Source organism: Pseudomonas marvdashtae (assembly GCF_014268655.2).
GTDB classification, from domain to species: Bacteria; Pseudomonadota; Gammaproteobacteria; order Pseudomonadales; family Pseudomonadaceae; genus Aquipseudomonas; species Aquipseudomonas marvdashtae.
On record NZ_JABWQX020000001.1, the window covers coordinates 1,622,457 to 1,737,799 of the forward strand.

Consider the following 115,343-nt stretch of genomic DNA (forward strand, 5'->3'; position numbering starts at 1 on the left):
AATGTTTACCGGCAAGCCCCAGAAGTTTCCGACGACTATGGTCCGACGGCACGGCGAAGACCGGGCGAAGTCGCAGAAATTGAGAATCAGCGTGCCATAGATGGCCAGCCACAACGCGCCACCGGCGAATATGTTGCGCCACATCTCGCCGCCGGTCAGCGGTTCACGGATTGACCACGCGATGGTGGCATCGGCCTGGATGTACATCCAACCGGCCAGCGCCGCGACTGTCACCAGGATGACTGGCCCGGCAAAGCCTTCGTAACGGCGCACCGTTTCCATGCCGTAGGCCAGGATCATCAGTTGCACGAACCAAATCGCCACGAAGCACACCCAGCCCAGGCTCGATAGCCCAAGGATCGAGTTGTGATCGTACTCGGCGAAGCCAGGATGGATCGCGGTCAACAGCACTCGGAACACCACCGAAGCGAGGTATGTCTGAATGCCGAACCAGGCGATGGCAATGACTGCCCTGATCAGCGCAGGAATCTGCGCGCCGTGGATGCCGAAACTGATTCGGCTGATGACGGGAAACGGCACCCCGGTCTTTTGTCCCATGTACCCGGACAGGTTCATGAAGCCATACACCAACGCCGCGCCGATTCCCAGGGACAGGAGGATCTGCCAGCCGCCCAGGCCCAGTGCGTACAGGCCGATGGCAAATGAGTAATTGGCGATGTTGTGCACATCGTTGGTCCACAAGGCGAAGATGCTGTAGCGGCCCCAGCGGCGGCCTTCGGCCTTGGTCGGTGCGAGATCCTTATTGTGTAGCCTGGGGCTCAACGTGGGAAGGACTGCGGTTGGGTCATCAAAGGCAGTAGTCGGGGAGGGCAGATCCAGCGCGATATTATTGGAGAGACTTGTACGCATTCCGGCAGGCTCCTGATTCTCAGGGCCGCGATGACTGTGCATGAGCGCGGGGCTCGGCAGATCTTCGTCGCGGCGGGGCGAGCAATCATTGATTACGGGGCATCTGCAGCCTGTACGGGATAGGGCGCTTCAGGCTGTCGGATCTAAAGTGTGTGTACGTTTCCGTATAGTTGTATACAAAACGCATGTCGACTAAAGCCAGTTTTATGCCAAACCGGAATCTATAAAACGCCTGCTTAATTTCGTTTCGTTATCTGTTACGACTAACTAACTGAAATACAACTTTTAAAAATTGACCATTTGAACAGGTATTTCTAAAAGCGAGGCGAGTGCGAGGACGGTCAGGCAGGCTGACCATGGGACGGGGTGTAACTTTTTCGCGCAGGGTGAGCGATGAGTGCACACAAAAATGGCACCTGAGGTGACATTTTTGTGTACAGGGATAGCGTCTCGTCAGAGCGTCTTGGATTTGGCGATGATGTTGCCGGCGTGCAGCCCGCATTCCTTCTGCGTAGCTTCTTCCCACCACCAACGACCTTCCCGCTCGTGCTGGTTCGGCAGGACCGGACGAGTGCAAGGCTCGCAGCCGATGCTGATGAAGCCGCGTTCATGCAGGCTGTTGTAAGGCAGCTCCAGCATGCGGATGTAGCCCCAGACTTCTTCGCTGGTCATCTGCGACAGCGGGTTGAACTTGTACAGGGTGCGCTCGGGGGTGGAAAACGCTGTGTCGATTTCCAGCACTGCCACCTGGCTGCGGGTGCCGGGGCTCTGGTCGCGGCGCTGGCCGGTGGCCCAGGCGCGGACATCGGTCAGCTTGCGTCGCAGCGGCTCGATCTTGCGGATGCCGCAGCACTCGCCGTGGCCGTCTTTGTAGAAGCTGAACAAGCCTTTTTCCTTCACGAAGGGTTCAAGTTTCGTGTAGTCCGGCGAAACCAGCTCGATATCGATCTTGTAATGCTCGCGCACCTGGTCGATGAACCGATAGGTTTCCGGATGCAGGCGACCGGTGTCGAGGCTGAACACTTTGACGTTCTTGTTCAGTTTCCAGGCCATATCCACCAGCACCACGTCTTCGGCGCCGCTGAAAGATATCCACAGATCGTCGCCGAACTCGGCGAAGGCCAGCTTGAGGATGTCCTGCGGGGACTTGTTGGCATAGGTCGTGGCGAGTTCCACGATGTCAAACGTTGGGCTCATCAGGGCGGTTTCCTACAGGTCGGTGGCGCTGGGCGCTCTATATGGGGCTGATGGTAACAAAAAGCTGCCGGGGCTGGCGCGCTCCTGTGCGTTGCGCAGGCTTCGTTGAATGGCTAGAGTCGGCAGTCCTTTGGTTCGCTCAACCGATAAACATCAAAAAATGGGAGTGTCTTGTGGAAATTGCCTGTCTCGACCTGGAAGGTGTGCTGGTCCCGGAGATCTGGATCGCCTTCGCTGAAAAAACCGGGATTCAATCCCTCAGGGCAACCACTCGGGACATCCCCGACTACGACGTGTTGATGAAACAGCGGTTGCGCATCCTCGATGAGCATGGCCTCAAGCTCTCCGACATTCAGGAGGTGATCGCCACCCTCAAGCCACTGGACGGTGCCATCGAATTCGTCGATTGGCTGCGCGAGCGCTTCCAGGTGGTGATTCTTTCCGACACGTTCTATGAATTTTCCCAGCCGCTGATGCGCCAGCTGGGCTTTCCGACGTTGCTTTGCCACCGGCTGATTACCGACGATGGCGGGCGGGTGACGGGCTATCAGTTGCGTCAGAAGGATCCGAAACGGCAGTCGGTCCTGGCCTTCAAGAGCCTGTACTACCGTGTGATTGCAGCGGGGGATTCCTACAACGACACGACGATGCTCGGTGAAGCCGACGCCGGGATTCTGTTCCATGCGCCTGACAATGTGATCCGCGAATTCCCGCAGTTCCCGGCGGTGCATACCTTTGCCGAGTTGAAGCAGGAGTTCATCAAGGCTTCGAACCGCCCGCTGAGTCTGTAGACCCGAGCGGGTGATCGTTCCTACGTGAGCGTGGGAGCGATCACTGAAGTCCTAAAGTTCCTGCAGGGTTTCGAGCAAGACCCGGACCTTGGTCATCGATTCCTGATACTCGGCTTCCCAATCCGAGTCCGCGACAATCCCGCCGCCACCCCAGCAGCACACCTGCCCATCCTTGACCAGCAAACTGCGAATGGCGATGGAGCTGTCCATTTCCCCGCGCACGTCCAGGTACAGCAATGAGCCGCAATAGAGTCCGCGCCGGGTTGGTTCGAGTTCGTCGATGATCTGCATGGCGCGGATCTTCGGCGCGCCGGTGATCGAACCGCCGGGAAAGCTGCCGGCGATCAGGTCAAGGGCGTCCTTGTCTTCGGCCAGCTCGCCAGTCACGCTGCTGACCAGGTGATGCACGTTCGGGTAGCTTTCCAGGCTGAACAACTCCGGCACCCGTACCGAGCCAACGCGGCAGGTGCGGCCCAGGTCGTTGCGCAGCAAGTCGACGATCATCAGGTTTTCGGCGCGGTCCTTCGGGCTGGCCAAAAGATCAGCGGCGTGGGCGACGTCTTCCTCGGGCGTTGTGCCCCGGGGCCGGGTGCCCTTGATCGGTCGGGTTTCCACTTGGCCTTCGCTGACCTTGACGAAGCGCTCCGGGGACAGGCTCAGCACGGCGCCGCCATCGTGCAGGCTCTGGAAACCGGAAAACGGCGTCGGGCACGCGGCTCGCAGCGCCTGGTAAGCGGCCCAGGCATCACCCTGGCAGGGGGCGCGAAAGCGTTGGGCAAAGTTGACCTGGTAGCAGTCTCCGGCCTGGATATACGCCTGGATACGCTCGAATGCTTGCCGATAGTCCTCGGCGCTGAGGTCGGGCGTCATCGGGCCTTGGAGGTTGAACGCAGTGACGGGCGCCGGGTTTGGACGGGCGAACAGCTCGATCAGTCGCTGGCGTTCGCTTTCGCCGCAGTGGGGATGGAAGACCAGTTGGCTTGTGCGGGCCTGATGGTCGGTGATCAGCGCCCAGTCATACAGGCCGAAGCGCGCGTCTGGCAGTTGCAGGTCGTCCTTGGCATGGGAAGGCAGGGCCTCCAGATGCCGGCCAAAGTCATAACTTAGATAGCCGATCAGGCCACCGGCGAACGGCAGCTGCACCGTGGGCGGCAGCTCTGCGTGGCCCAGTTGCGTCAGATGCGTGCGAAGGCGTCGCAGGAAGTCGCTGCCACTTTCGTCCGGTAACACCGCCAGTTGCACCAGCGACCAAGCGCTGAGCAGGTCGTACCGCCCGCGCTCGGCACCCGGCCGGCCGCTGTCGAGCAGCACGCTGCCGGGAGCATGGCGGATCGCCGCGAAGTAGTCGGCGGGGTTGGCACGGTAGGGCAGCGGGTGTACGGAGCAGGTTGGCATGGGCGGGGCGGGTCAGCCGTTCAGGCGGGGGGGCGATTGTAATCCCCTGTAGGATTTGCTCCTAGAGGGATGTCGGTATTGAACAGGTCTGAAGCTTCAATGAGACCCGTGGCGAGGGAGCTTGCTCCCGCTGGGCAGTTGAGCGCGATCATTCTGATACACCGAGGTGCTGGGCTTTGGGGTTGCTGCGCAACCCAGCGGGAGCAAGCTCCCTCGCCACAGGGCTCAACCTTCAGCTTCGGTTTTCATCCTCAGCTTCAACCCTCAACCGGCGGAATATGCCCAAACAATTCCTGGGCAAACGCCACGCGTTCTTCCACGGTTTCGATAACGCCGCGGGCCTTGAGCTCTTCCAGGCGGGCTTCCACGGCATGGGTGCGCAAGGTCAGGCCGCAGTCGTTGGCAATCTGGATGTTCAGGCCCGGTCGGGCGTTCAGTTCCAGGATCAACGGGCCTTTTTCCTGGTCCAGCACCATGTCGACACCGATGTAGCCCAGCCCGCAGAGTTCATAGCAACCGGCGGCCAGTTTCATGAAACCGTCCCAGTAGGGCAGTTGCACGCCGTCCACTGCGTTGGTGGTGTCGGGGTGTTTGGTGATGATGTTGTTCAACCAGGTGCCGCGCAGCGTCAGGCCCGTGGCGAGGTCAACGCCGACGCCGATGGCGCCCTGGTGCAGGTTGGCCTTGCCGCCGGACTGGCGGGTCGGCAGTCGCAGCATGGCCATCACCGGATAGCCCATCAGCACGATGATACGGATGTCCGGCACGCCTTCGTAGCTGATGCTCTTGAAGATCTGGTCTGGGGTCACGCGGTATTCGATCAGCGCGCGGTCACGGTGTCCGCCAAGGGAGTACAGGCCCGTAAGGATGCTGGAGATGTGGTGCTCGATTTCCTCGTGGCTGATGATTTTGCCAGACACGGTTCGATAGCGGCCCTCGAAGCGGTCGGCGATCACGATGATGCCGTCGCCCCCGGCGCCCTGGGCCGGCTTGATCACGAAATCGGTACGCCCGCCGATGATTTCGTCGAGCTTGTCGATTTCCTTCTCGGTGGAAATCACTCCATACAGCTCCGGTACGTGAATACCGGCAACGATCGCCCGCTCCTTGGTGATGATCTTGTCATCGACGATGGGATACAGGCTGCGCTTGTTGTACTTGAGCACGTAGTCGGCGTTACGCCGATTGATGCCCATGATGCCCCGGGCTTCCAGGGCCTTCCAGGTTTTCCAGAGGCCGAACATCAGGAGTCAGCCTTGACGAAAGCCTTGAACCGCACCAGCTCGGTCAGGCGGTAGCCGCGATAACGACCCATGGCCAGCATGAAGCCCACCAGGATCAGCAGGACCGCCGGGAAGGTGAACACGAAATACACCAGCTCCGGCACGCTCATGATCAGGTGCGCCAGCGACGCGGCGAACAGCGTGCCGATGGCGACTTTCATCGCGTGGCCGGCGCCGCGTTCTTCCCAGGTAATGGACAGGCGTTCGATGGTCATGGTCAGGATCACCATCGGGAACAGCGCCACCGACAAGCCGCGCTCCAGGCCCAGCTTGTGGCTGAACAGGCTGATGGCGGCGATCAGCACCACCACGAACGTCAGCACCACCGAGAGCCTCGGCAGCATTTGCAGCTTGAGGTGCTCCAGGTACGAACGCAGCGACAGGCCCAGCGTGGTGATCACCGTGAACAGGATGATCCCGAAGCCCAGCTGGGTTTCACGGAAGGCCAGGGCGATCAGCACTGGGGTGAAGGTCCCGAGGGTTTGCAGGCCGATCAGGTTGCGCAACACCAGGATCACCAGCACGCCGATCGGGATCATCACCATGATCATGAACGTCTGCTGGGTTTGCAGCGGCAGGCCGTAGAGGGAATATTCGAGGAAGTTGGCGTCGGTGTTCTCGTCCGTCAGCTTGGCCAGGCGAATGGCGTTCATTTCGCTGTTGTTCATGCTGAAGGTGACGGTGGCTTTCTTGCCACCATCGACGGTGATCAGGTTCTCATCGCCAGTCCACCACAACAGACGGTCGGTCGGCAGGCCTTGCTCGCCGGAGTCCGGATTGAAATACAGCCAGTCGGTGCCGTTGAAACTGCGCAGCCACAGCTCGGGCGTCTGCGGCTGGTCGGCCACCAGGCGGATGGTATGGACCTTTTCCACCGGCACATGGGCGATGGACAGCACCAATTCGACGATACGCGCCTTGTTGGCCGAGGAAGGGTCACCGGCCAGCAACAGCTTGACGTTGTCGTCGTTGAGGTTGTTGACCCGCTTGATCGCTTCGCTGATGAAGGTCTCGACGTCGGCCGAGTGCTGGCGGATCGGTGCAAGCAGGGCTTCGGCGGCAAGTTTTTCCGGGCCTTCGACGGCGATGCTGTCGCGGAAGGTCGGGCCCTTGATTTTGGTTTTCTCGGCGCTGTAGCGCTTGGTCAGCACCAGGCGGTAATACAGGGTCTGGTTGCCTTTGGCACGACGGGCCGACCACGTCACCTTGCGATTGCCGTCGACCCGGTTCACCGCCACGCCGTAATTGTTGGAAATGAAACTCTCATTGAGGCTCACATAATCGCGGCTCAAGGGCGGCACGAACATCTGGATCTTCACCGGATCCTTGGCGTTGGGCACGAATTCGACCTTCGCATCGATGTTCCACAAGTCGTCTGTGGCGTCTTCGGTGACCGGGATGCCGAGCACGAAAATCTGATAGGCCGTCACCGACAGGCCCAGCACCACCAGGATGGCGATCAGCATTTTCAAATGGAGGGTAAGGGAGCGCATTGGAATTACTCTGCGGTATGAGCGGCATTGGCGCAGGCGGGTTTGCCGGCAGCGTATTTAAGACTGGGGTCGACCAGCGCATCGAAACGCTTGAGCGCTTCGGAGCCGATCAGCAACGGGTATTGGAAGGCGCTGCGGTCGGTCAGGTTCACTTCGATGCTGCGCAGGGCAGAACCCATGCAGATGTCGAGTTCGATGACCGGCCGGGCCGTGTATTTCTTGCCTTCTTCCGGGTCGTAGTCACCGGCGCGGCGTTTGATCTTGCTGACTCGGGCCAGCGGGCGCTCGATGGGGTGCGAATGGGCTGCGTCGATGGCCAGGTAGAAACGCACCCAGGATTCGCCATTGCGCTTGAAACGCTTGATGTCCCTGGCGCTGAGGGATGCGGTCTTGGCGCCGGTGTCGAGCTTGGCGGCGACCTCCAGGTCTATGCCTTGCAGCGCAGCATATTCGTTGAGGCCGTACACGGTTTTCTCACCCGCCGCGGCAAGCCCCGGCAGGCACATGAAATAAAAAGCAGCAGATAAGGGCTTGAGTGTCATAGATCCTGGTGCGCAGCGTTCCGTTTTCGGTTCAGGCCCTGGCATTACTGCACAAGCTCCCTAGGTTGCCTCCTCTATATAGGAAGAGCGGCAATTGCGGCGGCATTCTAGCACGGTGGTTTTCTGACGCCACCGCTGGCCGGGGGCTACGAGTCGTCGGTACGGTCGGTTATGGCAGGGGCGTTTATTAGACGATTGTCAACAATACCTATTTTTGTTTTGACGTTAAGGCGGTCAAAGGGTAATTTTCGCCATATTGATCTCCAAGGTGTCGACAATATGCTCGATCAGCTCGAAACTCTGATCCCGGTCCAAGACGATGTCGAGACCCTCTCGGAGAACGTCTTCCGACGCATCCAGGCGGCCATCGTCAAAGGCGAAATCGCCCCGGGCAGCAAGATCTCCGAGCCCGAGCTAGCCCGGACCTACGGCATCAGCCGTGGGCCGCTGCGCGAGGCGATCCACCGCCTGGAAGGCCAGCGCCTGCTGGTGCGCATCCCGCATGTTGGGGCGCGAGTGGTGTCGCTGAGCCATGCCGAACTGCTCGAACTCTACGAAATCCGTGAATCCCTGGAAGGCATGGCCTGCCGTCTGGCGGCCGAACGCATGACTCTCGAAGAAATCGACGAACTGCGCCGCGTGCTGGAAACCCACGAGCGCGATGCGGCGTTCCAGGCCGGTGTCGGTTACTACCAGCAGGAAGGTGATTTCGACTTTCATTACCGGATCATCCAGGGCAGCGGCAACCGCACCCTGACGCAAATGCTCTGCGGCGAGTTGTACCAACTGGTGCGCATGTATCGCATCCAGTTTTCCACCACGCCAAACCGTCCGCGCCAGGCCTTTGCCGAGCATCACCGGATTCTCGACGCCATCGCCGACCGTGATGGCGAACTGGCTGAATTATTGATGCGCCGGCACATCGGCGCTTCCAAACGCAATATCGCGCGCCATTTCCAGGACAGCGCCGCCACTGAACGAGGTGAGTCATGAGCAACAGCACTCCAGGCCAGCGTTTCCGCGATGCGGTCGCCAGCGAACATCCCCTGCAAGTGGTCGGCGCCATCAACGCCAACCACGCGCTGCTGGCCAAGCGCGCCGGTTTCAAGGCGATCTACTTGTCGGGCGGCGGCGTGGCGGCCGGTTCCCTCGGCGTGCCGGACCTGGGCATTACCGGCCTGGATGACGTGCTGACCGATGTGCGCCGCATCACCGACGTGTGTGATCTGCCGCTGCTGGTGGACGTGGATACCGGGTTTGGTTCATCGGCGTTCAACGTCGCCCGCACGGTCAAGTCGATGATCAAGTTCGGCGCGGCGGCGATTCATATCGAGGATCAGGTCGGCGCCAAGCGTTGCGGCCATCGTCCGAACAAGGAAATCGTCTCGCAGCAGGAGATGGTCGACCGCATCAAGGCCGCCGTCGATGCCCGCACCGACGACAGTTTCGTGATCATGGCGCGTACCGATGCCCTCGCGGTGGAAGGCTTGGAATCGGCCCTGGACCGTGCGGCCGCCTGCATCGAGGCCGGTGCCGACATGATTTTCCCGGAAGCCATCACCGAGCTTGAGATGTACAAGCTGTTCGCCAACCGCGTGAAAGCGCCGATCCTGGCCAACATCACCGAATTCGGCGCGACCCCGCTGTACACCACCGAACAGCTTGCGGGTGCCGACGTGTCCCTGGTGCTGTATCCGTTGTCAGCGTTCCGCGCCATGAACAAGGCCGCCGAGAACGTCTACACCGCGATTCGCCGCGACGGCACACAACAGAATGTCATCGACACCATGCAGACCCGCATGGAGCTTTACGATCGCATCGACTATCACACGTTCGAGCAGAAGCTCGATGCGTTGTTTGCGGCGAAGAAGTAAGGCGCGACTCCCCCACAAATTCAAGAAAATGGAGACAGCAAATGGCCGAAGCAAAAGTACTCAGTGGCGCCGGGCTCCGTGGCCAGGTGGCCGGGCAAACCGCACTGTCCACCGTGGGCCAGACGGGCGCTGGCCTGACCTATCGCGGCTATGACGTTCGCGACCTGGCGGCTGACGCTCAATTTGAAGAAGTGGCTTACCTGCTGCTGTACGGCGAGCTGCCAACCCAGGCACAACTGGATGCCTACATGAGCAAGCTGCGCCAGTTGCGCGACTTGCCGCAAGCCCTGAAGGAAGTGCTGGAACGCATACCCGCCGACGCCCACCCGATGGACGTGATGCGCACCGGTTGCTCGTTCCTCGGCAATCTGGAGCCCGAGCAGGATTTTTCCGAGCAGCACGACAAGACCGATCGCCTGTTGGCCGCGTTCCCGGCGATCATGTGCTACTGGTATCGCTTCAGCCACCAAGGCCAGCGCATCGAATGCGTGACCGACGAAGTGTCCATCGGCGGCCACTTCCTGCACCTGCTGCACGGCAAGCAGCCGAGCGAGCTGCACGTCAAGGTGATGAACGTGTCGCTGATCCTTTACGCCGAACATGAATTCAACGCCTCGACCTTCACCGCCCGGGTCTGCGCTTCCACGCTGTCGGACCTGTTCTCCTGCATCACCGCTGCCATCGGCTCGCTGCGCGGCCCGTTGCATGGCGGTGCGAACGAGGCGGCGATGGAAATGATCGAACGCTTCAGCTCGCCTCAGGAAGCCATCGAAGGCACCCTCGGCATGCTGGCGCGCAAGGACAAGATCATGGGCTTCGGCCACGCGATCTATAAGGACAACGACCCGCGCAACGAGGTGATCAAGGGCTGGTCGAAAAAACTCGCCGATGAAGTCGGCGACACGGTGTTGTTCCCGGTCTCCGAAGCCATCGACAAGACCATGTGGGAACAGAAGAAGCTGTTTCCCAACGCCGATTTCTACCATGCCTCGGCGTACCACTTCATGGGCATCCCGACCAAGCTGTTTACGCCGATCTTCGTTTGCTCGCGCCTGACCGGCTGGGCCGCCCACGTGTTCGAACAACGTGCCAACAACCGCATCATCCGACCGAGCGCCGAATACACCGGCGTCGAACAGCGCAAGTTCGTGCCAATCGAACAACGCTGAGCGGGAGGGCTCGCGCGATTACTCTGATCGTTCCCACGCGCTGCGTGGGAGTGCCGCCCGGGACGCTCCGCGTCCCTGTAACGCGGGAACGATCATGGTCGTGGCAAGTGCCCTTCTGAAACCACCGTGACCCGAGTCCTGACGATGAACACAGAATTTCGCAAATCGCTGCCCGGCACTTCGCTGGATTATTTCGACGTTCGCGCTGCCGTGGAGGCCATCCGCCCCGGCGCCTACGACGGCCTGCCGTACACTTCCCGCGTGCTGGCGGAAAACCTCGTGCGCCGCTGCGATCCGGCCACGCTGCGCGAGTCGCTGCTGCAACTGATCGAGCGCAAGCGCGACCTGGACTTCCCGTGGTTCCCGGCGCGCGTGGTGTGTCACGACATCCTCGGCCAGACCGCCTTGGTGGACCTGGCCGGCTTGCGCGACGCCATCGCCTTGCAGGGTGGCGATCCGGCGCAGGTCAACCCGGTGGTGCCGACTCAACTGATCGTCGACCATTCCCTGGCGGTGGAAAGCGGAGGTTCCGACCCGCAAGCCTTCGCCAAGAACCGCGCGATTGAAGACCGGCGCAACGAAGACCGCTTTCACTTCATCAACTGGACCAAGAAAGCCTTCAAGAACGTCGATGTGATCCCGCCGGGCAACGGGATCATGCACCAGATCAACCTGGAAAAAATGTCGCCGGTGATCCAGCAGCGTGACGGCGTTGCGTTCCCCGATACGTGTGTCGGCACCGACAGCCATACGCCCCACGTCGATGCCCTGGGCGTGATCGCCATCGGCGTCGGCGGGCTGGAAGCCGAAAGCGTCATGCTCGGTCGCGCTTCATGGATGCGCCTGCCGGAAATCATCGGTGTCGAGCTGACCGGCAAACTGCAACCGGGCATCACCGCCACGGACATGGTGCTGGCGCTGACCGAGTTCCTGCGCAAGCAGAAAGTCGTCGGGGCGTGGCTGGAGTTTTTCGGCGAAGGCGCCAGTGCCTTGACCTTGGGCGATCGTGCGACGATCTCCAACATGGCTCCGGAATACGGCGCCACCGCGGCGATGTTCCATATTGACCAACAGACGATCGATTACCTCAAGCTCACCGGCCGCGAAGACACCCAGGTGCAGTTGGTGGAAACCTATGCCAAGCACGTGGGCCTGTGGGCCGACAGCCTCAAGGGCGCGCAATACGAGCGCGGCCTGACCTTCGACCTGTCGTCGGTGGTGCGTAACATGGCAGGTCCGAGCAATCCCCACGCCCGTGTCGCGGTGTCGGATCTGGCTGCCAAAGGCATTTCCGGCCAGTGGGACGATGTGCCCGGACAAATGCCCGACGGCGCGGTGATCATCGCCGCGATCACCAGTTGCACCAACACCAGTAACCCGCGCAACGTGATCGCCGCCGGCCTGCTGGCGCGCAACGCCAATCGCTTGGGTTTGGCCCGCAAACCGTGGGTCAAGTCGTCCCTGGCGCCGGGTTCGAAAACCGTGGCGCTGTACCTGGACGAAGCCGGCCTGACGACCGAACTCGAGAAGCTGGGCTTCGGCGTCGTGGCGTTTGCCTGCACCACCTGCAACGGCATGTCCGGCGCGTTGGACCCGGTGATCCAGCAGGAAATCATCGACCGCGACCTGTACGCCACCGCCGTGCTGTCGGGCAACCGCAACTTCGACGGGCGTATCCACCCATACGCCAAGCAAGCCTTCCTGGCTTCGCCGCCGCTGGTGGTGGCTTATGCCATCGCCGGGACCATTCGCTTCGATATCGAGAAGGATGTGCTGGGCGTGGTGGACGGTCAGGAAGTCCGTCTCAAGGACATCTGGCCGAGCGACGAAGAAATCGACGCGGTGGTCAAGGCGTCGGTGAAACCGGAGCAGTTCCGCCAGGTGTACATCCCGATGTTCGCCATCCAGGAAGACACCGGGCCGAAAGTGACGCCGCTGTACGACTGGCGCCCACAAAGCACCTACATCCGTCGTCCGCCGTATTGGGAAGGGGCGCTGGCCGGTGCGCGGCCGCTCAAGGGCATGCGCCCGCTGGCGGTGCTGCCGGACAACATCACCACCGACCACCTGTCGCCGTCCAACGCCATCATGCTGGACAGCGCCGCCGGCGAATACCTGGCGAAAATGGGCTTGCCGGAGGAAGACTTCAACTCCTACGCGACCCACCGTGGCGACCACCTGACCGCGCAGCGCGCCACCTTTGCCAACCCGAAACTGTTCAACGAAATGGTTCAGGAAAACGGCAAGGTCAAGCAGGGCTCGCTGACCCGGGTCGAGCCGGAAGGCAAGGTCATGCGCATGTGGGAAGCGATTGAGACCTACATGGAACGCAAGCAGCCGTTGATCATTGTGGCTGGCGCCGACTACGGCCAGGGTTCGTCGCGGGATTGGGCGGCCAAGGGCGTGCGCCTGGCCGGTGTCGAGGCGATCGTTGCCGAAGGTTTCGAACGCATCCACCGTACCAATCTGGTGGGCATGGGCGTGTTGCCGCTGGAGTTCAAGCCCGGTACCGATCGCAAGACCCTGGGCATCGACGGCAGCGAAATCTATGACGTGATCGGCGAGCGCACCCCGCGAGCGACGCTGACCCTGGTTATCACTCGCAAGAACGGTGAGCGCGTCGAAGTGCCAGTGACCTGCCGCCTCGATACCGCCGAAGAAGTGTCGATCTACGAAGCCGGGGGCGTGCTGCAACGCTTTGCCCAGGACTTCCTTGAATCGGCGGTTGCCGTTTAAATCTCTGCGTGCGGCCAAAGGATCATGAGTCTTTTGGTCGCCTGCTTTTATGGAGCAAGAGCACCATGGCTCACTCGCCTCAAATCAAGATCCCCGCGACCTACATGCGTGGCGGCACCAGCAAAGGCGTGTTCTTCAGCCTGTTAGACCTGCCTGAAGCGGCCCGCGTCCCCGGTCCGATCCGTGACGCGCTGTTGCTACGGGTCATAGGCAGCCCCGATCCGTACGAGAAACAGATCGATGGCATGGGCGGCGCGACGTCCAGCACCAGCAAGACCGTGATCCTGTCCAAGAGCACACGCGCCGACCACGACGTCGATTATCTGTTCGGCCAGGTGTCCATCGACAAACCGTTCGTGGACTGGAGCGGCAATTGCGGCAACCTGTCGGCGGCGGTGGGCTCGTTTGCCATTGGCAGCGGTCTTGTGGATGCCAGCCGCATTCCGCGAAACGGTGTGGCCGTGGTGCGGATCTGGCAGGCCAACATCGGCAAGACCATCATCGCCCATGTGCCAATCACCGAGGGCGAGGTGCAGGAAACCGGCGATTTTGAACTCGACGGCGTGACCTTTCCGGCCGCCGAAGTGCAGCTGGAGTTCATGGATCCGGCGGCCGAGGAGGAAGGCGGCGGTGGTTCGATGTTTCCCACCGGGAATCTGGTGGATGACCTGGAGGTGCCCGGCGTCGGTACGCTCAAGGCCACGTTGATCAACGCGGGTATCCCGACGATTTTCATCAATGCCCGAGACGTTGGTTACACCGGCACCGAGTTGCAGGGTGCCATTAACGGCGATCCCAAGGCCTTGGCGATGTTCGAAGCCATCCGCGCCCACGGTGCGTTGCGCATGGGCTTGATCAAGCATCTGGACGAAGCTGCCCAGCGCCAGCACACCCCGAAAGTCGCGTTTGTCGCGCCGCCGACGGATTACATTTCATCGAGCGGAAAAGCCGTGGCTGCGCAGGATATCGACCTGCTGGTGCGGGCGTTGTCCATGGGCAAGCTGCACCACGCGATGATGGGCACCGCTGCTGTCGCCATTGGTACCGCCGCAGCGATTCGCGGGACACTGGTGAACCTGGCGGCGGGTGGCACCGAGCGCAACGCCGTGCGCTTCGGTCATCCGTCCGGAACTTTGCGCGTGGGCGCCGAGGCGAGCGAAGTCAACGGCGAATGGACCGTGAAAAAAGCCATCATGAGCCGCAGCGCGCGGGTATTGATGGAAGGTATCGTGCGAGTGCCAGGGAATGTCCTGAACTGACTGGGTCACGGTGGGAGCGAGTCCATTCGCGCCTACCGTCGGCTACGCGCCTGTCCTCATCCCTTGGTCAGCGCCGCGACGACCAGCTCCACATTGCTTTCCAGTTCCGCCACCGGATCGGCGCTGTCGGTACTCAATACCCGCAACTGACTCCCAGCTTCGGCAATGGCCGCTTTCAACGCATCCGACGGCTGGCGGTGATGGAGCACCAGTGCCACGTCGTTGTCATTCAGCGTCGCGGTCAACTGCTTGAGGGCTTCGGCGGTCCATTCGGCGTCGGGCCGGGCATCGGTGCCGATTGCGTCGAGATTCAGTCCGCTGATCAGATAACCAAAATGTTCGCTCAGGCTGAGCACGCTCAAGTTGTCGGCACTGGCCAGGCGTTTTTCGCTGTCGGCGCTGAGCTTGAGCAGGCGTTGCTTGAGCGTCGCCAGGTTGGCATCGATTTTTGTTTTGTCCGCCGGGGCCAGGCGCACCAGGTCGGCGGCAATCACGTCGGCCATGCGGCCCAGGTTATGGCTGGCCATCCACGGTTGGCTCGCCAGGCCATCGGCCATGCCCGGTTGCACGGCGATACCGGGCAGGGCGCCGTCCACCGGGCGCGCCGCGTCGACCTCGACGATGCGGATATTGCTGCGCCGGGCCATCGGATACAGCGGATCGTCCGGCCACAGCGAGCGCAGGCCTATCACCGCGTCGGCGTCGCTGGCCAGTTTGCTCAAGGCCGGCGCGCCACGGCCGCTGAAGTAGGCACTCTGGCGGGTTCCGGGCAGATTGGCGGGCGCGGCCCGCTCCAGGCTGACCTCGGTGCCTTTGAGCAAGGTCTCGCTCAACCCATAGGTGACCGGCAACGAGGCCAGCAGACGGAGCTTTTGGTCGGCGAAAGACGAATTGACAGCCACGCCGCATAACGCGACGGCCAGGGTCAGTTGTCGCAATGAAAAAACCATTTATCCAAGATTCCCTTTGAGACTGGGGACGACACCACGGGCGATGGCGCTCAGGGCGAAAGCGATGCCGGCCACCAAAATGATCGCGGCACCGGACGGGATCGGCAGGTCGAACACAATCGGCGCGAGAATCCCGCACAAGGTGCTGACGGTGGCGATCAGCACGGAGCACCAGAAAAAGCCTTTCAACGATTGGCTGAGCAAACGCGCCGCCGCCGCCGGGATCACCAGCAACGCGCCCACCAGAATGGCGCCGATGACTTTCACCGCCGCCACGGTGATCAGCGTCACCAGCACCACGAACAGGTAGTCCAGGGTCTTGACCGCCACCCCGCGAACCGCCGCCAGTTGCGGGTTAAAGCTGGCGAGCATGATCCGGTTGTACAGCGGCAGCGCCAGGGCCATCACCAGCGAGCCGACCACCGCCAGCACCACGAGGTCGTTGCCATTGACCGTCAGCACCGAGCCGAACAACACGTTTTCCAGGATGTGCACGTTGATCTTGCCCGCCAGGATCAACAGCAGGCTGGCGCCCAGGGCCAGGGACACCGAAAGGAATACGCCGATCAAGGTGTCCGGCGCCAGGCCGGTGCGGTTGCGCAAGTAATTGAGCAAGATGCCAAACAACAGGCAGTAGCCGAACAGGCTGCCGTAGGGCCCGGTGTAGGGTTCGCCGAGCAGGATACCGATGGCCACGCCAGTCAGCGCCGCATGGCCCACCGCCTCGGAGAAAAACGCGAAGCGCTTGACCACTACCAGCGTGCCAAGGCCGCCCAGCACCGGCCCGATCAATAGCCCGGCCAGCAAGGCATTGACCACGAATCCATAGGCCAGCGCCTCGGGCAGATAACCGGACGAGGCCCAGCCCTGGATCATCAAGCGAAAGGTTTCGTAGCTCATCCTGCGGCGCTCCCGTTCGTGCGTGGATGGATGGAGAACAGCGTCAGCAGGCGTTCCGGTGTCAGGGTCTGGCGCGGCGGGCCATCGAACAGTACGCGGCGATTCAGGCCGGTGACGCGGTCGGCCAGGCGCCCGACGGCTTCCAGGTCGTGTTCGATCCACAGCACCGTGATCCCGGCAAGGCGCCAGTCCTGTAGCAATTTTTCAAACACCTGGACGCCTGCCTCGTCCAGCGCCGACATCGGTTCATCCAGCACCAGCAATTGCGGTGAAGGAATCAACCCCTGGGCCAACAACACCCGCTGGCGCTCGCCGCCGGACAGCGCGCCCATGCGCCGCTTGCGCTTGTCCTGCATTCCGACCCGCTCCAGGGCCTCGCCGATGGCGCCAGCGTAGTGTTTGCTCAGGCCGAGAAAGGCTGGCCGCCGCTGACACATCGCCGCCATGAAATCATCCACTGTCATGGGCAAGCCCCGGTCGAATTCCAATGCCTGGGGCACGTAGCCGATCACCCCAGGCTCGCCCGGCCATTGCAGGCTCAAGCGGCCTTGATGCGGCATCTGCCCGAGCAAGGTCTTGATCAGCGAACTCTTGCCGCCACCGTTGGGCCCGACCAGCGCATGGATGCTGCCCGGTTGTACCTGGAATGCCACGCTGTCGAGAATCGCGGTGCGCCCCAGGTTGAGACCAACGTCGGCGAACTCGATCAGAGGGCCGGCGTGTGGCTGGATAACGGTTTCCTGGACGGTCATGCGCCGGACTCCTGGATCGCTCGGACTACCGTGTCGAGGTTGCCGGTCATTTCCTTTTCGTACTTCTCGGCGCTGTAGTCGCCGTACGAGATGTGCGAGAGCGGGTACAGCTTCACACCCGATTCACGCTGGATGGTGTCGACGTAGGTGGACGGGAAGTCCATCTCCGAGAAGATCACTTTCACGTCCAACTCGCGCAGTTGGTCGATGGTCTTTTTCAATTGGCTGGGGCTGGGCTCGATGCCGTGGGCGGGCTCGACCACTGCGGTGACTTCCAGGCCGAATTCGCGCAACAGGTAGTCGTAGGCGGCGTGCACTGTGGCGACGCGCAGTTCGGCGTTCGGCGCCTGGGTCAGCTTTGCCAGGGCGGCGGCACGCATCTGCCGCAGGCGCTTGCCATAGGCGCGGGCGTTCTGCGTATAGGCCTTGGCATTGTCCGGATCGAGCTTGCCCAATTCCCGGGCGATATTGTTGACCTGGGCGATGGACGCGCTGATGGACAGGAAAGTGTGTGGGTTTACGACCTTGCCCGCGCCTCGTGCGGCGGTGCCGGTGGCGGCCAGCAAGGGTACGTTTTCGTTGGCCTCTATGACCTTGACGCCCGGGGTTTCGCTGGCGGCGATCATGCGGTCGGCGAAATCGTCGTGGCCAACGCCGTTGAGCACGATCACGTCCAGGCCGCCGATGCGCTTGATGTCTTGCGCGCGGGGTTCATAGGCGTGAGGGTTGAAACCCGCCGGGATCAACGGCACCACTTCGGCCTTGTCGCCGACGATGTTGGCTACGTAGCTGTAATAAGGGTGCAGGGTGATGCCGATGCGCAGGCGCTTGGGTGTTTCGGCGCTCGCCAATGGGGCGACCAGGCAAGCGAGCAGGCCGATCAATAGCAGGCGCAGCAAGGGGCGGCGTTGAAATGCAATAGGCATGGGAAAACGGTCTTCTCTCGAAAAAAGCGTGGGGTCAGTGCCGGTGCTGGCGGGTTACGCCGGCATCGAATTGCGCGACGATCTGTTGCCAGCCGGCGGCGGACAAGGCGGCGTCGTCCAGTGCCGTGGGAGCCGTCGGAGAGTTGTTGCGGTTAAGCCAGATGTCCGGGACGGCGTCGGACGCTTCGCTGATGCGCATCAGAAAGGAGCCCGAGACCGACGGATTAGTGCTCGCGCCGAAGTAGGCCTGTTCGTCCAACAGTTGCCAGGCGTGGTCGCCTCGACTGACGGAACTGGCGTCGTGGGCGAACGGCGCAAAGCCTTCGTCGGCCAAGGCTTGCGGGCCGGGGAGGGCTTGCTCGCTTTCGCGCAGAAGGCGGATCTCATCCAGCGTCACCCGCAGGTCGGCATAGATGCCTTGCTCGGCGGCGCTGAGGTCGCGACGAGCATCCAGTTGATAGGTCTCCAGATGCGCGACGTCCTGGGTTTCCCCGTGCCAAGCCACGACCGAGCCGGCGCCCAATACGATAACCAGGCACAGCAGCAGCACGTAGAGGGTTTCATGGCCGGCCCCGGCGGGGCGGATGACTTGGGTTATAGGTGCGCTCATGGGGCCTCGATGTCGGCTTGGTCGATTTCCACTACGTGGCCGGGACCTGCGTCGAAGAGCACGTAGAATTCGGCGTTCGGCTTTTTGAAGGTCAGGGTCGAGTCGGCGCCGAGCTTGCCGGGGACCAGGATGGTTTCGTCGTAGCCGATGACGTCCAGCGTCACCCCCGGGGCGCCGCTGCCGTCGGAAAAACCGCCCGTGCATTGGATCTGTTCGGCGTCGATGGCCTTGCATTCGCACATCGGGTTGTGGGCCAGTGCGCTGGTGCTCAAGCCTGCACAGAGCAGCAGCGCCAGGCTGTTGAAAGAGGCGCGGAGGGTCATGGTCGGGCTCCTTGGGATTTCAACCAGGCGACGGTGGCCGGGGAGGCCTGGCTCAGGGGAATGGAAGCTTGATGCATCGAACCGTCCCAGCCTTCAAGGGTGATCCACAGTTCGGCGTCTGGCTGGGTCTTTTTCGGCACTGGCAGCAGGGCGCCCATGCGATACGGCGAGCCGAAGAAAATCACCCCGGCGGCCCGCAGGCTGCGCGGTTTGCCGATGCGCAAGTAGGTGGCCTTGACCTGGCTGATGCAGCGCTGGCAGAGGGCGGCGTTGAAGTGTTTCATCGGGCCGGCGGGCCCCTGGGTGCGAGGCGCTTCATTGCGAAACTCCGCCAGGCGCAAGCTCCACGGCCCGACCTGGACCTCGCCGACTTCACGCTCGCCAAGCCCCCCGTCTCCTCGGAACAGAGCCGCTTCTGAAAAATACTTAGGCATGAAACCCAGGGGAATCAACAGCAACAACACGTTGAGGTGGAAACGCCATTTGTGCCAGAACTGGCCCAGGCGTGAAGGTGATGTTGTTGTGGTGGACGGGTTCACAGGTTGCCCTCCGGCGAGTCACGGTGCAGGGACGGCTGCAATAAAGGCGCGGCCAAGGCCTGTGGTGCGGGTTTCTGGCTGCGCTTGAAGGCGTTGGCGGTCGCCAGGGCCGTGCGTTTGGTCCAGATCAACAGGCCGCTGAGGACCATCAGGCTCAGGACCAGGCCAAAGAAGAACCAGATGAGCTTGATCCACAGTCCGCCGAAATCCCCGGTGTGCAACGGGCGCATCGATTCGGTGACGAACTCCAGTGCCGTACGGTCCGACAACAAGCGCGAGGCGTCCACGTCACCGTTGTAGGGATTGATAGTCGCGGTCTGGAACATCAGGGGATACCAGCCGCGACCGCCGATTTCCAAATGGCTGTAGGCATTGAAGGGCAGGCTGACGAAGCTCGCCTCCAGCCCTGGGATTCGCTGCTGGGCGATTTCGATGGCGCGATCCAGGCTCAGCTGTGGCGGCGGCACGCCATCGGCCGAGAGCGGAACGCTTTCGCGGGCCACTACCGGGACGACCGGTGCGCTGGAGATGGAAATCCCGTTGTCGGCGAGCGCGGCCTCGATCAGAAACCAGACGCCAGTGATGGAAATGACCGCAATGAACCAGATCGACCAGATGCCGCTGAGCCGATGGAAGTCGCCCCAGAAAATACGGGCGCCGTGGCGGATGCGCAGGGTCGGACGGAAGAAACCCTTCCAGAAACGCTTGTAGACCACCAGCCCGGTCACCAGGGACGCGAGCAGCGGCAGGCCGAGGAAAGACACCAGGTACCAGCCCCAGCTGTAACCGTTGGTGAATGGCACCAGCCACCATCCATGCAGTGCACGTGTAAAGGCCCTGAAGTTGAACGCCGGGGCCGATCCCTGGATGACGCCGCTGTAGGGGTTTACGTAGACGGTGTCAGGGCGGCCGTCGGGGTAGGTGACCTTGGCCTCCAGGGCGAAATGCGATTCGTCCGGACGCACGATGCTTTGCACTTGGGTCAGCGGTTGGGCCTGCTTGATGGCGGCAATCACCTGGTCATAGCTGAGCAGCGGGGCATCGTCCGAGGGTTCGCTGGCGCGCATTTCAGGGTTCACCAGCCAGACAATCTCCTGGCTGACCACCGCCAGGGTGCCCGTGACGCAAACTATCAGGACGAAGAACCAGATGGGCAGCGCCAGCCAGCTATGAACCAGGAACCAGAGTTTTGAACGGGATTTCTTGGACATGATTGCGCGTCTTGATTCGATGAAAGGTTATGTGTCACGGGCTTCGTAACGCCATGAACCCTGGGAAAACAGACCGTGGCTTTTGCCGACGCGGCCTGCTGCATCTAATTAAGACGAATGAGCGACCGAAATCCCGAAAGAGAAGATGAAAGAAAATGTTTCGCGTTTACTGTTCATGTCGTTTTGGCGAGGAAGTTCCCTCGCCAAAAAGGCTTTGGGCAAGTCAGCCCTGCTGTTGGAATATCTCCCTGGCTCGTTGCTCGATCTGTTCCTGGCTCAGATCCTCCTTGTGCGTCGCCAGGAACCACAGATGCCCATAGGGATCTTTCAAGGTCCCGGTGCGATCACCATAAAATTGATCCTTGACCTCGGAAATCACTGTGCCTCCGGCTTCAATCGCTTGGGTGAAGGCACTGTCCACGTCTTCGACATATAAATGCAGTCCCACCGAGGGCGATCGGTCCGGGTTGCTCAGCGGGCCCTGATCGCAAGGCGTGCCTAGCATGATCGGATAACCGTTGATGCGCAGTTCGGCATGTCCGATACCCCCATCAGGCATGGCCAGGCGCATCACCTCCGTGGCATTGAAGGCTTTTTTATAGAAGTCGATGGCTTCGGCGGCTTTTTGAATGCCCAGGTAGGGCGTGATGCTATGGAAACCTTCGGGAATCGCTTTGACGCCCATGACGTTTCTCCTTGGTTGTTATGGGAGGCGAAGAAAGTCTTCGTCGATTTGCGCCCATCCACTATAGGCCGGCCATTGCGGCTGGGCTCATGTCCCGACGAACGCCTCAAGGTTCGTCCAGCAAATGCGCCCCAGGTCCAAGCTTGCCTAGTACATCGCCATGATTGCGCAGCGGGCAACTCTCCATGGATAGGCAACCGCAGCCGATACAACCGTTGAGCCGGTCGCGCAACGCGACCAGTTGATTGATGCGCTCATCCAGGTTCCGACCCCACTGCGCCGACAAAACCTTCCAGTCGGTCGCCGTTGGCGCGCGGTTGTCCGGGAGGTTCTTCAATGCCTCGCCAATTTCCGCCAGAGGAATACCCAGGCGCTGGGCGACCTTGATCAGCGCCACGCGCCGCAGGACTTCGCGAGGGTAGCGCCGTTGATTGCCCGGGTTGCGGGTGCTTTTGATCAAGCCTTTGGATTCGTAAAAATGGAGCGCCGTGACTGCCACACCGCTGCGGGCGGCGACTTGGCCGACAGTAAGTTGCTTGTGAATATTGAGAGGCGTTGACAACTGAATCACCGCTTGACCTTGACTTAACTAGAGGTTTTACCCTGCAGGCCTTCGGATCGCAAGATTCGCCTTACGTGGACGGGGGACCTTTCATGCAATCTCCAAGTAATAACCGCAGCTTCACGCAACTGATCGAATTCGATATCGAGCCGCAGTCGCTGCAGCCGTTGGTAATCGCCCTGACGAAGCAGACCGAGCGTCTGGCCCGTGACCACCTGGGCTTCCTCAGTGCCAGTATCCAGGCCAGCGAGGACGGCCGGCGGGTACTCAATTATTTGCAATGGCAAACCCGCGAAGCGGGTGAAGCGGCGTTTCGAAGTTTCGAAAACGGCGAGGAAAATTTCTGGCAGTTGATTCAGGCGCACCGGGCCAAAGCGGTGACGTTCGGCTCGTTCCAGGTGCTGCACGACATCGAGCGCAGCCTGGACAACGCGCTGCAGTGCCGCTGGCTCAGCCAAGCGCAACGAGAAATCCCAGAGGGCGATACCCACTATCAAAACCGTTGATTTCTGCCGTGCCGGGTCGGCGGGTAGCCTTTGTTCATCGCCCAACTTCAGAACATTGGACTCCCGCCATGAATCGTATCCTTGCTGTCTTGCTGTTGTTGACTGTCACCGTATTGAGCGGTTGCGCTTCGTCGTCCCCGGAGCTGCGTCCCTACACCGCTGAGGAATCTCGCGAGCTGGCCCTTGAAGCCTTGAATCGCCGCGGCCTTTCGTTTGACGAATACCATGCGAAAAAAGCCGAACTGCTTGGTCCTTTGCAGAAGAATGTCGGCTTTGATGAGCGTGGCGAAATGAATGCCGAACGGGCCGTCCAATTGCCTGGGCGGCCAAGCTGAGGGACTGTACCGCTCGAAGTTTTGCCTAACTGTCCATGGGTTTGCGCCGGGACGTGGGGTAGGGTCAATACCTGACTGCCCCGACGGATTGACCCGCTATGACCTTATCGCTTGATCTGCTGCTGGGCTTCGCCCTGTTTGCCCTCGTGACCTCGATCACGCCAGGCCCCAACAACACCATGTTGCTGGCCTCGGGTGTCAATTTCGGTTTCAACCGTACCATTCCTCACATGCTGGGCATCACCTGCGGGTTCTTTTCCCTGGTGTTGGCGGTGGGCCTTGGCCTGGGCGCGGTGTTCCAGGCCTACCCGCTGCTCTACACCGTGCTGCGCTACGTCGGCGCGGCGTACCTGATGTACCTGGCGTGGAAGATCGCTCATTCCGGTCCCGTTTCTGACAGTGGAACCGGGGACCATAAGCCGATCAGCTATTGGGGCGCGGCGGCGTTCCAATGGGTCAACCCCAAGGCCTGGATCATGGCCATCGGTGCCATCAGTACCTACACGCCTCTGCAAGGCTACTTTTTCAACGTGGTGGTGATCGCGACGGTGTTTGCCCTCATCAATCTGCCAAGTGTCAGCTTGTGGGTGGTTTGCGGCAGCCTGTTGCGCAACTTGTTGCGTGATCGTCGATGGCTGCGCCTGTTCAACTGGGGCATGGCGCTGCTGCTGGTCGCATCGCTGTATCCGTTGTTGCTCGAAAGCGTGAGCTGAGGGCTGAGCTTCGAGGCGATGCCTGCTAAGCTCGCTTTTCCAGGAGCGTTCCTACGCACTTTTAAACGAAGTCCGACTTCTTTAAGGTCTTGATCAGGTATAGCTTGTCTCGAACCCAACGAGGGCATCCTGATCCCGGAGCAGGCTCTGCGAGTTTCTTATGAATAAGCGTCCTTTGTATTTCGATTATGCCGCCACCACACCGGTGGATGAGCGAGTCATCCAAGTCATGGTCCAGTGCCTGGGGTTTGACGGTAATTTTGGCAACCCGGCCTCCAGCTCCCATGCCTTCGGACAGGAAGCCCGGCGTTCCGTGGAGCAGGCGCGAGCGCAGGTGGCCCACTTGGTTGGGGCTCAACCCGGGCAAATCGTCTGGACGTCCGGCGCCACCGAATCCAACAACCTGGCCATCAAGGGCGTGGCCCAGATGCGCGGTGCGCGCGCTGGCCATGTCATCACCAGCCTGATCGAACACAAGGCGGTCCTCGACACCGTCAGGCAGCTCGAGGAAAGTGGCGTCGCGGTGACCTGGCTGGCGCCGGACGCCGATGGGCTGATCAGTCCGCAAGCGGTTCGCGAGGCGTTGCGTGACGACACATTCCTGGTGTCGCTGATGCTGGTGAACAATGAGTTGGGCACCCTCAATGATGCCGTCGCCATCGGCGAAATCGTTCGCGAGCATGGTGCGCTGTTCCACATGGACGCGGCCCAGGGCGCCGGCAAGGTGAGCATCGACCTGGCCCGGTGGCCGGTGGACCTGATGTCTTTTTCGGCGCACAAGATCTACGGCCCCAAGGGCATCGGCGCGCTTTATGTCGGTGATCGCGCGCGGGCGCACCTGTCGGCCCAGATCCATGGCGGAGGTCATGAAGGTGGCTTGCGCTCCGGTACCCTGGCCACCCACCAGATTGCAGCGATGGGCGCGGCATTCGAGCTGGCGGCGCAGTTCTTTGATGAAGAGCTCGCCAAAATCGCCCGGTTGCGCAATCGTTTGCTTGAGCCGCTGCTGGCGTTGCCCGGTGTATGTATAAATGGCAGTGCGAACTGCCGGATCCCCCACACACTGAGCGTTACTTTCAACGCCGGCGAATTCAACCCGGCGACGCTGGGCGCATCGATTGCATTTTCCGCGACCTCGGCCTGCAACTCGGCGCAGAACACCCCGTCCCACGTGCTGCTTGCCCTGGGGCACGATGCGCGTGCGGCCGGGCGGACCATCCGCTTGAGCCTTGGTCGCTTTACCAGCGAGCAGGATGTCGATGAGGCCGTGCGGTTGATCAAGCTAGCCTGCACGGCTGCGCCGGCTTTCTGGGCGGCAGCGCCCTGAGCCGAACGTGTTTGGCATCGAACAATAAAATTGATTAGCAGGAGTAATGATGAGCACCCAGCCTTTGACCGCGGGACAGATTCCCCAGCGCCTGGCCCGAATCCGCCAATTGATGAGCGAGGAGGGCGTTCACGCGCTGCTGGTTCCATCAGCCGACCCGCATCTATCCGAGTATCTGCCGGGCTACTGGCAAGGGCGCCAATGGTTGTCGGGCTTCCATGGCTCGGTCGGTACCTTGATCGTCACTGCGGATTTCGCCGGGGTCTGGGCGGACAGTCGTTATTGGGAGCAGGCCACACAAGAACTGGAGGGCAGCGGCATCGAGCTGGTCAAACTCATTCCCGGCCAGCCTGGCCCGTTGGATTGGTTGGGCGAGCAGACGCCTGAAGGCGGCGTGGTTGCAGTTGACGGTGCGGTCATGGCCGTGGCGTCGGCCCGAACGTTGAGCAGCAAGCTTGAGTCGCGTGGCGCGCGATTGCGTACTGATATCGACCTGCTTCAGCAGGTTTGGACCGATCGTCCGGAGCTGCCTGGTCAGCCGGTGTACGCCCACCTCCCACCACAAGCGACGGTCAACCGTGTCGAGAAGCTTGCCAAGCTGCGTGAATCTCTCAAGGAGCGCGGCGCCGATTGGCATTTCATCGCCACGCTAGACGACATCGCCTGGCTGTTCAACCTGCGCGGCGCGGATGTGTCGTTCAATCCTGTATTCGTTTCCTTTGCCTTGATCAGCCAGCAGCGGGCAACGTTGTTTGTCGCCCTGGGCAAAATCGATGCATCGCTGCGTGCCCTCCTCGAACAGGATGGCGTGACGTTGCGCGACTACAGCGAGGCCGCGGCCGCTTTGCGTGAAGTTCCGAGCGACGCGAGCTTGCAGGTTGATCCGGCGCGGGTCACGGTCGGATTGCTGGACAACCTCAACAGTGGCGTGAAACTGGTCGAAGGGCTAAATCCCACGACACTGGCCAAATCCCGCAAAAGCCTGGCCGATGCCGAGCACATTCGTCTAGCCATGGAGCAGGACGGAGCGGCACTCTGCGAATTCTTCGCCTGGCTGGAGAATGCCTGGGGCCGCGAACGCATCACCGAGCTGACCATCGATGAGCACCTGACCGCAGCGCGCAAGCGTCGGCCGGATTTTATTTCCCTGAGCTTCAATACCATTGCAGCGTTCAATGCCAATGGCGCGATGCCGCATTATCACGCGACGGAAGAAGCGCACGCGGTTATTGAAGGCGATGGTTTGCTGCTGATCGATTCGGGTGGCCAATACCTGGGCGGTACCACGGACATCACGCGCATGGTGCCAGTCGGAACGCCGACACCAGAGCAGAAGCGTGATTGCACTCGTGTGCTCAAAGGCGTGATTGCCTTGTCCAGGGCCAAATTTCCAAAGGGCATCCTGTCGCCCTTGCTGGATGCCATCGCCCGCGCGCCCATCTGGGCTGAACAGGTGGATTACGGCCATGGCACTGGCCACGGCGTCGGTTATTTCCTGAATGTTCACGAGGGACCGCAGGTCATTGCCTACCAGGCCGCAGCCACGCCACAAACGGCAATGCAGCCGGGCATGATCACATCCATCGAGCCAGGCACGTATCGTCCCGGTCGCTGGGGTGTGCGCATCGAGAACCTGGTGTTGAATCGCGAGGCGGGCAGCAGCGAGTTCGGTGATTTCCTTGAGTTTGAAACCCTGACTCTATGCCCGATCGACACCCGTTGCCTCGAGCCGTCCCTGCTGACCCAGGATGAAAAAGACTGGTTCAACGGCTACCACGCCGAGGTTCAGCGTCGATTGAGCCCGTTGCTGGACGGCGACGCGCTGCAATGGCTGAATACCCGGACTGCGGCAATCTGAGGCAAGGGATCAGCCAAGGGCTTCACGGACGAAGTCCAGCCGATCCTGGCCAAAAAACAGTTCTGCGCCCACGAACATGCTCGGGGCGCCGAACACCCCACGCCTGATAGCTTCTTCTGTGGTTGTCTTGAGCGCTTCCTTGATCTGTTCATCTGCGGTCAAGGCCAGCACATCATCAGGATCGAAACCGCCCTCGCTCAGGACCGCCGCCACGGTTGCCGGATCGTTCAGGTTGCGGGCATCGACCCACAATGCTCGGAACAGACACTCAACAAAAGCCTCGAAACGCTCGGGCTGGCGCAACTGCATGCCGGTCACGGCACGCATCAGCAGCAACGTGTTGATCGGGAAATAAGGATTGAGCTTGAAATCCACGCCGTAACGTTTGGCAAAGCGATTCAGATCCTTGAACAGGTAAGGTCCTTTGGCTGGCACGGTCACCGGTGATGCGTTGCCCGTTGCCTTGAATACGCCACCGAGGAGCATCGGGCGGTAAATAAGTTTGCTGGCCGTTTGCGCGCAAAGCGCGGGCAACTGGGTATAGGCCAAATAGGTGGTCGGGCTGCCGAGATCGAAGAAAAATTCCACAGATTTATTCATGAGCGTTGCTCTCTTATTGGTATAGGAAGGAGGGGGCTACCAGCGTTCGCTCCAGGGGCGCAGGTCCAGCTCGAAGGTCCAGGCGTCGCGAGGCTGGGTGTGCAGATACCAATAATTTTCAGCAATGTGCCCAGGGTCGAGGATGCCGTCCTCATCCTTGGTTGCGTATTTTTCAGGGAAATTATTGCGGATGAAATCAGTGTCGATGGCGCCGTCGACCACCACATGAGCCACGTGGATATTCATCGGCCCCAGTTCACGCGCCATACTCTGGGCCAGCGCGCGTATGCCGTGCTTCGCCCCGGCAAACGCGGCGAACCCAGATGCGCCGCGTAATCCCGCCGTGGCCCCGGTGAACAGAATTGTACCGCGCTGGCGCTTGACCATGCGCTTGGCCACTTCCCGCGCGTTGAGAAAACCTGAGAAACATGCCATCTCCCAGATCTTGAAATACTTGCGTGCTGTCTCTTCCAGGATGCTGCACGGCACGTTGGCGCCGATATTAAATACAAAGGCTTCGATCGGGCCGAGTTGAGTCTCGATTTGCTCGATCAATGCAATGACGTCGTCTTCCTTGCGCGCATCGCAAGCGAATCCGTGGGCTTCGCCGCCTTGGGCTCGAATGTCGTTGACCAACGGTTCGAGCTTGTCGGCGCTGCGACGCGTCACACATGCGACGAAACCCTCCTGGGCGAAACGCCTGGCGATGGCGCCCCCTGTGGCATCGCCCGCACCAACAACCAGTACGATCTTCTTATTATTCATGATCAGTCCTATAGGTAAACGATCGTTAGCTAAACGAACGTTATGCTAAGGTTCGGTGGACGTCAAGGTGAGTACCAAGAGGCAGGACGATGCGTTATTCAGCCAATCACAAGATGGAAACCCGCGAAAAGCTCCTCGTTAGCAGCGCCATGTCAGCCAAGAAGTCGGGTTTTTCGACGGTAGGGGTTGATGGTCTTATGAAGGCGATCGGATTAAGCGGCGGTGCGTTCTACAGTCACTTCTCATCCAAGGACGAGCTTTTCAAGGTAATTATCGAGCGAGAGCTCGCCCACAGCCTGGACCGTTTGAGCGGCGACGGGGTGATGGACTCAACGAAACTGCAGCGTTGTCTCAAGCAATACCTGAGCATGAGCCATGTCGAGCAACCCGAAGCAGGGTGCGCCTTGCCGGTACTGGGAGCCGAGATTGCGCGTTCGGATCTGGAGGTTCGTGAAGCGGCACAAGCGTGGATCTGCCGTCTGCACGAAAGTTGGGCGCAAATACTGGGAAGCGGCAGTCTTGCGTGGGCGATCCTGTCGCAATGCGTGGGAGCGTTGGTCGTCGCGCGAATGTTGGCGACACCCGAGGTCCAGCGTGAGGTCCTCAAGTCCAGTCATGATGAAATCAGCCGCCGAATAGCCGAGCGGCCATTCGATTGACCTGCGCTTATTTGCAGATGACGATCATGCTGCGGCTGGTGTAACCGGCGGGGTTGAGTCCGAAGGGATAATCCCCCGGTTCCTCGACGGCGTCGCCCGACTTGGCGATGACCTTGTAGTTTTTTGGGGCGCATGAATTGGCGGCGGTAGCAGCACACTGGTCCCAAGATGACGTCAGGCCAGAGCAATTGATGTGCAGGCCTTTTTTACCGCGTTTGATTTCGGTTTTCGATGTCGCCGCGCAGCCCGCAACCGCAAGTACGGCGATCAATATCAAAATTCGTTTCATTCCCGTCCTTATGCCGTCGTGGATCTTCTGTCTACGTACGGCTGCGTTCGCTTTCGCTTGAAGCGTTCATGACGTCCTGTATGAAAAAATCCATGTCTGACATTAGGTTACGGGGCTAAACATGGCCTAAATGGCCGGTAAATACCAGAGCTATGTAAAAAACTGCTCAATCCGCCGCAACGGCGGGCTTTGCGGTATCGCCCATGGTCAGCGTCGCGCCGATCGAAGCGAGGATAATGCAGGTGATGGCGCTCCACTGGGCCAGGGACAGATACTCTTGGAGGAATAACAGGCCCGACAACGCGCCTATCGCGGGCTCGACGCTCATAAGGGTTCCAAACGTACGCGCGGGGATCCGGGTCAGGGAGATCATTTCCAAGGTATAAGGCAGGGCAGTGGAGAGTATGGCAACTGCAATGGCGACCGGGATAAGACTTGGCGTAAGTAGCGCGGCCCCGGCATGGACGATGCCGATAGGGGCTACAAACAAGGCGGCGATCATGACGCCCAATGCCGCGGTCTGCACGCCGTTATCCGCTCCTGCCTTTTGGCCAAACAGAATGTACAGCGCCCAACACACGCCTGCTCCCAGGGCATAGCTGGCTCCGGTCAGATCGATGCTGGCGCTGGCTGCTCCGGTTGGTATGAGTAACAGCAGTCCAATCACTGCCAGGGCAATCCAGAGGAAATCAATTGCTCGGCGAGAGGCGTAGATGGCAACGGCCAAGGGGCCGGTAAACTCCAGTGCCACGGCAATGCCCAGTGGAACCGTGCGAAGCGACATATAGAAGAGGAAATTCATACCGCCCAGGGCCAATCCGTAGATGACCACGGTGCGCAGGGACTGGGCGGTGAGTTTGGCTCGCCAGGGTCGTAGCAACAGCAACATGATGAGGCTGGCAAAAATGAGCCGCAGTGTAGTGGTGCCTTGGGCGCCTACAACCGGGAACATGCTTTTGGCGAGGGATGCTCCGGACTGGATGGATGCCATGGCTATGAGGAGCAGGGCAACCGGATATAGGGTAGCTACCAGGTTGCGATTGGGAGAAGTCATTTACAGGGTGTCATCCAAGAAAAGGCGAGAAAGACTGGTTTGCGCAATATAGTGCGCATTTCAAGCGATACCGTCTATATATAAGACTGATTGGGGCCATTTCGGTCTGGAAGGCTGGAAAAGCGAAATAAAGGGTTGACGGCAAATTCTGGGTGTCTATAATTCGCCCCACTTCCGGCGCAGTCGAAATGGAAAACTCCTTGAGTTTCAAAGAGTTAAGTAGGTTTCGATGTAGGCGGGCTTCAGTTCATCGAAGCACGGAAGGAGTGGATAGGGCGGTGTTGTCTGGCCCTGTCGACGGTTCGATCTTCTCGGTCGAAAGCGGTGTAAAAGAGGTGTTGACAGCAGCGACTAACGCTGTAGAATTCGCCTCCCGCTAACGAGAGATCGAAAGCGCAAGTGGTTGAAGTTGATAAGGAAACTTTGAAAACTTCTAAAAATAACCGCTTGACAGATACACGGGGCGCTGTAGAATGCGCGCCTCGGTTGAGACGAAAGACTCAGCCAACCGCTCTTTAACAACTGAATCAAGCAATTCGTGTGGGTGCTTGTGGGGTCAGACTGCTAGTCAACAGATTATCAGCATCACAAGTTACTCCGCGAGAAATCAAAGATGTAACCAACGATTGCTGAGCCAAGTTTAGGGTTTTCTCAAAACCCAAAGATGTTTGAACTGAAGAGTTTGATCATGGCTCAGATTGAACGCTGGCGGCAGGCCTAACACATGCAAGTCGAGCGGTAGAGAGGTGCTTGCACCTCTTGAGAGCGGCGGACGGGTGAGTAATGCCTAGGAATCTGCCTGGTAGTGGGGGATAACGCTCGGAAACGGACGCTAATACCGCATACGTCCTACGGGAGAAAGCAGGGGACCTTCGGGCCTTGCGCTATCAGATGAGCCTAGGTCGGATTAGCTAGTTGGTGGGGTAATGGCTCACCAAGGCGACGATCCGTAACTGGTCTGAGAGGATGATCAGTCACACTGGAACTGAGACACGGTCCAGACTCCTACGGGAGGCAGCAGTGGGGAATATTGGACAATGGGCGAAAGCCTGATCCAGCCATGCCGCGTGTGTGAAGAAGGTCTTCGGATTGTAAAGCACTTTAAGTTGGGAGGAAGGGCATTAACCTAATACGTTGGTGTCTTGACGTTACCGACAGAATAAGCACCGGCTAACTCTGTGCCAGCAGCCGCGGTAATACAGAGGGTGCAAGCGTTAATCGGAATTACTGGGCGTAAAGCGCGCGTAGGTGGTTCGTTAAGTTGGATGTGAAATCCCCGGGCTCAACCTGGGAACTGCATTCAAAACTGTCGAGCTAGAGTATGGTAGAGGGTGGTGGAATTTCCTGTGTAGCGGTGAAATGCGTAGATATAGGAAGGAACACCAGTGGCGAAGGCGACCACCTGGACTGATACTGACACTGAGGTGCGAAAGCGTGGGGAGCAAACAGGATTAGATACCCTGGTAGTCCACGCCGTAAACGATGTCAACTAGCCGTTGGGAGCCTTGAGCTCTTAGTGGCGCAGCTAACGCATTAAGTTGACCGCCTGGGGAGTACGGCCGCAAGGTTAAAACTCAAATGAATTGACGGGGGCCCGCACAAGCGGTGGAGCATGTGGTTTAATTCGAAGCAACGCGAAGAACCTTACCAGGCCTTGACATCCAATGAACTTTCCAGAGATGGATTGGTGCCTTCGGGAACATTGAGACAGGTGCTGCATGGCTGTCGTCAGCTCGTGTCGTGAGATGTTGGGTTAAGTCCCGTAACGAGCGCAACCCTTGTCCTTAGTTACCAGCACGTTATGGTGGGCACTCTAAGGAGACTGCCGGTGACAAACCGGAGGAAGGTGGGGATGACGTCAAGTCATCATGGCCCTTACGGCCTGGGCTACACACGTGCTACAATGGTCGGTACAGAGGGTTGCCAAGCCGCGAGGTGGAGCTAATCCCACAAAACCGATCGTAGTCCGGATCGCAGTCTGCAACTCGACTGCGTGAAGTCGGAATCGCTAGTAATCGCGAATCAGAATGTCGCGGTGAATACGTTCCCGGGCCTTGTACACACCGCCCGTCACACCATGGGAGTGGGTTGCACCAGAAGTAGCTAGTCTAACCTTCGGGAGGACGGTTACCACGGTGTGATTCATGACTGGGGTGAAGTCGTAACAAGGTAGCCGTAGGGGAACCTGCGGCTGGATCACCTCCTTAATCGACGACCGCAGCTGCTTCATGAGCTCCCACACGAATTGCTTGATTCATTGAAGAAGACGATAGAAGCAGCTTTAAGCTCCAAGCTGATAGCTCACAGCTAACAGTTACAAGCTCGAAATTGGGTCTGTAGCTCAGTTGGTTAGAGCGCACCCCTGATAAGGGTGAGGTCGGCAGTTCGAATCTGCCCAGACCCACCAATTTTGTAATGGGGCCATAGCTCAGCTGGGAGAGCGCCTGCCTTGCACGCAGGAGGTCAGCGGTTCGATCCCGCTTGGCTCCACCACTACTGCTTCGATTGTATAAAGCTTAGAAATGAGCATTCCATCGGTTCGATGGTGAATGTTGATTTCTAGTCTTTGACTAGTTCGTTCTTTAAAAATTTGGGTATGTGATAGAAAGATAGACTGGACGTTACTTTCACTGGTAACGGATCAGGCTAAGGTAAAATTTGTGAGTTCTCTTAGTTGAGAAATTCGAATTTTCGGCGAATGTCGTCTTCACAGTATAACCAGATTGCTTGGGGTTATATGGTCAAGTGAAGAAGCGCATACGGTGGATGCCTTGGCAGTCAGAGGCGATGAAAGACGTGGTAGCCTGCGAAAAGCTTCGGGGAGTCGGCAAACAGACTTTGATCCGGAGATGTCTGAATGGGGGAACCCAGCCATCATAAGATGGTTATCTTGTACTGAATACATAGGTGCAAGAGGCGAACCAGGGGAACTGAAACATCTAAGTACCCTGAGGAAAAGAAATCAACCGAGATTCCCTTAGTAGTGGCGAGCGAACGGGGACTAGCCCTTAAGCTTCTTTGATTTTAGCGGAACGCTCTGGAAAGTGCGGCCATAGTGGGTGATAGCCCTGTACGCGAAAGGATCTTAGAAGTGAAATCGAGTAGGACGGAGCACGAGAAACTTTGTCTGAATATGGGGGGACCATCCTCCAAGGCTAAATACTACTGACTGACCGATAGTGAACTAGTACCGTGAGGGAAAGGCGAAAAGAACCCCGGAGAGGGGAGTGAAATAGATCCTGAAACCGTATGCGTACAAGCAGTGGGAGCCCACTTTGTTGGGTGACTGCGTACCTTTTGTATAATGGGTCAGCGACTTATTTTCAGTGGCGAGCTTAACCGAATAGGGGAGGCGTAGCGAAAGCGAGTCTTAATAGGGCGTCTAGTCGCTGGGAATAGACCCGAAACCGGGCGATCTATCCATGGGCAGGTTGAAGGTTGGGTAACACTAACTGGAGGACCGAACCGACTACCGTTGAAAAGTTAGCGGATGACCTGTGGATCGGAGTGAAAGGCTAATCAAGCTCGGAGATAGCTGGTTCTCCTCGAAAGCTATTTAGGTAGCGCCTCATGTATCACTGTAGGGGGTAGAGCACTGTTTCGGCTAGGGGGTCATCCCGACTTACCAAACCGATGCAAACTCCGAATACCTACAAGTGCCGAGCATGGGAGACACACGGCGGGTGCTAACGTCCGTCGTGAAAAGGGAAACAACCCAGACCGTCAGCTAAGGTCCCAAAGTTATGGTTAAGTGGGAAACGATGTGGGAAGGCTTAGACAGCTAGGAGGTTGGCTTAGAAGCAGCCACCCTTTAAAGAAAGCGTAATAGCTCACTAGTCGAGTCGGCCTGCGCGGAAGATGTAACGGGGCTCAAACCATACACCGAAGCTACGGGTATCACGCAAGTGATGCGGTAGAGGAGCGTTCTGTAAGCCTGTGAAGGTGAGTTGAGAAGCTTGCTGGAGGTATCAGAAGTGCGAATGCTGACATGAGTAACGACAATGGGTGTGAAAAACACCCACGCCGAAAGACCAAGGTTTCCTGCGCAACGTTAATCGACGCAGGGTTAGTCGGTCCCTAAGGCGAGGCTGAAAAGCGTAGTCGATGGAAAACAGGTTAATATTCCTGTACTTCTGGTTATTGCGATGGAGGGACGGAGAAGGCTAGGCCAGCTTGGCGTTGGTTGTCCAAGTTTAAGGTGGTAGGCTGAGATCTTAGGTAAATCCGGGATCTCAAGGCCGAGAGCTGATGACGAGTTACCCTTTGGGTGACGAAGTGGTTGATGCCATGCTTCCAAGAAAAGCTTCTAAGCTTCAGGTAACCAGGAACCGTACCCCAAACCGACACAGGTGGTTGGGTAGAGAATACCAAGGCGCTTGAGAGAACTCGGGTGAAGGAACTAGGCAAAATGGCACCGTAACTTCGGGAGAAGGTGCGCCGGTGAGGGTGAAGCACTTGCTGCGTAAGCCCACGCCGGTCGAAGATACCAGGCCGCTGCGACTGTTTATTAAAAACACAGCACTCTGCAAACACGAAAGTGGACGTATAGGGTGTGACGCCTGCCCGGTGCCGGAAGGTTAATTGATGGGGTTAGCTAACGCGAAGCTCTTGATCGAAGCCCCGGTAAACGGCGGCCGTAACTATAACGGTCCTAAGGTAGCGAAATTCCTTGTCGGGTAAGTTCCGACCTGCACGAATGGCGTAACGATGGCGGCGCTGTCTCCACCCGAGACTCAGTGAAATTGAAATCGCTGTGAAGATGCAGTGTATCCGCGGCTAGACGGAAAGACCCCGTGAACCTTTACTATAGCTTTGCACTGGACTTTGAATTTGCTTGTGTAGGATAGGTGGGAGGCTTTGAAGCGTGGACGCCAGTTCGCGTGGAGCCAACCTTGAAATACCACCCTGGCAACTTTGAGGTTCTAACTCAGGTCCGTTATCCGGATCGAGGACAGTGTATGGTGGGTAGTTTGACTGGGGCGGTCTCCTCCTAAAGAGTAACGGAGGAGTACGAAGGTGCGCTCAGACCGGTCGGAAATCGGTCGTAGAGTATAAAGGCAAAAGCGCGCTTGACTGCGAGACAGACACGTCGAGCAGGTACGAAAGTAGGTCTTAGTGATCCGGTGGTTCTGTATGGAAGGGCCATCGCTCAACGGATAAAAGGTACTCCGGGGATAACAGGCTGATACCGCCCAAGAGTTCATATCGACGGCGGTGTTTGGCACCTCGATGTCGGCTCATCACATCCTGGGGCTGAAGCCGGTCCCAAGGGTATGGCTGTTCGCCATTTAAAGTGGTACGCGAGCTGGGTTTAGAACGTCGTGAGACAGTTCGGTCCCTATCTGCCGTGGACGTTTGAGATTTGAGAGGGGCTGCTCCTAGTACGAGAGGACCGGAGTGGACGAACCTCTGGTGTTCCGGTTGTCACGCCAGTGGCATTGCCGGGTAGCTATGTTCGGGAAAGATAACCGCTGAAAGCATCTAAGCGGGAAACTTGCCTCAAGATGAGATCTCACTGGGACCTTGAGTCCCCTGAAGGGCCGTCGAAGACTACGACGTTGATAGGCAGGGTGTGTAAGCGCTGTGAGGCGTTGAGCTAACCTGTACTAATTGCCCGTGAGGCTTGACCATATAACACCCAAGCAATTTGCTGATCCTGCCTGCAGGGCGCCAGATTGCGGTGTGTGAAGACGAAACGAACCGAAAGTTCGAATCTCACAAAAACACCGAAGCTATCACATACCCAATTTGCTGAAGCGAGGCCAACTGGCCACGATTCGGTACCCGAATTTCTTGACGACCATAGAGCATTGGAACCACCTGATCCCATCCCGAACTCAGCAGTGAAACGATGCATCGCCGATGGTAGTGTGGGGTTTCCCCATGTGAGAGTAGGTCATCGTCAAGATTAAATTCCGAAACCCCTATCTGCTGACGCAGGTAGGGGTTTTGTTTTTGCGTCAAAAAATAGGATGACCTAATGATCATCCTCTTCAGCATCCCTCAATCAAGCCTCAGGCACCGGGCAGCTCAAATCGCCCTCCTTGCATTTCAGATAAGTCTTGAGCGTCTCGATACGCGCCTTCGTAACGGCTGTAATACACTCATTGTGGATCATTGGATAGACGCTACCGCCTTCAACGCCGGACGCAGAAAAGCTGCATTCAGCGTCACGAAAGCCGATCCAGGCACGTTGCGCCTTGACCAGCAGTTGCTTGGCTTCGGCATTGTCCTTCAGGCGCGCTGTGATTTGCTTGTACAAGCTGTTCAGCTCCTTGTCGGCGGCCTTGTTCTCTTGGGCCGAGCACTGGTTCAGGTCACCTTGGCTCGTGGCGTCGGTGCAATCTTCAGCGTGGACAGCGGCGATGAATAACAGGGGGATCAGGGGCAGAAGCAAGCGGCTGGACATTATCTATCTCTCCTTGAGGTAAAACTGCCGGAGGAGTGTACCCAAACAACGCATCGATACAACTTTCCGGTTGGCCTAGCGGTCTTACAGGCCTACTGTTAAACACAGGAGGTGACCCCATGCATTTATCCGATCGTATCGAAAGAAAGATCCTACTGAAGGCGCCGCGTTCACAAGTCTGGCGCGCTCTGGCCAATGCTGAGACCTTCGGCCAATGGTTTGGTGTAAACCTCGCGGGCAAACGGTTCGTTGCGGGTGAGCGCACCCAAGGGCAGATCACCTATCCGGGGTATGAGCATCTTGTCTGGGATGTGGCGGTGGAACGCGTCGAGCCCGAGCGGGTGTTCTCATTTCGCTGGCATCCTTACGCCGTCGATCCGCAAACCGATTACTCCCAGGAATCTGAAACCCAAGTGCAGTTCGAACTCGAAGACATGAATGGAGGGACCTTGCTAAAGGTGGTGGAGTCGGGTTTCAAAAAGATTCCCGAGGCGCGCCGACTCAAGGCCTTCCGCATGGACAGTCGCGGCTGGGATGAGCAGATGGCGAACATTGAAGAGTTTCTGAGCAAATCGTGATGGCTACCCAGGGTAGCGATACCTGACGGGACTAGGGGTTTGCGGAAGGGAGCGTATGGCGAATGGCTTACACTCGGTGGTAGCTATTTCCTCTATTTCACTTTGGATCCGAGGCGTAATCTGCACTTATCCACTGAGCACAGGGAGTGCTCAGGATCAGGGAAGATCGGCCTTGCAAGGATTGCTATCGACAGGGAGTCGTAATGGTCTTGGAAAAACCCGCTTAGGCGGGTTTTTTTTCGTCCTTTAAAAGATCAGAAGGCGTTGTGTAGCCAAACGCTTACACCGCGATGCTGCTTTGTCGTCTTTGCTCATCAAGGTGACGGGGCTAATCTGTGTCTACCCACTGAGCACAGGGAGTGTTCGGGGTCACGGATGACGGGGCCAGGCACGGAATGCCAGACAGGAGTCAAACTGGTCCTCAAAAAACCCGCCTAGGCGGGTTTTTTTTCGTCTTGAAGAAAGTAGGTCCCTCATGCTTGTCTTGCTGCATGGGTTCAGAGTAGGGGGGAGTCGGGTGCGGTCGTTAGTCGGAAACTGCCCTGCGTTTGCCTGATCCTGTTTGCGTGCAGACTCAGGCGCTGCTGGCTTGCAACGCCATGGCACGCAGGCGGGCGATGTCCTTGCTCGGCGAGGCGCCGAATAGACGGCTGTATTCACGGCTGAACTGCGAAGGGCTTTCATAGCCCATCTTGTAGCCGATTGACGAAACGTCGCTGTTCTCCGCCAGTAAAAGTCGCCGGGCTTCTTGCAGGCGCAACTGTTTTTGATATTGCAGCGGGCTCATGGCGGTCACGGCTTTGAAACGATGATGCAGTGCCGAGGCGCTGAGATTGATCATCTGCGCCAGGCTTTCGATGCTCAGCGGTTCGGCGTAATGCGTGTTGAGCCACTCGATGGCGCGGCTGATGCGGTGTGTCTGGGTGTCAGGAATGGCAATCTCATGCAGGCGTCGGCCTTGGGCACCCCGCAACAGTCGATAAAAAATCTCCTGCTGGGCCAAGGGGGCGAGGGTCGCAATGTCGTCCGGACTGTCCAGCAGTCGCAGCAAGCGCAGCATTGCGTCGAGCAGGGGCTCATCGATTCGGTCGAGAAACAACCCGCGATCGGCTCTTTCGGTTGGCACGCCGATTGGGCTGGCGTCGGCGATCAGTCGGCAGATTTGCGCCGGGTCGATGTCCAGGCGGATGCACAGGTACGGTTGATCGGGGCTAGCCTCGATCACCTGGCCGGCCAACGGTAGCGTCACCGAGACCACCAGGTAGTTAAGCGGATCATAAACGTAGCGTTCGTCCGCGAGCGTGACCTCTTTGCGCCCTTGAACAATCACGCACAGCCCAGGCTTATGCACGACGTGCAAGGCTTCGGTGGGATGGTCGCTACGGATCAGGTGCAACGCCTCTATAGCCGTGGAATGAACGCCATATTCCGGCGCGAAGCGCTTCATCAAGTTCGCCAGTTCGGCGCGACGCAGGTCTACGCCATTATCAGGCGCGATGGTGATGGAGGTGGATACCGACATGCCGATCAATCTCCCTGCCCAATTCAATGGATCGCGCTAGTAAAGCCGATTGCAGTCGCGACGACCAGAGGCGTTATCGTTACAGGATCGTGCAAGTGCGCAGGAGAATCCGGCTAACCCAAGCCTCGGAAGGCTTCTTAATCTGGACCTGTCAAAACGCTCCCTCCGGGGCCAACGTATCCAGACGAGGAAATCATCATGTCCGATATTCAAAACAAAGTAGTGGTCATCACTGGCGCAAGCAGCGGGATTGGCGAGGCGGCGGCGCGGTTGCTGGCCGCCCGGGGTGCTTCTGTTGTGCTTGGCGCCCGGCGCGTGGACCGCTTGCAAGCGCTGGTGGAGGAACTTCAAGCCGCGGGCCAGCAGGCCGCCTGCCGAGCCGTGGACGTGACCCGTCGTGACGACGTCCAGAGCCTGATCGATTTCGCTGTCGAAAGATTCGGACGGGTTGATGTCATCGTCAACAACGCCGGGGTCATGCCGCTCTCCAAGCTCGAGGCGCTGAAAGTCGAGGAATGGGATCGCATGATCGACGTCAACATTCGTGGCGTGCTTCATGGCATCGCCGCCGGTTTGCCGCTGATGCAGCGCCAACGCAGCGGCCAGTTCATCAACATTGCTTCCATCGGTGCCTACACCGTCAGCCCCACGGCCGCTGTGTACTGCGCGACGAAATTTGCTGTACGGGCGATTTCCGAGGGCCTGCGCCAGGAGGTCGGTGGCGATGTTCGCGTGACGGTGATTTCACCTGGCGTGACCGAGTCGGAACTGGCCGAAAGCATTTCCGACGAAGGCGGGCGCGCCGAGATGCGCGAGTTCCGCAAGATTGCCATTCCCGCCGAGGCCATTGCCCGGGCCATTGCCTATGCGGTCGAGCAACCGGCGGACGTGGACGTCAGCGAACTGGTGGTGCGGCCGACGGCCAGCCCGTTCTAAACCAGGCACTTTATTGGAGTGCCTGGCTTGATCGCTTTACGCCGATTCCAACCGCGCCGCAGCCCGCTGGGTGATCTGCGAGCGCACCCGGAACGACTCCGCCGAGCGCCGGTTGGCCTCTTCGAGCACCTGCGTCGGTGCGCTGTCCGGAGAACCTGCGGCGAACGGTGGAGCCGGCGCGTATTCAAGCTGCAGTTGGACCAGCTCGGCGGTGTCCTGGTCGAACAGCTCTGCTGCCAGGGTCAAGGCAAAATCGATTCCTGCGGTGATACCGCCGCCGGTGAACAGGTTGCCGTCGCGGACCACGCGATCGTTGACCGGCGTCGCTCCCAAGGGCTGCAACAAACTGTGGAAGGCCCAGTGGGTGGTGGCACGTTTGCCACGCAACAGTCCCGCCGCGCCGAGTACCAGCGAACCGGTGCACACCGAAGTGATGTACTTGGCGTGGGCCGCCTGGCGCTTGATGAACGTCAGGGTCTGCTCATCTTCCATCAACGGGCCGACGCCGCTGCCGCCGGGGACGCAGATGACGTCGAGTTTCGGGCACTCCTCGTACGTGGTGGTTGGCAGCAGGACGAGTCCGGTGCTGGAGGTGACGGGCGCCAGGTCTTTCCAGATCAGGTGGATTTTCACATCCGGCAACGAGGCCAGCACGTCGTACGGGCCGGTGAGATCCAGCTGCTGGACCTGAGGGAATAACAGAAAACCGATCTGCAAGGTCATGTCGCTTTCTCCTTTGATTAGTGCCCGAGGGGTGGACGGTTTTAGTTTAGGTCCGTAGTCTTTGGCTTATTCGCCAATAAGCCCTCGAATCACGCCAATATGCCCAATCAGCCGAAAACCGTTCATGTGCTGGCCTTCGCCAACGTGCAAGTGCTTGATGTCACCGGGCCTTTGCAGGTATTCGCGTCGGCCAACGATCTGCTCCGTGGGCAAGGCCTGCCGGTGCCGTACGCGCCGACGGTCATTGCCGCCGATGGTGGGGCGGTGATGTCGTCGGCGGGATTGGCGCTGATGGCCGAGCCGCTGCCCAGCGAAGCCAGCGACACGCTGCTGATCGCCGGCGGTTGGGGCGTTTACGAAGCCGCCGAGGATCCAGCCTTGGTGGCTTGGGTCAAGGCACAAGGGCTGCGTTCGCGCAGGGTGGCGTCGGTGTGCACTGGGGCGTTTCTGCTGGCGGCCAGTGGATGGCTGGACGGACGCCGGGTGGCGACTCACTGGACCCGCTGTGAACAACTGGCCCGGCAACATCCAAAACTACAGGTCGAACCCAATCCCATTTTTATCAACGACGGTCCGGTGTGGACCTCCGCCGGGGTCACCGCCGGGATCGACCTGGCGTTGGCGCTGGTCGAAGAAGACTTGGGCCGAGCGGTGGCCCTGGAGGTTGCGCGGCACTTGGTGGTGTTTCTCAAGCGCCCCGGTGGGCAATCGCAATTCAGCGCTACGTTGGCGCTACAGAAGCAGGGCGGTCGCTTCGATGAGTTGCATGCATGGATTGCCGAAAATCTCATCCAAGACCTGGGCTTATCGAGCCTGGCCGCCAAGGTCGGCATGAGTGAGCGCAGCTTTGTGCGCCACTACCGCACCGAGACCGGCCAGACCCCGGCCCGTGCCGTAGAGCTGATTCGCGTGGAAACCGCTCGGCGCCTGCTAACCGACAGCACCGTGCCGATCAAACGCGTAGCGGTGCAGTGTGGGTTCGGCAGCGAGGAGACCCTGCGTCGAAGCTTCATGCGCGCGATGGACGTAACCCCTCAGGCCTATCGCGAGCGTTTCGCGATCAGCCCTCAAGCAGGTCCAGCAGCGCCTTGAGCGTCGCTTCGGGCGCCTCCTGGGGAATATTGTGGCCGACGCCGGCCAACACGCGACGTTCATAGCGCCCGGTGAAATGCCCGGCATCGTCATCGTGTTCGGACGGCGGGCCCACGCCGTCATTGGCCCCGCACAGGGAAATGCTCGGCACACCGATGGCCGGTTGCGCCGCCAGCTTTTCTTCCATCCACTCAAGGGCCGGGTCCCCCGGCGCGTACCCGAAACGATGGCGGTAGGAGTGAATCACCACCTCGACAAAATCCGGGTTATCGAATGAAGGGGCGGTGAGCGGATACAGCTCGGCGCCGCGTTGCCAGGTCGGCGACCACAGGCGCCAAAGCAATTGGCACAATTCACGCCGGTTTTGTCTCAGGCCTTCGACGCCCCGGGCGGTGTGAAAGTAATATTGGTACCACAGGCGATGTTCATCTTCGGGCCCCAGCGGTTGGGTCGAATGAGGAATGTCCTGCAAGTTATAGCCGTCGCCCGTGACCAGGCAGCGCACGCGTTCGGGCCACAGGGCGGCGACGATGCAGGCGGCGCGGCCCCCCCAGTCATAGCCGCACAGCGCCGCTTGCGGGATATCGAGCGCCTGCATCAGGTCCAGCAGGTCCTGGGCCAGTGCCGCTTGCTGGCCGGAGCGGGCGATAGCGGGGTTGTTGAACCGGGTCGGGCCATAGCCGCGCAGGTACGGCACGACGACTCGATAACCGCGTTGGGCCAGGGCCGGCGCAACCTCGTCAAAGGCTCGTGGGTCGTAGGGAAATCCATGCAGCAGAATCACTGGCTCACCGCTGGCGGGGCCGTGTTCCTCATAGGCGATGCGCAGCAGTGGCGTCACCGCGAAATTCACCTTGGGTGCAGCTGTCATGTTGGCCTCCGGCATCGCTCGGTTGTGGTCAGGCGGGTTCCTGGTTCACGTATTTGGCGCGGTCCGGGGTGAAGGTCACGACCATGTTCGTGCTGGAACAGGTCAAGGTCCGTTCCTGGGTCAGATCGATGTCCAAGTCCTCGCCGCGCAGGCCCTGCCATTGGGCCAGGTACTTGAGACAACCGAATTTTGCGTTCTTCTTCAGGCTGCGGCTGACGCCGCCTTTCCAACCCAGCACCGGCAATTCACCGGCCAGGCAACGGTGTGCCAGTTCAGGAAATCTCGCCGCTCGATCGCGGCCGATTTCCCAGCATTTGATCAAGCCTTTGTCCTGGTCGCTCCACAGTTCTTCTCGGTTCAAGCCTGTTCGAGGCGCGGTGGTGATGGGGCGTCTGATGTGCGTCATGTCGGATCCTTGAATCGGGTTTATCGGGCAGCTCCGCTGCACCCGTGAGTGCATCGATCTTAGGAGAGGGGGGCGGGGCTGGCAACCTGAAGTGGGGCGTGGCCATCAAATTTGTACAGCTTTTGTGGCGAGGGGATTTATCCCCGCTGGGCTGCACAGCAGCCCCTCTATTGGTCCTACAAAAATTGTGGCAAGTCAGAATTTTCCGACGAGTCGTGGCGGTTGGTGGTTCGGAAGCGCCGGGGATAGGCTTTGTCCGTCGCTGCAAAATCAGCGACCGGGCTTGGTCGTCCGGGTTTAGAATGGCGCACGGTGCCGCGCGAGCGGCTGGCTGCTTTATGGCTGACTGTGCGTGGGAGGGCTCCGGGCCCTGCCGGGTTTCCATTCCCTGGTCGACCAACCTGCGTACAGTTCGCCACCCCTCCGCTTGGTCGCGGAAATGGCGGACTCCACTTTTGAATGGAGCTGCACGTCATGGTCAAGATCACCCCCAATCCCCCCAAAAAAGCCGAGAACCTCTCCGCCTACACCCGGCTCGACTCGCAAGAGCGCCGCGAAGCGGCTGATCGCGCGTTACGCATTCACTTATCGCCCGACACCCCAGCCAAGCCCGACACCCAGCAAGGCCAGGTCTTTTGCGTGGTGCCAGGTCTCAACACCGAATCCCTGCTGACCACCCTCAGCGAAACCCTGGCCTCGGCCAATGCGATGGCCAGTGACCTGGCATTCGACCTGGAAGGCTCACGGCGGCATGTGGCGTTGGGGCTTCAGCAGTTGATCGAGCTGGGCACCTTGCTGGTCAACCGTGCCCTGAATGACATCGAACTGGCGGAGCCAACTCGGTAGTCGAAACACCGCCACAAAATCCGAAGCGTTGAGCACCGCTCACGGCTGCCAGTGATTTTTCTCCCCGCTCAACTTGCGGTCCAGAAAGCTCGCCGCGCTGATCAGCGCCAAATGGCTCAACGCCTGGGGCAGGTTGCCGAGATGGTAGCCATGGCTGTCGAATTCCTCGGCATACAGCCCCAGCGGATTGGCATAGCGCAGCAGTTGCTCGAACTCCAGCTGGGCTTTCTCCACGCGGCCGGCGCGGGCCAAGCATTCGACGTACCAGAATGAGCAAGCCACGAACGAACCCTCGGTACCGCTGAGGCCATCAATGGGGCTGTCGTCGTTGCGATAGCGGTACACCATGCCGTCGCGCACCAGGTCCTTTTCGATGGCGTCCAGCGTCGACAGCCAGCGCGGGTCGCGGGCGCTGACGAAGCGCACCAGCGGCATCAGCAACATCGAACCGTCGAGCGCGGTGCTGCCCAGGCGCTGGACGAAATGCTGGTGTTCGTCGTTCCAGAAATTCGTCCAGATGTCTTCATAGATAGCCTGGCGAGTCTCGTCCCACCGGGTGAACGGGGCGGGCAGGGAACGTTTGCTCGCCAGGCGAATGGCGCGGTCCACCGCGACCCAACACATCAGTCGCGAATGCAGAAAATGTTGCTTTTCGCCGCGCATCTCCCAGATGCCCACGTCCTTGTTCCGCCAGATTTCGCAGACCTGATCGACCACATCGACGGTGTGTTTCCAGCCTTGGTGGGAGATGGCTTCGCCGTATTTGTTGACCAGATACACTGCGTCCATCAGCTCACCGAAAATATCCAGCTGCACCTGCTGGTAGGCCAGGTTGCCGATGCGCACTGGCCGAGCGTTGCCGTAGCCGCTCAGATGGGTCAATTCGGTTTCCGGCAGTTCGAGCCGGCCATCCAGGCCGTAAAGGATATTGAGCTTGGTCGGTTGGTCGCGGCAGTCGCTGACGCGGCCGCGCAGCCAGCGCATGTAGGCGTTGGCCTCGTCGATAAAGCCCAGGCGCATGAATGCATAGACGGTGAACGAGGCGTCGCGGATCCAGGTGTAGCGGTAGTCCCAGTTGCGCTCACCGCCGCGGCTCTCCGGCAGACCGAAGGTGGCGGCTGCGATGATGGCGCCCTGCTTGCGCGAGGTCAGTAGTTTCAGCGCCAGCGCGGAGCGATTGACCATCTCTCGCCAGCGTCCGCGGTAGTTCGATTGGCTGATCCAACCGCGCCAGAACGCCAGGGTTCGCTCCAGGCACAGGGCGCTGGTGTCATCGACCAGACGCGCATCGTCGATGCCGCCCAGCAGGAACTCGGCGGTCTGGCCTTGCTCCAGGGTGAACTCGGCCGTCGCGGCCTGGCCGTCCAATGTCATGGCCTGATCGGCGCACAAACGCAGGCTCGGCTGTTGAGGGGCCTTGAAGATAACGTGGTCACCGTCCCTGCGCGCGGTGGTCGCCGCGCGGGAATAATCATGGCGCACCGCGCAACGCATGCGGAAGGTCGCGCTGCCGACAGTCATGCGCACCCTGCGCATCAACACGGGCAAATCGTCCTCGCTGTCGCCGATGGGCAGCAGGTCGGTAATCTCCACCACCACGCCGTCGCTCAGCCAACGGGTTTGCAACACATTGGTGTCGGGCAGGTAGATTTGCTGGCGGCGGGCATCCGGCAGGTCCGGAGCGAGTTGGAAGATGCCCGCTTCGGGGGTGTCCAACAGCGAACAGAAGATCGACGGGCTGTCGAACTCCGGCCAGCAGAAAAAATCCACGCTGCCTCGATCATTGACCAGCGCGGCCGTGCGCATGTCGCCAATGATGCCGTGGTTTTCGATGGGGCTTTGCGGTTCGTCATGATCAGCCATTGCCACGGAACCCCGGATAAAGGCTCATTCCGCCGTCGATGAACAGCGTGGTGCCCACCACATAATCGGAGAGGTCCGACGCCAGCCAGACCACCGCGTTGGCGACATCGTCGACATCGCCGACCCGGCCATAGGGAATCAGCTGCAACAGTTGCTGTTCTTTTTCACCTTCCATGGCCTCACGGTTGATAGCCGTGCGAATCGCGCCAGGGGCGATGCTGTTGATGCGGATTCGCTGGTGGCTGGTCTCCTGGGCCAAGGTCTGCATGAGCTGGTCGATACCGCCCTTGGAAGCCGCGTAATTGACGTGGCCGGCCCAAGGGATGCGCTGATGCACCGAACTCATGTGGATGATCTTGCCGGCAGCCCGGGACACGCCTTGGCGAATGCCCTGGCGGTTGAAGATCCGCAGGGCGGCGCGGGCGCAAAGGAACTGGCCGGTGAGGTTGACGCCGATAACGGTGTTCCAGTCATCCAGGCTCATGTCGACGGCGGCGGCGTCTTTTTGCAGGCCGGAGTTGGCCACCAGAATGTCCAGCGTGCCGAAGGCGTCCAGGGTCTCGGCGAACAGTCGCTCGACGTCCTGTTCCTTCGACACATCGGCACCGATGGCGATGGCGCGGCCACCGCTGTCGTTGATTTCACGGGCCAGTTCTTCGGCCGGGCCGGCGCTGGAATTGAAGTTGAGCACCACGGCGGCACCGGCCGCCGCCAACGCCTTGGCCGAGCCTGCGCCAATGCCGGAGCTGGCGCCGGTGACCAGGGCAACTTGTCGGGCGAGGGAAATCTGCATGGGATAGCACCTTGAATCGAGGGCCTTACTTGCTGACTGGCGACAGGCCCGGAGAGTTCATTTGCAGGCAACGGTCTTCACATTTCCCCCACAGTTTCGCGCTTCCCCGGCACGGGCCTTTATGGCAACTTGCAGGCCCTTGTTGAGGTGTCATTCCATGGCAAACCCCTATCGCGAACTGTTCACCGCCCCTGGCAGCCGCGGCTTCGTGCTGGCGGGGATGATCGCGCGCATGCCGATCTCGATGACGGGCATCGGCGTGATCACCATGCTTGCGCAGCTCAAGGGCGGCTATGGATTGGCCGGCGCGGTGGCGGCGACGTTCGCCTTGGCGACGGCGTTCTGCGCGCCACAGGTGTCGCGGCTGGTGGACCGTTTTGGTCAGGGTCGGGTCTTGCCATTGGCGGCGCTGGTCGGTGGCGGGGCGTTGTTGCTGTTGCTGCTGTGCACGCGATTGCAGGCACCCCACTGGACGCTGTTCCTGTTCGCCGCCCTCGCTGGCTGCATGCCGAGCATGTCGGCGATGGTGCGGGCGCGCTGGACCGAGGTCTATCGCGGCCAGCCGCAACTGCGCACTGCCTATGCGCTGGAGTCGGTGCTGGACGAGGTCTGTTTCATTGTCGGGCCGCCGCTGTCGGTGGGGCTGTGCGTGGTGGCGTTCCCGGAGGCGGGGCCCCTGGCCTCGGTGCTGCTGCTGGCGATCGGCGTGACAGCGTTTGTCCTGCAACGCCACACCGAGCCGCCGGTGCATCCGCACCAGGCGCATCACCAGGGTTCGATCATCAGTTCCAGCGACGTGCTTTTGCTGCTGTTGTTGATGGTCGCCATGGGCGTCATCGTCGGGGTGGTGGACGTGGTCAGCGTGGCCTTCGCCCAGCATCAGGGGCAACCGGCGGCGGCGAGCATCGTGTTGTCGGTCTACGCCATCGGCTCCTGCCTGGCCGGCCTCGCGTTCGGGGCGCTGCGCTCGAAAGTGCCGTTGCCGCGGTTGTTCCTGTACGGCGGGGTGGCGACTGCGCTGACCACGCTGCCACTGCTGCTGGCGAGCAATATCCTCGGGTTGTCGCTGGCGGTGTTTGTCGCCGGGTTGTTCTTCGCGCCGACGCTAATCGTCGCCATGGCCTTGGTCGAGCGCATCGTGCCACCGGCCCGGCTCACCGAGGGCCTGACCTGGCTGGTGACGGGCCTGAGCATCGGAGTGGCCATCGGCGCGGCGGGTTCGGGTTGGCTGGTGGATACGTTTGGCGCGCGCAGTGGTTTCTGGTTGGCAATCGCTGCCGGGGCGGTGGTGATGGGGGCTGCGGTGCAGAGTTATCGGCAGCAAAAATAACGCCCATGTCACAGGGAGTTGTTTCGACCGTCACCAACCCCGCCCCGAATTCACCCAGAAGTTCACCGACAGCGACGTGGACACCGACTCCACTTGGTGGAACCAGCCCTCGGGCAAAAACAACAGGTCCCCAGCCTCCAGCGTCACCCGCAGGAACGTCACGTCCCGGGCGCGAGGGAAGCGATCATAGTCCGGCGCGTCCGGGTTGAAATCACAGCCGTCCAGCCCCCCCTGGGGCGCGGTCGACCAGGTGCCCAGGGCTTCGCGGTGATGGGGCGCGGCGAGGGTGAAGGTTTTCCGGCCCCAGACCTGGGCGAACAAGTTATCGGTGTCGTCGCGATGCAGCGGCGTGAGGGTGCCCTTGGGACCGATCCAGATGCGCGGCGGGATGAACAGCGAAGGGTCGAAGTAGGGCGGGTATTTGATCTGCTCCAGCAGTTGCGCCGGCAGGATGTTATTGCCCATGTAGGCCGGTGGCTCACCGTCGGCGCCTTTGATCGCCGGGCTGTCGAGGGAAGCAATGAAATCGGCCATGGACGTTGAGCGGAAATCCCGTTCCGTGGAGAAGGTTTTCTTCACGTAATCGCCGTGACGGGTGATGCCTTGCAACTCGGCAAAGTGCACCAGCGACTCTTCCCTGCTGAGCTTGAACAACGGCCAGTCCTGCAACGCGTCGCTGATGACCAGCGGGATGCCGTGGGGCAGGTAACGCGCCTGGAATTCCTGCAACGACAGTTCGCTGCGCGGTCGGCGCTCCACGCTGTATTGGATTGGCAGGCTGGCGGTGAGCGTCTCGCTGAAACGCGACGGCGTGGGGTAGCGCTTGTTCATGTCGACCTTTTCCACGGGGCGGGCGCCGTGACGGGCATGATCGATGATCTGCGGCAGCAACGTCGCCAGGCCCATGTTGCCGCCGATCTTCAAGCGACCGCTGGCAAACAGTTCCTCGACGTTAGCCATGCCGGCCATGATCCCGAGAAAGTCTTTTTCCGCCACTTCGATGGTGACGTCCGGGCTGGCGTGTCGGCCGGCCTGGGTGCGGCTGCTGGCCTTGACCTCGGACCAGTACGCCTGGTGCGGGCCGAACACGAATTGGAAAACGCCTTCGATACCAACGGCGCCGGCGTTGGCGAACAGTTTGCCCAGGATGGTTTGCAGGTCCACGGCGGTCACTCTTGTGGGTTTCGGTCCTAGCAGGTAACGAGGGCCCGCAAGCTAAATTTAGCCCTCGCTGCTGACCGGCCCCTAGCGCGTCGCGACGATGAACAACCTTGGAAACGGCAACAGGACCGAGCCATCGACCAAGGCGGGATAAGCCTGCTCGATGGCCGCGAGATATTGGCGAAGGTATTCCTCGCGCTGCGCCTCATCCAACGGCTCGAGGAACGGCCGCAAGCCGCTGCCCTTGAACCATTCAACGACGCCCGAGGCACCATCGGCCAGCGGATGATGGTAGGTGGTGCGCCACACATCGACGCGCGTGCAGTGGGGCTTGAGGATCGAATAATAGGTGCTGGCGTCGGCCACTTCCGTGCGCGTGTCCGCCGCGCCGGCCAGTTGACTGGCCCAGGGACCGTTGGCGGCGATGTCGCCCATCAAGCGATGGGAAGGCTGGTGCAAGTTGTCGGGCATCTGGATCGCCAGGCTGCCACCCGGCGCGAGTTTTTCCACCAGCGACGGCAACAGCGTGGCGTGGTCGGGTAGCCATTGCAGCACGGCGTTGGCGAAGATCAGGTCAAAGGGACCGCCTTCATTCCATCGTCCGATATCGGCAGTGGCGAATGTCACGCCGGGCAGGCGCTTGCGGGCGGCTTCGATCATGTCGCCGGAGCTGTCCAGGCCACGCACCGTTGCGCCGGGGAACCGGTCCACCAGCAGTTCGGTGGAATTGCCGGGGCCGCAGCCCAGGTCGATCACGTCGCGCGCCTGCACAGGCGGGATGGCCGCCAGCAGATCGCGGGCTGGGCGGGTGCGTTCCTGTTCAAAAGCGACATATTGTTGGGCGGACCAGCTCATTGTGTTCTCCTTGAGGGCAGACCAAAGCCATTGGGCGTGCAGTATAAGGCGCATCCGGGCGAGGAGGCCGCTGACTAATTCTTCACGACCCGGCCTCGTTATTCTTTTTATATAAACGATCGGAGAAAACCGCAGTGACCCAATTGACGCTCCTGTGCCTGCCGTATTCCGGCGCCAGCGCGATGCTTTACAGCCGTTGGCGGCGCAAGGTGCCGCAATGGCTGCAGGTGCAGCCGGTGGAGCTGCCGGGGCGCGGTGCGCGTTTCGGCGAGCCGCTGCACACTGAGATGGGCCCGTTGGCGATGCAGTTGGCGCGGGAGGTGCTGCCCACATTGCAAGCGCCTTATGCCTTGTTCGGTCACAGCCTGGGTGCGTTGCTGGCCTGCGAAATCGCCCATGCCTTGCGGGAACTGGGCTGTCCCGAGCCGGTCGCGCTGTTCGCCTCGGGCACAGCGGCGCCAACGATGCGCGCCGACTATGATCGCGGCTTCGCCGAAGCGAAAACCGACGCTGAATTGATCGACCAACTGCGCACCCTCAACGGCACCAGCGAAGAGGTGCTGGCCAACGAAGAACTGATGTCCCTGACGCTGCCCGTACTGCGTGCCGATTTCCTGCTGTGCGGGCGTTACCAGCCACGGCTTCGACCGCCGCTCGGTTGTCCAGTGCACGTGCTCGGTGGAACCGCCGACAAAGCCACCACCGAACAACTGATCGGCTGGAGCCGGGAAACCCGCGGCAGCTTCTCGGTGGACATGCTCGCGGGCGGGCACTTCTTCATTCACGAGCACGAGGCCAAGGTGCTGCGGCTGATCAAGGATCAGCTGAGCGTGCATCATCGCCGACATGGGTTGGCGACTGTGGCGAGGGGATTTATCCCCGCATGATCGTTCCCACGCTCCTGCGTGGGAACGCCGCCCTGGACGCTCAGCGTCCCCTGCGTGACGCAGAGCGTCACCGGATGCGTTTCCACGCAGAGCGTGGGAACGATCTGAATCCCGCTTCCTGACACAAATTCCCAATCGCTAATTTTTCCGGTTTGCATTCGTTTCATAGGGACGACATGCCTTTGTGCCTTGTGCCCACTGATTCCGGATACCCAGAAATGAATGCTGAAGACGCCTTGAAACTTGCTCGCCGGTTTATCGGGTTGCCCTTGGACAAGCGCCAGATGTTCCTGGCAGCGCTGGACAAGGAGGGCGTGGAGTTCAGCCGTTTCCCTATTCCCCAAGGCGTCGAGGCTGACGACCGCCAGGCCCTGTCTTACGCCCAGCAGCGCATGTGGTTTCTCTGGCAACTGGACCCGCAAAGCGGCGCCTACAACTTGCCCGGTGCGGTCCGGCTCAAGGGCATGCTGAGCCTGCCAGCGCTGGAGCGAGCCTTCGCCAGCCTGGTGGCCCGCCATGAAACCCTGCGCACGGTGTTCCAGCGCCAGGCCGACGACAGCCTCCTGCAAGTACCGGCCAATGCGCCGCTGGTGATCGAGCAACAAGACTTCGGCAACTTGCCCGCAGGCGAGCGCGAGCAGGCGGTGCGCCAGGCGGCGGAAGCGCAATCGATGCGGCCCTTCGATTTGTCGAACGGCCCCTTGCTGCGAGTCGAGTTGCTCAAGCTCGATGAGCAGGAACACGTGTTGCTGCTGACCTTGCATCACATCGTCTCCGATGGCTGGTCGATGAACGTGCTGATCGATGAATTCATCCGCTGCTACGACGCCCATGAAGCGGGCCTGGAGCCGCAATTGGCTGACTTGCCGATCCAGTACAGCGATTACGCGCTGTGGCAGCGCCGCTGGCTGGAGGCCGGTGAGCAGGCGCGGCAGCTGGCGTACTGGCAGGCGCAATTGGGTGATGAACATCCGGTGCTGGAGCTGCCGACCGACCATTCGCGCCCGGCCATGCCGAGCTACCGTGGCAGCCGTCATGAGTTTGCCATCGATGCCGCATTGGCGGAGCAACTGCGCAGCACCGCCCAGCAGCATGGCGTCACGCTGTTCATGTTGTTGCTCAGTGCGTTCAATGTGCTGCTGCATCGCTACAGTGGCCAGTCGGATATCCGCGTCGGTGTGCCGATCGCCAACCGTAACCGTGACGAAATCGAAGGCTTGATCGGCTTCTTCGTCAACACCCAAGTGCTGCGCACTGAGCTGGATGGCCAGACCCGTATCGACGAGTTGTTGCGCCGGGTCAAGGAGACCGCGCTGGGTGCGCAGGCTCATCAGGACCTGCCATTCGAACGCCTGGTCGAAGCCCTGAAGCTGGAGCGCAGCCTCAGCCATACGCCACTGTTCCAAGTCATGTACAACCATCAGCCGCAGGTGGCGGATGTCACCACGATCCGCACGGCGTCCGGGCTGGAATTGGGCATGATCGAGTGGCAGGCCCGCACCACGCAATTCGACCTGACCCTGGACACCTTTGAGAGGGCCGGCACGCTGCACGCTGCGCTGACCTTTGCCAATGACCTGTTTGAGGCGCCGACCATCGAGCGCATGGCACGGCATTGGCTGCGCGTACTGACGGCGATGATCGCCGACCCGTCGCAGCGCATCGGCGAGTTGCCGTTGCTCGATAGTGACGAGTACAGCAGCCTGGTCCACGGTTGGAATGCCACCGCCCAACGCTACCCGACCGACCTGTGCATGCATCAACTGATTGAAGCCCAGGTGGCGCGCACCCCGGATGCAACGGCGCTGGTTTTTGACGAACAAAGCCTGACCTACGCCGAGCTCGATGCACGCGCCAACCGACTGGCTCATCTGCTGCGTGAGCGCGGTGTGCGGCCGGACAGCCTGGTGGGCATCTGCGTCGAGCGCTCGGTGGAAATGGTCGTTGGCCTGCTGGCGATCCACAAGGCCGGCGGCGCCTACGTGCCGCTGGACCCTGAGTATCCGCAGGATCGCCTGGCCTACATGATCGAGGACAGCGGCGTCGCCTTGTTGTTGACCCAGCGCTCGTTGATGGCGGGGCTGCCGACCGATGGCGTCGAGGTGATCACGCTCGATCAACCGGCCGCTTGGCTCGACGGCTACAGCGCGCGTCGCCCCGACATCAGCGTCGATCCGCTGAACCTGGCGTATGTGATCTACACCTCCGGCTCCACCGGCAAGCCCAAGGGCGCGGGCAACAGTCACGCCGCTCTGGTCAATCGCTTGTGCTGGATGCAACACGCCTACGGCCTGGATGGCGGTGATGCGGTGTTGCAGAAAACCCCGTTCAGCTTCGACGTGTCGGTGTGGGAGTTTTTCTGGCCACTGATGACCGGTGCGCGCCTGGTAGTGGCCGCGCCGGGTGCGCACCGCGACCCGCAAGAACTGATCGAGACCATCAACCGTCACGGCATCAGCACGCTGCATTTCGTGCCGTCGATGCTGCAGGCGTTCATCCACGAGCCAGGCGTGGAAAGCTGCGAAGGCTTGAAGCGCATCGTCTGCAGCGGTGAGGCGCTGGCGCTGGACGCCCAGCATCAAGTCTTTGCGAAACTGCCGAACGCCTCCCTCTACAACCTGTACGGCCCGACCGAAGCGGCCATCGATGTTACCCATTGGACCTGCGTCGACGAAGGTGCCGATTGCGTGCCGATCGGCCAGCCCATCGCCAACCTGCGCACCCATGTGCTCGACGCCCAGTTGTCGCCGGTGCCGTGGGGTGTGTCGGGCGAGTTGTACCTGGGCGGGGCAGGGCTGGCGCGCAATTATCACCAACGCCCGGGGCTGACGGCGGAGCGTTTTGTGCCGTGCCCGTTCCATGACGGTGCGCGCCTGTACCGCACCGGTGACCAAGTGCGCCAGCGCGCCGACGGGGTAATCGAATACCTCGGTCGCCTCGACCATCAGGTCAAGCTGCGCGGCCTGCGCATCGAGCTGGGCGAAATCGAAACCCGCCTCATGCAGCACCCGCTCGTGCGCGAGGCCGTGGTGCTGGTGCAGGACGGCAAGCATCTGGTGGGTTACCTGGTGCTGCAAGACGGCGACCCCCACGAGACGTGGCAGCAGGATCTCAAGGCCTGGCTGCTGGGCAGCTTGCCGGAATACATGGTGCCGACGTACCTGATGCCGTTGCATAAGTTGCCAGTCACCGCCAACGGCAAACTGGATCGCAAGGCCCTGCCACAGCCAGACGCCGCGCCTCAGCAGGCGTTTGTGGCACCACAGGATGCGCTGCAAACCGCCCTGGCCGAGATATGGCAGGACGTGCTCGGAGTGGCGCGCGTGGGGCTCGAAGACAACTTCTTCGAGCTGGGCGGCGACTCGATCATCTCCATTCAAGTGGTCAGCCGTGCGCGACAGGCCGGTATCCGCATTCATCCCCGTGATCTGTTCCAGTACCAGACGGTGCGCAGCCTGGCGTTGGTTGCCAGCTACGACAATCACAGTACCGTGGATCAAGGGGCGGTCACTGGCGACGCCGTGCTCGGGCCGATCCAGCAACAGTTTTTCACCCAGGCGATGCCGGCTCGCGAACACTGGAACCAGTCGCTGTTGCTGACTGCCCGCGAGCGGCTGAATGCACACTGGCTCGACGCGGCGCTGACCTGCCTCATCAATCATCACGACGCCTTGCGACTGCGCTTTGTCGAAGGCGCCGACGGTTGGCAGCAGCATCATGGGCCGCTGGTGCAAAGCGCCGACGTGTGGCAACGCGATGCCCGGTCCGTCGACGAGCTGAATGCATTGTGCGACGAGGCACAGCGCAGCCTGGACCTGCAAGACGGGCCGCTGTTGCGCGCCATGCTGGTGAATCTGGCCGACGGTAGCCAGCGGTTGGCGCTGATCATCCATCACCTGGTGGTGGACGGCGTGTCGTGGCGCGTGCTGCTGGAAGATCTGCAGCAAACCTACGAGCAGCTGGCGGCGGGCGGCGCGGTTACCCTGCCGGCCAAGACCAGCGCATTCCAGCGCTGGACAGCGCGGCTGAGCGCCGAAACGTCGCGCTTCGACGGTCAGTTGGCTTACTGGAAAGCCCAGCATCACGGGGCGCGGGATCTGCCTTGCGAGCGCCCGCAGGGCAGCCTGCAGAATGTTCACGGCGCCAAGATCGAATGGCGCCTGGACGCCGAGCTGACCCGGCAATTGCTGCAACAGACGCCCGCGGCCTATCGCACGCAGGTCAACGACCTGCTGCTGACTGCGCTGGCCCGCACCATCAGCCACTGGAGCGGGCAGCCCGGCACGCTGATCGAACTGGAAGGCCATGGCCGTGAAGAGCTGTTCGATGACATCGACCTGACCCGCACGGTCGGTTGGTTGACGAGCTTGTTCCCGGTGAAGCTGACCGCCACCGACGACCTCGACGGCTCGATCAAGGCGATCAAGGAACAACTGCGCGGCGTCCCGGACAAAGGCCTGGGCTACGGCGTGCTGCGTTATCTGACGGCGCCTTCGGTGCGAGCCGAATGGGCGGGCCTGGCGCCCGCGCGCATCACGTTCAACTATCTGGGCCAGTTCGACCGTCAGTTCGATGAATCGGCGCTGTTGGTACCGTCCAGCGAAGGCAGTGGCGTCGCCCAGGATCCAACGGCTCCGCTGGCCAACTGGCTGACCGTGGAAGGCCAAGTGTACGGCGGGGAACTGGCGATGAGCTGGGGTTTCAGCCGTGAGATGTTCGACAGCGCGACGGTGCAACGGCTGGTCGACCAATACGCCATCGAGCTCAAGGCGCTGATCGAGCATTGCGCCAACCTTGCGATGCCGCAAGCCACGCCGTCGGATTTCCCCCTGGCGCAGATCAGCCAGGCGCAGCTCGACCAGCTGCCGATGCCGGCCGGCCAGCTCGATGACATTTATCCGCTGTCGCCGATGCAGCAGGGCTTGTTATTCCACACGCTCTACGAACAGGCCGCGGGCGAATACGTCAACCAACTGCGGGTGGACGTGCAAGGCCTCGATGCCGAGCGCTTCCGCGCGGCGTGGCAAGCCACCGTCGCGACGCAGGATATCCTGCGCAGTGGTTTCGTCTGGCAGGGCGAATGGGAGCAACCGCTGCAGGTCGTCCACAAGCAGGTGCAGTTGCCCTTCACCGCGCTGGACTGGCGCGAGCGAGACGAGCAGACCCAGGCCCTGACGGCGCTGGCCAATGCCGAACGCGCGCAAGGTTTCGATCTTGGCCAGGCGCCGCTGTTGCGCCTGGTGCTGGTGCGCACCGGCGCCGAGCACTGGCATCTGATCTACACCCATCATCACATCCTGATGGACGGCTGGAGCAATTCGCAGCTGCTCGGCGAGGTCATGCAGCGCTACAACGGACGCCCGCCCGCCAGCACCGTCGGCCGTTATCGCGATTACATCGGCTGGCTGCAACGCCAGGACGGGAAGCTCAGCGAGGGCTTCTGGCGCGAGCAACTGGCCGCGCTGCAAGAGCCGACCCGACTCGCCCGCGCAGCGTTGGACAGCGATAGCCAGGGCGGCCACGGCGATTGTTTCCAGACGCTCGACGCGCCACGCACGCAGGCGCTGGAAGCGTTTGCCCGCGGGCAAAAAGTTACCGTCAATACGCTGGTGCAAGCGGCCTGGCTGCTGTTGCTGCAACGCTATACCGGGCACCCGACCGTGGCGTTTGGCGCGACCGTGGCTGGGCGGCCGGCGGATCTGCCTGGCATCGAGCAGCAGGTCGGGTTGTTCATCAACACCTTGCCGGTGATTGGCACGCCACGTCCCGACCAGACGGTCAGCCAATGGCTGCAAGCGGTGCAGGCGCAGAACCTGAGCCTGCGCGATTTCGAGCACACGCCGTTGGCGGACATCCAGCGTTGGGCCGGGCAGGGCGGTGAAGCGCTGTTCGACAACATCCTGGTGTTCGAGAACTACCCGATCGCCCAGGCCTTGCAGCAACGCGTCGGCAGCGACGTCACCTTCGGCGAGGTCTGCAATCTTGAGCAGACGCACTATGCGCTGAGCGTGGCGGTCACCCTCGGTGAACAACTGGCGCTGCATTACAGCTACGAGCGCCGGCAGTTCGCCGATCAGGCCGTCGAGGACATCAGCGCTCATCTGCTGCATCTACTTGAACAATTCAGCCAGGGCGCCGAACGCAGCCTGGGGGAAATCGCCCTGGCGAGCGCTGCGCAACAGGCGCAACAACAGGCCGATAACCGCCCGCAGCCGTATCCGGTGGACATCGCTGTGCATCAACGGATCGCCGCGTTGGCGGCCGAGCGTCCGCAGCGCACGGCGGTGATTTTCAGCGGCCGGCACTTCAGCTACGGCGAGATAGACCAGCGCGCGAATCAATTGGCCCACGCCTTGATCGCCCGTGGCGTTGGTCCTGAAACCCGCGTTGGGGTGGCCCTGCCGCGCAGCGAAGGGGTGATCGTCGCGCTGTTGGCGGTGCTCAAGGCCGGTGGCGCCTACGTGCCGTTGGATATCAGCTATCCGCGAGAGCGCCTGGCATACCTGATGGAGGACGCCGGGCTGGCGTTGCTGATCAGTGACACGTCGGTGTCGGCGCAGTTGCCCGTGGACGAATCGTTGCCGCTGTTGGAGCTCGACCGTGTCGATCTGCGCGATCTGCCGGCCAGCGCGCCGCAGGTCTCACTCGATCGGCAAAACCTCGCCTACGTCATCTACACCTCCGGTTCCACCGGCAATCCCAAAGGCGTGAGCGTGGCCCACGGTCCGCTGGCGATGCACTGCCAGGCCATCGGCGAGCGCTATGAAATGCGCGACAGCGATTGCGAGTTCCATTTCATGTCGTTCGCTTTCGACGGTGCCCATGAACGTTGGCTCACCAGCCTGACTCACGGCGCGTCGCTGCTGATTCGCGACGACAGCCTGTGGACCCCGGAGCAAACCTACAACGCCATGCGCGAGCACGGCGTGACGGTGGTGGCGTTCCCGCCGGTGTACCTGCAACAACTGGCCGAACACGCCGAGCGCGAGGGCAACCCACCGAAGGTGCGCATCTACTGCTTCGGCGGCGATGCCGTGCCCAGCGCCAGTTTTGAACGAGTCAAGCGCGCGCTCGACCCGGATTTCATCATCAACGGCTACGGCCCGACCGAAACCGTGGTCACGCCGCTGATCTGGAAAGCCGGTCGCGAGGTGGCGTGTGGCGCCGCGTACGCGCCGATTGGTAGCCGCATCGGCGACCGCAGTGCCTACGTGCTCGACGCCGATCTGAACCTGCTGCCCCAAGGCATGGCCGGTGAGCTGTACCTGGGCGGCACTGGGCTGGCCCGCGGTTACCTGAACCGTCCGGGCCTGACCGCCGAGCGCTTCGTTGCTGACCCGTTCAGCGCCGGCGGTCTGCTGTACCGCACCGGCGACCTGGTGCGCCAGCGCGTCGACGGCACTTTCGATTACCTGGACCGCATTGACAACCAAGTGAAGATCCGCGGTTTCCGCATCGAGCTGGGGGAAATCGAAGCCAGCCTGCAAGCCCTCGATGGTGTGCGCGAAGCCGTCGTCGTGGCCCAGGAAGGCACCGCCGGCAGCGGCAAGCGCCTGGTGGCCTATGTGGTGGCCGAGGAATCCGTGCAAAAGGATTTCGCCGAGCACCTGCGCGAACAGCTCAAGGCGACATTGCCGGCGCACATGGTCCCGGCTTATCTGCTGCTGCTCGAATGCCTGCCGCTGACCCCCAACGGCAAACTCGACCGCAAGAACCTGCCCAAGCCTGACGCCAGCCAATTGCAGCAAAGCTACCTGGCGCCGCGCAGCGCGTTGGAGCAGCAATTGGCGTCGATCTGGCAGGACGTGCTCAAGCTTGAACGCGTCGGCCTGCGGGACAATTTTTTCGAGCTGGGCGGCGATTCCATCGTCTCGATCCAGGTGGTCAGTCGCGCCCGCCAGGCCGGGATTCATTTCACGCCCAAGGATCTGTTCCAGCATCAAACCCTGGAAATGCTGGCGACCGTGGCCCGCCTGGGCGAAGCCGCCCAAGTCATCGGTCAGGGCCCGGTTACCGGTGAGCTGGCACTGTTGCCGGTGCAACGCTTGTTCTTCGAACAAACGATCGCGCAGCGTCATCACTGGAACCAGGCGGTGATGCTCAAGCCGACCGAGCGCCTGGATGCGCGAGTGCTTGACCAGGCATTAAACGCGCTGGTGCTGCATCACGATGGCCTGCGTTTGAGCTTCACCGAGCGGGGCGAGGGTTGGACGGCGCGCTACCGTGCGCCGGCCAGCCATCGCGATGAGTTGCTCTGGGCCGTGGACGCGCCTGATGCACAGGCCTTGCAAAGCATTGCCAACGAGGCCCAGCGCAGCCTGCATCTGCAAGACGGGCCGCTGCTGCGAGCGGTCTTGGCGACGCTGGCGGATGGCAGCCAACGGCTGTTGCTGGCGGTTCATCACCTGGTGATCGATGGCGTGTCGTGGCGGATCCTGTTTGAGGATCTGCAAAGCGCTTACCGGCAGTTATCCAGTGGCGCAGCCTTGCAGCTGCCGCTCAAGACCCATTCGGCGCAGGCCTGGGCCGAGCGGCTGCAAGGCTATGCGCGCAGCAACTCGCTGCAGCAGGAATTGGCCTTCTGGCAAGCCCGGCTCGAGGGCGTCGATGCAAGGTTGCCAATGGATAACCCACACGGCGGGCAGCAGAACCGCTTGGCGATGACTGTGCGTACGCGACTCGACGCCACGTTGACCCGACAACTGCTGCAAGACGCGCCCAAGGCCTATCGCACCCAGGTCAATGATTTGCTGCTGACTGCCTTGGCGCGGGTCATGGTGCGTTGGACCGATGCCGACAGTGTGCTCATCCAGCTCGAAGGCCATGGTCGCGAAGCCCTGTTCGACGATGTCGACCTGACCCGCACCGTTGGCTGGTTCACCAGCGTTTACCCGGCCAGGCTCACGCCACGGGCGGACCTTGGCGAATGCCTGAAACAGATCAAGGAACAACTGCGGGCGATTCCCGACAAGGGCCTGGGCTTTGGCGCCCTGGCCCATCTGGCCGATGACGCCACGCGTGCGCTCCTGGCGCGACTGCCGACGCCAAGCCTGACCTTCAACTACCTGGGGCAGTTCGACGCCAGCTTTGACGAAGCCGACGGCGCCTTGTTCGTGCCGGCCGACGAAGCTGCTGGCGATGAGCTGGACGCCGAAGCGCCACTGTCCAACGTGTTGGCCTTGAACGGCCAGGTGTTCAATGGCGAGCTGAACCTGGGCTGGACCTTCAGCCGCGAGCAGTTCAACGAGGCCACCATCCAGGCCTTGGCCGACGAATATGCGGACCAATTGCAGCGGCTGATCGAGCATTGCTGCCAGGGCGGACACCACGGTGTGACGCCGTCGGACTTCCCGCTGGCGAGCCTGAATCAGCAGCAGTTGGATGGGCTGCCAATGCCGACAGCGCAGATTCTCGACCTCTATCCGCTGTCGCCGATGCAGCAGGGCATGTTGTTCCATGGCGTGTACGGCGACGCCAGCGGCGACTACAGCAACCAGTTGCGCCTGGACGTCGAAGGGCTGGATCCGCAGCGTTTCCGCCAGGCCTGGCAGGCTGCAGTGGACGCCCATGACATATTGCGCACGCGTTTCGTCTGGCAGGGCGACCTGTCGGCGCCGGTGCAAGTCGTCAGCAGGTATCTGGAGCTGCCTTACAGCGTGCATGACTTGCGCGGCGACCCGCAGCCCGACCAGACCTTGCAGACCCTCGCCGATGCCGAGCGCCAACAACTGGACCTGAGCGCGTCGGCCCTGATACGCCTGATGATCGTGCGCCTCGACGAGCAGCGTTATCACCTGATCTACAGCCACCACCATATCCTCATGGATGGCTGGAGCAATTCGCAGTTGCTCGGCGAAGTATTACAGCGCTACAGCGGCCAGTCAGTTGCCGTGTCTGGCAGCCGCTACCGCGATTACATCGCCTGGCTGCAACGCCAGGACGCAGCGGCCAGCGAAGCGTTTTGGAAGCCTGCGCTGCAACGCCTGGAAGCACCGACGCGGCTGGCCGATGCCGTTGCTAAACCGACCGAAACGAGCGCTGGCTACGGCGATCACGTGCAGGTGCTGGACGAAGCGTCGACCCGCCGCCTCGAAGCTTTCGCTCGAGCCTCGAAAGTCACCGTCAACACGCTGGTGCAAGCGGCATGGCTGCTGCTGTTGCAGCGCTACACCGGCAAAGACACCGTGGCGTTTGGCGCGACGGTGGCCGGGCGTCCGGCGGACTTGCCGGGCATCGAGCAGCAGATCGGGCTGTTCATCAACACCTTGCCGGTGATCGCCAGCCCGCGGGCCGAGCAGTCGCTGGACAGCTGGCTGCAAGCGGTGCAGGAACAAAACCTGGCGCTGCGCGAGTTCGAACACACCGCGTTGCTGGACATCCAGCGCTGGGCCGGGCAGGGCGGCGACGCGCTGTTCGACAGCTTGCTGGTGTTCGAGAACTACCCGATTGCCCAGGCCCTGGAGCAGGGCGCGCCGGACGGTTTGCGCTTCGGCTCGCCCATCACCCAGGAACAGACCAACTACCCGTTGACGCTGTTGGTGGGGTTGGAGCGGCAGTTGTCGGTGCACATGAGTTATCAGCGGGAGAGTTTCTCGGCGGTTGTCGTGGAACGTCTGGCGGCGCACCTGGCGCAGTTGCTGGGACAAATGACCGACGGCGGCGAGCGCTGCCTGGGTGAACTGTCGATGCTGGAATTCGATGAGCATCAGCGCCTGACCCACGAGTGGAATCCAGTCGATGCGCCGTTCGAACAGGACGTTTGTGTTCACCAACTGATCGCCCGCCAGGCGCAATCCACTCCTGACGCATTGGCGGTCACTTTCGCCAAGACGCGCCTGAGCTACAGCGAACTCGACGGCCGCGCCAATCGCCTGGCCCACAAGCTCATCGAGCTGGGCGTCGGCCCGGAAGTGCGAGTGGGCGTGGCGATGCCGCGTTCCGAGCAGTTGCTGATCGCCTTGCTCGCGGTGCTCAAGGCCGGTGGTGCGTACGTGCCGCTCGACCCCGATTATCCGGCCGAACGCGTGGCCTACATGCTCGATGACAGCCGTGCGCGGGTGCTGTTGACCGAGCAGGCAGTGGCGGCGACGTTGACGGTTCCGGCGGGGACCGAAGTGTTGCTGCTGGACCGGATTGAGTTGACCTCCTATCCGTTGAAACCACCGGTTATAGCTGTCACGCCAGACAACCTCGCCTACGTCATCTACACCTCCGGCTCCACCGGCAAACCCAAAGGCGTGGCCATCGCCCATCGCAACGTGTTGGCGCTGATCGACTGGTCGAAATCGGTCTACCGCCGCGACGACATCCAAGGCGTACTCGCTTCCACCTCGGTGTGCTTCGACCTGTCGGTGTGGGAGCTGTTCGTCACGCTCGCCAACGGCGGCTCGTTGATCATCGCCCGCAACGCCCTGGAACTGCCGCAGCTGCCGGCCCGCGATCAAGTCCGGCTGATCAACAGCGTGCCCTCGGCCATCGCTGCGTTGCAGCGCAACGGCGAGATTCCGCCGAGCGTGCGCATCATCAACCTGGCCGGCGAGCCGCTGAAGCAAAGCCTGGTGGAGACGCTGTACCAACAGCCAACCATCGAGCACGTCCACGACCTTTACGGCCCTTCGGAAGACACCACCTATTCGACCTGGACCCGCCGCACCGCCGGCGGCACGGCGAACATCGGTCGCCCGCTCAAGCACACCGCCAGCTACCTGCTGGATGCGAACCTGCAACCGGTGCCCCAAGGCGTCTCGGCGGAGCTGTACCTGAGCGGCGCGGGCATCACCCGGGGTTACCTCGGGCGCGCGGCGATGACCGCCGAAAAGTATGTGCCGAACCCGTTCTCGACAACCGGCGAACGCCTGTACCGCACCGGTGACCTGTGCCGCTATCGCGCCGATGGCGTGCTCGAATATCAGGGCCGGATCGACCATCAAGTGAAGATCCGTGGTTTCCGCATCGAGCTGGGGGAAATCGAGGCGCGGCTGCTGCAACAACCGGCGGTGCGCGAAGTGGCGGTGCTCGCCCAGGAGGGCGCGGGCGGTCAACAGCTGGTGGCCTACGTGGTCGCTTCGGCTCTGGACGCGGACGCCAATACCTTGCGAGATCAGCTCAAGGCCAATCTCAAGACAAGCGTGCCCGACTACATGATCCCGGCGCACTGGCTGTTCCTCGACCAACTGCCGCTGACGCCCAACGGCAAGCTCGACCGCAAGGCGTTGCCGGGCATCGAGAGCGGGTTGTCGCAAAGCAGCTACGAAGCGCCTGTCAGCGAACTCGAACAGCAGGTCGCGGCGATCTGGGCCCAAGTGCTCACCGTCGAGCGCGTGGGCTTGCGCGATCACTTCTTCGAGCTGGGCGGCCACTCGTTGCTGGCGGTCACCGCCGTCTCGCGCATGGCCCTTGAACTGGGGTTGAGCCTCACCCCGCAACTGCTATTCCAGCACCCGGCCCTGAAGGATTTCGTCGCGCAACTCGACAGCGGCGACCGGTCAATCAACGAACAGAAACTGAACAAGCTGGACGCCCTGCTTGATGAAATGGAGGAAGTCTGATGGACAAGAGTGTTGCTTTGAGGGTCGCCAAGCGCTTTATCACTCTGCCGCTGGACAAACGCAGGCTGTATCTGGAAAAGATGCTCGAAGAGGGCGTCTCGCCGGCCAATCTGCCGATCCCCGAGGTGCGTTCCGGGTTCGAACACATCCCGCTGTCCTATGCCCAGGAGCGCCAGTGGTTCCTGTGGCAGATGGATCCCTACAGCTCGGCTTATCACATCCCCACGACCCTTCGCCTGAAAGGCCGGTTGGACGTGCCGGCCCTGGAGCGCAGTTTCAATGCCCTGGTCGAGCGCCACGAGAGCTTGCGCACCACCTTCACCGAGCAAGGCGAGCAGGCTGTGCAGGTCATCCATCCGCACATGCCGCTGCGCATCGCGGTCCAGCAATTATCCGCCGGTTCGCTGGCCAGCCAGGACCCCGTCATCAAGGCCTTCGTCGAAGGTGAAACAGCGCGTCCATTCGATCTGCGCCAGGGACCGCTGCTGCGGATTTCGCTGTTGAAAATCGCCGAAGACGACCACGTGTTGGCGCTGATCCAGCACCACATCATCGCCGATGGCTGGTCGATGCAAGTGCTGGTGGATGAACTGGTGCGGCACTACGCCGCCGACACCGCCAACCAACCGCTGGCCTTGCCGGAGCTGCCGGTGCAGTACGCCGACTACGCCATCTGGCAGCGCCATTGGCTCGAGGCCGGCGAGCGCGAGCGTCAGTTGGCCTATTGGCTCCAGACCCTGGGTGATGAGCAGCCGGTGCTTGAGCTGCCGCTCGATCATCCGCGCCCACCCGTGCAAAGCTTTCGTGGCGCGCGCTTGGACTTGAAGCTGACAGCCGAACTGGCGACAGCGCTCAAGCAACTGGCCCAGCGCGAAGGCGCGAGCCTGTTCATGGTCTTGCTGGCATCGTTCCAGGCGTTGCTGCACCGCTACAGCGGCCAGCCGCAGATTCGCGTGGGCGTGCCGACCGCCAACCGCAACCGGGTCGAGACCGAAGGGCTGATCGGCTTTTTCGTCAACACCCAAGTGCTTAACGCCCATGTCGACGGGCAGCTGCCATTCGATCGCTTGCTTGCCCAGGTCAAGCAAGCGGCCATGGCCGCCCAGGCCCATCAAGACTTGCCATTCGAGCAACTGATCGAGGCGCTGCAACCGGAGCGCAGCCTCAGCCACAGCCCGATCTTCCAAGTCATGTTCAACCACCAGAACGCCGGCGCCAATCGAAGCCGGCAGATGCACCTGCCGCAACTGCGCGTCGAAGATTTGCTGTGGGAAGGGCGCACCGCCCAGTTCGACTTGACCCTCGGCACCTATGAAACCGAGCAGGGCATTGCGGCGGAGCTGACTTACGCCACCGACCTCTTCGACCCCCTGACGATCGAACGCCTGGCCGAGCACTGGCAAAACCTGTTGCAAGGCATCGTCGACGCGCCACACCAGCGCATCGGCGAACTGCCGCTGCTCGGCCCGGCGCAACAGCGCCTCACGCAACAACAATGGCTGCGCGTGGCCGATCATGGTGCCGAGGCCGTGTGCGTACACCAGCGCATCGCTGAACAGGCCCGTCTGAATCCCGAGGCACTGGCGCTGACTGTCGACGGACACGCCCTGAGCTACGGGCAACTGGACGCACGTGCCAACCAACTGGCTCACCGCTTGATCGAGCTGGGCGTGACGCGAGGCCAATTGGTGGGCATCGCGGTGGAGCGCAGCGCCGAAATGATCGTCGGCCTGTTGGCGATCCTCAAGGCCGGCGGCGCCTACGTGCCGCTGGACCCGGCGTACCCGGAGGATCGCCTGGCCTACATGATCGAGGACAGCGGCATCGGTTTGTTGTTGACCCAGGCCCGCTTGGTCAATCGATTGCCGATCCCGGCGACGCTCCAAACCCTGCTGCTGGATCAGCCGGACGCCGCGCTGCAAGACGCCGCCCAAACCTGCCCGGCCGTAGCGCTGACCGGCGAGCACCTGGCTTACGTCATCTACACCTCCGGCTCCACCGGCAAGCCCAAGGGCGTCATGGTGCGCCACGGCGCGCTGAGCAATTTCATCAGCAGCATGATCGCCCAGCCAGGCCTCGCGGCCGGCGACCGCATGCTGTCGCTGACGACGTTCTCCTTCGATATTTTCGGCCTGGAAATCTACGGGCCATTGTCGGTCGGGGCCAGCGTGGTGCTGACCGGCCAGAACGTCCATCAGGATCCACAAGCGGTGCTGGCGCTGATCGAACAGCACGACGTCAGCGTGCTGCAAGCCACGCCGTCGAGCTGGCGCATGCTGCTCGATCATGAGCAGGCTTGGGTGCTTGCCGGTCGTACTTTCCTGTGCGGCGGCGAAGCATTGCCGCTGGAGTTGGCCCAGCGTCTGCTAGCGCTTTCGCCGAAGGTCTGGAACCTCTACGGTCCGACCGAAACCACGATCTGGTCGGCCGTGCATCCGCTGAGCCTTGAGTGCGACCGTCCGTTCCTCGGCAAACCGCTGGACAACACGGCGCTGTACATCGTCGGCAGCGACCTGAGCCTCAATCCCCCTGGCGCGCCGGGTGAGCTGTTGATCGGTGGCGTCGGCCTCGCCCGTGGCTATTTCCAGCGCCCGGCATTGACCGCCGAACGCTTCGTGCCGGACCCGTTTTCCACCACGGGCGAGCGGCTGTACCGCACCGGCGACCTGAGCCGTTATCGCGCCGAAGGCGTGGTCGAATACCTCGGCCGCCTCGACCATCAGGTGAAGATCCGCGGCCTGCGTATCGAGCTCGGCGAGATCGAAGCTGCGCTGCTGGCCCAGGACAGTGTGCGCGAAACCGTGGTGGTCGCCCACGAAGGCCCGACCGGCGCGCAGCTCGTGGCGTATGTCGTCCCTGCGACCGGCGAAGTGCCGGAGGCGAACGCGCCATTGCGCGCCGCGCTCAAGACCGCGCTCAAGGCGCAGCTGCCGGAATACATGGTCCCGGCACACCTGCTGTTTCTTGCGCAGCTGCCGCTGACACCCAATGGCAAGATCGACCGCAAGGCCTTGCCGGCGCCCGAGGCCAGCGATTTGCAGCAGACCTACATGGCGCCGCGCAGTGAGGTCGAGCAGCAAGTGGCGGCGATCTGGCAGGACGTGCTCAAGCTTGAGCGCGTGGGGCTGGAAGACAACTTCTTCGAGCTGGGCGGGCACTCGCTGCTGGTCACCCAAGTGGTCTCGCGAGTCCGTCGGGCGCTGGGCATCGAGGTGCCGCTGCGCAGCCTGTTCGAGCACAGCACGTTGCAAGCGTTCGTCGCGGCCTTCGATACAACGCCCGGCGAACAAACGCCGGTCATGGTGCCGGTGTCGCGTGACGCGCCGCTGCCGTTGTCGTTTGCCCAGGAGCGCCAATGGTTCCTGTGGAAAATGGCGCCGGACAGCGCCGCCTACAACATCCCGACTGCGCTGCGGATGCGCGGCACGCTGGATAAAGTCGCGCTGCGCAAGAGTTTTGCGGCATTGGTGGAACGTCATGAAAGCTTGCGCACCGTGTTCGTCGAAGAGGATGGACACACCTGCCAAGTCATTCGTGGGCAGGGCCGGGTTGATTTCATTGAGCAGTGCCTGGAGGGGAACGATGAGGCCGCTATCGAGGTTTTCCTCGAGCAGCAGACGCAACGTCCGTTCGATCTGCTGAGCGATGCGCTGCTGCGCGTGGCGTTGCTGGAGGTGACCGAACAGGATCACGTCCTGGTACTGACGCTGCATCACATCGTCTCGGACGGTTGGTCCCTGCAGGTGATGGTCGACGACCTGATGGGCCTGTACTCGGCGTTCGCTCAGGGCCACCGCGCGCAACTGCCGCCGCTGGCGGTGCAATACCCCGACTACGCGGTCTGGCAGCGGCAATGGATGGCGGCCGGTGAACAGGATCGCCAACTGGCCTACTGGACCGCGCAACTGGGCGGCGAACAGCCGTTGCTGGAATTGCCCACCGACCACCCGCGCCCAGCGCAGCAAAGCCAGCGGGGCGCACGTCTGCCGATTGTGCTGGACCGCGCGTTGAGCGATGACCTCAAGGCCCTGGCCCGGCGAGAAAACGTCACGCTGTTCGTGCTGTTGCTCGGCGCTTTCCAAACGTTGCTGCATCGCTACAGTGGTCAAGCCGACATCCGTGTCGGGGTGCCGATCGCCAACCGCCAGCGGCTGGAAACCGAGCGACTGATCGGATTTTTCGTCAACACCCAGGTCCTGCGCAGCGAGTTTCACAGTGACCTGAGCGGTGCCGCATTGTTGCAACAGCTCAAGCAGACGGCCTTGGCCGCGCAGATGCACCAGGACCTGCCTTTCGAGCAACTGGTCGATGCCTTGCAGCCGCAACGCAACCTGAGTCACAGCCCGCTGTTCCAGGCGATGTTCAACCACCGCAACGAAGCCGACTCGGCCTTCGTCGACGCCTTGCCGGGTCTTCGCGTCGAACCCGTCGGCTGGGCGCAGCGCACCGCGCAATTCGACCTGAGCCTGGACACCACCGACAGCTCGCAGGGCTTGCACGCAGCCTTGACCTACGCCACGGACCTGTTCGAGCCGGCGACCATCGAACGCATGGCCCGGCATTGGCTCAACGTGTTGCAGAGCATGGTGCAAGACCTGCATCGCCCCGTGGCGCAATGGTCGCTGTTGGACGATGAAGAGCGCCGGCACATGCTCGTCGACTGGAACGCGACAGCGCAATATTACCCTCTCGACCACAGCGTCCAGGCGCTGATCGAGGAACAGGTGCGCCGGACTCCGGACGCGCCGGCACTGGTGTTTGGCGAACAACGCCTGAGCTACAGCGAACTCAACGCTCGTGCCAACCGGTTGGCTCACCGCTTGATCGACCAGGGTGTCGGTCCCGATGTGCTGGTGGGCATCGCCGTGGAGCGTTCGGTGGAAATGGTGCTGGGGCTGTTGGCGATTCTCAAGGCTGGCGGCGCCTACGTGCCGTTGGACCCTGAGTACCCACGGGACCGCCTGGCCTACATGTTCGAAGACAGCGGCATCGGTTTGCTGCTGACCCAGCAGCCTCTGCTGGAATCGTTGCCGATTCCGGACGGGCTGCGCTGCCTGGTGCTGGACCTGCCTGACGATGGGCTATACGCGGCCCGCGAGCACAATCCGAATGTGCAAGTCCATGCCGAAAACCTGGCGTATGTCATCTATACCTCCGGCTCCACCGGCAAGCCCAAGGGCGCCGGCAATCGCCATGGCGCGCTGGTCAATCGGCTGTGCTGGATGCAGCAGGCATACGGCCTCGATGCCTCGGACAGCGTCCTGCAAAAAACGCCGTTCAGCTTCGACGTCTCGGTGTGGGAATTCTTCTGGCCGCTGCTGACCGGCTCTACGCTGGTGGTGGCTGCGCCGGGTGCCCATCGTGACCCGACGCAACTGATCGAGCTGATTACCGCGCAGCGCATCACCACGCTGCACTTCGTGCCGTCGATGCTCCAGGCATTCGTGCAAGATCCGCGCGTGGCGCAATGCACCAGCCTCAAGCGGATCGTGTGCAGTGGTGAAGCGCTGCCGGTGGATGCCCAGCAACAGGTCTTCGCCAAGCTGCCGAACGCCGGCCTGTACAACCTCTACGGTCCGACCGAGGCGGCCATCGACGTTACCCATTGGACCTGTGTCGAAGAGGGCCGCGACAGCGTGCCGATCGGCCAGCCGATCGCCAACCTCGGCACCTACATCCTCGACGACGAATTGTCGCCGGTGCCGGTGGGCGTGATCGGCGAGCTGTACCTGGCGGGCGAGGGGCTGGCGCGGGGTTACCATCGGCGCGCGGCGTTGACCGCCGAGCGCTTCGTCACCGGGCCGTTCGGCCATGGCCAGCGCTTGTATCGCACCGGCGACCTGGCGCGCTATCGCGCCGATGGCGTGATCGAATATGCCGGGCGAATGGACCATCAGGTGAAGATCCGCGGACTGCGCATCGAACTGGGCGAAATCGACGCGCGCCTGGCCGAGCACGATGCGGTGCGCGAAACCGTGGTCCTGGCCCAGGACGGCACGCTACTGGTGGCTTACGTGGTCCCGACGCGCGCCGAGCTGCTGGCCGCCGACGCCGCCGTTCGCCAAGCGTTGCAAGCTCGCTTGAGGGAACATCTGAGCCAATCCTTGCCCGACTACATGGTGCCGCAACACTGGGTGTGGCTGGAAAAAATGCCGGTCAGCCCAAACGGCAAGCTTGAGCGCAAGGCGCTGCCCAAGGCCGATCCAAGCGCGAGCCCCAAGGGCTACGTTGCAGCGGTTACCGCCGTGGAACAAACGTTGGCCGTGATCTGGCAAAACGTGCTCGGGCGCGAGCGCGTAGGGGTGACCGACAACTTCTTCGAGCTGGGCGGCGATTCGATCATTTCAATTCAGGTGGTGAGCCGCGCCCGTCAGGCCGGGATCCATATCAGTCCCAAGGACTTGTTCCTGCACCAGACCATCCAGGGCCTGGCCAGCGTCGCGACGACGGGACACGGCGGGCCTGTCGTTGACCAAGGCCCGGTCACCGGGCAGACGCTGCTGTTGCCGTTCCAGCAGTGGTTTTTCGAACTGGCCATGGCCGAGCCTCATCACTGGAACCAGTCGGTCTTGCTCAAGGGCTTGCGACCCGTACACGCCGGGCATCTGGAGCAAGCGTTGCAAACCTTGGTTGCGCATCACGACGCGTTGCGCCTGGGCTTTGCCTGCCAGGACGGCGTCTGGAGCGCTCGCCATGGCACCCTGGCTGAGCAGCAGGCGCTTTGGCAGCGTTCGCCGCTATTGTGGACCGCCGAGGTGGCCGATGCGTCGGCCCTCGAAGCGTTGGCCGAACACGCCCAGCGCAGCCTCGAACTGCAAAATGGCGCGCTGCTGCGCGGCGTGCTGGCGAGCCTGGCCGACGGCAGCCAACGGTTGTTATTGGTGATTCACCACCTGGTGGTGGACGGCGTGTCCTGGCGCATTCTGCTGGAAGACCTGCAACAGGCCTATGACCAGTTGCAGGCCGGCCAGGCGCCGACGCTGCCAGCCAAGACCACGGCCACGCAGACCTGGGCGCAACGGTTGCAGGTGTATGCCGGCAGCGCGGCGTTGCACGCCCAGATGGCGTATTGGCAGGGACAACTGGAAGGTGCTTGCCACGACTTGCCTTGCGACCGTCCGCAGGGCGATTTGCAAAGATGCCGTGGGGTGCAGGTCCAGACGCGGCTGGATAAAGACCAGACCCGGCGCTTGCTGCAACAGGCGCCAGCGGCTTATCGCACCCAGGTCAACGACCTGCTGCTGACCGCACTGGCCCGGGTGATCGGCCGCTGGACCTCCCAGGAATCGACCTTGATTCAATTGGAGGGCCATGGCCGCGAGGCGCTGTTCGATGAGTTGGACCTGAGCCGCAGCGTTGGCTGGTTCACCAGCCTGTTCCCGGTGCGCCTCACCCCGACGGCAACTGCCGAAGGCTCGATCAAGGCGATCAAGGAGCAACTGCGGGCGATTCCCGACAAAGGGCTCGGCTTCGGCGTGTTGCGTTACCTGGGCGATGAACCGACGCGTCGCACCCTCGCAGCGCTGCCGGTACCGCGCATCACGTTCAATTATCTGGGCCAGTTCGACAGCGATTTTGCCGATGACGGCGATGGGCTGTTTGTTCCCGCCAGCGAATCGGCGGGCGCGGCGCAGAGTCCGTTAGCGCCGCTGGACAACTGGTTGACACTCAATGGCAGTGTCTATGCGGGCGAGTTGAGCATCGACTGGACGTTCAGCTCGCAGATGTTCGACGAGGCGACGGTCCAGGCGTTGGCCGTGGACTATGGTCGAGAGTTGCAAGCGTTGATCGACCACTGCTGCGAACCGCAGCACCGCGGCTTCACACCGTCGGACTTCCCCCTGGCCGGATTGCACCAGTCGCAGCTAGACGCCTTGCCGCTGGTGGCGCGAGAGGTGGAGGACATCTATCCGCTGTCGCCGATGCAGCAGGGCATGTTGTTCCATACGTTGCTAGAGCAACAGGCCGGCCACTACATCAATCAGATGCGCGTCGATGTCGAAGGGCTCGACGTCGAGCGCTTCCGCCAGGCCTGGCAAGCGGCAACGGATGCCCATGATGTGCTGCGCAGCGGTTTTGTCTGGGAGGGTGATTTCAAGCGGGCGTTGCAAGTGGTGCACAAGCGCGTGGACCTCGTTTTGCAGCTGCATGACGGACGCTCACAGGCTGATTTGCCTGAGTATCTGGACGCTCTCGCAGCCGCCCAGCGGCAACAAGGTTTCGTCCTGGAGGCAGCGCCGTTGCTGCGATTGGTGGCGGCGCGCGTGGCCCAGGACCGTTACCACTTGATCTACACCAGCCACCATATCCTCATGGATGGCTGGAGCAATTCGCAGTTGCTCGGCGAAGTGTTGCAGCGCTACAGCGGCCAGTCGGTTGCCGTGTCTGGCAGCCGTTACCGGGATTACATCGCCTGGCTGCAACGCCAGGACGCGGCGGCCAGCGAAGCGTTCTGGAAGCCCGCGCTGCAACGCCTGGAAGCCCCGACGCGGCTGGCCGATGCCGTTGCTAAACCGACCGAAACGAGCGCTGGCTACGGCGATCACGTGCAGGTGCTGGACGAAGCGTCGACCCGACGCCTGGAGTCTTTTGCCCGAGCCTCGAAAGTCACCGTCAACACGCTGGTGCAAGCGGCGTGGCTGCTGCTGTTGCAGCGCTACACCGGCAAAGACACCGTGGCGTTTGGCGCGACGGTGGCCGGGCGTCCGGCGGACTTGCCGGGCATCGAGCAGCAGATCGGGCTGTTCATCAACACCTTGCCGGTGATCGCCAGCCCGCGGGCCGAGCAGTCGCTGGACAGCTGGCTGCAAGCGGTGCAGGAACAAAACCTGGCGCTGCGCGAGTTCGAACACACCGCGTTGCTGGACATCCAGCGCTGGGCCGGGCAGGGCGGCGACGCGCTGTTCGACAGCTTGCTGGTGTTCGAGAACTACCCGATTGCCCAGGCCCTGGAGCAGGGCGCTCCGGACGGTTTGCGCTTCGGCTCGCCCATTACCCAGGAGCAGACCAACTACCCGTTGACGCTGTTGGTGGGGTTGGAGCGGCAGTTGTCGGTGCACATGAGTTATCAGCGGGCGAGCTTTGCTCCGGATACGGTTGAGCGGTTGGCGGCGCATCTGGCGCAGTTGCTTGGGCAGATGACCACGCAAGGCGAGCGTTGCCTGGGTGAACTGTCGATGCTGGAATTCGATGAGCATCAGCGCCTGACCCACGAGTGGAATCCAGTCGATGCGCCGTTCGAACAGGACGTGTGCATCCACGATTTGATTGCTCGCCAAGCCGACGCTACTCCAGACGCGCTAGCGGTGACCTTCAATGATATTCGCCTGAGCTACAGCGAACTCGACGGCCGCGCCAATCGCCTGGCCCATAAACTCATCGAACTGGGCGTCGGCCCGGAAGTGCGAGTGGGCGTGGCGATGCCGCGTTCCGAGCAGTTGCTGATCGCCTTGCTCGCGGTGCTCAAGGCCGGTGGCGCCTACGTGCCGCTCGACCCGGATTATCCGGCCGAACGCGTGGCCTACATGCTCGATGACAGCCGTGCGCGGGTGCTGTTGACCGAGCAGGCAGTGGCGCAAACGCTGACGGTTCCGGCGGGGACCGAGGTACTGATGCTCGATCAGCTCGACCTTTCACGCTATCCATTGGACGCACCACAGAGCAGCGTTAAACCCGACAATCTTGCTTATGTGATCTACACCTCCGGCTCCACCGGCAAACCCAAAGGCGTGGCCATCGCCCATCGCAACGTGTTGGCGCTGATCGACTGGTCGAAATCGGTCTACAGCCGCGACGACATCCAAGGCGTACTCGCTTCCACCTCGGTGTGCTTCGACCTGTCGGTGTGGGAGCTGTTTGTCACGCTCGCCAATGGCGGCTCGTTGATCATCGCCCGCAACGCCCTGGAACTGCCGCAGCTGCCGGCCCGCGATCAAGTCCGGCTGATCAACAGCGTGCCCTCGGCCATCGCTGCGTTGCAGCGCAACGGCGAGATTCCGCCGAGCATGCGCATCATCAACCTGGCCGGCGAGCCGCTGAAGCAAAGCCTGGTGGAGACGCTGTACCAACAGCCAACCATCGAGCACGTCTATGACCTTTATGGTCCTTCCGAGGACACCACCTATTCGACCTGGACCCGCCGCACCGCCGGCGGCACGGCGAACATCGGTCGCCCGCTCAAGCACACCGCCAGCTACCTGCTGGACGCAAACCTGCAACCGGTGCCTCAAGGCGTCTCGGCGGAGCTGTACCTGAGCGGCGCGGGCATCACCCGGGGTTACCTCGGGCGCGCGGCGATGACCGCCGAGAAGTACGTGCCAAACCCGTTCTCGACAACCGGCGAACGCCTGTACCGCACCGGTGACCTGTGCCGCTATCGCGCCGATGGCGTGCTCGAATATCAGGGGCGGATCGACCATCAAGTGAAGATCCGTGGTTTCCGCATCGAGCTGGGGGAAATCGAGGCGCGGCTGCTGCAACAACCGGCGGTGCGCGAAGTGGCGGTGCTCGCCCAGGAGGGCGCGGGCGGCCAACAGCTGGTGGCCTACGTGGTGGCCCCAGCGCTGCAACGGGGCGCTGACACGCTGCGCGAAATCCTCAAGCAACACCTGCCCGACTACATGATCCCGGCGCACTGGCTGTTCCTCGATCAACTGCCGCTGACCCCCAACGGCAAGCTCGACCGCAAGGCGCTGCCGGGCATCGAGAGCGGGTTGCAGCAAAGCGATTACGCGGCACCGGCCAGCGAACTCGAGCAACGTATCGCCGATATCTGGCAAGCGGTGCTGGAAGTGGAGCGAGTCGGTCGCAACGACCATTTCTTCGAGCGCGGCGGTCATTCGTTGCTGGCGACCCAGGCCATCTCCCGGTTACGCAAGCTGACGACTTATCCATTGAGCCTGCGCGACCTGTTCGATCACCCGCAACTCAAGGCGTTGGCGGCAGTGATGAGCGCTGGCGACGAGGGTTCGGTGCGGGCGGGCGACTCCAGCCAGGTCCGGCTCAAGGCCCATGGCCCACGGCAATCGGCGCCGCTGTCGCTGGTGCAACGGCGGTTGTGGATCGCCGAGCAGCTGGCCGGCGGCACATCGGCGTATGGCATGCCCATGGCGTTGCGGCTGTGTGGCGAGTTGTCGGTCGAGCGGCTGATGAGCAGTTTCGCCGAAGTGACACGCCGTCACGCCGTGCTGCGCACCGCCTACGTCCAGGACGACGAAGGCGACCCGGTGGCACTGATTGTCGATGAGGTCCAACTGGATTTCCCGCTGATCGAACTGTCCGACCTCTCGCCCGGTGCCCAGCAGGAACACGTCGCCCAGGCGACGCTGGACAATGCGCGTACACCGATTGATCTGGAACAGGCGCCGCTGCTGCGCGGACGGATCCTGCGCCTGGGCCCGACCGAGCATGTGTTGTTGTACGCCATGCACCACATCATCTCCGACGGCTGGTCGATGGGGCTGTTGATCAATGAGCTGGTGCAGGTCTACGAGGCGTCCTCGCGCAACGAACCGATGCCGCTGGCGCCGTTGGAGGTCCAATACCACGACTTCGCCTTGTGGCAGCAAGCGCTGGAGGAACAAGGCGTGCTGGCGCGCCAGGCCGATTATTGGAAAGACCGGCTCGACGGTTACAACGGCCGTCTCGACCTGCCACTGGACAATCCTCGCGGCCCGACGGCGTCCTATGAAGGCGATGCGTTGCAGTTCGAGCTTTCTGCCGGGCTCAGCGCCGCGTTGCGGCGAGTATCCAGCGCGGCCGGTGTCACGCTGTACAGCACGTTGCTGGCGTCGTTCCAGGTGTTGTTGCATCGACTCTGCGCTACGCAGGATCTGGTGGTCGGTGCCGACGTGGCCGGGCGCGAACAGCCCGAGCTGGAACGCCTGATCGGTTTCTTCGTCAACGTCCTGCCGCTGCGTTCGCGCTTCGTCGCCGACGCCACTTTCGGCCGATTCCTCGCGCAGACCCAGGACGACCTGCTCGGCGCGCTGGAGCATCAGGACCTGCCGTTCGACCAGATCGTCGAGGCCTCGGGCGTCCCGCGGCATAAGGGCATGAGCCCGCTGCTGCAGGTGTTGTTCGTGATGAACAACGTGCCGGTGCGCAGCCGCGCCATGGCGGGCTTGAGCGTCGAGTTCCTGCCGGCGTTGCAGACCCATTCTAAATTCGACATGGCGTTGTTCGTTGACGAAGGAGAAGGGCAATTGCGCGGTAATTGGCAATTCGCCACAGGCTTGTTCGGACATGAGCGCATCCAGTACCTGATCCAGGCCTGGACGGCCCTGTTGGAGCAGATCGTCGCTGATCAGGACATTCAATTGGGAGCTATCAGCATGCCAGTCGACAACGTGGCGACAGCCGCCACGCCTGCCAACGTCCCGGGGCCCAAGGCCGACAAACTGGGCAAGTTTCTCAAGCGCGCGGCGACTCCGGCTGCCCGGCCTCGACCGGCGTTGGTGCGCGAATCGCTGGTGGCCGCGCCACAGCGCTTCCCGCTGATGATGGAGCCCGGCGAGCCACACTTGGACGTCATCGAGTGGATCCAGCAGAACCGGCCATTGATCGAGCAGAAGCTGGCCGAACACGCCGGCATCCTGTTCCGCGGTTTCGCGCTGGACGGCATCCAGGGCTTTGAAGCCTTCGCCGAAGCGATACAACCGGGACTGTACGGCCAGTATGGCGATCTTCCCAAGAAGGAGGGAGGCAAGAACACCTACCGTTCCACGCCGTACCCGGAACGCAAGATGATCCTGTTCCACAACGAGAGCTCCCACCAGGACCGCTGGCCGCGCAAGCAGATGTTCTATTGCGAGCAAGCCGCGCCCGTAGGCGGTGCGACGCCAGTGGTGGACTGCCGCTTGATGTACGAAAAGCTTCCAGCAGACCTTCGCGAAAAATTTGAGGACAAGGGGCTGCTGTACGTGCGTACCTTCACCGACAAGCTCGACGTGTCGTGGCAGCACTTCTTCAAGACCGAGGATCGTTCTGAAGTGGAGGCGCGCTGCCGGGCCGGTGGCATTCAATGGCGCTGGCTCGATAACGATGAGCTGCAAACCCGCACGCCGGGGCCGGCAATCATCACGCACCCGATCACCGGGGAGAAATCGTTCTTCAACCAGGTGCAGCTGCACCACATCTATTGGCTGGAGCCGGACGTGCGCCAGGACCTGTTGTCGATGTACGGCCTGGAGCGCATGCCTCGTCACGTGTATTACGGCGACGGCACACCGATTGAAGACGAGGTGATGGCGCGTATCGGCGAGTTGTACGAAGCCTGCGCGGTGCGTTTCGACTGGCAGAAGGGCGATGTGATCCTGCTGGACAACATGCTCGTGGCCCACGCCCGCGACCCGTTCGAGGGGCCGCGCAAGATCGTCGTCGCCATGGGCGACATGTATGACCATGCCAGCCTGCAACGACCTGCCTTTGGGCAAACCCCCCGGGGCGCATTCAATACCGAGGAAACCGGAGCATGAACGAGGTGATGATGGACGCGCAGGATCCGGGTTTCGCCCTGACGCCCGAGCAACAACGGGAAGTTGAATGGCTGACGGGCACGGTGACCTGCGGCGAGGCCTTGCGCTGGTTCAATGTGGTCATTGACGGTGATCTCGATTCGCAGCGATTGCAGGTCGCTTTCGATACGGTGGTGGCGCAGCAACCCATGGTGCTGGCGCGCCTGGCCAAGGTCGGCGGTTTCCACGGACTGCGTCAAGCCGCCGCCGATGCCGGGCGCTTTCCGCTGACGGTACAGGCCAGCGAGCAGCGGGCCGATGAAGTCCGGGCGCAGATTGACGAAACCCTCGGTCGCGCTTTTGTGCTGGGCGAATCGGCAAGTGTCCAGGCCGTACTGTATCGCCTGGCGCCACGGCAATGGCAATTGCTGCTGGGCATCGCTCGTTACAGTGCCGATGCCCGATCGATGAGCCTGTTGCTGGAACAGGTACGGCAAGCGTATGCGGGCCAGGCGTCAGAAGACGAAGCACCGGGCGAGTTCGCCCAGTATCTGGAATGGCGCAGCGAAGTGGTGCTCGATGAAGACGCCGCCACTGCGCGGACTTATTGGCAGCAACACCTGCAAGGCTTGCAGGCGGATATCGCCACACCGTGGCTGGCCGCACGCAGCACCGTCAGCGGGACAGCTAATGCGCAGGTATCGCTGAGCTTGGAACCGGCCCGGCGCGACGCCTTGCAACGCTTGGCCGACCAACTCGGCCAACCGCTGGCGACGTTGCTGCAAGGCGCCTGGTGGGTATTGCTGGGGCGCCTGAGCGGCCTCGAACAGGCGCTGGTCGGCGTGCGCCACGACAGCCGAGGCGACTACGAGTACTTCGCCAATGCCATTGGCGTGTTCGAAAAAAACCTGCCGCTTTGCGTTCCGCTGCCGGCCACCGCGCCGTTCAGCGAGTGGCTGGTGGAGCTGGCGGCACGCCTCGAAGCACATCGCACCTGGCAGGAATACTGGGCGCCGGAGCTGGCGCCAGACGCGGCGTATCCGGCCTATGGCTTTACGGTAGGCCGGGCGCCGATTACCAACAGCAGCGCCGGTTTGGCCTGGGCGGCTGAGTCTTTATCCGCGCGGGCCGACGGATTCGAGGTGCTGCTGCACGTTCAATTGGACGACGCCCAGCGGCTTGATTCGGTGAACCTGCATTACGCCGCCTCGCGTTATTCGTCGGCGGCGGCCACCACCGTGCTGGAACAATTCGACGTGCTGTTGGCTTCGATCCTCGCGGCTGCGCAAACACCGCTGGCGCAGCTCAACTTGCTCGGGCCTGAAGAGGAACAGCGCTTACGGGCAATCAACCCGACGATGCAGGCGCTGGTCGATCAGCGCTACCTGCCGCAGCGTATCGCGGATCTGGCGCTTGAGACGCCGGAAGCGATTGCCCTGACCGACGCCCATCAATCCCTCAGCTACGGGCAGTTGAATAGCCAAGTCGAGCGCATCGCCCAAGGCCTGGTGAACCAAGGCTTGGGCGAGGGTTCGATTGTCGCGCTGGCCTTGCCGCGCTCGGTGGACCTGGTGATTGCGATGCTGGCGAGCTGGCGCATCGGGGCGGCGTATCTGCCACTGGATATTCAGTGGCCCCAGGCCCGTCAGGCGTTGATGCTGGAGCAGGCCGGCGCCGCTGTGGTGCTGACTGATGCGCTGCATGTGTCTGGCTGGCAGGAGCAGCCATACACCGCGCTGACGGTGGCCGGGCTCGACTTGTCGAGCGCGCCGTTGTCGGCGCTCATGACCAAGGGCAATGACATCGCCTACGTGCTGTTTACCTCCGGCTCCACCGGCGTGCCCAAAGGCGTAGTGATCGAACATCGGCAACTGCTCAACTACACCGCCCAGGCCAGCCAGGCGTTGGGGCTTGGGCAGTGCAGCAACGTCGCGTTCAGTTCCACCGTGGCGGCGGATCTGGGCAACACGGCGCTGTTCGGTGCGTTGTTCAACGGCGCGACCCTGCATGTCGCCACTGATGAGCAGATGCAGGACGGCGAGTTGTTTGGCAGATTCATGCAACAGCAACAGATCGACTGCCTGAAAATCGTCCCGTCGCACCTCGCGGCGCTGCTCGACAGTGAGCACGCCACACTGCCACGCACGCTGGTGCTCGGCGGCGAGCCGATTGCGCCGACGTTGGTCGAGCGGATCAAACGCTTGCGCAGCGATTGCCGGGTGTTCAACCACTATGGTCCGACCGAAGCCACGGTCGGGGTGATGATTCATCCGTTGTCACTGGACGGCGCTGCCGATGATTGTTCGGCGCTGACCCACGTGCTGGGCAACAATCAGGTTTACATCCTCGACGCTGATCGGCGCCTGGCGCCGGTGGGCATGTTGGGCGAGTTGTACCTGGGCGGCGCGCAATTGTGCCGGGGCTACCTGAATGCCGAGGCGCACGGGCAAGCGTTTATCCAGAGCCCGTTCGACCCGGCGCAACGCCTTTACCGAACGGGCGATCTGGCGCGTTATCGCGCCGACGGCGCTGTCCAGTTGCACGGTCGCCGTGATCAGCAGGTGAAGGTGCGCGGGTTCCGTATCGAACTGGCGGAGATCGAGGCCGAACTGTTGCGAGTGCCACAAGTGGCCGAAGCGCTGGTGCTGCCGGCCGCGTCGGCCGAGCAGGGATTGTTGGCGTTCGTCGTGGCCCGGCAAGGGCTGTCTTCGGGCGTGCTGGACGCCGCGCGTGCCGAACTGATCGCCCGGCTGCCCGGCGTGATGGTGCCGCAGCATCTGCAATTGATCGAACGTTTCCCACGCCTGGCCAACGGCAAGATCGACCGCAAGGCGTTGCAGCAACTGATGATCGCGCCGAGCAACGACGAAGACCTCGCGCCACGTGATGCGCTGGAGCAATTGCTCTCCGCGCGCATGGCGCAGCTGCTGGGGCTTGAACGGCTGGGCATCGACCGCGACTTCTTCGCCGCCGGCGGGCATTCGTTGCTGGTGATCAAGTTGGTGGCCGGCATTCGCAAGTTGTTGCAGTGCGACATTCATCCGGGACTGGTCTTCGATCATCCGACCGTGGCGTCGCTCGCCATGGCGTTGCGGGCGGAGGAGAGCGCTCCGGGGCAGCTGGAAAAAATCGCCCAGGTGCGCCTGCGCATAGACGCGATGAGCCCCGAGGAAAAGGCCCGCCTGACCGAACAGGCTCGGCAACTGCAAGCCGCCAAGGTTGCGCAGGGTAGCTGACATCCCAGCCAACATCTCACTCAACAACAGGCCGACGCCCGTGAGCGTCGGCTTTTTTTTAAGTTTATGCGCGAATGATAAATAAACTCATTCCGGTTTTTCCCAAGTGCTGCGTCTTACTAAGGTATGCGGGCAAATCGGCTCGGGCAGGGCAGCCCAGGCGCCGGTTGTGTCCAGGAAAAAATTTAGCCGTCGTCCAGCCGGACGACCGTGCCCGGGGAGGGGCCGGTCGGCCACGCACCGATGCATTGCCCCAGGCAATCGACGGTGCGGGTTCACCCGTGCTGGCGAGCGGCAGGCCCTTTGGCCCCATGGACTTTTCACCTTTACCAATAATAGAGAGCGCGATGTCGGCAATTCATGAGTTGAAACCGTTGTTCAAGGCACTTGTCATGTCCCGCGGCCTGCGTTCGCGCCGGATGTTGACGGGGCTGGGTCTGGTCTGCGTTCTGCCATTTAGCGCCCAGGTGATGGCTGAAGACGTCAGCCTCGACATCCCGGCACAACCGCTGCCGCAGGCGCTGCAAGCGTTCGGCAAGCAGACCAACCAACAAATGATCTACAACGCCGACGAACTGGCCGGCCTGAAGAGCAACCGCGTCAGCGGCAGGATGAGCCCGCAGGCGGCCATCGCCGAATTGCTCAAGGGCACCGGCGTGCGCCACAGTTTCGAGGGCAACACGTTGATGCTGACAAAGGGTTCCGCCGCCGGAACCCTGGAACTGGGCGCGACCACGGTAAAAGCCGCGGAACTGGAGGCGACGACCGAAGGCAGCCAGTCCTATACCAGCAACGCCGTGACCATCGGCAAGGGCACCCACACCCTCAAGGAAATTCCCCAGTCGATCACCGTGATGACGCGCAAGCAGATGGATGACCAGAACCTGGTCAACCTCAAGGACGCCGTCAACCAGACCACCGGCATCGTCGGCCTGCAGGGCGTTGGCCAGGGCATGATCCTGTCGTCGCGCGGTTTCCAGATCGATGACTGGCAGTACGACGGCGTGCCGATCCCGCGCAACACCTACTCGCTGGGCAACTGGGCGACCCAGGACTTGATCTTCTTCGACCGCCTGGAAATCCTCCGTGGCGCCTCCGGCCTGCTGCAAGGCACCGGCAGCCCAGGTGGTGCCGTCAATTTGGTGCGCAAGCGCGGCCAGAGCACCCCGACCGTGACCCTGACCGGCAAGGCCGGCTCGTGGGATCACTACGGCCTGCAACTGGACGCTGGTGGCCCGCTGAACGAGGCCGGCAACATTCGCGGGCGCTTCGTCGCCGACGAAGACCAGAGCAATTCATTCGTCGACCACGCGTGGAGCAAGACCCATTCGCTGTACGGCGCGCTGGACATCGACCTGAGCGAAGACACCACCCTGGGTTTCGCGGTCAGCCAATCCAACGGTGAATCGCGCGGCAACATCCGCGGCCTGCCACGCTACGCCGACGGCTCGATGCCGGACGTGTCGCGCTCGACCTACACCGGCGCGCGCTGGAACCGATCGGAAATCGACGTCACCACCTACTACGCCGATTTGGAGCATCGCTTCAATGAGGATTGGGCCTTCAAGGTGGGGGGCGTGTATATGAGCGAAGACAACCAGGCGAAGAATCAGCGGACGCAAAATGCCCTTGTCGGTCTCAATCCCGATGGCACCGGTGTGCAATATGCCGACTTCTTGACTGATTTCCAGTCCACCAAAGTGGGGCTGGACATGAATCTGGTCGGCAAATTCGAAGCCCTGTCGATGGAGCAGGAAGTCATGCTCGGCGGTAACTTCTCCCAGTTGGAAACGGATGACAAATACGCCCGGACTTTCAACGCCAGCAGCGACACGATCTTCGATCTGGACAACGACCGCCCGGACATCAGCTATGACAGCTTGATCAACAGCCCGACTGGCCGGGGCGTCCTCAGCAAGTATGACATCCGTCAAAAAGGCCTGTACGGCACCTGGCGCGTCAAGCCGGTGGACGATCTGACGCTGATCCTGGGCTCGCGGGTCAGTTGGTATGACTTCAGCTACAAATCGAAAATCCAAAACTCAGCCGGTATCACACGCGTCGACCCAAGCACCGCAACCGAAACCGGGGTGGTCACGCCCTATGCCGGCATCGTCTATGACCTGAGCCGCGAATGGGCGGTGTACGCCAGCTATACGGATGTATTTCAGCCCCAGACCAACCTAGATCCTAGCGGTTCGGTGCTCAAGCCCATCGTTGGTACCAACTATGAGGTCGGCCTCAAGGGTGAGTTGATGGATGGTCGGGTCAACACTTCGTTGGCTGTCTTCCGCTACGATCATGAAAACCGTGCCGTCAGAATTCCAGGCTGTACTGACTTGAACTGCTCCAGTGCCTCTGGGACCGTGCGCAGCCAGGGTATCGAGGCTGAAATCAGCGGTGAAGTGGTAGACAACTTGCAGTTGTTCGCCGGCTACACCTACAACACCACCCAGTACCTGAAAGACACCGCCAGTAACGAAGGCAAAGTCTTCAGCACCTGGACGCCAAAACACATGCTGCGCGTGTGGGGCAACTACCAGTTCACCGGCGACTGGAGCCGTGTCAGCACCGGCTTGGGCTTCACCACCCAAAGTCACACACTGGTTTACGACTATGATCGTGAAATCCCAGGTTACACCGTATGGAATGCCCGTGTCGGCTACAAGTTGACGTCGGAAATCGATTTGGCAGTCAATGCCAACAACCTGTTCGACAAGACCTACATCACGCCGGCTTACAACCAGCTCAACGGCAACAATAACTTTGGTGATCCGCGTAACTTGATGTTCACCGTGAAGTACACGCCGCAGTTCTGATCATCGCGAGCACAAAAAAACCGACCCGCCATGTGCGGGTCGGTTTTTTTATTGGGTTCACCACCAAATATCCGAGCGTACACAAAACCCGTGGCGAGGGAGCTTGCTCCCGCTGGGCCGCGCAGCGGCCCTGAAACCTGGCAACTCGGTGTGCCGATCGTTCCCACGCTCTGCGTGGGAATACCGCCAGGGACGCTCCGCGTTCCGCTTCTGGGGGGTGACGCAGAGCGTCACGGGATGCGTTCCCACGCAGAGCGTGGGTACGATCAGGCCGTGGCCACAGTATCGGTGCGTGGGTGCTATGGCTGTTGTGCCGTGCCGGCCAAAAACACCTCGACCAACGAATCCAGCAACCCCTCATCAAAGATCATGCCCCGATGGCGCAACGGCGAATGCACCGAGCACTGTAACTCGCCAGTCAAGCTATGTTCCCTGACCAACGCCTCGCAAAACGCCAGTTCCTCCGGCGTCTTCTCCGCCTGGGTCCACCAGCAGCTCGGCCTTACCCGTACCGGCTTGAAAGTGAACCCCTCAAAGGCCTCCAGCAACCGATCATGCACCGAGAACGCCTGGGCGTTCATGACCTCTTCCTTGACGTTCTGCACGATCGACAGCAAGTCGCCTCGCTCAGGCTCGATCTGGCCGGCGGCCCACTCATGGAAGGCCTTGACCGAGCTGTCAGGGTGTTCCCGTCGATAGGTCGCGGTACGTTCCGTAAGGGCAGGAAACAGCAGGTCGAAATACTCAATGGCCTCATGCAGATCCTGCGAAGCCGGGTCGGTTTTTTCCTGCGCAAGCAATTCCCTATGACGTTGCAACGTCACGGGATACAGCTGTTCCGGAATCGTGCTGTCCACCAGCCCCAGGAAACCCACCGTGTGACCCTGGCTTTCCAGCGTCGCCGCGATGTCCAGCGCAATCGCTCCACCCAAGGACCAGCCCATCAAGTAATACGGGCCCTGTGGTTGGGTCGCGAGGATTTCCCGGCTGTAGTCGGCGATCATTTCGTGCCAGGCCTCGGGGCCTGCATGGGGTTCGCTGAAGCCGCGGTGCATGACGCCGAAGGTGCGCGCGCGGTTTTGCAGTTTGCGCGCCAATGGCTGGTAGCAGAACACGATGCCCCCGCTGGGGTGCAGGCAAAACAGCTGCGGAGCGCTGGCGGGGGCGTTGTTCAAGGCGACCAGGCATTGTGTCTGTTCGCGGTGTTTGTGCGAGATGAACAGCGCCAGTTCGGCGACGGTCGGGTTGGCCAGCAGTTCTTGCAGGCGCACCGTGATATTGAGCTGTGCCTTGAGGTTGGCGATCAGTTCGATTGCCAGGATCGAATGCCCGCCAAGCTCAAAGAAACTGTCGTCGATGCCTACGCGCTCGACCTTGAGGGATTGTTGCCAGAGCTGCGCCAGGGCTTCTTCCAACTGAGTGCGCGGCGCCAGGTAATGCGAACGCCAAAGATGGGCATCAGGTTCCGGCAGGGCCTTGCGGTCGAGCTTGCCATTGGCGTTGAGCGGCAAGCGGTCGATGAACAGCAAGTGGCTGGGCACCATGTAGTCTGGCAACTGCGCCTTGAGCGCGACTAACAGTTCATCGCGCAGCTCGGCGGTGGACGGTTGCGCTGCGATCACGTAGGCGATCAGTTGCAAGCCGCCCGGGCCTTCATGGGTCAGCACCACGCAATCCTGAACCGCTGGCAAGGTTTGCAGGCGCGCCTGGATTTCCCCCAGTTCGATGCGGAAGCCGCGGATCTTGACTTGATGGTCCAGGCGCCCGATGTATTCGATGCTGCCGTCGCTGCGGTAGCGCGCCAGGTCTCCGGTGCGATACAGGCGGCCACCCGGCAGCGGGTCGAACGGATCGGGGATGAAGCGGCTGGCGGTGAGGTCGGCGCGCTGATGATAACCACGGGCCAGGCCGGCTCGGCCGACATACAACTCGCCGGTGCAGCCCTTGGCGACCGGGTTCAGATGCGCATCGAGCAAATACCAGGACAGGTCGATGATGGGCTCGCCGATGGGACTGGCGGCCTCGCAGTGCAAATCGTTCATCGTCAGCGGACGCCAGGTGACATGCACCGTCGTTTCGGTGATGCCATACATATTGATCAACCGTGGCGCCTGGTCGCCGAAACGTTCGAACCAGGGGCGCAGGCTCTGCACATCGATTGCTTCGCCGCCGAAGATCACCTGCCGCAGCCGGTGGACGAGAGGCTGCCGAGGCGCGCAGGCGACCTGCAACAGCGACCTGAAGGCCGAGGGCGTCTGGTTGAGCACCGTGACGTTTTCCTGGCAGAGCAGGGCATAAAAATCTTCCGGCGAACGGCTCACGGCGTGGGGCACGATGACCAGCCGCCCGCCGTGCAGCAGGGCGCCGAAAATCTCCCACACGGAAAAGTCGAAGGCGTAGGAATGAAACAGGCACCACACGTCCCGGTGATCGAAATTGAACCAGTGCTCGGTGGCCTGGAACAGTCGGCTGACGTTGTGGTGCGCGAGCAACGCGCCCTTGGGCTTGCCGGTCGAGCCCGAGGTGTAGATGACGTACGCGAGGTTATCCGGATCCATCGGCACATCCGGATTGTGCTCCGGGTAGGCATTGTCGGTATCGAGCGGATCCAGCAGCAGGCACGTCACGCCAGCGGGCAGCGCCAGTGAGTCGCGCAAGTGAGCCAGGGTCAGGACCAGCGTGACGCCGCTGTCCTGGATCATGTAGGCCAGGCGGTCGGCCGGATACGCCGGGTCCAGCGGCACGTACGCGCCACCGGCCTTGAGAATCGCCAGCAGGCCAATGATCATCTGCGGTGTTCGCTCGACGGCAATGCCGACCAGTACGTCTGGCCCGACGCCTTGTTCGATCAGCCGATGGGCCAATCGGTTGGCCTGTCGGTTGAGTTCGGCGTAGCTGATGTGCTGCTCTTCAAAGGTCAGCGCGATGGCGTCGCCTATGCTGGCGGCATGGGTTTCGATCAACCGGTGCAGGCACAGTTCGCTGCGCAGTTGGCTCGGCTGGCGGTTCCAGTCGGCCAGGGTTTTTCGGTGTTCATCGGCGCTCAACAATTGCAGTTCGCCAAGGGCGCATCCGGGCGTCTCGATCAGGCCTCGCAACAGGTTCTGCCAGTGCTCGGCCATGCGCTCGATGGTTTCTGCGCGGTACAGGTCTCGGCTGTATTCGAACGTTGCCAGCACCTGTTGCTGGGAATAATCGACGTCCAGCGACAGGTCGAACTTGGCCTGGTTGTCACCGGTATTCAAAAACTCCAGCGCCAGTTGACCCAAGCCTGGCGCCGACGGTGAGGACGATTCCGTGCGCCAGTTGAACAAGACCTGGAACAGCGTACCGGCGCCCTGTGCACCGGGACGTTGCAGCTGATCCAGGATCAGCTCCAGCGGATAGTCGGCATGTTCCAGCGCGGCGAGCGACTGGGCGCGCAGGTCCCTGAGGAAATCCCGCGCGCCGCGGGTCGAGTCGATCCGCGCCCGATACACCTGGCTGCTGACGAAAAAACCCACCAGCTCCTGGCTCTCGTGGCTGTTGCGGTTGGCGTTGGGGACGCCGACGGTGAAATCGTTCTGGTTGCTGTACCGAGCCAATAACAACTGCCAGGCCGCCAGCGCCACGACAAAAGGCGTAAGCCCCTCTCGCTGACAGAACGTGTCCAAGGCCTGGACCATTGCCGGGGTGAGAGACGCCTGTACGCGTCCGGCCATGTGTTGCTGATTCGCGGTGCGCGCAACGTCATGAGGCAGTTCCAATGCCGGCAAGTCATGGCCGAGGTAGTCGCTCCAATAGGCGCCACTGCGATGGCAGGCTGGGCTGCGCACATAGTCGCCGCGCTGCCAGGTCGCGTAGTCGGCATATTGCAGGGGCAACGACGGCAGCGGTGACGGATCGCCCCGCAAGGCCTGGGCATAGGCCTGGGTCATGTCCTGCATCAGGATCGTGTTGGACCAGGCATCGGAAACGATGTGGTGCATGTTGAGCAACAACACATGCTCATCACTGCCCAGCCTGAGCAACGTTGCCCGCATCAGTGGCGCCTGGGTCAGATCGAACGGTTGCCGGGCGTGCTGTTCGATGCGCTGTGAAAGCGCCTGGTCCCGTGCCGGCTGATCGAGCGCGGCGAGGTCCTCCCGGTGCAGGGGCAGGCGGGCGTTACGCTCGATTAGCTGGGTGGCGGCACCGTCGATTTCAGTGAATGCGGTGCGCAGGATGTCGTGCCGGTCGATGACGCGATTCAATGCCTGTTCCAGGGCGTCGGCATTCATTTCGCCGGTCAGGCGCAGGGCACGTGGCAGGTTGTAGGCAGATCGGTTCGGATCCCGCTGTTGCTCCAGCCACAAGCGTTGCTGGGCGAAAGACAAGGGCGCGCGGTCCAGCCTGCGGCGGTTGGACCGGGCGTGCATGTCGTCAGCGGCCTCGTCGAGCAGCAGTGCCAGCAGATCATCGTCTAGCAGTTCGTTCATGGTGTTCTCGCGGTCAACAAACATTGCGTCGGCAGGTTCAGGCGAAGGCTGCCGGGGTCTTTTCACTGATGACCTGGCCGGCCTGCATCCGGACCAGTTGGTCGGCGATGTCGAAGTAACGGTCATCGTGGGAAATGACGATGATGGTTTTGCCCAGGGCCTTCAGCTCCGGCAGCAGCTCGGTGTAGAAAACCCGCCGGAACACCGGGTCCTGGTCGGCGGCCCATTCGTCGAAGACCAATACCGGGCGCTCTTCCAGCCAGGCGTTGAGCAGGGCCAGGCGCTTGCGCTGTCCGGTGGAAAGATCGGTGGTGCTGAACACACCGTCGTGAATGCTGACCTTATGGGCGATCTCCAGGCGCTGCAGGTAGCGGTTGGCGTCTTCAGGCACCTGTTGATCGCCTTGCACCAGTTCATCGAACAGGTAGTAGTCGGCGAAAATCGTCGTGAACAATTGGCGGTAATCGTCGCGGCCGGCAGCCAGTACCGGCTTGCCGTCCAGGAGAATCTCGCCGCCCTGGGGCGAATAAAGCCCCAGCAGCAATTTGATCAGCGTGGTCTTGCCTCCACCGTTCTCGCCGACTATGAACACAATCTCGCCCTGGGCGATGGACAAGTTGATCGGTCCGAGGGCGAAGGCCTGGCTGCCATCGACCGCTGGGAAGGCGTAATGCACGTCACGCAATTCCAGCTGCTGGAGCGCAGGCTTTGGGACGCTCTTGTCGTTGAGCAGCAGGTGCGGCTCCGGCGAAGAGAATTGCTCGGCCAGCTCGGCGATGCGCTTGAAGGCAATGTTGGCGCGGCTGACCACCGGCAGGGTCATCACCAGGTATTCCAGCGGCCCCTTCATGTACAACAACACCAGCACGAAGCCGCTGAGCACCGCTTTGTCAGTGCCCAACCACAGCGATTGCAAGGCCAGGACCAAGCCGATGACCACGAAAAACAGCATCGAGCCGAAGGTCTTGGCGATCACGAAAGTGTTGACCGAGCGGATGTTGGTGTCGCATATCTGGTCGGCGGTGGCTTCGATACGCTGGCTGAACATGCGCTGGCGGCGTGGGCGATGGATGCGCAATTCCTTGGCGCCGGCGGCGATTGCGCTGTAGTGCTTTTGCAAGGCGTCTTCGGCCTCGCGGGCCGCTTCGAACCCCCGGATGCCACGGGCCCGCGCCACGTATTGGATGACAGTGCCGATCACCAGCGCGACCAGCAACAGCGCAAACATCGGTAACGACAGGTAGGCCAGGTAGCCCAGGCAACCAAGGGTGACGGTGAAGGCGATGGCCAGTGGCGCAAAGGAAAACGCGAAGTTGCTGACCATGTTGACGTCGTGGGTCAGTATCGGGATGAGCCGATGACTGCGGAATCGCTCGATCTGCTCGATGGGCGCCAGCAGGACTTTCTGGCCGAGGGATTTGCGCAGGCTGGCGATGATGTTCTGGCCGACGTGATTGGTGCCGATGTCCGACAGAATCGACGTCAGCAGCGCCGCCACGCACAGGCCGGCGAAGGTTGCCAACACCTGGGGCGTCGGCCCGGCGTCGGCGTTCAAGGCGTCGTTGATGGTTGCCAGCAGGGCGGTGATGCTCAGTCCGCCCAGCATGCCCAAGAGGATGGAGCCTACGACAATCAGCCGGAACGGCTTGAGCAGGCTGAGCACTTCACGCAGGGCACCGCGGGAGTTCGAGATCATGGGAGTTCCCTTTTCTGGGCCGGTGATGGCAATGGTTCAAGGCACGGGCTAAGTGGCGCTAGGCGGGTAGGCACGGCTTACATATCCCGGGCGACCCGGAACCCCAGCCAATCGCCGCGTGCGTCGGCATACACCGCATTGCGGTTGCCCGAACGGGAAAACACCGGCGCTTCGCCCCAATCGTTGCCACGAATGCGCCGTATCTTGCAGTTGCCTGTCAGCGCGGCGCTGCCATCGCTTGGGGCGCCGGCGTAGTTCTCGTTGAAGCAGTCGGCGGTCCATTCGTAGACGTTGCCGTGCATGTCGTACACCCCGAAGGCGTTGGGTGCGAAGCTGCCGGCCGGGGCGGTGAAGTTGTAGCCGTCGGCCGCGCCATAGGTGTTGGCGTGCTGAGCGATGCTGTAGTCCTTGCCTTCGTCGAAGGGGAAGGGGAACGGGCCGGAGCTGCCGCCGCGTGCCGCGTATTCGCGCAGGGACTCGCTGACCAACCGGTACTGCTTGCCGGTCTTTTTCGACAACCACGCCACGTAGGCATTGGCCTCGGCGAAGTCCATGCACACCGCCGGGTGCCGGTCGGTGTACTGCTTGCGCGGGTCGCTGCCCTGGTAATCCGGGACGCCGGCCTTGCAGGCGCGACCGGGACGCTTATCGCCATCGGGCATCACGTAGCCGCTGTCTTGAAGGAAAGCGAACCACTCGCCTTCAAGCACTTGGAAGCGGCTGATCGCCAGCGGCTTGGCGAACGTCACCGGATGCATCGGCCCCTCGTCGGGCTCGCGTCCCACTTCGTCTTCCGGGGTGCCCATCTGGAAGGTCCCAGTGGGCAGCACGACCATTTCCGGGCAATCCTTGCAGTCGCGAAAGACCTGGCCCGGTTGCGCGGCCTGGGCGCCGGAGGGCAGCAGGGCGGCGAGGGCCAGTGTCGGGAGTAGCTTCAACGAAAAACTGTTCATCCGTCTCTCTCGATAAGTCAGGTTCAGAGTGTCTTGCCCAGCAAGGTCATGAAGCGATCGATCTCGGCTTCGCTGTTGAGCAGCCCCGGCGCGGTGCGCACCACCGGCCCCGCATCGCGATGCACGGCGTCGGCAATCACGCGGTTCTGCATCAGGTAGGCAGCGATTTCGTCGCTCTTGCGCTCCTTGACGCGGAAGAAGGTGAAGCCCGCCGACAGCTCGGGGCTCAGCGGCGTGACCAGCTCGATCTGCGGCAGTGCCAGCAGTTGTTTTTTCAAGTAGCCGTTGAGGGCGCGGATGCGCGCCTGCACCTCGGCCTTACCCAGTTGCAGGTGCAACTTGAAGGCCTCGTCCGCCGCCCAGCGATGTTCGAAGGCGTGGTAACCGCCAGGCGTCATGGTGGTGGAAAACGCCGTGGCCTCGGAGAAGGTCGGGATGATCGGCGTGACGTACTTGAGCTCTTCGCTGCGGCTGCACACCACACCGGTACCGCGCGGACCGAACATCCATTTGTGGGTGCCGGCGATGAAGAAATCGCAATTCATCGCCGGAAAATCCAGGTCCTCGACGCCGAAACCGTGCACGCCGTCCACCACATAAATGATTCGCTGTTCATCGCTGCGGCCCTGGTTGTGCTTGTCCACCAGGGCGCCGATCTTGCCGATCGGCAGCTTCACGCCGCTGCCCGAATGCACCCAGGTCATGCCCAATACGCGGGTTTCAGGGCGAATGTTGCGGTCGATGGCCGCGAGGATTTCCTCATGGCTGGCGCTGTGGGCGTTTTCGAACAGTTTGATCTTGCGCACCCGGGTGCCGTCCCGTTGCTTGCGCAAATCTAGAATGGTGTGGGTGGCGTAGTGTTCGTGGGAGGTGGTGAGGATTTCCTGGTCGGGCCGTACTTGGACGCCGCCGTAAATCATCGCCAGGCCTTCGGTGGTGCTGCCGGTGAGGGCGATCTGCTTCGGGCTCGCTTGCAGGTAGCGGCCGGCCCAGGTGCGGACGTTTTCTTCGCGCTCTTCGGTCACGCCCAGGTCCCAGTCCATCAACAGCCCCGGGTTTTTATCCAGCGCGGCACGGTGCCGTTCGATGGCCTCGCGCACGGGGCGCGGGTGGGTGGTGATCAGGAAGTTGGAGAAGTGCAGGTAGTCCGGGTCCTGGTTGAACAACGAGCGCAACTGCGCCCATTTGTCCCGGGACAGCGGCGGCAATGGATCGGCAACGGCAGTGGATGGCAGGCTGGCGGCTAACGGCAAGCCAGCGGCGAGAATCCCGGCTTGCTTGAGAAACGTGCGGCGTTCGTTCATGGCTGGCCGACCTTTTGGGTCGAGGCGATGGCGGGGCGGGCGGCTTTCTGGACCTGATCCCAGACCCGCAGGAAGTTGCCGCCCCACAGCTTGGCGATGTCGGCCTCGGAGTAGCCACGCGTCAGCAGTTCGGCGGTGACGTTGCGAATGTCGCCGACGTTCTCCCAGCCCTTCACGCCGCCGCCTTCGTTGAAGTCCGAGCTGATGCCGACGTGGTCGATGCCAATCTTGCGCACGGTGTAGTCGATGGCATCGCCCAGGTCCTTGAGGCTGGCCTTGGGTTCCTCCTCGAGGATGCCGTAGAGCTGGCCGGCGTACTCGCCGAACTTCTGTTCCGGCCATGCGGCAATGATCGGGTCGCCCGGCATCAGCGCCATCGCCAGGTTGGGCAATGGCGGCAGATCGAAGCGTGCGCGCAGGGTGTTGAGTTTGTCCTGGGTCTTTTGCGTCAGCGGGCGCAGGTATTGGGAAAAACCGACAATTTGCACCACGCCGCCGCTGGCCTTGATCAGCTGCATTTCCTTGTCGCTGAGGTTGCGCGGGATGTCGACCATCGCCCGTGGCGCCGAATGGGAGGCCACCAATGGCGTACGGCTCAGTTGCGCGACTTGCTCAAGGGCCGGGGTCGACATCTGCGACACGTCGATGATCACCCCCAGGTCGTTCAGGCGTTTCACCGCTTGCTTGCCAATGTCGGAGAGACCGCCGAGGGCGTCCGGCGAATCATTGAAGAACGGCAGCGGCCGCGAAGAATCGGCCCAATCGTTATTGCCGATGTAGCTGAAGCCGAACATGCGCATGCCCCGCGCCGTCCACAGGTCGAGCAGGCTCAGGTCGTTGCCCAGTGGATAGGCGTTGAGCATGCTGATGAAGATCGCGAACTTGCCTTCGCCGTGCAGGCGTCGGAAGTCATCCGGGGTGTAGGCGATGGCGACCTGGTTGGGGAAGTCCCGGACCATGCCGGTGATGATTTTGTAACGCACTTCCTGCTGGTTGCGCGCCTCCTCGACGAAGCCGGCGGTGGGCTTGTGCGGCGCGTTGGGGCCGTTCCACAGCTCGGGCCAGCCGAAGATGGTCAGGGCCGCGCCAGACAAGTGGCCACGATTGGCTTTCACCAGGTCGAACTGGCCGCTGCCGTCCTTGTCGGCTTCATTGCCGGCGGTGCCGAAATCCAGCGGCACGGTGATGTGGCTGTCGAAGGACAGCAGGCGTTCGTGCAATTCCCTGGCCTCTTTCATCACTTTGACCGGGTAGCCTGGATTGTCCCGCCACCAATGGTCCCAGGCCGCGAGCCCGCCACCGACGACCAGCGCCAGGGCCAGGGGCACGCCGATGAACAGAGCCTTTTTCGAACGTGGTGTTGTCATTGCCGATCTCAGTCTGGTTCGCCTTGGAAGAACAGGCTCGAGGGCCTTTGCTATCTGGGGGGAACGAGCGGTCGGGCGGGAAATTTAGGCGCCTGCATCATCGCCATCGTCAGCAGCCGAGCGGTTTTCTTGCCTTAAATTTGTCCGCTCAGCCTACGTTCTAGCTTGGATAAAGCCCGTCCCAGGGTGAACACAGGTAAGGCAATGACGATTTCTCGACGATGGTTCATGGCAGGCCTGGCGCTGACCGGTGCCGCCGTGCCTGCGGTGTATTACGGGCACCGTGAACTGACCCGGCCGGACCCGACCATCACGCCCGGCGAGGCTTCGTTCGAGGTGGCGGACGTGGCGGGTCAACGCCGCGCCAATACACTGCGCGGCATCTGGACGATCCGTTTTACCGGACGCGATGCCGGGCTCGACGGGCTGCCGGACGATGGCCTGCAGGTGTTTCTCGACATTGCCCACAAGGGCCGTGGCCTGGTGGGTTGCCTCGACACCGCCGAGCGCCTGCGCGCCGGGGACGAACCGCGCTACCGCGTATTGGGCGACCTGGCCGGCAGCGATCCGAAGCAGCTGAGCTGGCGATTGATCGGCGCCGAGCATGACGCGCCGGATTACGAATTCATCATGACCCTGGACGAAGTCTGGGCCGGCTTTGGCAATGCCGGCACGGCCACGCTCAGCGGGCGGGTGTTGCGCCTGGATCGTCCGTTGGGGTTGCCCGAACTCGATCATCAGTTTGTTGCGGTCAAGCAGCGTTTCCCCGAAGCCCGGGAACGCATACCGCTGAGCCCGGCGTTGCTGGCCTGGCTGGTGTCACCCGAGCACCGGCTGTTCCATCAGCTCTGGCATGCCTCGCGGGACAAATGGCACACCTTGGACGAAGACAAGCGTGATGCCTTGCGTGGCATCGGCTGGCAGCCCGGCCCGAGAGGTCAGGAACGTGATGCTCGCGGCAAGCGTAAGGACCGCAATGGCTCGGGCGTGGACTTCTTTTTCATGCACCGGCACATGCTGGGCACGGCCCGTTCGTTCCAACCGCTACCGGCGTGGCCACGCTTTCCGTTGCCGCAACCGGAGCTGGAACGTGATCGCCTCGGGTTTGCCCGGTATTTCGACAACCTCGATGGCACGGCGCTGCCGCCGACCTGGCTGGCCCGTGGTGATGAGCAGTACGCCCAGTGGGTCAGCGACATCAAGACCGCCGAGACCTATCACAGTAATTTCCAGGTTTGGGAATCGCGCTATCGCGACCCGCGCTACCTGTCGAAATTGACCTTGGGCCAGTTCGGTTCGGAAGTGGAACTGGGCCTGCACGACTGGCTGCACATGCGCTGGGCCTCGGTACCGCGTGACCCGTCCAACGGCCACCCGGTGCCGTTCGCCCGCGACCAGGCGGACTTCGCCCAGCGTTGGTTCGAGCCGGAAAACGACTTTCTCGGTGACCCGTTTTCCTCCCATGTGAGCCCGGTGTTCTGGGCTTTCCACGGTTGGATCGACGATCGCCTCGAAGACTGGTACCGCGCCCACGAGCGCTTCCATCCGGGCGAAGTGAGCCGGCTCGAGGTCAGCGGCGTGCCTTGGTTCGCGCCCGGTCGCTGGGTCGAAATCGCCGACCCCTGGCTGGGACCGGACACCCACGGTTGCAGCACCACGCCGGGGTTGCAGAGCGGACGCTCGGTAGAGATGGACCCGGAAACCATGAAACTGGCGTTGCGCATCACGTTTGGCAGCGACGATGACAAGCTGTCCCAACTGTTCCGCCGCGTGCCGCAACGGCCGTGGTATGCGCGTAATCTGAAGTCCAAGCCGGTTTAACTCTTTCTGTCTGGACTGATCGTTCCCACGTTTTGCGTGGGAATGCAGCCAGGGACGCTCCGCGTCCCCAAGAGCCGAACGCAGAGCGTCCGTAGAGGCATTCCCACGCGGAGCGTGGGAACGATCGAAAATGTCACTTGGCTTGAGGTTAGTGTGAGGTTTCAGCGCGGCGCGGCGATGTCCAGGGCGCGGTTTGCCAGTAGCTCGCCGAGTTCGATCATCTGCTGGATCGCCAGCGCGAAACTCCGTCGCGAGCCTTCCAAATCAAACGCCAATTCGCTGGCCATGACGTTGACCGAGGCGAGGGTTTCGCTGAGGTTGGCCAACAGGCATTCCATGTCCGCGCCTTCTGCCACGGTGAATAGCTGGCCCGGCGGTGGACTGGGTTTTTCAGGTTTGGGATCGAGGTAAAAGGCGAGGGCGCGGTCGGCGGCTTCGTCGAGTTTCCTGGAATCGTCTTCGGGGGGAATGGGGGTGATCTTGAACATTCTGCAGCTCCTGGTTATTTCAAGGCGCTGCCAGACATCACTTGCAGATGATGGGTGGTAGCTATGTGCAGGTCTGCAAGACCGGGAAACCAGGAACCCGGCAGACCCGAAGGTCTCCCGCACACAGCCGCCATTGAGCGACACGGATGTGTCGATTGGCTTGTGGCTATGCGCCTGGTATTTCGTCGAGCTTGCAGACCCGATCACTGATGGGCAGTGGCGGAAAACAAGTTATCGACAGGTGGCCAGACGCACAAGCCGGCGGATTCTGGCGTAGTTGTAGGCAATGACGCAAGGCAACGTAGCCTCGATCGGGAGTCCTACATGGCCCGATAAACAGAACCAAAGCCGAACACTATTTTTGACGAGACGAATTACCCGTGGCGAGGGAGCTTGCTCCCGCTGGGCTGCGCAGCGGCCCCAAGATTTTGCGGTCGCTGCGCACTGGAGCGCCAGCCCGCCCGAGCGGGAGCAAGCTCCCTCGCCACGGGTTCACTTGGCTTGGGATTTTCTCTGAGTGTCAGCGCGGCGCGGCGATGTCCAGGGCGCGGTTCGCCAATAGCTCACCGAGTTCGATCATCTGCTGGATCGCCAGTGCGAAACTCCGTCGCGAGCCCTCCAGATCAAAGGCCAATTCGCTGGCCATGACGTTGACCGAGGCGAGGGTTTCGCTGAGGTTGGCCAACAGGCATTCCATGTCCGCTCCTTCTGCCACGGTGAATAGCTGGCCCGGCGGTGGATTGGGTGTTTCAGGTTTGGGATCGAGGTAAAAGGCGAGGGCGCGGTCGGCGGCTTCGTTGAGTTTCCTGGAATCGTCTTCGGGGGGATTGGGGGTGATCTTGAACATGGTGTAACTCCTAGTATTCATTTTCAGGAGCCGACACCATCGCTACCAAACGATTGGGTGGCGGCCGCACGCGGGTTGGTAGACCGGAGCACTAGGAACCCGGCGCGCCCGAAGACGCCCTGCGCACGGCCACCATGAAACAGATGCCCAGACAGCATCTGCGAAGGGTGGCGCTTGCGCCTAGTTGACTCGCGGGCTACCAAACCCGATCGCTGAAATCAGCGACCCGGAAACAGTAAAAGCCACGAGCCAGACGCACAAGCCGGCGGATTCTGGCGTAGTTGTAGGCAATGACGCAAGGCAACGTAGCCTCGCTCGGGTGTCCTACATAGCCCGATAAACAGAACCCGAGCCGAACACTATTTTTGAAGAGACGAATTACCCGTGGCGAGGGAGCTTGCTCCCGCTGGGCTGCGCAGCGGCCCCAGAACCAGCCGCCTCAAAACACCTGGCCCACCGATGCGCTTGCCATTGGGGCTGCTACGCAGCCCAGCGGGAGCAAGCTCCCTCGCCACGGTGGTGCTCGGCTTTAGATCGGCGCCACCCGCCAACCCCCACCCAACGCCTTGTACAACGCCACGCTCGCCTGCACCCGCGCCAACCGCAGTTGCACGTTCATGTCCTGTGCCGCGTACAACGTGCGTTGGGTTTCGAGCACGGTGAGCAGGTCTTCGGCGCCGGCCTGGTAGCGGCTTTGGGCAATGTCGAAGGCGGTCTGGGCCTGGTGCAGTTCTTCGGTCTGCCATTGCCGTTGCTGATCCAATCCGTTGATGCTGTTCAGGGCTTTTTCGACGTCGGCGAAGCCGTTCACGATCGCCGCGCGATAGGTTTCCAGCAATTCTTCTTGCCGGGCGCTGGCCCTGTCCCGTTCGGCCCGCAGGCGGCCGTTGTTGAAGATCGGTGCGGTCAGGCCGGCGCCGAGGTTGTAGACGTTGTTGCGCAGCAATTGATCGGCGATGTCGGCGCCAGTGGCCAAGCTCAGGCCCAGGGTGACCGAGGGCAGCATGGCGGCGCGGGCCACGGTGATATCAGCCTGAGCGGCGGCGAGGCGTGCTTCGGCGGCGGCGATATCGGGGCGGCGGCGCAGCAGCTCGCTGGGCACGCCGGCGTTGATGGCGGGCCAGTGCAAGCGGTCGAACGGTTCATCGTCGAGCTGGAGCGACTGCACCGGTTGGCCCAGCAACGCCGCGAGGGTGATCAACGCTTCGCGGGCTTGTTGTTGCACTTGCGGCACGCGGCGTTGTTGGGTCGCCACCAGGCTTTTTTGCTGGGACAGCTCCAGGGCAGTGGCGCTGCCGGCGTCGTAGCGGGTTTGCACCAGCTTCAAGACGTTTTGTGCGTTGGCCAGGTTCAGTTCGGCGATCCGCTGTTGTTCGCGCAGCGATAAGGCTTGGGTGTAACTGTTGGCGACGCCGCTGAGCAAGGTCAGCTCCACCGTCGCCCGGTCGAACTGGCTGGCCGACAGCGAGCTCTGCGCGCTGTCCCGGGCCGCCCGCTTGCCGCCCCAGAAATCCAGCTCATAGCTGGTGCTGAGGTTGGCGTCGTAGTAATCGATGGTGCGGTTGTCCCGGTCGACGTCCAGTTGGCTGTAGCCTTTGCCGCGCAACAATTCCTGGCGATTGCCGTTGAGCCCGGCCGTGACCGCGGGCAGCAACGGCGCGCCGGCGATCACCGCGCTGGCCTGGGCCTGGCGCACCCGGGCCATGGCCGCGGCCAAGTCGAAGCTACCCAAGCGTGCCTGTTCGATCAATTGATCGAGTTGCGGACTGCCGAAATGCGTCCACCATTGTTGGTTATCCGCTCGGCTGCCAGGGGTGTCGAGGCTCTGCCAGGCCTGGGGCGGCTGGATGCCGCTGTCCGGTGCCGACGCAGGAGTGGCGCAGGCCGCCAGCAACAGGCTGGCGGCCAGAAGGGTCAGGTGCGCTTTCATAGGGTGGGGTTCATTCACTGGTGAGGGCCGCGACCGGGTCGAGGCGAGCCGCCTTGCGGGCGGGCATGAAACCGAAGACGACGCCAGTGATCAGCGCGCAACCGAAGGCGCCGAACACCGCCAGCCATTCGAAGGCCACGGCGATCTTGCCCAGCAGCAATGCGCCGCCCACCAGCAAGGCCAGGCCGATGCCGGCCAATCCACCGACCACGGAGAGCATCACCGCTTCAGTCAGGAACTGGCGCAGGATGTCGCGCTGGCGGGCGCCGGTGGCCATGCGGATGCCGATCTCCCGAGTCCGTTCGCGCACCGTCATGAGCATGATGTTCATCACGCCGATGCCGCCCACCAGCAGTGAAATCGCCGCAATGGCCCCGAGCATCAGCGACAGCGTGCCTTGGGTGCGGGCCTCGGCCTGGATCATCGCGGCGTTGTTGGTCAGCTCGAAATCCTGCTTGCCGTCATGCAGGCGCAACAGGGTGCGGGAAACGGCGTCCTCGGCTTCCTTGACCTTGCCGGCGTCCCGCGCCGCGATCACTACGTATTCCGGATGACGTGTGCCGAACAAGCGCACGCTGGCGGCGGAATAGGGCACCGCGATGCGATTGTCGGCGTCCGAGTCGCCAGAGCTGGCGCCTTTTTCGGCCAGCACGCCGACGACCTGGAACGGTACGTTTTCGATCAGGATGTAGCGGCCGATGGGATCGACGACATCCTTGAGCAACTTCTGCCGGACCTTGTAGCCGATCACGGCTACCGCTGCTGCGCTGCGTTCGTCGGCTTCGCTGAAGTAACTGCCCTGGGCCACCGGCCAATTGAAAATGGTCGGGAAGTTGGTGTCGTTGCCGCCCACATAGCTGGTGTGGTCGAGGTTGCCGAAACGCACGTTGGCGTTGTTGCCGTTGACCGGCATGATGCGCTGCACTTCGGGCAGGGCGGCGAGGGCGGCAATGTCGTGTTCGCTGATGATGCCCTTGGTGGCGCGCGGATTGGGTGCCGTGCCGTTGAGGTAGATAATGTTCGAGCCGAAGGCGCCCATCTGGGCCATGACCTGGCGCTTGCTGCCTTCGCCCACGGCCAGCATCACCACCACCGAGGCCACGCCGATGACGATGCCGAGCAAGGTCAGGGCGGTGCGAAAGCGGTTGATCCACATCACTCGCCACGCCGCTTGTACCGCGTCGATCAGCTCACCTTTCCAGGCACCGTTGTGCTCGCTGCCGGCGCTCAGGCGCTGGCGCAGGTCCACCGCTTGCAACGCGTTCGGATTGGCTTGTGGGGCGGTCGGCGAAGCGGTGGCGCTGTCGCTGATGATCAGCCCATCGCGGATTTCGATGATGCGTTTGGCCCGCGCGGCCACGTCGCGATCGTGGGTGATCAGGATCACCACATGACCCTGGCTCGCCAGTTCGTCGAGTAGCGCCATGACCTCGATCCCGCTCTGGCTGTCGAGCGCGCCGGTGGGTTCGTCGGCGAGGATGATGTGCCCGCCGTTCATCAAGGCCCGGGCAATCGATACCCGCTGTTGCTGCCCGCCGGACAGCTGGTGGGGACGGTTGCCGGTGCGGCTTGCCAAGCCGAGGCGTTCGAGCAGGGCGCTGGCCCGGGCGTGGCGCTCGGCGGCCGAGGTGCCGGCGTAGATGGCCGGCATCTCGACGTTTTCCTGGGCGCTGCCGGAGGGGATCAGGTGGTAGCCCTGAAACACAAAGCCAAACGCTTCGCGCCGCAGCCAGGCGAGTTCGTCGCTGCCCAGGCCGGCGACGTCTTCGCCGGCGAAAAGATACTCGCCACGGGTGGGACGGTCGAGGCAGCCGAGGATATTCATCAGCGTCGATTTACCGGAGCCGGACGCCCCGACAATCGCCAGGAACTCCCCCGCATGGATCGACAAGTCGATGCCACGCAAGACTTCCACCCGTGGGCTGTCGCCGCCGCCGTAGGCCTTGCGAATGTCCCGCAGTTCGATCAGGGGCGTATCCATTTCAGCCCCCGCTGCCGCTGGCCGGTCCGATCAGCACCCGGTCGCCTTCGTTCAGACCCTCGATAATTTGCGTGCGCAGGCGGTCGCTGACGCCGGTGCGAACAGTGCGCGGCTGGACGTCGCCATTGTCGGCCAGCACCCGTACCTGACCGGCGTCCTGCAAGGCGGCGATGGGCACGGTCAGCACGTCCTTGGCTTGGGCGGCGACGAAAAATACCTGGGCGGTCATGTCGGTCATCAGCGCGCGGTCGGCGTTGTCGACGTCCAGCAACACGGTGTAGAGCACCACCCGTTCGCTGCCGCTGCGGCCACCGGTAGGGCCGCCGCCCTGGCTGGCTTCCAGCGGGCGTGGCGGCACCGGTAGGACCTGCCGCACGGTGCTGCTCCAGCGCCGGCTGCCACCGGCCAATGTCGTGAAGTAGGCGGTCATGCCCGGCTTGACGTGGCCGATGTCGGCTTCCGAAACTTCGGCCCAGACCGTCATCGGCGACAGCCGCGCAATGCGCAGGATCAGCGGGGTTTGCTGCTGGGCGTTGAGGGTCTGGCCTTCCCGGGCACCGATGGCGACGACGGTGCCGCTCATCGGCGCATAAATGCGCGTGTAGCCCAACTCGGCCTCGTCGCTGCGCAAGCTGGCCTGGGCCTGGCGGATCTGCGCCTGGAACATGTCGATGCGCGCCTGGGTCGCCCGCACTTCGGCCTGGGCGGTCTGCACATCTTCTTCGCGAGTGGCGCCGCCGGCCTTGAGTTGCTGCTGGCGACGGAATTTCTGCTGTGCCAGGTCGTGTTGGGCGCGCTGTTCCTGGAGCTGGGCCTTGAGGTTCTCAATGGAAAAGCGCCCGGCGTCGAGCCTGGCTTTTTGCGTGGACGGGTCGATTTCTACCAATAGCTGGCCTTCGTGGACCTCGTCACCGGCTTCGACATGGATCTTCTGGATCTGCCCGGACGCTTGAGCGCCCACATCCACGTAACGCCTTGGTTGCAGGGTGCCAAGGGCGGTGACGCTGTTTTCGATATCGCCACGGGTGACGGCGACGGTGGCCATGGGGGCACGGTTCGGCGCAACCGCTTGCCACGCAGCGAAAGCCACGGCCGGCAAGAGGGCGAAGGTCAGGAGCCAGGCGGGTCGGGTGAGGCGGGGACGATTCATGCAGGGTTCCGGCCAATGATATCGGGCCCCGTCGCAGGAGCAGCAGGGACGGGGGGGTGTTCTGGTAGACGAGCGTTACGGGCGGGAATTTAGCGGGTGCCAGTTGAACGACACTAACCCCGTGGCGAGGGAGCTTGCTCCCGCTGGGCCGCGAAGCGGCCCCAAAACTGAGCCCCAGTTTTAAAAATGTCGCCTGCCTTGGGCCTGCTGCGCAGGCCAGCGGGAGCAAGCTCCCTCGCCACAAAAGCAAATACCTGGCGCTACTGGGAATAAACGAAGCCGCCTTGATACAAACCAAAGCTTTAAATCTATATGAGAATTACTATAAATTACGCTATTGAATCTGCCACTATCGTGCCATGCGATTTTTCGGCATGCCGGTTGGCACAGGGATAGTTGTCGCAGACATTGCGCACGGGAGTCATGTTGGAAAACTACTATCGCGAACTGGTGTGTTTCCTGAACGCCAGGCTAGGCAACCGCCAGGCGGCCGAGGATGTGGTGCATGACGCCTACGTGCGGGTACTGGAGCGCGCCAGTGATACGCCCATTGAGCAACCCCGGGCGTTCCTTTATCGCACCGCATTGAACCTGGTGATCGACGGCCATCGGCGCAATACGCTGCGTCAGGTCGAATCGCTCGACGTATTGGACAGTGAGGAACGCTTCTTCACCCCATCGCCCCATACCAGCCTCGACCACGGCCAGCGCCTGGGCATGCTGCAACGGGCCCTGGCCGAGTTGCCACCGCTGTGTCGCGAGAGCTTCCTGCTGCGCAAGCTCGAAGGCTTGTCCCATGCGCAGATCGCCGAGCGCCTGGGCATTTCCCGGGCGTTGGTGGAGAAGCACATCGTCAACGCCATGAAGCATTGTCGGGTGCGCGTGCGGCAGTGGGACGCGCCTTGATTCACCTTCACTGATCGCGCAGCGGTAAATTTCCCCACACCGTCCTCGTTCCTCTCAACAGACGACTTGACGGCCTTACGCGGGCCGAGCGAGTCACCAGGCTTTCGCGCCCTGTTGAGGGGCTTCTCCAGAGGACACTGGACATGACTCAGGCAATTGCTGCGCCCAACGTTCACGACTTGATCGGCATCGGCTTCGGCCCCTCGAACCTGGCGCTGGCCATTGCGCTCCAGGAGCGCGGCCAGGTCCAGGGCGAGCTGGATGTGCTGTTCCTCGACAAACAGGCCGACTATCGCTGGCATGGCAACACCCTGGTGACCCAGAGCGAGTTGCAGATCTCGTTCCTCAAGGACCTGGTGACCCTGCGCAATCCCACCAGCCCGTATTCGTTCGTCAATTACCTCAAGCACCATGGCCGCCTGGTTGATTTCATCAACCTTGGAACCTTCTACCCGTGCCGCATGGAGTACAACGATTACCTGCGTTGGGTCGCGGCGCAGTTTGCCGGGCAAAGCCGCTACGGCGAAGAAGTGCTGCGCATCGAACCGGTGCTGCACAACCAGCAAGTCGAAGCGCTGCGGGTGATTTCCCGTAGTGGCCAGGGTGAGGAATTCGTACGCATCACCCGTTCGGTGGTGGTCAGTGCCGGTGGCACGCCGCGTATTCCCGAAGCGTTCAAAGGCTTCAAGAATGACGCCCGGGTCTTCCACCATTCTCAATACCTGGAGCGCATGGCGACCCAACCCTGCGTGAGCGGCCAGCCAATGAGCATCGCCATTATCGGCGGCGGGCAAAGCGCGGCGGAGGCCTTTATCGACCTCAACGACAGCTTCCCGTCGGTGCAGGTCGACATGATCCTGCGCGGCTCGGCCCTCAAGCCGGCGGACGACAGCCCGTTCGTCAACGAAGTGTTCTCCCCGGAATTCACCGACCTGGTGTTCCAGCAACCCCATAGCGAGCGCGAGCGCTTGGTCAACGAGTACCACAACACCAATTATTCAGTGGTGGACATTGACCTGATCGAACGCATCTACGGGATTTTCTACCGGCAGAAGGTATCGGGCGTGGCGCGCCACGCCTTCCGCACCCTCACTACGGTGGATCAAGCCACCGCCACTGACGCCGGCGTGGAACTGGCGGTGCGCAACAATGCCACCGGTGAACTGACGGTGCGCCGCTATGACGCGGTGGTGCTCGCCACCGGTTACGAGCGGCAGATGCACCGTACGTTGCTCGAGCCGCTGGCGCCGTACCTGGGAGATTTCGAGGTGGATCGCAACTACAAGTTGATCACCGACGAGCGCTGCAAGGCCGCGATCTACATGCAGGGTTTCTGCCAGGCCAGCCATGGCCTGAGCGACACCTTGTTGTCGATCCTGCCGGTGCGCGCCGATGAAATCGCCGGCTCTCTCTATGAGCATGGCAACCATCGCGGGCAGGGGCATTCGGTGGGCGACTTGAAGCTGGCCATGGCGTAGGTCTCAGCAACGAAATAGTCCCAATCCCACGCTCGCCGGGAAATTCCTCAGAAACTTCCTACACTCTCAACGTGCCTCCTGGTTTCGGCTGGCGGGTACGTTGACGGTTCGCTGTTCCCTCGCTTTGGCAGTTCGAACCTATCAGCCGGTCGCTAGCCTGTAGCGCTCCGGGCCGATTTCGCCAAGCGAAACCCTGATCCAATGATGCTGTTTCTGCGCACAGGCCTGGCGGCGATATGGCTGGGCTTAGCATGTGTGGCGCCACAGGTGGGTGCCGAACCCGAGTCGCTGCGCGTGCTCGGGCGTTCCACCGTGAGCGACTATTCCGTGTCCCTGGACGAGGCCGATCGGCGCTGGCTGCGGCAAAAGGGCCGGTTGCTGCTGGGTGCCTCGGCGCCGGATTATCCGCCGTTCAGTATCACCGCAAATGACCGGGATTATGAGGGATTGACGGCTGATTACGCCCAATTGCTGGGGCAGCTGCTGCATGTCGAGATCCAAGTGCGGCGCTACGCGTCACGGGACGCATCGCTCCAGGCGCTGCGCGACGGGGAGATCGATCTGCTCGGCACCGCCAACGGCTTCGAGGCCAGCGATCCCGCGCTAGTCATGTCCCAAGCCTACGCCGATGACCTGCCCACCCTGGTGGCCCGCGTCGACGACAGCGAGGATGTGCCCACGGACCTGGCGGGCAAGCGGGTAGCGATGCTTTATCACTACTTGCCACCGGACCAGGTCGAGGCGTTCTATCCCGACGCCACTTTGCAGTTGTTCCCCTCGACCTTGAGCGCCATTGGCGCCGTAGCGTTTGGCCAGGCCGATGTCTACCTGGGAGATTCGATCAGCGCCCATTACCTGATCAGCAAGAACTACCTGAACAACGTCCAGTTGGTGGATTTTTCTCGCATGGAAGTGCAACCCTTCGCCTTCGCGGTCAGTCGCGACAATGGGCGGCTGTTGCGCATCGTCAATGCCGCCCTGCAAGCCATTCCCGTTGGCGAGCGCATGGGTATCCTGCGGCGTTGGAGCGCCGGCGGGGCGAGCGTGGCGGGTCAGCCAGCGGTGCATTTCAGTGTCAATGAACAGCGTTGGCTCGACGCACATCCGCGGATCAAAGTGGCGGTCAGCGAACATTTCCTGCCGCTGACTTTTTTTGACGAGCAGGGCCATCTGCGCGGTATCGGTGCCGACGTGCTGGCCAGGATCAGCCTGCGTACCGGCCTGAAATTCGACATCCAGCGTGGCGACTCGGTGGACGCACTGATCGGCCTGATCACCAGCGGCAAAGCCGACGTGCTGGCGACCGCCATCCCCAGTTCCGAGCTCGAGGATGAGTTGCGTTTTACCCGACCGTACCTGACGAACCCGTTCGTGCTGGTGGTGCCCATCAAGGCCAGGGACGCGTTGACGGTGGATCGGATGGCTGGCAAGCGACTGGCGTTGGTGCGAGGCAACGTACTGCGTGACTACCTGCTGGAGCAGTTTCCCGGCGTGCAACTGGTATCGGCGCAAAACGCCGCCGACGCCATGGCCATGGTCGCTGCGGGCACGGCGGATGGCGCGATCAATTCGTTGATCAGCGCCCGCTATATGATTTCTCGCCAGTATCGCGGCTCGCTGCAAGTCACCAGCACCGTGGGCACGGTGCCCGCGCGCGTTGCCCTGGCAACGAACCGGGACGCGCCGCAACTGTATTCAATCCTGGACAAGGCGCTACTGAGCATTTCCCCCGAGGAAATGGATGAGCTGACCAACCGTTGGCGCAGTGAAGTGGTGATCGACGACAGCTACTGGCTGCGCAACCGCACCACCATCGTCCGAGGGTTTGCCATCGCCGCGCTGCTGTTGTTGTTGACGTTGGGCTGGGTCATCTACCTGCGGCGGCTGCTGGAGCAGTTGCGCGTGGCCAAGGCCAGCGCCGACGATGCCAACCGGGCCAAGACCACGTTCCTGGCGATCATGAGCCATGAAATCCGCACGCCGATGAACGCCGTGATCGGCATGCTGGAACTGGCGTTGAAAAAAGCCGATCGGGGCGTCATGGACCGGCCCGCCCTCGAAGTTGCGTCGAGTGCTGCCCAAGGCTTGTTGGATTTGATCGGCGACATCCTCGACATCGCTCGCATCGAATCGGGACGGCTGTCGCTGGTGCCCGAGCGGGCCAACCTGCGGGCCTTGACCGAGTCGGTAGCGAGAATGTTCGAAGGCCTGGCCCGGCAGAAACAGCTGCGTCTGCAACTGGACCTGGATGCGGCAAGCAATCATGACGTGTCGATTGACCCGCTGCGCTTCAAGCAGATTGTCTCGAACGTTCTGAGCAATGCCATCAAGTTCACCGACCAAGGCTGCGTGCGCCTGGGCTTGAGAACCGAACCGACGCGTGACGGCAAGCGTCTGGACATTCACCTGCGGGTCGAAGACACCGGCGCCGGAATATCCGCCCAGGACCAGCGACGGCTGTTCAGCCCGTTTACCCAAGTTGGCGACAATACCGAAGCTGCTCGCGGCGGTTCCGGGTTGGGGTTGGTCATCAGTCGCACCTTGTGCGAAATGATGGGAGGCAGCCTGCGGCTCAGTAGCGTGCCGGGGCAGGGCACGCAGGTCGAAATCCTGCTGGAGTTGCCGTTGCTCGAAGCCGTGACCCAAGCGCCAGCGGTCCAGGACGAGACGCTGGCGCCGGCCCAGGTGCTCAACGTCCTGGTGGTTGACGACTACCCGGCCAACCGCTTGTTGTTGTCCCAGCAGATGAATTACCTGGGCCACGTTGCGCATGAAGCTGAAGACGGCGCCGAGGGTTTGCGTGTGTGGCGCGCCGGGCACTTCGATGTGGTCATCACTGACTGCAACATGCCGCTGATGAGCGGCTACGAACTGGCGCGCGCCATTCGCAACGAAGAGCGGGTCCAAGGCTTGTCGCCAACGAAAATCCTCGGGTTCACGGCCAATGCCCAGCCCGAGGAAAGAGACCGTTGTCTTGCGGCGGGCATGGACGATTGCCTGTTCAAACCCATCAGCCTCAAGCAACTGGATGCCTGCCTGGTATTGATCACGGCCGGTTCCGCCGTGGAGCCGGCCGCCGCCGCTGACGACTTCGATTTGACCAGCCTGGAACAACTGACGGGCGGCGACAGGATTTCACTCGGCAAGTTGTTGCAGGAGCTGATCGATAGCAATGCGTTGGACAAGGCTCGGTTGCAGCCATTGTTTTCGCGTCACGACTTGCCCGGGTTGTCCGATCTGGCGCATCGGATCAAGGGCGGGGCACGGCTTATCCAGGCACAGCGGCTGATCGCGGCCTGCGATGCACTGGAAAGCGCCTGTCGGGCGGGCGCCGTTTCGTCACTCGCCGAAGCGGTAGACCTATTGCGCCAGGCGATGGAACGCCTGGCCGAACGGCTGGAAATTCATATGGCGAGCGCACGCTTCGTCACCGGGTCGCAACGAGGTGCGATTGAACCTTCAGGCAACCAGGACTGATCGATGGCTGCAGAACCGCAGGTCGTTTGGCGATTTTTCCGCCTGCTTTTGGGATTCGTCCTACAGCGTCGCTAAAAACCTTCCTCTAGCCTGACGCGACTTAACGTTCCCAAGCCGGTTCGTACCTGTCGCGTCGCCATTGGAATGCCTGCCATGCCAAATAAAGCATTACGTATCATGATTGCCGACCCGTTGCATTTTCACCGAATGCAGTTGGAACGCCTGTTCAATCACCTGGGCTATTTCCGCATTGCGCCGGTGAGTGACGTGCATGAGTTCCTGACGTTGGTGGACTATGGCTGCGAGCCGTTCGACCTGGTTGTCGTCAACGCCATCTTGGCAGAGGGTGCGCTGGACCTGCCTGGGTTCTGTCTCGATAACCCGCAAGTCCGTCATGGCCTGATCTATAACACTCAGGAAGCTGCGCTGGGGACGTTGCCCGCCAGTGGACGAGCCAGTTTGCAAATGACTACCGCCCAGTTACCCGATGCTGTTTCGCTGCGGCGCCTGATGAAGGGCGTCGATCCCGAGGCCAGCGAGTCGGCCCAACCCTGGGGAGGCACCGTCAGACAAGGGCACGGCGGCTGATGCGCGCCGTTGGTCGGCACTGTCAGATCTGACAGGTGGCGCGACCAATTACCTGTGTAACAGTCCGGTGCAGTCATGGCGTCGGCGCCGTTTGCATTGACTCCGGGGAGCTGTATTGAAAAAAGTACTGATTGTCGATGACCACCCTGTCATCCGAGGGGCGCTGCGGCTTGTCTGCCAGAACGAAGGATTCGCTGTCACGGATGTCAGCGGCGCGACCGAGGCCAGGACCCGCATCAAGGACGATGTTCCGGAGCTGGTGATCCTGGACCTGGTGATGAACGGTTTCGATGGCCTGGACCTGTTGGTCTGGATCACTGGCCAGTATCCGGGGTGCGCCGTGCTGGTGTTCACCTCCCAGGATGCCCAGCATTTCTGCAATCGCTGTATCTCGGCCGGGGCCAGGGGGTTCGTGACCAAGAAAAGCGATTTGAAAGAGCTGATCAAGGCCATTCACGCCATGAAGTCCGGCTATTCCTATTTCCCCCAGATGCCCGTCAGGCTGGATTTCCAACAACAATCCGAGCAGCAGGCGCTGGAGAGGCTGTCCACGCGCGAGCTTTCCATTTTACGGATGCTGGAGATGGGCATGCGAGGCAAGGACATCGCCGAGGCGTTGTTCCTGAGCCCCAAGACAGTCAGCACCTACAAGACCCGCCTGTTGGAAAAGCTTGGGTTGAATTCCCTGGTGGGCCTGTCAGAGTTTGCCAAGCGCAATCAGCTTTGAAAATCACCGTTCTGTGAATAGAACGCTAAGACCGATTTTTGCAGTCTGGTGAACTAACGTCGTGGGTTTTAAGCTGTGTTCATCGAATCGCATTACCTGATTTGGAGACGCAGCTTGAAACAGATTATTGGCCTCTACACCAGTCCAAGGCCGCACTGGGTCGGCGACGGCTTCCCGGTTCGCACGCTATTTTCCTACGATAACCTGGGCAAGCACATCAGCCCATTTCTGCTGCTGGACCATGCGGCCCCCACCGAATTTGCGCCCACCCATGAACGTCGTGGCGTCGGCCAGCACCCGCATCGCGGTTTCGAGACCGTGACCATCGTCTACCAGGGCGAGCTGGAACACCGGGACTCCACCGGCAGCGGCGGCAAGATCGGCCCCGGAGATGTGCAGTGGATGACCGCCGCTTCTGGGATCATCCATGAAGAGTTTCATTCCGAAGCTTTTGCCCGGCAGGGTGGTTTCATGGAAATGGTCCAATTGTGGGTCAACCTGCCAGCCAAGGACAAAATGGCGCCGGCCGGCTACCAGACCCTGCTCAAGGGAGACATCCCGAACATCGCCCTGAAGGACGCCGCCGGCAGCCTGCGCCTGATTGCGGGTACGTTCGAGGGCCATCAAGGCCCGGCGAAGACCTTCACCCCCATCGACGTCTGGGATATCCGCCTGAATGCCGGCAAGGACCTGACGCTCGACCTGCATGAAGGCCACAGCACCGCGTTGGTCGTGCTGCGTGGCTCGGTCCAGGCCAATGGTCGCGAGCGGGTGGAGGCGGGGCAATTGGCCCTGTTCGAGCGCGCCGGTGATCAATTGAACCTGCACGCCGACACCGACGCGGTATTGCTGCTGCTCAGCGGCGAACCGATCGATGAACCCATCGTCGGCCATGGTCCGTTCGTGATGAACAGCGAGCAGGAAATCCACCAGGCCTTCGAGGATTTCCATTCCGGGCGCTTCGGGGGTATGGACGGCTGAGGCGCAGCGCGCTCCTACAAGGTTCTTTCGGCGATCTCTACAGCCGGCTGATTCTGTGCCAATCTTCTCGCCAATGACCTTCTGGAGCTGTCCCCTGATGCTGTCCCTGATCACCGATCACCCGCTGCTCAGTGCCCTGGCGTTGCTTGTGCTCGACTTGCTGTTGTGGCGGCTGGTCAGTGTTGATCGGACCTATTGGAAAATCGGCGGGCGGCTGGTGATTTTTTCGTTGTTCAGCATGCTGCTGTTCAACGAAGGGCTCAATCCCATGGAGCCGGCGCAGTGGGTCGACGATGTGCCACGGCACTTGGCCGCGACCGGTTTGCAGATTGCCTGGTGGCTGTTCGCCGCGCGGACCCTGACGGTCATGATCGGCGCGGTCATGATGCAACGGGTCGGCCATACCGGGCGATTGCTGCAGGATCTGCTCGGCGCGGTGATCTTCCTGGTTGCTGTCATCGCGGCGTTGGCCTACGTGCTGGATCTTCCGGTCAAGGGCGTGCTGGCGACGTCCGGTGCGATGGCGATCATCGTCGGCCTGGCCTTGCAGAGCACGCTCAGCGATGTGTTCTCCGGGATCGTGCTCAACACCACCAAGCCCTATCAAGTCGATGACTGGATTTCCATCGATGGCACCGAAGGCCGGGTCACCGACATCGACTGGCGGGCGACACGGTTGCAGACTTCCCAGGGCAGTATGGCGGTGATTCCCAACTCACTCGCGGCGAAGGCCAAGATCGTCAACTTCAGCCGGCCCAGCGATATGCATGGCTTGTCCGTGAGCTTGCAGGTCAGTCCTCACGCGCGTCCGCAAAAGGTAATCGACGCGCTGGAGCGGGCAATGATCGGCTGCCGCGCGCTGCTCGCCAGCCCGGCGCCTTGCGTGACGCTGAAAAGCACGGGAAGCGCTGGCGCGGAATACGAGATCAGCGGGTTCGTGGCTTCAATGGGGCAGAAGCGCGAAGTACGCAATCAATTGTTCGACTTGGCGTTCCGGCATTTGCAGGCGTCAGGCGTCAGCCTGTTGTCCACCGGCGAAAGCACCGCGGCGATGGGGGCATCGCGTCCCCGGGCGCTGTTGGAGAGCTCCAGCATTTTCTCTACGCTGCGCCCGGATGAAAAGGATACCTTCAGCCAGAACATGACGTTGCAGACCTTTCGCGCCGGTGACATGATCCTGCCCGCCGGTGAGGTCAGCGATCATTTGTTCATCATCGAAACCGGCGTGATCAGCGTCACCCTGATTCGCAACGGCCAACCATTCGAAGCCGCGCGCATGGGGCCGGGCGAGGTGATTGGCGAAGCTGGAATCGTCTCCGACCAGGCCACCCTGGCAAGTTTCTCGGCCAAGACTTTCTGTACCCTTTATCGCATCGAGAACAGTTACCTCAGGCCCTGCCTGGATGCCCGCCGCGACATCAGCGACGCGATGAAAAACCTGCTGGACGTGCGCATGCACTTGGCCCAGAACCTGACGCGCGACGTGCCCAAGCCGATCGCCAAGAAGCGTTTTTTGCAGTGGCTGCGCAGTCGGGTCTGACACAAAAGCGTGCGGTCATTTCCATCGGTAAACCCGGTCTCCATTGGCCACCCGAACTTCCCAACAATTGGCTATTTGTCCCGCGCCTGTGCAGGGCTAACGTAGCGCCACACCCCAATTGTCCAGGAGTTCAAGATGCAACCACGTATCGATTTCCACGCCGCTTCCCCAGATGCCTACAAAGCCATGCTGGCCCTGGAAACCGCGGTCTCGAAACTGGGCCTGGAAAAGTCCCTGCTCGAACTGGTCAAGCTGCGCTCTTCGCAAATCAACGGCTGTGCGTTCTGCATCGACATGCACACTGCCGACGCGCGCAAGAGCGGCGAGACCGAACGTCGACTGTATGCGGTGACTGCCTGGCGCGAGGCGCCATTCTTTACCGGCCGCGAACGCGCCGCCCTGGCCTGGACCGAAGCACTCACACGCCTGAGCGAGACCCATGCTCCCGACGCAGACTACGCATTGCTGAGCGAGCACTTCACGCCCAAGGAAATGGTCGACCTGAGCGTGGCAATCAACGCCATCAACGGCTGGAACAGGTTGGCGGTGGGCTTCCGGAAAATGCCCGAGGCTTGAGGCGCTCAATCGCGCATTGGAAAAAAAAGCGGGAGCGCTTCGCAGCGCTCCCGTTTTTTTATTCATCGCCGCTGCGTTTGGCCAGGGCATTGGCCAGTCATCCCGCGCCGGGAACTTCGCCCGCTGGATCTTCTTCTACCTACAACAGGCGGCGTCAGCCGTCTTTTGCAAAGGAGTCGATCATGCAAGTTCAAGTCAACAGCAACCATATCGAAGGCAGTGCCCGATTGCAGGAATGGGTCGGCAGCACGGTGGTGGACGCGCTGCAGCGTTTCGAAGATCAACTGGCCCGCGTCGAAATCCACGTCAGCGACGAGAACGCCCAGAAGGGCGGCGCCGCTGACAAACGCTGCCAGATCGAGGCGCGCCTGCAAGGCGTTGCGGCCATTTCCGTTAGTCACAAGGCTGAAAGCCTGGAGCTGGCGGTGGAGGGCGCCGCCGAGAAAATGCTGCATGCGCTCGATCATCAGATCGGCAAACTCAACCCCGCCGTCGAATCCATGGGACGCGTGACTGCCCCTGTGGATGAAGCTCCGCCGGAAATGGTAGACGCCATGTTGGAGGAGGATTTCCTCGAAAACCAAGAGGCTCGTGGCAAAGAATAAGGAGACAATCATGACCGCTCATCAACCCTTCAGCCAACAAGTGCTGGCCGAGCTCCTGGCGTTCGACGAACAGCCGAGCCTTTCGTTGTATATGCCCACACACCGCACATTCCCGGAGCGCAGCCAGGACCCGATTCGCTACAAGAACCTGGTGCGCGAACTGCAAACCCAACTGGAAAACCAGCACCCTGGCCTCGATTGCACGCCGTTGCTCGAGCCTTTTCATGCGCTGGTGGACGACCAGGATTTCTGGAACTCCAATCGCGACGGCATCGCGGTGTTTGGTGCACGTGACTATTTCAAAGTCATCGCCGTGAACCAGCGTTTGCCGCAATGCGCCTTCGCCAATAGCCATCCTTACCTCAAGCCGCTGCTGCGGCTGGTCCAGTCAACCGAACGATATCAAGTGCTGTGCCTGACCCGTAATGAAGTCTGGTTGTACGAGGGCTCTTGCGAGCAGCTGGAAAAAGTCGAGTTGGCCGAACAGGTTCCGCGTAACCAGAACGAGGCCTTGGGCGACGACCTGACCTCGGGCGACCAGCAAGGCTTTCCCAACGGTTTCAGCCGCAGCAGCGAGCGCGGCGATCCGATGATGCATGAGTCCGCCGGCGGCGGTAAGCAAGATGAAATCAACCTGGACCGCGAGCGCTTTTTCCGTGCTGTGGACAAAGCCATCCTGCAATACCATTCGCAACCTTCAGGGCTGCCGATGATTGTCGTGGCCCTGCCGGAAAACCAGGCGGTGTTCCGTGCCGTCAGCCATAACCCGAACGTGCTGGCGCAGGGCATCGAAGGGGATCCTTCGCGGTTGGGCCTGGAAGAGTTGCGGGTCCAGTGCTCGAAACTCATGGCCCACAGCCACGCCGACCGAGTGGTCGACAGCCTGAATCGTTACGGCGTCGCGGTGGGGCAGGGACGGGCGTTGGACAACCTGGCCAACATTGCCAAGGCCGCTTGGGAGAGTCGTGTCGCGTTGCTGCTGGTAGAGGCCGAACGGCAGGTTCCCGGTCAGCTCGACCCGGACAAGGGCAGGCTCATCATCGACGAAACCGGCGACGAACAAGCCCCGGATGTGCTGGATGAACTGATCCTGGCCGTGACCCGGCAAGGCGGTGAAGTGATCGTCGTACCACCCGAGCATGTCATGCCGACCGATAGCGGAGCGGCGGCGGTGTGTCGGTTCTGACCCGACATCCGTTGTGGTAGCGAGCTTGCTCGCGATAGCGCACTGGCAGTTGCCATCGCGAGCAAGCTCCACGGGCTGATGCTCGATTTCAAGCTTCGGATGACAGGTGCCGTAATAGGTTTGCTTCATATTAATAGGAAGCATTACTATTCACGCCCCGTTCCCACAGCGCGCCGCGATGATCCCCAAGCTGCCTCGCAGACCCGGCTTTTTCGAACACTACGAAGAGTTGATCGGCACCTGGACCCGTCGCCTGCGCAATCGCCAACAGGCCGAGGACCTGGCCCACGACACCTTTGTGCGGGTGCTCGAGTCCGATTCGGCGCAAGTTGAACAGCCACGCGCTTATCTGCACCAGACAGCGCGCAACATTGCAGTGGATGGTTATCGGCGTGAAGAGCGACGGGGCGCCCTGGAGGAAGTGGCGTTCGACACCTGTCATTCGCTTGCCGGCGACCCGGAGCATTACATGCACGCGATCCAACTGGCCGACTCCATCGAGCGGGCACTCGCCGAGCTGCCGGCCAACTGCCGCACGGTGTTTATCTGGCAGAAGATCGAAGGCCTGACCCAGGCGGAAATCGCCGAACGCCTGGGCCTGTCAAAAAACATGGTGGAAAAGTATATGATCCGCACCCTGCGCCATCTGCGTGATCGCCTGGACGGGACCGATCAATGACCGGTCGTCATCTTCCACCTGAGCCACAGGACCTTCCATGATGGATAGCCGTGAATGCGCCTGCGGGCAGAGCAGGGTTCGCGACGAGGCGGCACAATGGTTCGTGCGCCTGCAAAGTCCCGTCATGGGTGTCGACGAGCGTGAGCGTTTCGAGGCCTGGCTGGGCGAACACCCCAACCACCGTGACGAAATTCAACTGCTGCAGGGAATCTGGAGCGCAACGGACTTGCTGCCCAGGGAGCGGTTGCAAGCGTTGTGCGAGCCACCCGCCGAACGCCCGAGGCGCCGACCGCTGCTGCGCTATGCCGTGGCCGCCGGGTTGCTCGTGGTCGCGGTCGGGCTGGGGCTGTTCAGCGGCTTGGGTGCTTCAGGTGACTACAGCGGTGAATTTGCCACGGCCCTGGGTGAGCGCCGGCATGTCGCGTTGCCGGACGGCTCGCTGATCGACCTCAACAGCCGTAGCCATGTGCGCATTCTGTTCGAGCATCGCGTGCGACGGGTGGAACTGGTCGAGGGCGAAGCACTGTTCAGTGTCGAGCATGATACCGCGCGCCCGTTTACGGTCGATGCGGGCAGCGGCCAGGTGACGGTGACCGGTACGCGCTTCGATGTGCGCCGCGATGCCGACAGCACTCGCGTCGCCGTGGAAGAGGGCAGCGTCAAGGTCCGGGGGCGCGACGCCCCGGCGTCCGGGGGCGTCAGCCTCACGGCGGGCCTGGGCACGCGGATCGATGCCCAAGGCAAGGTTGCCGCGCCTTACGCCGTCAATGCTGATGAACTCACCGCGTGGCGCAACGGCAAGCTGGTGTTCAATAACGCGCCACTGAGTGAAGTGGCTGAGGAAGTCTCCCGTTATCGCGCCAAGCCCATCAGGGTCGCAAACGCTGCCGTGGGCAACTTGCGCCTGACCAGCGTGTTTCGCTCGGACAACCCCGAGGCGCTGCTCAAGGCCTTGCCGAACGTCCTGCCGGTGGCCGTGCGCACGCTGGATGACGGCAGTCAGGAAATAACTGCGAAATAAATTCAGGTTTTTTTCGAGTTCTTCGTCTTCTTGTCCAACTGCAACTGGTTTGCATTAACAGACGCGTATTCTTGCGATTCGACAGGACAAGGTTCGACGTGAAAACTTCCGCCAAAAACAACAACCGCACCCCCGCCCGCTGGCTGCCGCTAGCCCTTGCCCTGGCCGTCAGTGCCGGCTTGTCCCAGGCCTATGCCGATCAGGCCGCCACGGCCATCCATATCCAGGCGCAACCGTTGGGCCAAGCGCTGAGCCAACTCGGCCAGCAGACGTCTTTGCAGGTTTTTTTCAGCCCGGAACTGGTGAGCGGCAAACAAGCCCCGGCGGTAGAAGGCAACCTGTCCCCAGAGGCTGCCTTGCGTCAGTTGTTGCAGGGCAGCGGCCTGCAATACCAGGTCGATGAAGGCTCAGTGACCGTCCTGCCGGCACCATCGGCATCCGCCGCCGGCCCGTTGGAGCTGGGAACCACCGACATCCAAGTGGTCGGCGACTGGCTCGGCGACGCCAACGCCGAAGTCGTGCAGAACCACGCCGGTGCACGGACAGTGATCCGCCGTGAAGCGATGGTGGAGCAGGGCGCCATGAACGTGGGCGACGTGTTGCGCCGCGTGCCCGGTGTGCAGGTGCAGGAGGCCAACGGCACCGGTGGCAGTGACATTTCCCTGAACGTTGGCGTGCGCGGGCTCACCTCGCGCCTGTCGCCGCGCTCCACGGTGCTGATCGACGGCGTACCGGCGGCATTCGCGCCCTATGGCCAGCCGCAGCTGTCCATGGCGCCGATTTCTTCGGGTAATCTGGACAGCATCGACGTGGTCCGTGGCGCCGGTTCCGTGCGCTACGGGCCGCAAAACGTCGGCGGCGTGATCAACTTCGTGACCCGCGCCATCCCGGAAAAAGCCACCGGTGAGATCGGCAGCACCCTGGAAACGTCCCAGCGCGGCGGTTGGAAGCTCATCGACACGGCTTTTCTCGGCGGCACCGCTGACAACGGCATGGGCGTGGCGCTCCTCTATTCGGGCGTCAACGGCAACGGTTATCGCCGCAGCAACAATGACAACGACATCGACGACGTGATTCTCAAGA

The 115,343-nt window shown here is 61.8% G+C and carries 75 protein-coding genes, 2 tRNA genes and 3 rRNA genes (2 of these 80 cut by a window edge); 41 read left to right on the forward strand and 39 right to left on the reverse strand.

Features of this window, described 5'->3' with window-relative positions; all coding sequences use genetic code 11:
* Positions 1–870 carry the 5' portion of an NCS1 family nucleobase:cation symporter-1 gene (locus HU742_RS07575; RefSeq protein WP_186641638.1) on the reverse strand. The gene continues 660 nt to the left of window position 1, outside the view, so only the first 870 of its 1,530 coding nucleotides appear in the window; it begins with the start codon at positions 868–870; its stop codon lies off the left edge, out of view.
* Between the two features lie 453 nt (positions 871–1,323).
* The gene (locus HU742_RS07580) at positions 1,324–2,067 is read right to left on the reverse strand and encodes a phosphoadenylyl-sulfate reductase (protein ID WP_186641639.1); all 744 of its coding nucleotides are present in this window, start codon (positions 2,065–2,067) and stop codon (positions 1,324–1,326) included.
* A gap of 173 nt (positions 2,068–2,240) precedes the next feature.
* On the opposite strand from HU742_RS07580, the gene thrH reads away from it, so the two are divergent.
* Entirely contained in the window at positions 2,241–2,858 is a 618-nt protein-coding gene (thrH, locus tag HU742_RS07585; protein ID WP_186645289.1) for a bifunctional phosphoserine phosphatase/homoserine phosphotransferase ThrH, read from the forward strand.
* A 51-nt stretch (positions 2,859–2,909) separates the two neighbouring features.
* Here the strand turns inward: thrH and pabB are convergent, their stop codons facing one another.
* From pabB to rloA, 4 genes are all read right to left on the reverse strand, one after another.
* A complete protein-coding gene (gene pabB / locus HU742_RS07590) occupies positions 2,910–4,253 on the reverse strand; it encodes an aminodeoxychorismate synthase component I (protein WP_186645287.1) in 1,344 nt (447 codons plus the stop codon).
* Positions 4,254–4,510: 257 nt separating this feature from the next.
* Entirely contained in the window at positions 4,511–5,497 is a 987-nt protein-coding gene (locus HU742_RS07595; RefSeq protein ID WP_186611457.1) for an alpha-L-glutamate ligase-like protein, read from the reverse strand.
* Positions 5,497–7,029, reverse strand: coding sequence for an osmotic stress tolerance membrane protein RloB (gene rloB, locus HU742_RS07600; RefSeq protein WP_186641642.1), 1,533 nt, complete (start codon positions 7,027–7,029; stop codon positions 5,497–5,499). Before rloB ends, HU742_RS07595 begins: the two co-directional genes overlap by 1 nt.
* A 5-nt stretch (positions 7,030–7,034) precedes the next feature.
* The gene (rloA, locus tag HU742_RS07605; protein ID WP_186641643.1) at positions 7,035–7,571 is read right to left on the reverse strand and encodes a retropepsin-like aspartic peptidase RloA; all 537 of its coding nucleotides are present in this window, start codon (positions 7,569–7,571) and stop codon (positions 7,035–7,037) included.
* A 279-nt stretch (positions 7,572–7,850) separates the two neighbouring features.
* On the opposite strand from rloA, the gene HU742_RS07610 reads away from it, so the two are divergent.
* From HU742_RS07610 to prpF, 5 genes are all read left to right on the forward strand, one after another.
* Positions 7,851–8,564: a GntR family transcriptional regulator gene (locus tag HU742_RS07610; protein WP_186641645.1), complete on the forward strand. Its 714-nt coding sequence runs from the start codon at positions 7,851–7,853 to the stop codon at positions 8,562–8,564.
* A complete protein-coding gene (gene prpB / locus HU742_RS07615) occupies positions 8,561–9,445 on the forward strand; it encodes a methylisocitrate lyase (protein ID WP_186641647.1) in 885 nt (294 codons plus the stop codon). The genes HU742_RS07610 and prpB overlap by 4 nt, the downstream gene beginning before the upstream one ends.
* A 41-nt stretch (positions 9,446–9,486) precedes the next feature.
* A complete protein-coding gene (gene prpC / locus HU742_RS07620; protein ID WP_186645285.1) occupies positions 9,487–10,614 on the forward strand; it encodes a bifunctional 2-methylcitrate synthase/citrate synthase in 1,128 nt (375 codons plus the stop codon).
* Between the two features lie 144 nt (positions 10,615–10,758).
* Positions 10,759–13,350: a Fe/S-dependent 2-methylisocitrate dehydratase AcnD gene (acnD, locus tag HU742_RS07625; RefSeq protein WP_186641651.1), complete on the forward strand. Its 2,592-nt coding sequence runs from the start codon at positions 10,759–10,761 to the stop codon at positions 13,348–13,350.
* 65 nt (positions 13,351–13,415) lie between these two features.
* Positions 13,416–14,609, forward strand: coding sequence for a 2-methylaconitate cis-trans isomerase PrpF (gene prpF, locus HU742_RS07630; RefSeq protein WP_186641653.1), 1,194 nt, complete (start codon positions 13,416–13,418; stop codon positions 14,607–14,609).
* Positions 14,610–14,665: 56 nt separating this feature from the next.
* Here prpF and HU742_RS07635 read toward each other — a convergent pair whose 3' ends face one another.
* The 10 genes from HU742_RS07635 to soxR form a co-directional block, all read right to left on the reverse strand.
* Entirely contained in the window at positions 14,666–15,559 is an 894-nt protein-coding gene (locus tag HU742_RS07635) for a metal ABC transporter substrate-binding protein (protein WP_186641655.1), read from the reverse strand.
* Positions 15,560–16,459, reverse strand: coding sequence for a metal ABC transporter permease (locus HU742_RS07640; protein ID WP_186641657.1), 900 nt, complete (start codon positions 16,457–16,459; stop codon positions 15,560–15,562).
* A complete protein-coding gene (locus HU742_RS07645) occupies positions 16,456–17,211 on the reverse strand; it encodes a metal ABC transporter ATP-binding protein (RefSeq protein ID WP_186641659.1) in 756 nt (251 codons plus the stop codon). The genes HU742_RS07640 and HU742_RS07645 overlap by 4 nt, the downstream gene beginning before the upstream one ends.
* Complete coding sequence (locus HU742_RS07650) at positions 17,208–18,137, reverse strand: metal ABC transporter solute-binding protein, Zn/Mn family (RefSeq protein ID WP_186641661.1); 930 nt, start codon at positions 18,135–18,137, stop codon at positions 17,208–17,210. Before HU742_RS07650 ends, HU742_RS07645 begins: the two co-directional genes overlap by 4 nt.
* A 34-nt stretch (positions 18,138–18,171) precedes the next feature.
* Positions 18,172–18,747: a DUF6162 family protein gene (locus tag HU742_RS07655; RefSeq protein WP_186641663.1), complete on the reverse strand. Its 576-nt coding sequence runs from the start codon at positions 18,745–18,747 to the stop codon at positions 18,172–18,174.
* The gene (locus HU742_RS07660) at positions 18,744–19,070 is read right to left on the reverse strand and encodes a hypothetical protein (protein WP_186611444.1); all 327 of its coding nucleotides are present in this window, start codon (positions 19,068–19,070) and stop codon (positions 18,744–18,746) included. The genes HU742_RS07655 and HU742_RS07660 overlap by 4 nt, the downstream gene beginning before the upstream one ends.
* Entirely contained in the window at positions 19,067–19,609 is a 543-nt protein-coding gene (locus tag HU742_RS07665; protein ID WP_186611443.1) for a PA2404 family protein, read from the reverse strand. Before HU742_RS07665 ends, HU742_RS07660 begins: the two co-directional genes overlap by 4 nt.
* On the reverse strand, positions 19,606–20,820 hold the full coding sequence (locus HU742_RS07670) for a PepSY-associated TM helix domain-containing protein (protein WP_186641665.1): 1,215 nt from the start codon (positions 20,818–20,820) through the stop codon (positions 19,606–19,608). Before HU742_RS07670 ends, HU742_RS07665 begins: the two co-directional genes overlap by 4 nt.
* Positions 20,821–21,043: 223 nt before the next feature.
* Positions 21,044–21,505: a VOC family protein gene (locus HU742_RS07675; RefSeq protein ID WP_186641667.1), complete on the reverse strand. Its 462-nt coding sequence runs from the start codon at positions 21,503–21,505 to the stop codon at positions 21,044–21,046.
* Positions 21,506–21,611: 106 nt separating this feature from the next.
* Complete coding sequence (gene soxR, locus HU742_RS07680; protein WP_186641685.1) at positions 21,612–22,067, reverse strand: redox-sensitive transcriptional activator SoxR; 456 nt, start codon at positions 22,065–22,067, stop codon at positions 21,612–21,614.
* Positions 22,068–22,159: 92 nt separating this feature from the next.
* Between soxR and HU742_RS07685 the strand changes: the two genes are divergently transcribed.
* From HU742_RS07685 to HU742_RS07705, 5 genes are all read left to right on the forward strand, one after another.
* Positions 22,160–22,573: an antibiotic biosynthesis monooxygenase gene (locus HU742_RS07685; protein ID WP_186641669.1), complete on the forward strand. Its 414-nt coding sequence runs from the start codon at positions 22,160–22,162 to the stop codon at positions 22,571–22,573.
* Positions 22,574–22,641: 68 nt separating this feature from the next.
* The gene (locus HU742_RS07690) at positions 22,642–22,908 is read left to right on the forward strand and encodes a hypothetical protein (protein ID WP_186641671.1); all 267 of its coding nucleotides are present in this window, start codon (positions 22,642–22,644) and stop codon (positions 22,906–22,908) included.
* A gap of 98 nt (positions 22,909–23,006) precedes the next feature.
* Positions 23,007–23,621 carry a LysE family translocator gene (locus HU742_RS07695; RefSeq protein WP_186641673.1) on the forward strand — a complete coding sequence of 205 codons (615 nt, stop codon included), beginning with the start codon at positions 23,007–23,009 and terminating at the stop codon, positions 23,619–23,621.
* 160 nt (positions 23,622–23,781) lie between these two features.
* On the forward strand, positions 23,782–24,948 hold the full coding sequence (locus HU742_RS07700; protein ID WP_186641675.1) for a cysteine desulfurase family protein: 1,167 nt from the start codon (positions 23,782–23,784) through the stop codon (positions 24,946–24,948).
* A gap of 49 nt (positions 24,949–24,997) precedes the next feature.
* Positions 24,998–26,806 (forward strand): aminopeptidase P family protein, encoded by a 1,809-nt coding sequence (locus HU742_RS07705; RefSeq protein WP_186641677.1) that lies wholly within the window; start codon positions 24,998–25,000, stop codon positions 26,804–26,806.
* Between the two features lie 9 nt (positions 26,807–26,815).
* On the opposite strand, the gene HU742_RS07710 is transcribed toward HU742_RS07705, so the two are convergent.
* Together HU742_RS07710 and HU742_RS07715 are read right to left on the reverse strand one after the other, a co-directional pair.
* The gene (locus tag HU742_RS07710) at positions 26,816–27,406 is read right to left on the reverse strand and encodes a 2-hydroxychromene-2-carboxylate isomerase (RefSeq protein WP_186641679.1); all 591 of its coding nucleotides are present in this window, start codon (positions 27,404–27,406) and stop codon (positions 26,816–26,818) included.
* Between the two features lie 36 nt (positions 27,407–27,442).
* On the reverse strand, positions 27,443–28,171 hold the full coding sequence (locus HU742_RS07715) for an SDR family oxidoreductase (protein ID WP_186641680.1): 729 nt from the start codon (positions 28,169–28,171) through the stop codon (positions 27,443–27,445).
* Between the two features lie 89 nt (positions 28,172–28,260).
* Here HU742_RS07715 and HU742_RS07720 point away from each other — a divergent pair, with 89 nt between their 5' ends.
* Positions 28,261–28,830: a TetR/AcrR family transcriptional regulator gene (locus HU742_RS07720; RefSeq protein ID WP_186641682.1), complete on the forward strand. Its 570-nt coding sequence runs from the start codon at positions 28,261–28,263 to the stop codon at positions 28,828–28,830.
* Between the two features lie 7 nt (positions 28,831–28,837).
* Here HU742_RS07720 and HU742_RS07725 read toward each other — a convergent pair whose 3' ends face one another.
* Together HU742_RS07725 and rhtA are read right to left on the reverse strand one after the other, a co-directional pair.
* Entirely contained in the window at positions 28,838–29,119 is a 282-nt protein-coding gene (locus HU742_RS07725) for a hypothetical protein (RefSeq protein ID WP_186611432.1), read from the reverse strand.
* A 166-nt stretch (positions 29,120–29,285) separates the two neighbouring features.
* Positions 29,286–30,173, reverse strand: a complete 888-nt coding sequence (gene rhtA, locus HU742_RS07730) for a threonine/homoserine exporter RhtA (protein ID WP_186641684.1) — start codon at positions 30,171–30,173, stop codon at positions 29,286–29,288.
* 670 nt (positions 30,174–30,843) lie between these two features.
* Here rhtA and HU742_RS07735 point away from each other — a divergent pair.
* From HU742_RS07735 to rrf, 5 genes are all read left to right on the forward strand, one after another.
* Positions 30,844–32,380 (forward strand): 16S ribosomal RNA (locus HU742_RS07735).
* 123 nt (positions 32,381–32,503) lie between these two features.
* A tRNA-Ile gene (locus HU742_RS07740) sits at positions 32,504–32,580 on the forward strand.
* A gap of 10 nt (positions 32,581–32,590) precedes the next feature.
* Positions 32,591–32,666 (forward strand) — tRNA-Ala (locus HU742_RS07745).
* Between the two features lie 246 nt (positions 32,667–32,912).
* Positions 32,913–35,804 (forward strand): 23S ribosomal RNA (locus tag HU742_RS07750).
* 161 nt (positions 35,805–35,965) lie between these two features.
* Positions 35,966–36,081, forward strand: a 5S ribosomal RNA gene (rrf, locus tag HU742_RS07755).
* The 16S, 23S and 5S rRNA genes sit together here with 2 tRNA genes alongside, the layout of an rRNA operon.
* 99 nt (positions 36,082–36,180) lie before the next feature.
* Here the strand turns inward: rrf and HU742_RS07760 are convergent.
* Positions 36,181–36,582, reverse strand: coding sequence for a lysozyme inhibitor LprI family protein (locus HU742_RS07760; RefSeq protein WP_186640014.1), 402 nt, complete (start codon positions 36,580–36,582; stop codon positions 36,181–36,183).
* Positions 36,583–36,701: 119 nt separating this feature from the next.
* Here HU742_RS07760 and HU742_RS07765 point away from each other — a divergent pair, with 119 nt between their 5' ends.
* Positions 36,702–37,160 (forward strand): SRPBCC family protein, encoded by a 459-nt coding sequence (locus HU742_RS07765; protein WP_186615741.1) that lies wholly within the window; start codon positions 36,702–36,704, stop codon positions 37,158–37,160.
* A gap of 574 nt (positions 37,161–37,734) precedes the next feature.
* Here HU742_RS07765 and HU742_RS07770 read toward each other — a convergent pair.
* Positions 37,735–38,682 carry an AraC family transcriptional regulator gene (locus tag HU742_RS07770; protein ID WP_186642160.1) on the reverse strand — a complete coding sequence of 316 codons (948 nt, stop codon included), beginning with the start codon at positions 38,680–38,682 and terminating at the stop codon, positions 37,735–37,737.
* A gap of 198 nt (positions 38,683–38,880) precedes the next feature.
* Here HU742_RS07770 and HU742_RS07775 point away from each other — a divergent pair, with 198 nt between their 5' ends.
* A complete protein-coding gene (locus HU742_RS07775; RefSeq protein WP_186642161.1) occupies positions 38,881–39,618 on the forward strand; it encodes an SDR family oxidoreductase in 738 nt (245 codons plus the stop codon).
* Positions 39,619–39,654: 36 nt separating this feature from the next.
* On the opposite strand, the gene inhA is transcribed toward HU742_RS07775, so the two are convergent.
* Positions 39,655–40,341 carry an isonitrile hydratase gene (gene inhA / locus HU742_RS07780; protein WP_186640008.1) on the reverse strand — a complete coding sequence of 229 codons (687 nt, stop codon included), beginning with the start codon at positions 40,339–40,341 and terminating at the stop codon, positions 39,655–39,657.
* Between the two features lie 99 nt (positions 40,342–40,440).
* Between inhA and HU742_RS07785 the strand changes: the two genes are divergently transcribed.
* Positions 40,441–41,433: a GlxA family transcriptional regulator gene (locus HU742_RS07785; protein WP_186642162.1), complete on the forward strand. Its 993-nt coding sequence runs from the start codon at positions 40,441–40,443 to the stop codon at positions 41,431–41,433.
* Here the strand turns inward: HU742_RS07785 and HU742_RS07790 are convergent.
* Both HU742_RS07790 and HU742_RS07795 read right to left on the reverse strand, forming a co-directional pair.
* Complete coding sequence (locus tag HU742_RS07790) at positions 41,402–42,304, reverse strand: alpha/beta fold hydrolase (protein ID WP_186640004.1); 903 nt, start codon at positions 42,302–42,304, stop codon at positions 41,402–41,404. The two genes, HU742_RS07785 and HU742_RS07790, sit on opposite strands and share 32 nt — an antisense overlap.
* A gap of 28 nt (positions 42,305–42,332) precedes the next feature.
* Positions 42,333–42,710, reverse strand: a complete 378-nt coding sequence (locus HU742_RS07795) for a hypothetical protein (RefSeq protein WP_186642163.1) — start codon at positions 42,708–42,710, stop codon at positions 42,333–42,335.
* 474 nt (positions 42,711–43,184) lie between these two features.
* Here HU742_RS07795 and HU742_RS07800 point away from each other — a divergent pair, with 474 nt between their 5' ends.
* Complete coding sequence (locus HU742_RS07800) at positions 43,185–43,556, forward strand: DUF6124 family protein (RefSeq protein WP_186642164.1); 372 nt, start codon at positions 43,185–43,187, stop codon at positions 43,554–43,556.
* 39 nt (positions 43,557–43,595) lie between these two features.
* Here HU742_RS07800 and HU742_RS07805 read toward each other — a convergent pair whose 3' ends face one another.
* Positions 43,596–45,419, reverse strand: a complete 1,824-nt coding sequence (locus tag HU742_RS07805; protein ID WP_186642165.1) for a glycoside hydrolase family 15 protein — start codon at positions 45,417–45,419, stop codon at positions 43,596–43,598.
* Positions 45,412–46,212 (reverse strand): SDR family oxidoreductase, encoded by an 801-nt coding sequence (locus tag HU742_RS07810; RefSeq protein WP_186639997.1) that lies wholly within the window; start codon positions 46,210–46,212, stop codon positions 45,412–45,414. Before HU742_RS07810 ends, HU742_RS07805 begins: the two co-directional genes overlap by 8 nt.
* A gap of 157 nt (positions 46,213–46,369) precedes the next feature.
* Here HU742_RS07810 and HU742_RS07815 point away from each other — a divergent pair, with 157 nt between their 5' ends.
* Complete coding sequence (locus tag HU742_RS07815; protein ID WP_186639995.1) at positions 46,370–47,542, forward strand: MFS transporter; 1,173 nt, start codon at positions 46,370–46,372, stop codon at positions 47,540–47,542.
* A 30-nt stretch (positions 47,543–47,572) separates the two neighbouring features.
* Here HU742_RS07815 and HU742_RS07820 read toward each other — a convergent pair whose 3' ends face one another.
* Together HU742_RS07820 and tam are read right to left on the reverse strand one after the other, a co-directional pair.
* On the reverse strand, positions 47,573–48,706 hold the full coding sequence (locus HU742_RS07820; protein ID WP_186642166.1) for a cupin-like domain-containing protein: 1,134 nt from the start codon (positions 48,704–48,706) through the stop codon (positions 47,573–47,575).
* Positions 48,707–48,787: 81 nt separating this feature from the next.
* On the reverse strand, positions 48,788–49,558 hold the full coding sequence (gene tam / locus HU742_RS07825; RefSeq protein ID WP_186639991.1) for a trans-aconitate 2-methyltransferase: 771 nt from the start codon (positions 49,556–49,558) through the stop codon (positions 48,788–48,790).
* Positions 49,559–49,692: 134 nt separating this feature from the next.
* Between tam and HU742_RS07830 the strand changes: the two genes are divergently transcribed.
* From HU742_RS07830 to HU742_RS07850, 5 genes are all read left to right on the forward strand, one after another.
* Positions 49,693–50,445, forward strand: a complete 753-nt coding sequence (locus HU742_RS07830) for a thioesterase II family protein (protein ID WP_186642167.1) — start codon at positions 49,693–49,695, stop codon at positions 50,443–50,445.
* A gap of 218 nt (positions 50,446–50,663) precedes the next feature.
* Entirely contained in the window at positions 50,664–62,993 is a 12,330-nt protein-coding gene (locus tag HU742_RS07835; RefSeq protein WP_186642168.1) for a non-ribosomal peptide synthase/polyketide synthase, read from the forward strand.
* Entirely contained in the window at positions 62,993–76,468 is a 13,476-nt protein-coding gene (locus HU742_RS07840; RefSeq protein ID WP_186642169.1) for a non-ribosomal peptide synthase/polyketide synthase, read from the forward strand. Before HU742_RS07835 ends, HU742_RS07840 begins: the two co-directional genes overlap by 1 nt.
* Positions 76,465–79,683, forward strand: coding sequence for a non-ribosomal peptide synthetase (locus tag HU742_RS07845; protein ID WP_186642170.1), 3,219 nt, complete (start codon positions 76,465–76,467; stop codon positions 79,681–79,683). Before HU742_RS07840 ends, HU742_RS07845 begins: the two co-directional genes overlap by 4 nt.
* Positions 79,684–80,030: 347 nt before the next feature.
* A complete protein-coding gene (locus HU742_RS07850) occupies positions 80,031–82,502 on the forward strand; it encodes a TonB-dependent siderophore receptor (RefSeq protein ID WP_186642171.1) in 2,472 nt (823 codons plus the stop codon).
* Positions 82,503–82,801: 299 nt separating this feature from the next.
* On the opposite strand, the gene HU742_RS07855 is transcribed toward HU742_RS07850, so the two are convergent.
* From HU742_RS07855 to pvdM, 5 genes are all read right to left on the reverse strand, one after another.
* A complete protein-coding gene (locus HU742_RS07855; RefSeq protein WP_186642172.1) occupies positions 82,802–86,959 on the reverse strand; it encodes a non-ribosomal peptide synthetase in 4,158 nt (1,385 codons plus the stop codon).
* A gap of 37 nt (positions 86,960–86,996) precedes the next feature.
* Entirely contained in the window at positions 86,997–88,655 is a 1,659-nt protein-coding gene (locus HU742_RS07860) for a cyclic peptide export ABC transporter (RefSeq protein ID WP_186642173.1), read from the reverse strand.
* Positions 88,656–88,732: 77 nt separating this feature from the next.
* Entirely contained in the window at positions 88,733–89,608 is an 876-nt protein-coding gene (pvdO, locus tag HU742_RS07865; RefSeq protein WP_186642174.1) for a dihydropyoverdine dehydrogenase, read from the reverse strand.
* A gap of 23 nt (positions 89,609–89,631) precedes the next feature.
* Entirely contained in the window at positions 89,632–90,912 is a 1,281-nt protein-coding gene (pvdN, locus tag HU742_RS07870; RefSeq protein WP_186642175.1) for a pyoverdine-tailoring periplasmic protein PvdN, read from the reverse strand.
* On the reverse strand, positions 90,909–92,279 hold the full coding sequence (gene pvdM / locus HU742_RS07875; RefSeq protein ID WP_186639972.1) for a pyoverdine-tailoring dipeptidase-like protein PvdM: 1,371 nt from the start codon (positions 92,277–92,279) through the stop codon (positions 90,909–90,911). The genes pvdN and pvdM overlap by 4 nt, the downstream gene beginning before the upstream one ends.
* Positions 92,280–92,483: 204 nt before the next feature.
* On the opposite strand from pvdM, the gene pvdP reads away from it, so the two are divergent.
* A complete protein-coding gene (gene pvdP, locus HU742_RS07880; protein ID WP_186642176.1) occupies positions 92,484–94,100 on the forward strand; it encodes a pyoverdine maturation tyrosinase PvdP in 1,617 nt (538 codons plus the stop codon).
* A gap of 161 nt (positions 94,101–94,261) precedes the next feature.
* Here pvdP and HU742_RS07885 read toward each other — a convergent pair whose 3' ends face one another.
* The 5 genes from HU742_RS07885 to HU742_RS07905 all read right to left on the reverse strand — a co-directional run bounded on the left by HU742_RS07885 (position 94,262) and on the right by HU742_RS07905 (position 100,496).
* The gene (locus HU742_RS07885; protein ID WP_186639968.1) at positions 94,262–94,588 is read right to left on the reverse strand and encodes a DUF6124 family protein; all 327 of its coding nucleotides are present in this window, start codon (positions 94,586–94,588) and stop codon (positions 94,262–94,264) included.
* A 520-nt stretch (positions 94,589–95,108) separates the two neighbouring features.
* The gene (locus HU742_RS07890; RefSeq protein ID WP_186642177.1) at positions 95,109–95,435 is read right to left on the reverse strand and encodes a DUF6124 family protein; all 327 of its coding nucleotides are present in this window, start codon (positions 95,433–95,435) and stop codon (positions 95,109–95,111) included.
* A gap of 529 nt (positions 95,436–95,964) precedes the next feature.
* On the reverse strand, positions 95,965–97,365 hold the full coding sequence (locus HU742_RS07895) for an efflux transporter outer membrane subunit (protein ID WP_186642178.1): 1,401 nt from the start codon (positions 97,363–97,365) through the stop codon (positions 95,965–95,967).
* Between the two features lie 10 nt (positions 97,366–97,375).
* Positions 97,376–99,346: a MacB family efflux pump subunit gene (locus HU742_RS07900; RefSeq protein ID WP_186639963.1), complete on the reverse strand. Its 1,971-nt coding sequence runs from the start codon at positions 99,344–99,346 to the stop codon at positions 97,376–97,378.
* A 1-nt stretch (position 99,347) separates the two neighbouring features.
* The gene (locus tag HU742_RS07905) at positions 99,348–100,496 is read right to left on the reverse strand and encodes an efflux RND transporter periplasmic adaptor subunit (RefSeq protein WP_186642179.1); all 1,149 of its coding nucleotides are present in this window, start codon (positions 100,494–100,496) and stop codon (positions 99,348–99,350) included.
* Between the two features lie 423 nt (positions 100,497–100,919).
* Here HU742_RS07905 and HU742_RS07910 point away from each other — a divergent pair, with 423 nt between their 5' ends.
* The 13 genes from HU742_RS07910 to HU742_RS07970 form a co-directional block, all read left to right on the forward strand.
* Complete coding sequence (locus HU742_RS07910) at positions 100,920–101,402, forward strand: sigma-70 family RNA polymerase sigma factor (protein WP_186614792.1); 483 nt, start codon at positions 100,920–100,922, stop codon at positions 101,400–101,402.
* Positions 101,403–101,545: 143 nt separating this feature from the next.
* On the forward strand, positions 101,546–102,880 hold the full coding sequence (locus HU742_RS07915) for a lysine N(6)-hydroxylase/L-ornithine N(5)-oxygenase family protein (protein WP_186642180.1): 1,335 nt from the start codon (positions 101,546–101,548) through the stop codon (positions 102,878–102,880).
* A gap of 201 nt (positions 102,881–103,081) precedes the next feature.
* Positions 103,082–106,357: a transporter substrate-binding domain-containing protein gene (locus tag HU742_RS07920; protein WP_186639957.1), complete on the forward strand. Its 3,276-nt coding sequence runs from the start codon at positions 103,082–103,084 to the stop codon at positions 106,355–106,357.
* A 153-nt stretch (positions 106,358–106,510) separates the two neighbouring features.
* Positions 106,511–106,945, forward strand: coding sequence for a response regulator (locus tag HU742_RS07925; RefSeq protein WP_186639955.1), 435 nt, complete (start codon positions 106,511–106,513; stop codon positions 106,943–106,945).
* A gap of 115 nt (positions 106,946–107,060) precedes the next feature.
* Positions 107,061–107,672, forward strand: coding sequence for a response regulator transcription factor (locus tag HU742_RS07930; RefSeq protein ID WP_186642181.1), 612 nt, complete (start codon positions 107,061–107,063; stop codon positions 107,670–107,672).
* 114 nt (positions 107,673–107,786) lie between these two features.
* A complete protein-coding gene (locus tag HU742_RS07935; protein ID WP_186639951.1) occupies positions 107,787–108,653 on the forward strand; it encodes a pirin family protein in 867 nt (288 codons plus the stop codon).
* Positions 108,654–108,750: 97 nt separating this feature from the next.
* Entirely contained in the window at positions 108,751–110,193 is a 1,443-nt protein-coding gene (locus tag HU742_RS07940; protein WP_186642182.1) for a mechanosensitive ion channel family protein, read from the forward strand.
* 135 nt (positions 110,194–110,328) lie between these two features.
* A complete protein-coding gene (locus HU742_RS07945; protein WP_186642183.1) occupies positions 110,329–110,769 on the forward strand; it encodes a carboxymuconolactone decarboxylase family protein in 441 nt (146 codons plus the stop codon).
* 182 nt (positions 110,770–110,951) lie between these two features.
* Entirely contained in the window at positions 110,952–111,374 is a 423-nt protein-coding gene (locus tag HU742_RS07950; protein WP_186639945.1) for an HPF/RaiA family ribosome-associated protein, read from the forward strand.
* 10 nt (positions 111,375–111,384) lie between these two features.
* The gene (locus HU742_RS07955) at positions 111,385–112,560 is read left to right on the forward strand and encodes a baeRF3 domain-containing protein (protein WP_186639943.1); all 1,176 of its coding nucleotides are present in this window, start codon (positions 111,385–111,387) and stop codon (positions 112,558–112,560) included.
* A 178-nt stretch (positions 112,561–112,738) separates the two neighbouring features.
* On the forward strand, positions 112,739–113,239 hold the full coding sequence (locus HU742_RS07960; RefSeq protein ID WP_186642184.1) for a sigma-70 family RNA polymerase sigma factor: 501 nt from the start codon (positions 112,739–112,741) through the stop codon (positions 113,237–113,239).
* A 37-nt stretch (positions 113,240–113,276) separates the two neighbouring features.
* On the forward strand, positions 113,277–114,260 hold the full coding sequence (locus HU742_RS07965) for a FecR family protein (protein WP_186642185.1): 984 nt from the start codon (positions 113,277–113,279) through the stop codon (positions 114,258–114,260).
* A gap of 98 nt (positions 114,261–114,358) precedes the next feature.
* A protein-coding gene (locus tag HU742_RS07970) for a TonB-dependent siderophore receptor (RefSeq protein ID WP_186642186.1) crosses the window boundary here: on the forward strand, positions 114,359–115,343 show its start. Its footprint extends 1,454 nt past the window's final position; 985 of the gene's 2,439 nt are visible here — the first part of the coding sequence; the start codon lies at positions 114,359–114,361; the stop codon falls past the right edge of the window.

What these genes read in the sequence shown, in the direction of transcription:
- HU742_RS07580 (WP_186641639.1), bottom strand. Translation starts at nt 2,067, where the DNA reads ATGAGCCCAACGTTTGACATCGTGGAACTCGCCACGACCTATGCCAAC.
- pabB (WP_186645287.1), bottom strand. Translation starts at nt 4,253, where the DNA reads ATGCCAACCTGCTCCGTACACCCGCTGCCCTACCGTGCCAACCCCGCC.
- HU742_RS07595 (WP_186611457.1), bottom strand. Translation starts at nt 5,497, where the DNA reads ATGTTCGGCCTCTGGAAAACCTGGAAGGCCCTGGAAGCCCGGGGCATC.
- rloB (WP_186641642.1), bottom strand. Translation starts at nt 7,029, where the DNA reads ATGCGCTCCCTTACCCTCCATTTGAAAATGCTGATCGCCATCCTGGTG.
- rloA (WP_186641643.1), bottom strand. Translation starts at nt 7,571, where the DNA reads ATGACACTCAAGCCCTTATCTGCTGCTTTTTATTTCATGTGCCTGCCG.
- HU742_RS07610 (WP_186641645.1), top strand. Translation starts at nt 7,851, where the DNA reads ATGCTCGATCAGCTCGAAACTCTGATCCCGGTCCAAGACGATGTCGAG.
- prpB (WP_186641647.1), top strand. Translation starts at nt 8,561, where the DNA reads ATGAGCAACAGCACTCCAGGCCAGCGTTTCCGCGATGCGGTCGCCAGC.
- prpC (WP_186645285.1), top strand. Translation starts at nt 9,487, where the DNA reads ATGGCCGAAGCAAAAGTACTCAGTGGCGCCGGGCTCCGTGGCCAGGTG.
- acnD (WP_186641651.1), top strand. Translation starts at nt 10,759, where the DNA reads ATGAACACAGAATTTCGCAAATCGCTGCCCGGCACTTCGCTGGATTAT.
- prpF (WP_186641653.1), top strand. Translation starts at nt 13,416, where the DNA reads ATGGCTCACTCGCCTCAAATCAAGATCCCCGCGACCTACATGCGTGGC.
- HU742_RS07635 (WP_186641655.1), bottom strand. Translation starts at nt 15,559, where the DNA reads ATGGTTTTTTCATTGCGACAACTGACCCTGGCCGTCGCGTTATGCGGC.
- HU742_RS07640 (WP_186641657.1), bottom strand. Translation starts at nt 16,459, where the DNA reads ATGAGCTACGAAACCTTTCGCTTGATGATCCAGGGCTGGGCCTCGTCC.
- HU742_RS07645 (WP_186641659.1), bottom strand. Translation starts at nt 17,211, where the DNA reads ATGACCGTCCAGGAAACCGTTATCCAGCCACACGCCGGCCCTCTGATC.
- HU742_RS07650 (WP_186641661.1), bottom strand. Translation starts at nt 18,137, where the DNA reads ATGCCTATTGCATTTCAACGCCGCCCCTTGCTGCGCCTGCTATTGATC.
- HU742_RS07655 (WP_186641663.1), bottom strand. Translation starts at nt 18,747, where the DNA reads ATGAGCGCACCTATAACCCAAGTCATCCGCCCCGCCGGGGCCGGCCAT.
- HU742_RS07660 (WP_186611444.1), bottom strand. Translation starts at nt 19,070, where the DNA reads ATGACCCTCCGCGCCTCTTTCAACAGCCTGGCGCTGCTGCTCTGTGCA.
- HU742_RS07670 (WP_186641665.1), bottom strand. Translation starts at nt 20,820, where the DNA reads ATGTCCAAGAAATCCCGTTCAAAACTCTGGTTCCTGGTTCATAGCTGG.
- HU742_RS07675 (WP_186641667.1), bottom strand. Translation starts at nt 21,505, where the DNA reads ATGGGCGTCAAAGCGATTCCCGAAGGTTTCCATAGCATCACGCCCTAC.
- HU742_RS07685 (WP_186641669.1), top strand. Translation starts at nt 22,160, where the DNA reads ATGCAATCTCCAAGTAATAACCGCAGCTTCACGCAACTGATCGAATTC.
- HU742_RS07690 (WP_186641671.1), top strand. Translation starts at nt 22,642, where the DNA reads ATGAATCGTATCCTTGCTGTCTTGCTGTTGTTGACTGTCACCGTATTG.
- HU742_RS07695 (WP_186641673.1), top strand. Translation starts at nt 23,007, where the DNA reads ATGACCTTATCGCTTGATCTGCTGCTGGGCTTCGCCCTGTTTGCCCTC.
- HU742_RS07700 (WP_186641675.1), top strand. Translation starts at nt 23,782, where the DNA reads ATGAATAAGCGTCCTTTGTATTTCGATTATGCCGCCACCACACCGGTG.
- HU742_RS07705 (WP_186641677.1), top strand. Translation starts at nt 24,998, where the DNA reads ATGAGCACCCAGCCTTTGACCGCGGGACAGATTCCCCAGCGCCTGGCC.
- HU742_RS07710 (WP_186641679.1), bottom strand. Translation starts at nt 27,406, where the DNA reads ATGAATAAATCTGTGGAATTTTTCTTCGATCTCGGCAGCCCGACCACC.
- HU742_RS07715 (WP_186641680.1), bottom strand. Translation starts at nt 28,171, where the DNA reads ATGAATAATAAGAAGATCGTACTGGTTGTTGGTGCGGGCGATGCCACA.
- HU742_RS07720 (WP_186641682.1), top strand. Translation starts at nt 28,261, where the DNA reads ATGCGTTATTCAGCCAATCACAAGATGGAAACCCGCGAAAAGCTCCTC.
- HU742_RS07725 (WP_186611432.1), bottom strand. Translation starts at nt 29,119, where the DNA reads ATGAAACGAATTTTGATATTGATCGCCGTACTTGCGGTTGCGGGCTGC.
- rhtA (WP_186641684.1), bottom strand. Translation starts at nt 30,173, where the DNA reads ATGACTTCTCCCAATCGCAACCTGGTAGCTACCCTATATCCGGTTGCC.
- HU742_RS07760 (WP_186640014.1), bottom strand. Translation starts at nt 36,582, where the DNA reads ATGTCCAGCCGCTTGCTTCTGCCCCTGATCCCCCTGTTATTCATCGCC.
- HU742_RS07765 (WP_186615741.1), top strand. Translation starts at nt 36,702, where the DNA reads ATGCATTTATCCGATCGTATCGAAAGAAAGATCCTACTGAAGGCGCCG.
- HU742_RS07770 (WP_186642160.1), bottom strand. Translation starts at nt 38,682, where the DNA reads ATGTCGGTATCCACCTCCATCACCATCGCGCCTGATAATGGCGTAGAC.
- HU742_RS07775 (WP_186642161.1), top strand. Translation starts at nt 38,881, where the DNA reads ATGTCCGATATTCAAAACAAAGTAGTGGTCATCACTGGCGCAAGCAGC.
- inhA (WP_186640008.1), bottom strand. Translation starts at nt 40,341, where the DNA reads ATGACCTTGCAGATCGGTTTTCTGTTATTCCCTCAGGTCCAGCAGCTG.
- HU742_RS07785 (WP_186642162.1), top strand. Translation starts at nt 40,441, where the DNA reads ATGCCCAATCAGCCGAAAACCGTTCATGTGCTGGCCTTCGCCAACGTG.
- HU742_RS07790 (WP_186640004.1), bottom strand. Translation starts at nt 42,304, where the DNA reads ATGACAGCTGCACCCAAGGTGAATTTCGCGGTGACGCCACTGCTGCGC.
- HU742_RS07795 (WP_186642163.1), bottom strand. Translation starts at nt 42,710, where the DNA reads ATGACGCACATCAGACGCCCCATCACCACCGCGCCTCGAACAGGCTTG.
- HU742_RS07800 (WP_186642164.1), top strand. Translation starts at nt 43,185, where the DNA reads ATGGTCAAGATCACCCCCAATCCCCCCAAAAAAGCCGAGAACCTCTCC.
- HU742_RS07805 (WP_186642165.1), bottom strand. Translation starts at nt 45,419, where the DNA reads ATGGCTGATCATGACGAACCGCAAAGCCCCATCGAAAACCACGGCATC.
- HU742_RS07810 (WP_186639997.1), bottom strand. Translation starts at nt 46,212, where the DNA reads ATGCAGATTTCCCTCGCCCGACAAGTTGCCCTGGTCACCGGCGCCAGC.
- HU742_RS07815 (WP_186639995.1), top strand. Translation starts at nt 46,370, where the DNA reads ATGGCAAACCCCTATCGCGAACTGTTCACCGCCCCTGGCAGCCGCGGC.
- tam (WP_186639991.1), bottom strand. Translation starts at nt 49,558, where the DNA reads ATGAGCTGGTCCGCCCAACAATATGTCGCTTTTGAACAGGAACGCACC.
- HU742_RS07835 (WP_186642168.1), top strand. Translation starts at nt 50,664, where the DNA reads ATGAATGCTGAAGACGCCTTGAAACTTGCTCGCCGGTTTATCGGGTTG.
- HU742_RS07840 (WP_186642169.1), top strand. Translation starts at nt 62,993, where the DNA reads ATGGACAAGAGTGTTGCTTTGAGGGTCGCCAAGCGCTTTATCACTCTG.
- HU742_RS07845 (WP_186642170.1), top strand. Translation starts at nt 76,465, where the DNA reads ATGAACGAGGTGATGATGGACGCGCAGGATCCGGGTTTCGCCCTGACG.
- HU742_RS07850 (WP_186642171.1), top strand. Translation starts at nt 80,031, where the DNA reads ATGTCGGCAATTCATGAGTTGAAACCGTTGTTCAAGGCACTTGTCATG.
- HU742_RS07855 (WP_186642172.1), bottom strand. Translation starts at nt 86,959, where the DNA reads ATGAACGAACTGCTAGACGATGATCTGCTGGCACTGCTGCTCGACGAG.
- HU742_RS07860 (WP_186642173.1), bottom strand. Translation starts at nt 88,655, where the DNA reads ATGATCTCGAACTCCCGCGGTGCCCTGCGTGAAGTGCTCAGCCTGCTC.
- pvdO (WP_186642174.1), bottom strand. Translation starts at nt 89,608, where the DNA reads ATGAACAGTTTTTCGTTGAAGCTACTCCCGACACTGGCCCTCGCCGCC.
- pvdN (WP_186642175.1), bottom strand. Translation starts at nt 90,912, where the DNA reads ATGAACGAACGCCGCACGTTTCTCAAGCAAGCCGGGATTCTCGCCGCT.
- pvdM (WP_186639972.1), bottom strand. Translation starts at nt 92,279, where the DNA reads ATGACAACACCACGTTCGAAAAAGGCTCTGTTCATCGGCGTGCCCCTG.
- pvdP (WP_186642176.1), top strand. Translation starts at nt 92,484, where the DNA reads ATGACGATTTCTCGACGATGGTTCATGGCAGGCCTGGCGCTGACCGGT.
- HU742_RS07885 (WP_186639968.1), bottom strand. Translation starts at nt 94,588, where the DNA reads ATGTTCAAGATCACCCCCATTCCCCCCGAAGACGATTCCAGGAAACTC.
- HU742_RS07890 (WP_186642177.1), bottom strand. Translation starts at nt 95,435, where the DNA reads ATGTTCAAGATCACCCCCAATCCCCCCGAAGACGATTCCAGGAAACTC.
- HU742_RS07895 (WP_186642178.1), bottom strand. Translation starts at nt 97,365, where the DNA reads ATGAAAGCGCACCTGACCCTTCTGGCCGCCAGCCTGTTGCTGGCGGCC.
- HU742_RS07900 (WP_186639963.1), bottom strand. Translation starts at nt 99,346, where the DNA reads ATGGATACGCCCCTGATCGAACTGCGGGACATTCGCAAGGCCTACGGC.
- HU742_RS07905 (WP_186642179.1), bottom strand. Translation starts at nt 100,496, where the DNA reads ATGAATCGTCCCCGCCTCACCCGACCCGCCTGGCTCCTGACCTTCGCC.
- HU742_RS07910 (WP_186614792.1), top strand. Translation starts at nt 100,920, where the DNA reads ATGTTGGAAAACTACTATCGCGAACTGGTGTGTTTCCTGAACGCCAGG.
- HU742_RS07915 (WP_186642180.1), top strand. Translation starts at nt 101,546, where the DNA reads ATGACTCAGGCAATTGCTGCGCCCAACGTTCACGACTTGATCGGCATC.
- HU742_RS07920 (WP_186639957.1), top strand. Translation starts at nt 103,082, where the DNA reads ATGATGCTGTTTCTGCGCACAGGCCTGGCGGCGATATGGCTGGGCTTA.
- HU742_RS07925 (WP_186639955.1), top strand. Translation starts at nt 106,511, where the DNA reads ATGCCAAATAAAGCATTACGTATCATGATTGCCGACCCGTTGCATTTT.
- HU742_RS07940 (WP_186642182.1), top strand. Translation starts at nt 108,751, where the DNA reads ATGCTGTCCCTGATCACCGATCACCCGCTGCTCAGTGCCCTGGCGTTG.
- HU742_RS07945 (WP_186642183.1), top strand. Translation starts at nt 110,329, where the DNA reads ATGCAACCACGTATCGATTTCCACGCCGCTTCCCCAGATGCCTACAAA.
- HU742_RS07950 (WP_186639945.1), top strand. Translation starts at nt 110,952, where the DNA reads ATGCAAGTTCAAGTCAACAGCAACCATATCGAAGGCAGTGCCCGATTG.
- HU742_RS07955 (WP_186639943.1), top strand. Translation starts at nt 111,385, where the DNA reads ATGACCGCTCATCAACCCTTCAGCCAACAAGTGCTGGCCGAGCTCCTG.
- HU742_RS07960 (WP_186642184.1), top strand. Translation starts at nt 112,739, where the DNA reads ATGATCCCCAAGCTGCCTCGCAGACCCGGCTTTTTCGAACACTACGAA.
- HU742_RS07965 (WP_186642185.1), top strand. Translation starts at nt 113,277, where the DNA reads ATGATGGATAGCCGTGAATGCGCCTGCGGGCAGAGCAGGGTTCGCGAC.